107 protein-coding genes, 1 tRNA gene and 1 riboswitch are annotated in these 115,343 nt (G+C 61.9%); of the genes, 50 read left to right on the top strand and 58 right to left on the bottom strand.

Annotated features, from left to right (window positions below):
- Positions 1–155: 155 nt before the first annotated feature.
- Positions 156–521 (top strand): YciI family protein, encoded by a 366-nt coding sequence (locus GSQ73_RS17675; protein ID WP_158886331.1) that lies wholly within the window; start codon positions 156–158, stop codon positions 519–521.
- A gap of 692 nt (positions 522–1,213) precedes the next feature.
- Here GSQ73_RS17675 and GSQ73_RS17670 read toward each other — a convergent pair.
- A complete protein-coding gene (locus tag GSQ73_RS17670; protein ID WP_254063446.1) occupies positions 1,214–1,399 on the bottom strand; it encodes a hypothetical protein in 186 nt (61 codons plus the stop codon).
- A gap of 282 nt (positions 1,400–1,681) precedes the next feature.
- Between GSQ73_RS17670 and GSQ73_RS17665 the strand changes: the two genes are divergently transcribed.
- Both GSQ73_RS17665 and GSQ73_RS17660 read left to right on the top strand, forming a co-directional pair.
- On the top strand, positions 1,682–1,954 hold the full coding sequence (locus GSQ73_RS17665) for a hypothetical protein (RefSeq protein ID WP_158886327.1): 273 nt from the start codon (positions 1,682–1,684) through the stop codon (positions 1,952–1,954).
- Between the two features lie 414 nt (positions 1,955–2,368).
- A complete protein-coding gene (locus tag GSQ73_RS17660; protein WP_158886325.1) occupies positions 2,369–3,778 on the top strand; it encodes a hypothetical protein in 1,410 nt (469 codons plus the stop codon).
- A gap of 511 nt (positions 3,779–4,289) precedes the next feature.
- Here the strand turns inward: GSQ73_RS17660 and GSQ73_RS17655 are convergent.
- Positions 4,290–4,976 carry a hypothetical protein gene (locus GSQ73_RS17655; RefSeq protein ID WP_158886323.1) on the bottom strand — a complete coding sequence of 229 codons (687 nt, stop codon included), beginning with the start codon at positions 4,974–4,976 and terminating at the stop codon, positions 4,290–4,292.
- Positions 4,977–5,133: 157 nt separating this feature from the next.
- On the opposite strand from GSQ73_RS17655, the gene GSQ73_RS17650 reads away from it, so the two are divergent.
- Complete coding sequence (locus GSQ73_RS17650; RefSeq protein ID WP_158886321.1) at positions 5,134–5,613, top strand: DUF2924 domain-containing protein; 480 nt, start codon at positions 5,134–5,136, stop codon at positions 5,611–5,613.
- On the top strand, positions 5,610–7,220 hold the full coding sequence (locus GSQ73_RS17645; protein WP_158886319.1) for a recombinase family protein: 1,611 nt from the start codon (positions 5,610–5,612) through the stop codon (positions 7,218–7,220). The genes GSQ73_RS17650 and GSQ73_RS17645 overlap by 4 nt, the downstream gene beginning before the upstream one ends.
- Positions 7,221–7,488: 268 nt before the next feature.
- On the opposite strand, the gene GSQ73_RS17640 is transcribed toward GSQ73_RS17645, so the two are convergent.
- From GSQ73_RS17640 to GSQ73_RS17600, 9 genes are all read right to left on the bottom strand, one after another.
- Complete coding sequence (locus tag GSQ73_RS17640) at positions 7,489–9,174, bottom strand: ATP-dependent helicase (RefSeq protein WP_256371891.1); 1,686 nt, start codon at positions 9,172–9,174, stop codon at positions 7,489–7,491.
- 29 nt (positions 9,175–9,203) lie between these two features.
- Positions 9,204–11,000 carry an AAA family ATPase gene (locus GSQ73_RS17635; protein ID WP_158886314.1) on the bottom strand — a complete coding sequence of 599 codons (1,797 nt, stop codon included), beginning with the start codon at positions 10,998–11,000 and terminating at the stop codon, positions 9,204–9,206.
- 39 nt (positions 11,001–11,039) lie between these two features.
- Positions 11,040–11,582, bottom strand: coding sequence for a hypothetical protein (locus GSQ73_RS17630; protein ID WP_158886312.1), 543 nt, complete (start codon positions 11,580–11,582; stop codon positions 11,040–11,042).
- Between the two features lie 736 nt (positions 11,583–12,318).
- Positions 12,319–12,411, bottom strand: a tRNA-Ser gene (locus tag GSQ73_RS17625).
- 76 nt (positions 12,412–12,487) lie between these two features.
- Positions 12,488–12,691, bottom strand: coding sequence for a carbon storage regulator CsrA (csrA, locus tag GSQ73_RS17620; RefSeq protein ID WP_158886310.1), 204 nt, complete (start codon positions 12,689–12,691; stop codon positions 12,488–12,490).
- 244 nt (positions 12,692–12,935) lie between these two features.
- A complete protein-coding gene (gene alaS / locus GSQ73_RS17615; protein WP_158886308.1) occupies positions 12,936–15,572 on the bottom strand; it encodes an alanine--tRNA ligase in 2,637 nt (878 codons plus the stop codon).
- Positions 15,573–15,634: 62 nt separating this feature from the next.
- On the bottom strand, positions 15,635–16,132 hold the full coding sequence (locus GSQ73_RS17610; protein ID WP_254063444.1) for a regulatory protein RecX: 498 nt from the start codon (positions 16,130–16,132) through the stop codon (positions 15,635–15,637).
- Positions 16,133–16,203: 71 nt separating this feature from the next.
- Positions 16,204–17,241 (bottom strand): recombinase RecA, encoded by a 1,038-nt coding sequence (gene recA, locus GSQ73_RS17605; RefSeq protein WP_158886304.1) that lies wholly within the window; start codon positions 17,239–17,241, stop codon positions 16,204–16,206.
- Between the two features lie 136 nt (positions 17,242–17,377).
- A complete protein-coding gene (locus tag GSQ73_RS17600; RefSeq protein ID WP_158886302.1) occupies positions 17,378–17,887 on the bottom strand; it encodes a CinA family protein in 510 nt (169 codons plus the stop codon).
- A gap of 153 nt (positions 17,888–18,040) precedes the next feature.
- On the opposite strand from GSQ73_RS17600, the gene GSQ73_RS17595 reads away from it, so the two are divergent.
- On the top strand, positions 18,041–19,522 hold the full coding sequence (locus GSQ73_RS17595) for an FAD-dependent monooxygenase (protein ID WP_158886300.1): 1,482 nt from the start codon (positions 18,041–18,043) through the stop codon (positions 19,520–19,522).
- 73 nt (positions 19,523–19,595) lie between these two features.
- Here the strand turns inward: GSQ73_RS17595 and GSQ73_RS17590 are convergent, their stop codons facing one another.
- Positions 19,596–20,573 carry a hypothetical protein gene (locus tag GSQ73_RS17590; protein WP_305793800.1) on the bottom strand — a complete coding sequence of 326 codons (978 nt, stop codon included), beginning with the start codon at positions 20,571–20,573 and terminating at the stop codon, positions 19,596–19,598.
- A 79-nt stretch (positions 20,574–20,652) separates the two neighbouring features.
- Between GSQ73_RS17590 and GSQ73_RS17585 the strand changes: the two genes are divergently transcribed.
- From GSQ73_RS17585 to GSQ73_RS17545, 9 genes are all read left to right on the top strand, one after another.
- The gene (locus tag GSQ73_RS17585; protein WP_216844804.1) at positions 20,653–21,267 is read left to right on the top strand and encodes a thymidylate kinase; all 615 of its coding nucleotides are present in this window, start codon (positions 20,653–20,655) and stop codon (positions 21,265–21,267) included.
- A 40-nt stretch (positions 21,268–21,307) separates the two neighbouring features.
- Positions 21,308–22,060, top strand: a complete 753-nt coding sequence (locus GSQ73_RS17580; RefSeq protein ID WP_158886298.1) for a hypothetical protein — start codon at positions 21,308–21,310, stop codon at positions 22,058–22,060.
- 120 nt (positions 22,061–22,180) lie between these two features.
- Positions 22,181–22,825 (top strand): aspartyl/asparaginyl beta-hydroxylase domain-containing protein, encoded by a 645-nt coding sequence (locus tag GSQ73_RS17575; RefSeq protein WP_216844803.1) that lies wholly within the window; start codon positions 22,181–22,183, stop codon positions 22,823–22,825.
- A 173-nt stretch (positions 22,826–22,998) separates the two neighbouring features.
- Positions 22,999–24,762, top strand: coding sequence for a fatty acyl-AMP ligase (locus GSQ73_RS17570; protein WP_158886294.1), 1,764 nt, complete (start codon positions 22,999–23,001; stop codon positions 24,760–24,762).
- Positions 24,759–25,724 carry an NAD-dependent epimerase/dehydratase family protein gene (locus GSQ73_RS17565; protein ID WP_216844801.1) on the top strand — a complete coding sequence of 322 codons (966 nt, stop codon included), beginning with the start codon at positions 24,759–24,761 and terminating at the stop codon, positions 25,722–25,724. The genes GSQ73_RS17570 and GSQ73_RS17565 overlap by 4 nt, the downstream gene beginning before the upstream one ends.
- A 13-nt stretch (positions 25,725–25,737) precedes the next feature.
- Positions 25,738–25,998 carry an acyl carrier protein gene (locus GSQ73_RS17560; RefSeq protein WP_158886292.1) on the top strand — a complete coding sequence of 87 codons (261 nt, stop codon included), beginning with the start codon at positions 25,738–25,740 and terminating at the stop codon, positions 25,996–25,998.
- A complete protein-coding gene (locus tag GSQ73_RS17555; RefSeq protein WP_158886290.1) occupies positions 25,995–27,179 on the top strand; it encodes an aminotransferase class I/II-fold pyridoxal phosphate-dependent enzyme in 1,185 nt (394 codons plus the stop codon). Before GSQ73_RS17560 ends, GSQ73_RS17555 begins: the two co-directional genes overlap by 4 nt.
- On the top strand, positions 27,176–28,510 hold the full coding sequence (locus tag GSQ73_RS17550) for a lipopolysaccharide biosynthesis protein (RefSeq protein WP_158886288.1): 1,335 nt from the start codon (positions 27,176–27,178) through the stop codon (positions 28,508–28,510). The genes GSQ73_RS17555 and GSQ73_RS17550 overlap by 4 nt, the downstream gene beginning before the upstream one ends.
- Complete coding sequence (locus GSQ73_RS17545) at positions 28,510–29,349, top strand: hypothetical protein (protein WP_158886286.1); 840 nt, start codon at positions 28,510–28,512, stop codon at positions 29,347–29,349. The genes GSQ73_RS17550 and GSQ73_RS17545 overlap by 1 nt, the downstream gene beginning before the upstream one ends.
- Here GSQ73_RS17545 and GSQ73_RS17540 read toward each other — a convergent pair.
- Genes GSQ73_RS17540 through GSQ73_RS17520 form a run of 5 tightly spaced genes read right to left on the bottom strand, consistent with a single transcriptional unit; the run spans position 29,346 to position 39,300 of the window.
- Positions 29,346–30,656, bottom strand: a complete 1,311-nt coding sequence (locus GSQ73_RS17540; RefSeq protein WP_158886284.1) for an efflux transporter outer membrane subunit — start codon at positions 30,654–30,656, stop codon at positions 29,346–29,348. The two genes, GSQ73_RS17545 and GSQ73_RS17540, sit on opposite strands and share 4 nt — an antisense overlap.
- A 50-nt stretch (positions 30,657–30,706) precedes the next feature.
- Positions 30,707–33,823 carry an efflux RND transporter permease subunit gene (locus GSQ73_RS17535; protein WP_158886282.1) on the bottom strand — a complete coding sequence of 1,039 codons (3,117 nt, stop codon included), beginning with the start codon at positions 33,821–33,823 and terminating at the stop codon, positions 30,707–30,709.
- 10 nt (positions 33,824–33,833) lie between these two features.
- Positions 33,834–36,947: an efflux RND transporter permease subunit gene (locus GSQ73_RS17530; RefSeq protein ID WP_158886280.1), complete on the bottom strand. Its 3,114-nt coding sequence runs from the start codon at positions 36,945–36,947 to the stop codon at positions 33,834–33,836.
- The gene (locus GSQ73_RS17525) at positions 36,944–38,161 is read right to left on the bottom strand and encodes an efflux RND transporter periplasmic adaptor subunit (RefSeq protein ID WP_158886278.1); all 1,218 of its coding nucleotides are present in this window, start codon (positions 38,159–38,161) and stop codon (positions 36,944–36,946) included. The genes GSQ73_RS17530 and GSQ73_RS17525 overlap by 4 nt, the downstream gene beginning before the upstream one ends.
- Positions 38,158–39,300: a hypothetical protein gene (locus GSQ73_RS17520; protein ID WP_216844800.1), complete on the bottom strand. Its 1,143-nt coding sequence runs from the start codon at positions 39,298–39,300 to the stop codon at positions 38,158–38,160. Before GSQ73_RS17520 ends, GSQ73_RS17525 begins: the two co-directional genes overlap by 4 nt.
- A 511-nt stretch (positions 39,301–39,811) precedes the next feature.
- Between GSQ73_RS17520 and mutS the strand changes: the two genes are divergently transcribed.
- The gene (mutS, locus tag GSQ73_RS17515) at positions 39,812–42,367 is read left to right on the top strand and encodes a DNA mismatch repair protein MutS (RefSeq protein ID WP_158886276.1); all 2,556 of its coding nucleotides are present in this window, start codon (positions 39,812–39,814) and stop codon (positions 42,365–42,367) included.
- 19 nt (positions 42,368–42,386) lie between these two features.
- On the opposite strand, the gene GSQ73_RS17510 is transcribed toward mutS, so the two are convergent.
- From GSQ73_RS17510 to GSQ73_RS17495, 4 genes are all read right to left on the bottom strand, one after another.
- A complete protein-coding gene (locus GSQ73_RS17510; protein WP_158886274.1) occupies positions 42,387–43,016 on the bottom strand; it encodes a response regulator in 630 nt (209 codons plus the stop codon).
- A 79-nt stretch (positions 43,017–43,095) separates the two neighbouring features.
- On the bottom strand, positions 43,096–43,491 hold the full coding sequence (locus GSQ73_RS17505; protein WP_158886272.1) for an RNA-binding S4 domain-containing protein: 396 nt from the start codon (positions 43,489–43,491) through the stop codon (positions 43,096–43,098).
- Between the two features lie 64 nt (positions 43,492–43,555).
- Complete coding sequence (locus GSQ73_RS17500) at positions 43,556–44,140, bottom strand: response regulator (RefSeq protein ID WP_158886270.1); 585 nt, start codon at positions 44,138–44,140, stop codon at positions 43,556–43,558.
- Positions 44,141–44,227: 87 nt separating this feature from the next.
- Positions 44,228–45,130, bottom strand: coding sequence for an AEC family transporter (locus GSQ73_RS17495; protein ID WP_158886268.1), 903 nt, complete (start codon positions 45,128–45,130; stop codon positions 44,228–44,230).
- A gap of 117 nt (positions 45,131–45,247) precedes the next feature.
- Here GSQ73_RS17495 and GSQ73_RS17490 point away from each other — a divergent pair, with 117 nt between their 5' ends.
- The 4 genes from GSQ73_RS17490 (at position 45,248) to GSQ73_RS17475 (ending at position 50,948) form a co-directional block, all read left to right on the top strand.
- Positions 45,248–46,381 carry a phosphotransferase gene (locus GSQ73_RS17490; protein WP_158886266.1) on the top strand — a complete coding sequence of 378 codons (1,134 nt, stop codon included), beginning with the start codon at positions 45,248–45,250 and terminating at the stop codon, positions 46,379–46,381.
- A 21-nt stretch (positions 46,382–46,402) separates the two neighbouring features.
- Positions 46,403–46,498: riboswitch (TPP riboswitch) on the top strand.
- 60 nt (positions 46,499–46,558) lie between these two features.
- A complete protein-coding gene (locus GSQ73_RS17485; protein WP_158886264.1) occupies positions 46,559–48,739 on the top strand; it encodes a TonB-dependent siderophore receptor in 2,181 nt (726 codons plus the stop codon).
- A gap of 1 nt (position 48,740) precedes the next feature.
- On the top strand, positions 48,741–49,298 hold the full coding sequence (gene pnuC, locus GSQ73_RS17480) for a nicotinamide riboside transporter PnuC (protein WP_158886262.1): 558 nt from the start codon (positions 48,741–48,743) through the stop codon (positions 49,296–49,298).
- 126 nt (positions 49,299–49,424) lie between these two features.
- Positions 49,425–50,948 (top strand): SEL1-like repeat protein, encoded by a 1,524-nt coding sequence (locus GSQ73_RS17475; RefSeq protein WP_158886260.1) that lies wholly within the window; start codon positions 49,425–49,427, stop codon positions 50,946–50,948.
- Between the two features lie 163 nt (positions 50,949–51,111).
- Here GSQ73_RS17475 and GSQ73_RS17470 read toward each other — a convergent pair whose 3' ends face one another.
- Positions 51,112–51,594, bottom strand: coding sequence for a hypothetical protein (locus GSQ73_RS17470; protein WP_158886258.1), 483 nt, complete (start codon positions 51,592–51,594; stop codon positions 51,112–51,114).
- Between the two features lie 175 nt (positions 51,595–51,769).
- Between GSQ73_RS17470 and GSQ73_RS17465 the strand changes: the two genes are divergently transcribed.
- The 3 genes from GSQ73_RS17465 to GSQ73_RS18125 all read left to right on the top strand — a co-directional run bounded on the left by GSQ73_RS17465 (position 51,770) and on the right by GSQ73_RS18125 (position 53,137).
- Positions 51,770–52,195: a hypothetical protein gene (locus tag GSQ73_RS17465; protein ID WP_216844799.1), complete on the top strand. Its 426-nt coding sequence runs from the start codon at positions 51,770–51,772 to the stop codon at positions 52,193–52,195.
- Positions 52,196–52,368: 173 nt separating this feature from the next.
- The gene (locus tag GSQ73_RS17460) at positions 52,369–52,932 is read left to right on the top strand and encodes a hypothetical protein (RefSeq protein WP_158886256.1); all 564 of its coding nucleotides are present in this window, start codon (positions 52,369–52,371) and stop codon (positions 52,930–52,932) included.
- A 76-nt stretch (positions 52,933–53,008) separates the two neighbouring features.
- Positions 53,009–53,137: a hypothetical protein gene (locus GSQ73_RS18125; protein WP_256371890.1), complete on the top strand. Its 129-nt coding sequence runs from the start codon at positions 53,009–53,011 to the stop codon at positions 53,135–53,137.
- A 10-nt stretch (positions 53,138–53,147) separates the two neighbouring features.
- On the opposite strand, the gene GSQ73_RS17455 is transcribed toward GSQ73_RS18125, so the two are convergent.
- On the bottom strand, positions 53,148–53,807 hold the full coding sequence (locus GSQ73_RS17455; RefSeq protein ID WP_216844798.1) for a hypothetical protein: 660 nt from the start codon (positions 53,805–53,807) through the stop codon (positions 53,148–53,150).
- A 114-nt stretch (positions 53,808–53,921) separates the two neighbouring features.
- Positions 53,922–54,728 (bottom strand): isocitrate lyase/phosphoenolpyruvate mutase family protein, encoded by an 807-nt coding sequence (locus GSQ73_RS17450; RefSeq protein WP_158886254.1) that lies wholly within the window; start codon positions 54,726–54,728, stop codon positions 53,922–53,924.
- Between the two features lie 343 nt (positions 54,729–55,071).
- Here GSQ73_RS17450 and GSQ73_RS17445 point away from each other — a divergent pair, with 343 nt between their 5' ends.
- From GSQ73_RS17445 to GSQ73_RS17435, 3 genes are all read left to right on the top strand, one after another.
- A complete protein-coding gene (locus GSQ73_RS17445) occupies positions 55,072–56,877 on the top strand; it encodes an alkaline phosphatase family protein (RefSeq protein WP_158886252.1) in 1,806 nt (601 codons plus the stop codon).
- Between the two features lie 91 nt (positions 56,878–56,968).
- Positions 56,969–58,414, top strand: coding sequence for a cytochrome c peroxidase (locus tag GSQ73_RS17440; protein ID WP_254063443.1), 1,446 nt, complete (start codon positions 56,969–56,971; stop codon positions 58,412–58,414).
- A 284-nt stretch (positions 58,415–58,698) separates the two neighbouring features.
- Positions 58,699–60,432, top strand: a complete 1,734-nt coding sequence (locus tag GSQ73_RS17435) for a S53 family peptidase (RefSeq protein ID WP_158886250.1) — start codon at positions 58,699–58,701, stop codon at positions 60,430–60,432.
- A 94-nt stretch (positions 60,433–60,526) separates the two neighbouring features.
- On the opposite strand, the gene GSQ73_RS17430 is transcribed toward GSQ73_RS17435, so the two are convergent.
- The 4 genes from GSQ73_RS17430 to GSQ73_RS17415 all read right to left on the bottom strand — a co-directional run bounded on the left by GSQ73_RS17430 (position 60,527) and on the right by GSQ73_RS17415 (position 64,750).
- On the bottom strand, positions 60,527–61,618 hold the full coding sequence (locus GSQ73_RS17430) for a S41 family peptidase (RefSeq protein WP_158886248.1): 1,092 nt from the start codon (positions 61,616–61,618) through the stop codon (positions 60,527–60,529).
- A gap of 103 nt (positions 61,619–61,721) precedes the next feature.
- Positions 61,722–62,390: a response regulator gene (locus tag GSQ73_RS17425; RefSeq protein ID WP_158886246.1), complete on the bottom strand. Its 669-nt coding sequence runs from the start codon at positions 62,388–62,390 to the stop codon at positions 61,722–61,724.
- Positions 62,390–63,796 carry an ATP-binding protein gene (locus tag GSQ73_RS17420; RefSeq protein WP_158886243.1) on the bottom strand — a complete coding sequence of 469 codons (1,407 nt, stop codon included), beginning with the start codon at positions 63,794–63,796 and terminating at the stop codon, positions 62,390–62,392. Before GSQ73_RS17420 ends, GSQ73_RS17425 begins: the two co-directional genes overlap by 1 nt.
- Before the next feature lie 84 nt (positions 63,797–63,880).
- Positions 63,881–64,750 carry an aldo/keto reductase family oxidoreductase gene (locus tag GSQ73_RS17415; RefSeq protein ID WP_158886241.1) on the bottom strand — a complete coding sequence of 290 codons (870 nt, stop codon included), beginning with the start codon at positions 64,748–64,750 and terminating at the stop codon, positions 63,881–63,883.
- A 126-nt stretch (positions 64,751–64,876) separates the two neighbouring features.
- Between GSQ73_RS17415 and GSQ73_RS17410 the strand changes: the two genes are divergently transcribed.
- A complete protein-coding gene (locus GSQ73_RS17410; RefSeq protein ID WP_216844819.1) occupies positions 64,877–65,752 on the top strand; it encodes a LysR family transcriptional regulator in 876 nt (291 codons plus the stop codon).
- 386 nt (positions 65,753–66,138) lie between these two features.
- Entirely contained in the window at positions 66,139–66,639 is a 501-nt protein-coding gene (locus GSQ73_RS17405) for a DUF1801 domain-containing protein (protein WP_158886237.1), read from the top strand.
- A gap of 379 nt (positions 66,640–67,018) precedes the next feature.
- Here GSQ73_RS17405 and htpG read toward each other — a convergent pair whose 3' ends face one another.
- Both htpG and htpX read right to left on the bottom strand, forming a co-directional pair.
- The gene (gene htpG / locus GSQ73_RS17400; protein WP_158886235.1) at positions 67,019–68,890 is read right to left on the bottom strand and encodes a molecular chaperone HtpG; all 1,872 of its coding nucleotides are present in this window, start codon (positions 68,888–68,890) and stop codon (positions 67,019–67,021) included.
- A 138-nt stretch (positions 68,891–69,028) separates the two neighbouring features.
- Positions 69,029–69,913 carry a protease HtpX gene (gene htpX, locus GSQ73_RS17395; protein WP_158886615.1) on the bottom strand — a complete coding sequence of 295 codons (885 nt, stop codon included), beginning with the start codon at positions 69,911–69,913 and terminating at the stop codon, positions 69,029–69,031.
- Positions 69,914–70,043: 130 nt separating this feature from the next.
- Between htpX and gluQRS the strand changes: the two genes are divergently transcribed.
- Together gluQRS and phbB are read left to right on the top strand one after the other, a co-directional pair.
- Entirely contained in the window at positions 70,044–70,910 is an 867-nt protein-coding gene (gluQRS, locus tag GSQ73_RS17390) for a tRNA glutamyl-Q(34) synthetase GluQRS (protein WP_158886233.1), read from the top strand.
- 109 nt (positions 70,911–71,019) lie between these two features.
- Positions 71,020–71,760, top strand: coding sequence for an acetoacetyl-CoA reductase (phbB, locus tag GSQ73_RS17385; RefSeq protein ID WP_158886231.1), 741 nt, complete (start codon positions 71,020–71,022; stop codon positions 71,758–71,760).
- Positions 71,761–71,850: 90 nt separating this feature from the next.
- On the opposite strand, the gene GSQ73_RS17380 is transcribed toward phbB, so the two are convergent.
- Positions 71,851–72,639 carry a tRNA threonylcarbamoyladenosine dehydratase gene (locus GSQ73_RS17380; RefSeq protein WP_158886229.1) on the bottom strand — a complete coding sequence of 263 codons (789 nt, stop codon included), beginning with the start codon at positions 72,637–72,639 and terminating at the stop codon, positions 71,851–71,853.
- Between the two features lie 81 nt (positions 72,640–72,720).
- Between GSQ73_RS17380 and GSQ73_RS17375 the strand changes: the two genes are divergently transcribed.
- A complete protein-coding gene (locus GSQ73_RS17375) occupies positions 72,721–73,110 on the top strand; it encodes a cytochrome c (RefSeq protein WP_158886227.1) in 390 nt (129 codons plus the stop codon).
- A 45-nt stretch (positions 73,111–73,155) separates the two neighbouring features.
- On the opposite strand, the gene GSQ73_RS17370 is transcribed toward GSQ73_RS17375, so the two are convergent.
- The 6 genes from GSQ73_RS17370 to GSQ73_RS17345 all read right to left on the bottom strand — a co-directional run bounded on the left by GSQ73_RS17370 (position 73,156) and on the right by GSQ73_RS17345 (position 77,185).
- A complete protein-coding gene (locus GSQ73_RS17370) occupies positions 73,156–73,458 on the bottom strand; it encodes a DUF962 domain-containing protein (protein ID WP_158886225.1) in 303 nt (100 codons plus the stop codon).
- A 33-nt stretch (positions 73,459–73,491) separates the two neighbouring features.
- Positions 73,492–74,364 (bottom strand): pirin family protein, encoded by an 873-nt coding sequence (locus GSQ73_RS17365; RefSeq protein ID WP_158886223.1) that lies wholly within the window; start codon positions 74,362–74,364, stop codon positions 73,492–73,494.
- A 14-nt stretch (positions 74,365–74,378) separates the two neighbouring features.
- Positions 74,379–75,437, bottom strand: coding sequence for an NADH:flavin oxidoreductase/NADH oxidase (locus tag GSQ73_RS17360; RefSeq protein WP_158886221.1), 1,059 nt, complete (start codon positions 75,435–75,437; stop codon positions 74,379–74,381).
- A gap of 80 nt (positions 75,438–75,517) precedes the next feature.
- Positions 75,518–76,396: an alpha/beta fold hydrolase gene (locus GSQ73_RS17355; RefSeq protein WP_158886219.1), complete on the bottom strand. Its 879-nt coding sequence runs from the start codon at positions 76,394–76,396 to the stop codon at positions 75,518–75,520.
- A 110-nt stretch (positions 76,397–76,506) separates the two neighbouring features.
- A complete protein-coding gene (locus GSQ73_RS17350) occupies positions 76,507–76,716 on the bottom strand; it encodes a cold-shock protein (RefSeq protein WP_158886217.1) in 210 nt (69 codons plus the stop codon).
- A gap of 259 nt (positions 76,717–76,975) precedes the next feature.
- Positions 76,976–77,185, bottom strand: a complete 210-nt coding sequence (locus GSQ73_RS17345) for a cold-shock protein (RefSeq protein ID WP_158886215.1) — start codon at positions 77,183–77,185, stop codon at positions 76,976–76,978.
- Positions 77,186–77,527: 342 nt separating this feature from the next.
- Between GSQ73_RS17345 and GSQ73_RS17340 the strand changes: the two genes are divergently transcribed.
- Complete coding sequence (locus GSQ73_RS17340) at positions 77,528–77,998, top strand: hypothetical protein (protein WP_158886213.1); 471 nt, start codon at positions 77,528–77,530, stop codon at positions 77,996–77,998.
- A 46-nt stretch (positions 77,999–78,044) separates the two neighbouring features.
- Here the strand turns inward: GSQ73_RS17340 and GSQ73_RS17335 are convergent, their stop codons facing one another.
- A complete protein-coding gene (locus GSQ73_RS17335) occupies positions 78,045–79,289 on the bottom strand; it encodes a crosslink repair DNA glycosylase YcaQ family protein (RefSeq protein ID WP_158886211.1) in 1,245 nt (414 codons plus the stop codon).
- Between the two features lie 195 nt (positions 79,290–79,484).
- Here GSQ73_RS17335 and GSQ73_RS17330 point away from each other — a divergent pair, with 195 nt between their 5' ends.
- Together GSQ73_RS17330 and GSQ73_RS17325 are read left to right on the top strand one after the other, a co-directional pair.
- Positions 79,485–79,967: a hypothetical protein gene (locus GSQ73_RS17330; RefSeq protein ID WP_158886209.1), complete on the top strand. Its 483-nt coding sequence runs from the start codon at positions 79,485–79,487 to the stop codon at positions 79,965–79,967.
- Between the two features lie 154 nt (positions 79,968–80,121).
- Positions 80,122–81,207 carry a phospholipase A gene (locus GSQ73_RS17325; RefSeq protein WP_158886207.1) on the top strand — a complete coding sequence of 362 codons (1,086 nt, stop codon included), beginning with the start codon at positions 80,122–80,124 and terminating at the stop codon, positions 81,205–81,207.
- A gap of 45 nt (positions 81,208–81,252) precedes the next feature.
- Here the strand turns inward: GSQ73_RS17325 and GSQ73_RS17320 are convergent, their stop codons facing one another.
- Positions 81,253–82,434: an NAD(P)/FAD-dependent oxidoreductase gene (locus tag GSQ73_RS17320; protein ID WP_254063442.1), complete on the bottom strand. Its 1,182-nt coding sequence runs from the start codon at positions 82,432–82,434 to the stop codon at positions 81,253–81,255.
- Positions 82,435–82,453: 19 nt separating this feature from the next.
- The gene (locus GSQ73_RS17315; protein WP_158886205.1) at positions 82,454–82,936 is read right to left on the bottom strand and encodes a peptidylprolyl isomerase; all 483 of its coding nucleotides are present in this window, start codon (positions 82,934–82,936) and stop codon (positions 82,454–82,456) included.
- A gap of 120 nt (positions 82,937–83,056) precedes the next feature.
- Here GSQ73_RS17315 and dacB point away from each other — a divergent pair, with 120 nt between their 5' ends.
- Complete coding sequence (gene dacB / locus GSQ73_RS17310; protein WP_158886203.1) at positions 83,057–84,601, top strand: D-alanyl-D-alanine carboxypeptidase/D-alanyl-D-alanine-endopeptidase; 1,545 nt, start codon at positions 83,057–83,059, stop codon at positions 84,599–84,601.
- A gap of 24 nt (positions 84,602–84,625) precedes the next feature.
- On the opposite strand, the gene GSQ73_RS17305 is transcribed toward dacB, so the two are convergent.
- From GSQ73_RS17305 to GSQ73_RS17295, 3 genes are all read right to left on the bottom strand, one after another.
- Complete coding sequence (locus GSQ73_RS17305) at positions 84,626–85,111, bottom strand: glutathione peroxidase (protein WP_158886201.1); 486 nt, start codon at positions 85,109–85,111, stop codon at positions 84,626–84,628.
- Positions 85,112–85,198: 87 nt separating this feature from the next.
- On the bottom strand, positions 85,199–86,383 hold the full coding sequence (gene pncB / locus GSQ73_RS17300) for a nicotinate phosphoribosyltransferase (protein WP_158886613.1): 1,185 nt from the start codon (positions 86,381–86,383) through the stop codon (positions 85,199–85,201).
- Between the two features lie 252 nt (positions 86,384–86,635).
- Entirely contained in the window at positions 86,636–87,028 is a 393-nt protein-coding gene (locus tag GSQ73_RS17295) for a thioredoxin family protein (protein WP_158886199.1), read from the bottom strand.
- Positions 87,029–87,134: 106 nt separating this feature from the next.
- Here GSQ73_RS17295 and GSQ73_RS17290 point away from each other — a divergent pair, with 106 nt between their 5' ends.
- Positions 87,135–87,950 (top strand): cytochrome c, encoded by an 816-nt coding sequence (locus GSQ73_RS17290; protein WP_158886197.1) that lies wholly within the window; start codon positions 87,135–87,137, stop codon positions 87,948–87,950.
- Between the two features lies 1 nt (position 87,951).
- On the opposite strand, the gene GSQ73_RS17285 is transcribed toward GSQ73_RS17290, so the two are convergent.
- The 4 genes from GSQ73_RS17285 to GSQ73_RS17270 form a co-directional block, all read right to left on the bottom strand.
- Positions 87,952–89,055: an aminopeptidase gene (locus tag GSQ73_RS17285; protein ID WP_174236114.1), complete on the bottom strand. Its 1,104-nt coding sequence runs from the start codon at positions 89,053–89,055 to the stop codon at positions 87,952–87,954.
- Positions 89,056–89,087: 32 nt separating this feature from the next.
- Positions 89,088–89,510 (bottom strand): hypothetical protein, encoded by a 423-nt coding sequence (locus tag GSQ73_RS17280; RefSeq protein ID WP_158886195.1) that lies wholly within the window; start codon positions 89,508–89,510, stop codon positions 89,088–89,090.
- A 126-nt stretch (positions 89,511–89,636) separates the two neighbouring features.
- Entirely contained in the window at positions 89,637–90,371 is a 735-nt protein-coding gene (locus tag GSQ73_RS17940; protein ID WP_216844797.1) for a hypothetical protein, read from the bottom strand.
- 132 nt (positions 90,372–90,503) lie between these two features.
- The gene (locus GSQ73_RS17270; RefSeq protein ID WP_158886193.1) at positions 90,504–91,115 is read right to left on the bottom strand and encodes a rhomboid family intramembrane serine protease; all 612 of its coding nucleotides are present in this window, start codon (positions 91,113–91,115) and stop codon (positions 90,504–90,506) included.
- A 159-nt stretch (positions 91,116–91,274) separates the two neighbouring features.
- Between GSQ73_RS17270 and GSQ73_RS17265 the strand changes: the two genes are divergently transcribed.
- Complete coding sequence (locus tag GSQ73_RS17265) at positions 91,275–92,159, top strand: PhzF family phenazine biosynthesis protein (protein WP_158886609.1); 885 nt, start codon at positions 91,275–91,277, stop codon at positions 92,157–92,159.
- On the opposite strand, the gene GSQ73_RS17260 is transcribed toward GSQ73_RS17265, so the two are convergent.
- Together GSQ73_RS17260 and GSQ73_RS17255 are read right to left on the bottom strand one after the other, a co-directional pair.
- Positions 92,156–93,082, bottom strand: a complete 927-nt coding sequence (locus tag GSQ73_RS17260; protein ID WP_158886191.1) for an NAD(P)-dependent oxidoreductase — start codon at positions 93,080–93,082, stop codon at positions 92,156–92,158. The two genes, GSQ73_RS17265 and GSQ73_RS17260, sit on opposite strands and share 4 nt — an antisense overlap.
- 116 nt (positions 93,083–93,198) lie before the next feature.
- Positions 93,199–94,377, bottom strand: coding sequence for an NAD(P)/FAD-dependent oxidoreductase (locus GSQ73_RS17255; RefSeq protein WP_158886189.1), 1,179 nt, complete (start codon positions 94,375–94,377; stop codon positions 93,199–93,201).
- A gap of 103 nt (positions 94,378–94,480) precedes the next feature.
- Here GSQ73_RS17255 and GSQ73_RS17250 point away from each other — a divergent pair, with 103 nt between their 5' ends.
- Positions 94,481–94,963, top strand: a complete 483-nt coding sequence (locus GSQ73_RS17250) for a YajQ family cyclic di-GMP-binding protein (RefSeq protein WP_158886187.1) — start codon at positions 94,481–94,483, stop codon at positions 94,961–94,963.
- A 93-nt stretch (positions 94,964–95,056) separates the two neighbouring features.
- On the opposite strand, the gene GSQ73_RS17245 is transcribed toward GSQ73_RS17250, so the two are convergent.
- A complete protein-coding gene (locus tag GSQ73_RS17245; RefSeq protein ID WP_158886185.1) occupies positions 95,057–95,725 on the bottom strand; it encodes an NrsF family protein in 669 nt (222 codons plus the stop codon).
- 5 nt (positions 95,726–95,730) lie between these two features.
- Positions 95,731–96,393: a sigma-70 family RNA polymerase sigma factor gene (locus tag GSQ73_RS17240; protein WP_158886183.1), complete on the bottom strand. Its 663-nt coding sequence runs from the start codon at positions 96,391–96,393 to the stop codon at positions 95,731–95,733.
- A 133-nt stretch (positions 96,394–96,526) separates the two neighbouring features.
- Here GSQ73_RS17240 and GSQ73_RS17235 point away from each other — a divergent pair, with 133 nt between their 5' ends.
- The 6 genes from GSQ73_RS17235 (at position 96,527) to GSQ73_RS17210 (ending at position 103,108) form a co-directional block, all read left to right on the top strand.
- Positions 96,527–98,248: a cytochrome c biogenesis protein DipZ gene (locus GSQ73_RS17235; protein WP_158886181.1), complete on the top strand. Its 1,722-nt coding sequence runs from the start codon at positions 96,527–96,529 to the stop codon at positions 98,246–98,248.
- 24 nt (positions 98,249–98,272) lie between these two features.
- Entirely contained in the window at positions 98,273–98,875 is a 603-nt protein-coding gene (gene msrB, locus GSQ73_RS17230) for a peptide-methionine (R)-S-oxide reductase MsrB (protein WP_158886179.1), read from the top strand.
- Positions 98,876–98,996: 121 nt separating this feature from the next.
- Entirely contained in the window at positions 98,997–99,845 is an 849-nt protein-coding gene (locus tag GSQ73_RS17225) for an SH3 domain-containing protein (RefSeq protein ID WP_158886177.1), read from the top strand.
- An 82-nt stretch (positions 99,846–99,927) separates the two neighbouring features.
- The gene (locus GSQ73_RS17220) at positions 99,928–100,353 is read left to right on the top strand and encodes an FKBP-type peptidyl-prolyl cis-trans isomerase (RefSeq protein ID WP_158886175.1); all 426 of its coding nucleotides are present in this window, start codon (positions 99,928–99,930) and stop codon (positions 100,351–100,353) included.
- A 75-nt stretch (positions 100,354–100,428) separates the two neighbouring features.
- Entirely contained in the window at positions 100,429–101,514 is a 1,086-nt protein-coding gene (locus tag GSQ73_RS17215; protein WP_158886173.1) for an aromatic ring-hydroxylating dioxygenase subunit alpha, read from the top strand.
- 88 nt (positions 101,515–101,602) lie between these two features.
- Positions 101,603–103,108, top strand: a complete 1,506-nt coding sequence (locus GSQ73_RS17210) for a peptidase S10 (RefSeq protein ID WP_158886171.1) — start codon at positions 101,603–101,605, stop codon at positions 103,106–103,108.
- Between the two features lie 51 nt (positions 103,109–103,159).
- Here the strand turns inward: GSQ73_RS17210 and egtD are convergent, their stop codons facing one another.
- Positions 103,160–104,146, bottom strand: a complete 987-nt coding sequence (gene egtD, locus GSQ73_RS17205) for an L-histidine N(alpha)-methyltransferase (protein WP_158886169.1) — start codon at positions 104,144–104,146, stop codon at positions 103,160–103,162.
- Positions 104,143–105,393, bottom strand: coding sequence for an ergothioneine biosynthesis protein EgtB (gene egtB, locus GSQ73_RS17200; RefSeq protein WP_158886167.1), 1,251 nt, complete (start codon positions 105,391–105,393; stop codon positions 104,143–104,145). Before egtB ends, egtD begins: the two co-directional genes overlap by 4 nt.
- A 217-nt stretch (positions 105,394–105,610) precedes the next feature.
- Here egtB and GSQ73_RS17195 point away from each other — a divergent pair, with 217 nt between their 5' ends.
- Positions 105,611–106,039, top strand: coding sequence for a DUF6491 family protein (locus GSQ73_RS17195; RefSeq protein WP_158886165.1), 429 nt, complete (start codon positions 105,611–105,613; stop codon positions 106,037–106,039).
- A gap of 67 nt (positions 106,040–106,106) precedes the next feature.
- Here the strand turns inward: GSQ73_RS17195 and GSQ73_RS17190 are convergent, their stop codons facing one another.
- The 3 genes from GSQ73_RS17190 to GSQ73_RS17180 form a co-directional block, all read right to left on the bottom strand.
- A complete protein-coding gene (locus tag GSQ73_RS17190) occupies positions 106,107–106,535 on the bottom strand; it encodes a hypothetical protein (protein ID WP_158886163.1) in 429 nt (142 codons plus the stop codon).
- A gap of 61 nt (positions 106,536–106,596) precedes the next feature.
- The gene (gene rlmKL, locus GSQ73_RS17185) at positions 106,597–108,783 is read right to left on the bottom strand and encodes a bifunctional 23S rRNA (guanine(2069)-N(7))-methyltransferase RlmK/23S rRNA (guanine(2445)-N(2))-methyltransferase RlmL (RefSeq protein WP_158886161.1); all 2,187 of its coding nucleotides are present in this window, start codon (positions 108,781–108,783) and stop codon (positions 106,597–106,599) included.
- The gene (locus GSQ73_RS17180; protein ID WP_158886159.1) at positions 108,780–109,307 is read right to left on the bottom strand and encodes an alpha/beta hydrolase; all 528 of its coding nucleotides are present in this window, start codon (positions 109,305–109,307) and stop codon (positions 108,780–108,782) included. Before GSQ73_RS17180 ends, rlmKL begins: the two co-directional genes overlap by 4 nt.
- Before the next feature lie 88 nt (positions 109,308–109,395).
- Here GSQ73_RS17180 and GSQ73_RS17175 point away from each other — a divergent pair, with 88 nt between their 5' ends.
- The 5 genes from GSQ73_RS17175 (at position 109,396) to GSQ73_RS17155 (ending at position 112,599) form a co-directional block, all read left to right on the top strand.
- On the top strand, positions 109,396–109,977 hold the full coding sequence (locus GSQ73_RS17175; protein ID WP_158886157.1) for an N-acetylmuramoyl-L-alanine amidase: 582 nt from the start codon (positions 109,396–109,398) through the stop codon (positions 109,975–109,977).
- A 33-nt stretch (positions 109,978–110,010) separates the two neighbouring features.
- Positions 110,011–110,892 carry an acyl-CoA thioesterase II gene (locus GSQ73_RS17170; protein ID WP_158886155.1) on the top strand — a complete coding sequence of 294 codons (882 nt, stop codon included), beginning with the start codon at positions 110,011–110,013 and terminating at the stop codon, positions 110,890–110,892.
- A 9-nt stretch (positions 110,893–110,901) separates the two neighbouring features.
- Entirely contained in the window at positions 110,902–111,285 is a 384-nt protein-coding gene (locus GSQ73_RS17165) for a hypothetical protein (RefSeq protein ID WP_158886153.1), read from the top strand.
- 45 nt (positions 111,286–111,330) lie between these two features.
- The gene (locus GSQ73_RS17160) at positions 111,331–112,035 is read left to right on the top strand and encodes an arginyltransferase (protein WP_158886151.1); all 705 of its coding nucleotides are present in this window, start codon (positions 111,331–111,333) and stop codon (positions 112,033–112,035) included.
- A gap of 144 nt (positions 112,036–112,179) precedes the next feature.
- Positions 112,180–112,599 (top strand): hypothetical protein, encoded by a 420-nt coding sequence (locus GSQ73_RS17155; RefSeq protein WP_158886149.1) that lies wholly within the window; start codon positions 112,180–112,182, stop codon positions 112,597–112,599.
- A gap of 45 nt (positions 112,600–112,644) precedes the next feature.
- Here GSQ73_RS17155 and GSQ73_RS17150 read toward each other — a convergent pair whose 3' ends face one another.
- Both GSQ73_RS17150 and purT read right to left on the bottom strand, forming a co-directional pair.
- Entirely contained in the window at positions 112,645–114,168 is a 1,524-nt protein-coding gene (locus GSQ73_RS17150) for an FMN-binding glutamate synthase family protein (protein ID WP_158886147.1), read from the bottom strand.
- A 72-nt stretch (positions 114,169–114,240) separates the two neighbouring features.
- On the bottom strand, positions 114,241–115,343 hold a 1,103-nt coding region (purT, locus tag GSQ73_RS17145; protein ID WP_158886145.1), incomplete at its 5' end, for a formate-dependent phosphoribosylglycinamide formyltransferase.

The raw sequence follows: 115,343 nt of genomic DNA, 5'->3' as shown, positions 1-115,343 counted from the left end.
TCATATTTGTCCACCAAAACTTTCGGAAGTCTTTCAAGGCCAAGCCCTTGGGCTTTTCATGTCGATCGCGTGCACCTTCGTTCGTTTGGTAGTCAGGACCACGTCAAGGTAGTCGATGTGGCTGGCAGCCTGATCCGACCTACGGAGAGAATTTCATGACCACTGACACCAAAGTTGCAAATCAGCGTTACCTGATTTCGTTTGATGACGGCTCGATGGACCATATTCCTGAAGAAGATTGGTCCATGGTGGGTGAGGCAGCACATAAGGTGCTACGAGAGGCGAAGGCCGCAGGCGTCTGGATTTTCGGCTGCGGCATAGAGCGCCAGCAATCAACTGTCGTCGCGACAGATGGGGTCATCACACTCGGGCCTGTGCAGGAGACCAAGGCAGTTATCGGAGGGTTTTCGATTATCGAGGTTCCATCACGTGAAGCTGCGCATGGTTGGGCTGCCAAGATCGCTGCAGCATGTCGTTGCGCGCAGGAGGTTCGCGAGATTATGTTCGATCCGGAGTCGTGATATGAATCTGCCGGGTCACCCACCCCTACGATCCATCAAGGCCGACGTCGCTTCGCGGCGCGGCTTAACTCAGAGGTTGGTCGGACCCCTATTTCATCATCGTCTTTGTCCCGACGAAGGCAGCGGTTTCACGCGTACGGGAAATTTCCATGAAGATTTTCCCCACGGCCAGCGCGGTCGCCCTTCTCATTGGTGTCAGCGCGATCATGCACGCGCCAGCCGCAGCAAATCCTCAACGTGCAAGGCATTGGAGGCATGTGAGGCATCATGTCAGCAAGGTAACGTAGCGGACTTCGACAAAGTGAAGGAATTTTGCATGTTTGGGAGAACTTCCCAGCGTCTAGCGGTTGCAGCCTCACCGCCCGCCAAGAGCAATCCATTGAAATAATCTGTTCGGGCCATTGAACTAACTTGGTTGAAGAGTCCCGGACTCTGATTCCGGGCTTTTTGGTGGCTAATCGGCTGTTGCCAATGCGGGCCGTTTCATTCGGAGCAGTAACATACGATCGCTGCTAAGCCAGCCCTCCAACCATGCACGGCCCATCACCGCGTCGCTCTGATACGGGTTTGCTTCCTGCGAGATTCCTCGGGTGCGCGCGTAGTTGCCCTCGGTCCATGCCAGCAGTGAATAACGACCTTCGGGGCGCTTCATCGCCTGCAGTTCAGACTTTCGCAATTGCATTCTCTGAAGCTTACCCGGCACGCTCATAACTCCCCAGGCGAATCACCGACGACACGTCGTGAAATTCGACGCTTACGGATTTGGCGCTGCGCACGTGTTCGTCGCGGGCAACCGATCGCGCCAGCTCGATGGCTGCGGCGAGTTTCAAGTCGCTGAACAACGCCAAGCCCATGCGGCGGACACTCCACAATCCCATGGCGTCTTGCTTGACCGTGTACAGAACCATGCGCGGCGCTCACTGGAAAAAGAATCGCCCCGCTCATCGTTTCTACCTGACATCCTGATGTCGGCTTACGCCTGACGTCCTGTCGGTTGGTCCTGACTCACGGGGCACGCACAGCGTGGCGCCGCGGCCACCTGGCCGGCATCGGCGCTGGGTGCTGGTGTTTGTAGGGGAATGCCGCCGACCTGTTGATTCTCCAGTGTTGCCAAGCCCCGGACCATAGGGCTCAATACGCGTTCGCAAAGGAGCCCCACCGTGAACGCGCTTGAACGAACCCTGATGTTTGCCGTGATGGCGATCCTCGTCCTGACGGGCTTGGGCTGCGACGAATTTCACAGCGCAGACCATCTGCGCAACTCGGCTCCGTCTGATCCTTCCGCGTACTTCGAGAATGACGGGTTACGCGCAAAAACCCTTGACGCTTGCCACAGTGGAAACGACGTACAGCAGGCTGTATGGGCGAAACTTGAGGCTTGCCGGATGGCCGCGTCGGCCGACATCGCAAAGCGCCATGGCTGGAAGCCTTGATTGCGGTGTTGGCTGACGAAGGCGTTGTCCAAACAACTCACCACGACATCCCGATTGAAGTGAGGCGCGACACGCGTCAGTTCTGGATTGCGAGCTTCAGCACATCACATGGCTGGACAAGAGTCGAACGAACTACCGCAGACGCAGCACTTTTGGCCGCCAAGGCGTACATCGACCTCCACCTCGCAGGCGGTCTGAATTTCGCTGAAGGCACTATCTACAAAATTATGCTCGGCGCTCACCTGTTGGCTCTCCGACTTGTGTATTCCACGCCGAGAGGTCACCAGTTTCCAACGGCATCGGGCCGATCAGTTACGGTAACCAGCGTCACCAACGGCTTCAAAAACTGGGTTTGGCCAAGTGAGCTAAGTCGGTTGCAGTTAAAGTGTTTCCGCCTCGAAAGGCCTAGGCTCCATGAATCTAGACAAGCACTTTCTCGCAATATGGCAACGCGCACTGGATCTCCCTGACCTGCACAGCTTGAACAAAGGTCTAGTGGCGTCCTGGGCGACCGAACAGCAACTTCCAATTGCAGCCATCGAAGAGCGAGAGATAGGGGATTTCAACCCAATACCTTGTGTGGTCCTTCGTGTGTCTGGTGGCGAGGCTTGCTTTCCAAGAATTTCAGCTCAAGGCAATCCGCTTTGGGGAAAAAGACGTATCTCCGCTGAACATCAGGCGAGCCTTTGGGAGAAAATGGAGTGGTTCTCTCCATTGTGGATCCCTACAGGAACGACCCAGCTTCTGCTCAAAGAAGTTGAGCTTTGCAATCGCGAACGCGCGCTCGAGTTGTTTGATCACCACACATCAACGATCTACACACTTGCTTTCCAAGCGGTCTGTATCGCTCAGCTGTTACAGAAGTCCGCTTGTCTACGACACTTTGTGCCACTGGCGCGCGAGGCATATCTAGCTTTCTACAGCGGCTATCGGGCATCAAGCATCGCTGCCTTGATCCCAGCTATCGAAGGAGGCCTGACGAAGATTGTGCAAAGCTATGGCGATCGTCTAAATACCTCAGGGAAAATAGACATCGCCATTGATCGATCGATCGCTAAGGCAGCTAAGTTTCACTTTGGCGATGCTTGGGTTCCTCCGGAGTACGCAACCGTCGATTTTTTATTCGCCCTAAACGAGCGCGTCTATTTTTTCGAAACTTTCCGGCGCTGGTTGAAGCGATCTTTTTTCCGACGTACGGGTGAGTACGATGGCCTCACATGGCTTAATCGACATCTTTTTGCTCACGCCATGGATTCTTCATGGCAGCAATCCGGCAACTTTCGAAGGATCGTAGTCGCCTTAACAACATTGGGCGTGGTTGAGTCTTGGTGCAGCGAACTGGATGGCGTCTCGTTCTTTTTCCCTGATATGAATGATGACAGCACTCTTCTTTGGGAACAGGGTCAATTTCAAGCACAAGCGCAAATCCATTTAAAGCTTATCGAGCAAAAACGTTATGAAGATCATGGTCGCTTGGTACCAGAGATGCCTACTGACAACGGTGTGATGTTACGTAAGGCGGTGTTGTCTGAGGACTGCATTAATGACCTCGTTCGTCCCCTCCGCAATGCGGGCTGGATGGTTGCGGTCGGTGAGCCAGATGAAGAGGCTCTATGGGTCGTGGTTGTGGCTAGCGGCGGAAACAAGAAAATTTCTGTGGCGCTCCTCTACAGCTGTGCCACGGACAATATGATCTACCGAAATTTAGAAACTGAATGTGACGTCATCCTCTATCGCGGCCCGCCGTATCATCAAGAGCAATTCGCGTACGGAATCAAGGTGCATGTTGGACCTGTCGCAGGTTGGCAGCCACCCCGTGCCTAGTTTTGCAACGGGCATCAAGACGTAGCGTCCTGCATGCTCCACCAGGAGCCGGCGAGCTTGGTCACCTCTCTTAATTTATATCGAATCGGTTCTGCTCAAGAGTGCAACGCCTTGTCGGAGGTCCTTGGGCGACAGTCGCTTTGCATTCTCAAATGCATGTCGATACTCGTGGGCCGACCAAAGCCACGCTTCCTGAATCTCGTAGCGCGTGTTGTAGAGAATCCAGATCAATCGGTCCCACTCAAAATTGCTGGCTCTGGGAACGAGGGTAACGGCGCTTCCCTTTTTCCCGCTCGGGCGATTTGCTTTCACTTGGTAAGTGACGTCGTTGAATCGGAAGTCATGTCCTCGCTGAACCGACGTGGCGCCTTGCATGCTTTGCGAATAGACGTCTAGCGAGCAGCCGACGAGATGCGCTGCATCGTATTCCGATAGAGCCGATGTGATCGCTGGCGCGTTTCCGAATGCTTGTTCCCATCGAAGCGCGATGTCCACCAACTCGCGTCTTAGATCATTCATGAGAAGCCTCAGTCACTTGGATGAATGCGAGATCGATCGTTTGATAGAGTAAACGGATCGCCGTCGCGTAAGACGATACTGCGATGCCAACAATGACCAGAAGTAACAGGCCGCCAAACGCTTGCCCAGCATGAATGCTGCGCGCATAAGCTGGAATCTGCTCAGACAGCACTGCATTGCTCACAAACCAAGTGGCGGCTGCCCAGCCCACGCCAAGCGTCCACATCATTCGTTGAACGCGCTCCAACGAACGAGCGCGCACGAGCGCGATAGCTGCAAGCAACGACACCCTTTTGTGCCTCTGAAGACTAGCCAAATACTTGGCAAAACGATCGACACTCTTCACATCAACCGCGCGCGTGGCACTTCGACTTGGTAGAAGAAACGTAACGAGCCCGGCCGATAGGAAGATCGATGCGCAAATGGTCGACCATGCAGATTGCGATTCTCCGAAAAAAAACGAGATGAGATAGAGATAAACAACCAGACCCAGTGCGTAACAAGGAATGAGTAAGAGGGGGCGGACATTGGCTTGGAAACCTCGCCACCCAAACAGTGGTGTGCGGAGGTAAACATCGCCGCCCAACCTCATCCACGTCGTGCGCGATTCCGACGTTTCATCAAGAAACGCGAGTTCAGCCTCATGCATCGCGTCTTTTACCTCTTCCACAATACTCATCGCGCTCTCCTCTGGCTTCATAGATCTGGCAAGATTGTGAGGCCTCCATCGCCGAGTCCGAGACTGCCTATTCCATCAGTCGTCGATACGGCTAGATAGAGAGATTTCGCTTGACTGTCTGCCCGGGCAGAGCGTGCATGGTGCTACGGAGGGCCCTATGCCACGACAAACGCGCAAACCCGAAATTCCTGCACCGATCGATCCTGATACACCCCTAGAAAAACTCACCGCTGCCCAGCTCAAGCTGGTTTGGGAAGCAACGTTCCCCTGCCCGCCCCTGCAACCGTTTTATCGATCCCTCGCCATTCGGCTGATCGCCTTTCATCGCCAGGAACTGGCCGACGGTGGGCTGAGTCCGGAGCTTCGCCAGCAGTTGGCCGAATACGCGCCCGGTGGCGCCAGGGACGCGGCACGTCGCGCCCAGCCGCGGGTGAAACCCGGAACACGGCTCTTGCGAACGTGGCGTGGCCGGCTCTATGCCGTCACTGCGGGCGATGGTGAATTCATCTACGAGAACCGTCGCTACCGAAGTCTTTCGGTGATCGCTCGGGAGATCACCGGCACGCCGTGGTCGGGGCCGGCATTCTTTGGTCTGAAGACCGCGGCTGCGCCGATCTTAGAGGTCGACGCGTCATGACCGACACACGGTCGATACGGTGTGCGATCTACACCCGGAAATCGTCCGAGGAAGGCCTGGAGCAGAGCTTCAATTCGCTCGATGCACAGCGTGAGGCCTGTGAGGCGTACATCACTAGCCAGCGTCATGAAGGCTGGCAGTGCTTGCCTAATCGTTATGACGATGGCGGCTTCTCCGGTGGCAATCTCAAGCGCCCTGCCCTGGAAGCCTTGATGGTCGACCTGCGTTCCGGCAAGGTCGATCTGATCGTGGTCTACAAGATTGATCGGCTCACCCGATCCCTCATGGACTTCTCCTCTCTGGTGGCGACCTTTGATACGCACAAAGCGTCCTTTGTCTCAGTCACCCAGCACTTCAATACCACCACTTCCATGGGACGGCTCACTCTCAATGTCCTGCTGTCGTTTGCACAGTTCGAGCGGGAGGTGACCGGAGAACGCATACGCGACAAGATCGCGGCCTCCAAACGCAAGGGCATGTGGATGGGAGGACGGATGCCGCTGGGGTACTGCACCAAGGACCGGCAGCTGCTGATTAAGGAAGACGATGCGGCCTTCGTACGACATCTCTTCATGCGGTATCTGGAGCTCAAGAGTGTGGCGCTGCTCAAACTCGAACTGGACCGAGCCGTTGGCAAACGGTTCTCGCGCGGGGCGCTGTATCTGTTGCTGAAGAACCGGCTCTATAAAGGCGAGATCGTGCACAAGGAACTGGTTCACGCCGGACAGCACGAAGCCATCGTCTCGACGGGCCTGTGGGAGGAGGTGCAGCGGCAACTCGACGCCAACCGTGACGAGCGGAAAATCCGCGCCGGCGAAGAAGAGGCCAGCCTGCTCTCGGGGTTGCTGTTCGACAAAGCCCGAAACCGACTGACGCCGACGCATGCGGTCAAACGCGGACGGCGCTACCGCTATTACACGCGCCGCGCCGGAGTTGGCGAATCGGCGATGCCCAAGCTCAGCGTGCCGGCCCACAGTCTGGACGCCATCGTGACCGACACGTGGCGCGACCTGCTCAAGGAAGCGGATCTCGATCAAACCCTGGAAGTGCCGGATGAACGAGCCGAGGCGGGGCTTTGGCTGCGCCAGGCCGCGACGGCGCTGCACGATACGTGGGCGAGCCGCACACTGCACGAGCAGCGCCTCATTTTCGAGACCATCGGCGTCAAGGTCGTAGTTGATCAGGACGCGCTGGTCTTCAGTCTCCCCGCCGCGGCACTGCGCGGTTACCTTCTACACGACGAGGATCAGCCTGCAGTGGACGAACGCTCCTGCCGGATCGAACGCCGCCGACATATCACCGTCGACCGGCTAGGTGGAGAGCGTCGCGTGCTCGATGCGGCCGCCAGCCAGAAAATTGGCGTAACCGCCCGCCACGAGGTGTTACTGGCAACAATGGCTCGCGGCCGACGCTGGTATGAAGACCTTACGCAAGGTCGTGCAGCCAACATCGCGGACATTGCGCATCGCGAAGGCGTCACCGATGCGTCGATCCATCACGTGTTGCAGTGTGCTCTCGTGCCAGCGGCGCAGATTCAGCGGCTGCTGGATGGACAGGCTGATCCAGACTTCAGTCGAGCGTCGGCGTTGAGAGGGTTTCAGGGCTGAGAGGCTCTCGCCTTCACGACAAGCGTATCAGATCAGCAAGAAGCGGACTTCCGCACACTGTCGGAAATGGTCGTTCATATTAGACCAGCGGCATTCGCCACCTAGAAGTGTTCGATGTCGCCTCGAATCTCCAGTGAATGCTTTCACTGCAAGGCCATTGAGCTACGCGGTCGCTCATCATCAAATTTGCGAATAGGTCTTTCCGACAAGTGACCTCGTTCGGGCCTTCAGTTGGTTGAATCGTTGCCTCTGAGATGCAGCCCTGCGATTAGAGAAAAGGGCAGCCATCGCGCTGCGGGGTCACGATCGTCGCGCGGCGGATGGCCCGCGTAACCGCGACGCGCATCGCCAGCCGCGACTGCGCGATACGCCTAGCGTCAGCGTTAGCAGCCACGATGCGTCCGAAGAACGTGCCCTCGTAAATGACGACCTCATCGAACTCCTTCCCTTTGGCCTTGTGGATCGTCATCACGTGCAGCCCGCGCCACTCCTTCTGCGCGGAGACGAAATGCTCCTGGAGCAGTGCCTCGCGAAGTGCCGCCTCCGCACCTGCATAGTCGCCCCGCATCCTCCACATCTCACTGAGCGCCGTACGCAGAGCGGAGCCCCTGTGCAGCAGGCGAAGAAAACGCGCGTCCTCGGCCACCCGAGCTACTTGGGGCGCGGTGGACGTGGCGATCAGCTCTCGCATGGCAGCCCAGTCTTCCTCGGGGTTTGCAGAGAACCTGAGATTCGCGCGTTCGGCCGCGATCCTCTGGCACTCTTTGACGATGAGCTCCCTGTTCTTGCCGCGGATCTTTCCCGTCGACATGTAAGTGCCGATTGCGCCAGCGAGGTCCATCTCCGCCTGCGCAGGAGCTTTGTTTCCACCACGGCCACGGATGTGCGTGTGCAGCGTGGCGACCAGGCGTGATGCAAGCGCCGCAGTAGGCCCGCCTCCCAGCAGCACGGCGATGACGTTTGCAGCCAAAGATGGCGACTCCGCGTCCATGGCCACATCGTGCCGGAGTGCGGGCAAGCCATCCAGCTCCGAAGACAGGTACTGCGAGAACTGCAGCATGAATGCCTTCGATGGCACGAGGACGGACACCGAAGTGTTCGGCTGACCGCGCAGGCGCCGGAGTGCGGCCATGACCTCCGCCTTCGCCCTGAAATGCGGACTCTGGTTTTTGCGGAAGCCGTAACGCACGATCTTCACGTGCGTGTACTCCTTGCCGCGGCTCCGATCAGTCAACAAATCGTTGCCGAAGACAGTGATGTCTGTCCCGCTGCTTCGGTGGTTCTCGCCCGAGAAATCGAAGCTCCCCGGCCGGAACGCCTCAACGAACTCCCCCAAGCGACGGGGATCCGCACCCCGGAATTCATAGATGCGTTGGTCGGGGTCGCCCAGCGCGATCAGGCGGCTATGTCGACCCAACTGGCGGATCAGCGCCCACTCATCGGCATTGGTGTCCTGGAACTCGTCGAGGATCACCGTGGGATACGCGTCGCAGTAGATGTTCACCAACCGGTCACTGCGCTGAAAGAGCTGTGCGACCAGCCGAGCGAACAGGTCGAAGTGCAGCCGGCCCTCCTCTTCGAACAGACGAAGCATCTCCTGCTCGCGAGCGCCGGCATCCACATCAGCGAAGTGGGCCGCGGCCTCTGGTGGCGGTAGAAGGGTGATGGCCCTCGCGGTGTTCAACAGGTAGCCGTGGCTACGCAGGATGCTCCAGGCGAACCCGTGGTACGTGTTGATCTCAAGGTGCTTGAGCTCCTCGTGCGAAATGAGCTCCGCCGCCTTCTCGATGATGCGCGCGACCGTCGCTCTCGCAAAACTCAGGAATAGAACCTTCTGGCCCGGCTTCAATGTTCCGCTGGCAACCTGCTGCCGGGCTTTGATGAGCGCCACGTGGGTCTTACCTGCGCCGGGGCCAGCGAGGGCCAATGCGTGTCCGGGGTAGGCTAGGAACATGAGCTTCTGCTGACTCAAGACCATGGACTTCAAACCGCAGTGGGCTCGGCGGAAGGCGCCGGTGGCTCTGGAGGCGGAGGCTCGATGACCCGGAATATGCCGTGCAGGCATCTGGCGATGTATTCAGGCATCTCTTGCCAACCCGTGCAACACGCCAGCAGATCGGCCGCTTGGCCGCTACCTTTGCCCCAGGCGAAGTATTCCGCCAGAGCGCTCTTGAGCGTCGCCAAATCGGACTCTGCATTTGGCTTCACGCGAATCAAGTGCTGTGGCCAGTCGCCGTCTGCCAACACGCCCAGCGCATAGCGCCAGATAGCGTTCTCGTTCGTCCCCTGCAGCACCAGCGCCTCGAATCCCTTCGTGTGCGATTCGTACGGGTAGTCAACGGCAGCACGGATGACGGCAAGCTGTGCCTCTTCCTGTTTGTCGAAAACCGCGAAGACGGTCTTGCCCAGAGCCCTGAAGAAGTTACCGAGCGGTGCGACTTGGGAGTCCGTCTTGGCATCGATGACCGCCACGCCAAGCGCCTCAAGCGACTTGAAATACTTTGGATCGGTCTGGCTGAGCGTACGCGCAGCCGCCGACAGCGCGTCAAACTCTGTGCGTCCCTCAACGATGAGGACGTACTTGGCGAGTAGTGCCTCGCAGAAGCGCGCCCGGAACTCCGCCTTGTAGGCCTTCGGCTTGATCGCTGGCGGCAGGCTGGCGGAAACGGTGGTCAACACGCCACTCGCACGCTTGAACACCTTGATCTGCGCTGGCTCGAACTCCTCAAGTACGTACGGGGAGTGCGACGTGAAGAGGGCCTGCGCCGACTTCTCGCGCACGCTGTTGACAATGCGTTTTTGCGTGTGTGGAGGCAGCGCTGTCTCGGGCTCCTCCATGGCAAATATAACGTTCTGCTTGAGCTCGGCGATGATAGACAGCAGTGCAAGCACCAGCATATTGATGGTGCCAGTGCCCTGGTGCTGATACGGAGCCGCGTAGGTGCTGCCATCCGGGCGCTTCACGCCTGTGCCCATAAAAACGGTCAGCGTGCGGCGCAGGGTTTCGCGCGTGAGATCCGAGACGCGCATGTGCGGATCTTCCGCCCAGTCAGACGGAACGAACTTCTTGATCGAGGCCTGCACTGCGGCCAGCAGTGTGGTCACGCCGAGCTCGGGCTTCTCGGCGACCGGCAGGATGCGCAGCGAACGCAACAGTTCCTCCCACATTTTGAGGCGCGATTCCTGAAGGCGCAGGATCACGTCGAGCAGCGAGCCACGCTCCAGGCTGAGCGCGCGCGAGCCGGTGCGCACCGTTCGCAGGTAGAGGAAGCCGCAATTGCGCTTGTCGGAGGCGCGGAACGTCTGGTAATCACCGGCGCCAATTGGGGTGGGCATTGCGAAGAAAGTGTTGCCCAGGAAGTCATCTTCCTCCGAGTCGTAGACGCCACGGAAGAACACGCGCAGTGCGGGCCCGACCCCGGCGGCGTCAGTGCCCTCGACCGGCGGACCGGCCAGCAGTGTCTTTGCGTTCGCGTCCCACCATTCCAGGTGTTCGCGGAAGTGCCGAAGCTGCTCGTCGTTGAGGTCGGCGACGATGACCTCGACTGACAGAGGGATCGACAGCCCTTCAGCACTGAGATACTGGCCCGCATAGAAGTCGTGCTCGTCTACAACGGGGCGACGAGAGAGCCGCTCTGGTCCCAACACGAGGTCAATCGCCTCAAGCACAGTCGATTTGCCCGCGTTGTTGTCGCCAACGAGCACGCTGTGCCCATCGAACTGAACTGTGCCCTCCGCGATCCCTCGGAAGTTCGCGATCCTGACCTGAACGATCTTCATCGAGCCTCCGTGTGCCTCGTCAGTGCAGCCGCCTACAATTCATGTGAAGTCGAAGAAATCGGCCAACAGCAAGCCGTTCTTTCCACGCTCTCGCCCATCTATGCAGAGAACCTCGACGCTCTCAATGGAGAGTAGTTCCTTTCTGAGGTCGCGGGACGGCAAGAACACATCAACCTCCTGACCATGCCGATTCGGAGATAGAAACGCGACGCGCAAACGCTCCGGATTAAAGGCACGGATGAATGCTTCCACAGAAGCGACAACATCAGGCATGTTACGAAAAGCATCTGGCTGAAATGGCCCTGCAAAGCACCATCGACCCGACCCCATCTTGCCTTTGGTTTTTTCTATGAACTCCTTCGGAGTTTCTCCGTATTCGTGTGGCGATGTCAGGCGCAAGTACAGGCGCCGTTCGTTGCTGAGGTGATAAATCTCTGGAAGTCGCTTGTGATCGGCCGCCGAAGGAGGAACACCCTCGGTGCCCAAGCGACGATCTTGAAATAGAGAGCGAAGGGTCGTGCTCTTCCCAGAATCTTGCGGCGCGACGACAAAGAGTGCTCGTTCAAGAAATAGGTTCATCATTCCCCCAATTCAGTTGCCTAACTATTGAATATGCGGCTAACGGGGCCGTTGTACACACACCCGTCGCGCCGACGGTTTCTGACGCAACCCCTTGTTCTTTGCAATGTCTTTCTTTGCCGTGTTGAACCAAGTCACGCGCTGGGGCGTCCGCTTTGGGTCCAGGCTGTGTGAAAACTCCAAAGCGGCTTTCCCGCTGGGCAAAACATGAGCAATTCGCTCGGTGAGCCTTCGATTTCAGGGCGCTCGTGTTCGAACATTTGTCAAAAATTCGCGCGCGCGGTCGATGTGGAAAACGTAGCCCGGCGTTTTCACACAGCTTGAGTCGGCACCAGATTCTTTGTGATCGCCAGAGGGCGGATACGGCACTACCGATCAGAAACGTGCGACGGTCGTTGCTTGTCATGTGGCATCCCTCGTTCTTTAGCGCTTTTGAGAATGCCCGGCTCGGTTCGTTATGTGCGAGCCGGTCAACAATGCTGGCATTCCCCAGAATGCAAGGTGTAACGACTGAAAAGCGTGAGAAAGGCTGCTGGAACATTAGTCTGGCATTCAATTGCTCGATAGGACTTCGGCATCCGTACCAAATTTTGAGCACAAAAAAGCCGCAGAGAAGATTCTCAGCGGCTTGTCTGTTTGGCGGGCGATCCAGAATTCGAACTCTCAGTAAGACTTCTGACCCTGAAGAAAATCTAGCCACAAAAAAGCCGCAGAGAACGTTCTCTGCGGCTTGTCTGTTTGGCGGAGAGAGAGGGATTCGAACCCTCGATAAGGCTTTTGACCCTATACTCCCTTAGCAGGGGAGCCCCTTCGGCCGCTCGGGCATCTCTCCAGGGATTTTTCCGCATTGCTGCGGAGCCGACAAGGATACTAACCGGCATGTTCAAGGTAAAGACTTCTTTCGGCAATCAGCCTTCGCTTGATTCGCCAGACACGGCATCCGAATCGTGCTCGTTCTTGATGCGTTGGTAGATTTCTTCGCGATGGACGGCGACGGTTTTGGGTGCATTGATGCCGATGCGCACCTGATTCCCTTTAACACCTAGAACAGTGACGGTCACCTCGTCGCCGATCATCAGGGTTTCACCGACCCTGCGGGTCAGAATCAACATGTTTTGCTACTCCATATTCTTGTTACAGGCCTGTGGATCGGGGTGCTTCACCCCTGAGTACCAGCGATCCGCGGTTCGACGAAGCGTCCATCGAAGGCCCTACCCGCCTTCCCGGCTCTGACCACGACACCTTTCGGAACCGTGGCAGGCGGCCGCCTACAGGCGACACACCGATTTGCGATAGTAGCCGAGCGTTTACGCCCCGCGCAATCCACAATGTTGCAAGACGCATGAATTGGATGTGTCAACGCGATAGCTGACCGGCAATCCATGATGGAAGATCCGCAAGAACGCCCGGAAGATTGGCCGCATCCATGCCGCCACCTTGGGCCATATCCGGTCTGCCGCCACCTTTGCCATCGATCAGCGACGCGATGTGCGCAACTACGCTGCCGGCTTTGATGCGGCCCTGCGCGCTTCCGTGCACGCCAGCAATAAGGGATACGCGACCATCTGCCGCACCAGCCAGCACGATTACGCAATCGCCGAGTTGCTGCTTGAGTTGGTCCACGCTGTCGCGCAACGATTTGGCGTCGAGACCTTCGAGTCGCGCGGCCACCACCTTGATGCCGTCCACGTCTTTTGCGGTGCACGCCAGATCGGCCGTGGCCGAACCGGCTGCCTTGCTGCGCAGAGAATCCATTTCGCGTTCCAGCTTTTTCTGCCGATCGAACAGCTGGCGCAGTTTGTCGACCGCGTCATCGCCGCTGCTTGAAAGCAGTTGCGAGAGCTCCGCCAGCCGCCTCTCCTCCTCAGCCACGTAAGCAAGCGCACCTTCGCCGGTGACCGCTTCGATGCGGCGCACGCCCGACGCCACGCCGGATTCGCCGACGATCTTGAACAGGCCGATGTCGCCCGTGCGATCGACGTGCGTACCGCCGCAGAGTTCCGTGGAGAAATCACCCATCTTCAGCACGCGAACTTCGTCGCCGTACTTTTCTCCGAACAACGCCATCGCGCCGAACGCGATCGCTTCGTCATACGCCATGCTGCGGATCTCGGCGGCCGCGTTGCGGCGCACTTCGGCATTGACCATCGTCTCGACCGTGGCCAGCTCGTCGTGGCTCATCGGCTTGAAATGTGAGAAGTCGAAGCGCAAGCGTTCCGGCGCCACCAGCGAGCCTTTCTGCGTAACGTGGTCGCCAAGCACCTTGCGCAACGCGGCATGCAGCAAATGGGTGGCCGAATGATTGAGCACGATCGCCTGGCGACGCGAAGCGTCGATCTGCGCATCGAGCATGTCGCCGGTGCGCAATGGTTGCGTACCGTGCCAGCTTCCTGCGTGACCAAAAAACACGCCACCCATCTTGAGCGTGTCGGCAACGCCGTAGTGGCCTGCGCCATTGCGCAGCAGGCCGGTGTCACCGACCTGCCCGCCGGACTCGGCATAGAACGGCGTGCGATCCAGGATCAACAAGCCCGCTTCGCCGTCGGCCAACTGGTCGACCTGCTTGCCGTCGCGCACGATGCCCAGCACCTTGCTGCGGTGGCTGTGCATGGCTTCGTAGCCGAGGAATTCGGTTGGCATGAGCTGGCTGGCGAGTTCGGCCGGCATCTGCCCTTTTGCTTCGAACTTGCCGGCAGCGCGCGCGCGCGCGCGCTGCTCGTTCATCGCCAGCTCGAAACCAGCCATGTCCACTCCGAGGCCGCGCTCGCGCGCGATATCGGCAGTGAGATCCACGGGAAAACCGTAGGTGTCGTAGAGACGAAAAGCATCGGCACCCGGAATGGTTTTGTCTGACTTCCCGGCGACATCGTCAAACACGCGCATGCCGTGCTCCAGCGTTTCGCCGAAGCGCTGCTCTTCGTTGCGAAGTGCGTCCTCGACGAAGCTGCGTTTCGCGGCGAGGTCCGGATACGGCTCGCCCATTTCCTCCACCAGCGGAGCAACCATCTTCCAGAAAAAATCGCCACGCACACCAAGCATCCAGCCGTGCCGCAACGCACGGCGAATAATCCGACGCAGCACATAGCCACGACCCTCATTGGATGGCAGCACGCCATCGACAATCAGGAACGAACACGCACGGATGTGATCGGCAATCACGCGCAACGATTTGTTGCCGAGGTCCGCTGTCGACGTCAGCTCGCCGGCCACGCGGATGAGATGCGCAAACAGGTCGATCTCGTAGTTGGAGTGCACGTGCTGCAGAACTGCCGCGAGTCGCTCCAGCCCCATGCCGGTATCCACGCAAGGCGCGGGCAGCGGACTGAGCGTGCCGTCGGGCGCGCGATCGAACTGCATGAACACCAGGTTCCAGATCTCGATATAGCGATCACCATCTTCGTCCGGTGAACCTGGCGGGCCACCGGCGATATCTGCACCATGGTCATAGAAGATTTCGGTACACGGACCGCACGGACCGGTGTCGGCCATCTGCCAGAAATTGTCCGAGGCAAACGGCGCACCTTTATTGTCGCCGATGCGCACGATGCGCTCGGCCGGGATGCCGACTTGTTTGTTCCAGATGCCGTAGGCCTCGTCGTCGGTGTGATAGACGGTGACCCACAGCTTGTCCTTCGGCAGCTTGAAAACGTCGGTCAGCAATTCCCACGCGAACAGGATCGCGTCCTGCTTGAAGTAGTCCCCGAACGACCAGTTGCCGAGCATCTCGAAAAATGTGTGATGGCGTGCGGTGTAGCCCACCGCATCGAGGTCGTTGTGCTTGCCGCCTGCGCGCAGGCAGCGCTGCACATCCGCGGCGCGGACGTATCCCGGTTTTTCGCTGCCGAGGAAAACGTTCTTGAATTGCACCATGCCCGAGTTGGTGAACAGCAGCGTCGGATCGCTTGCCGGCACCAGCGAACTGGAGGACACGATGGTGTGGCCCTTGGAGCGAAAATAATCGAGGAAGGTGGCGCGGATGTCGGAGGTTTTCATGCGGATCGTGGTGGCAGGCGAGAAAGGTCACGCAGCGGTCGGGCCCGCCGATCCGTCGTCTGTCAGGAAACGTCGTCGGCAGCCTCGTCCACATCGGCGTGGGTGACATTCCGTACTGTGGCGGCGGCAAAGCCGCGGCGCAAGAGGAATTGCGCCCGCTTGTTTCGCTCCGCCGGGTCGTTTGTGCCAGCACCGTAGCGGCGTCGCAGCTGTGCAGCGGCCATGACATTCCAGTCGATGTCGACGGCTTCCAGCAATTCGCGGATGCGCGCATCGGCCAAGCCATGGCTTTTCAGCTCCACACGCAAACGCATTGGCCCGTATCCCTGTGCGATGCGGCTGCGCAGAAGCATTTCGCTGAAGCGATCGTCGTCCTGGTATTGCTGCTCGCCAAGGCGATCGATGGCCGCGCTGGTTTCCTCGCCTTCGTAGCCGCCCTGGCGCAACTTAGTTTTCAGCTCGCGACGCGAATGTTCGCGACGCGCGAGAAGTCCCAATGCCTTGTCGTAGGCGCTGCGTTTCGGCTTGGCCGGATCGTCCGGGCCCGGGCGGCGTTTCATGATCACGCAAATGCACATGGCCCGGACGAGCCGGGCCATGTTTCCTGCAGCGTAACGTCAAGCATCACGGATCACGCTTCCTCGAGCGCCTCTTCCGCCGATGCGGCTGCGGGCTTGCTTATCGGTACCAGTAGCCGCTCGCGCAGCAGCTTGTCGATCTCGTTGGTGGTTTCAGGATGCTCGCGCAAATACTGGCGCACATTCTCCTTGCCCTGGCCGATGCGATCGCCGTTATAGCTGTACCAGGCACCGGATTTGTCGATAAGGTTCTGCGCCACGCCCAGCTCGATGATCTCGCCTTCGCGCGACGTGCCTTCGCCATAGAGAATCTCGAACTCGGCCTGACGGAATGGCGGCGCCACCTTGTTTTTGACCACCTTGACGCGGGTTTCCGAACCGATGATCTCCTCACCCCGTTTCACCGCGCCGATGCGGCGGATGTCCAGGCGCACCGAGGCGTAGAACTTCAGCGCATTGCCGCCGGTGGTGGTTTCCGGGCTGCCGAACATCACGCCGATCTTCATGCGGATCTGATTGATGAAGATCACCAGCGTGCCGGATTTCTTGATGTTGGCGGTGAGCTTGCGCAGCGCCTGGCTCATCAGGCGAGCGTGCAAACCGACGTGCATGTCACCCATTTCGCCCTCGATTTCCGCCTTGGGCGTGAGCGCGGCGACCGAGTCGACCACCACCATGTCGACCGCGCCGGAGCGCACCAGCATGTCGGCGATTTCCAGCGCCTGCTCGCCGGTATCCGGCTGCGACACAAGCAAATCATCGACCTTGACGCCCAGCTTCTCGGCGTAGGTCGGATCGAGCGCATGCTCTGCATCGATGAACGCTGCGGTGCCGCCAGCACGTTGGCAGCTGGCGATTGCCTGCAGTGTCATGGTGGTTTTGCCGGAGGATTCCGGACCGTAGATCTCGACCACGCGTCCGCGCGGCAAACCGCCGACGCCGAGCGCGATATCGAGACCAAGCGAGCCGGTGGAAACCGTTTCGATCGCTTCGTTGACGCGATCGCCCATGCGCATGATGGCGCCCTTGCCGAACTGCTTTTCGATCTGGCCGAGAGCGGAAGTGAGTGCCTTGCGCTTGTTGTCATCCATCGTCTTGAATTCCGGTTGGGCTGTGAATGGGAGGCATGATGCCCGTTGCGGGTCTCATGGGCTGCGATCAGGAAAATCCACAGCGGCTCAGCAAGTATCCCATACCGGTCAAGCGCCCCAAGACGCGCCCGACACCTCATTCCGTCAGTGTTTTACGCACGCCGATGAGCGCTGCCGCCACGGTCTGTCGGCGCACGGCCTCACGATCGCCGGGAAAATGAAACAGCGTGGCGTGCGCGTAGCCGCCGCGACGTTTCCAGCCGATCCACACCGTACCGACGGGCTTGTCTACCGTGCCGCCGGAAGGTCCGGCGATGCCGGTCACGGCGACCGCCACGCCTGCGCCAAAACGCGCCAGCGCGCCGGAGACCATCTCCAACGCCGCTTCTTCGCTCACTGCGCCAAACTTTTCCAGCGTGCGCGGATTGACGCCGAGCAGCGCTTCCTTCGCCTCATAGCTGTAGGTCACCACGCCAGCGTCGAACCAGGCGGAGCTGCCGGGCAAATCCGTGAGCGTCTTGGCGATCCAGCCGCCCGTGCAGGATTCGGCGGTCACCAGCATCAGTTTGCGCGGCGTCGATTCGGCCGCAACCTGTTCGGCCAGAGCCCACAAATCCGCATCGCTGGGACCAGACGATAAACCCATCGAAACACTCCGTTAACGGACCTTATTGGCCCTGCCCTATTGTTCTACCTTGCCAGCCGCGGCCTGCCAAGACTTGACCCCGTAGTTACGCCACACGTGCAGATCGGGCGCCCACATCGAACTATGATGGCTGGACCCTCACGAGGAGTTGCCATGAACGCTCAGGTCCTGATCGTCGGCGCCGGTCCGGTCGGATTGACGATGGCAGCGGAGTTGGCCCGCTACGGCGTGCCGGTGCGCATCATCGACAAAGCGGCCGAGCGAACCGACAAATCGAAGGCGCTGGTGTTGTGGAGTCGGACGCTCGAACTGCTCGACCGCGCCAGCGGCAGCGGTCCCTTCATCGATGCAGGACGCAAGGTGCATGCGGTCAATCTCATCGCCGGCAACCAGCTGATCGGACGAGTGGAGTTGGGTGCGATCGAAAGCCCCTACCCATGGGCGTTGATGATTCCGCAATCGGACACCGAACGACTGCTGGAAAGTCATCTCAACGACTTGGGTGTACGGGTAGAACGGCAAACCGAACTGATGAATTTCGACGATGTCGGCGGCAGCGTGACGAGCCTGCTGCAACATGGCGACGGAACGCAGGAGCACATCGAAACGCGCTGGATGATTGGCTGCGACGGCGCGCACAGCACGGTGCGGCATGGGCTAGGGCTACCATTCGCAGGCGACACGCTGAAGAGCGACTGGATCCTCGCCGACCTGCACATCGCCGGCATGCCATTGCCGGATTCGGAACTGGGCATGTATTTTCACCCCGAAGGCGTGCTGGCGACTTTCCCGATCGGGCCCGGCCGCTATCGGGTGATCGCCGACCTTGGCCCAGCGCAGGGCGAACACCCGGCCGAACCGACGCTGGCCGAGGTGCAGGCCGTGATCGACCGTCGTGGTCCTCCTGGTCTGACGGTATCGGATCCGATCTGGCTGGCCGCATTCCGCATCAACGAGCGCAAGGTGGCGGACTATCGGAGCGGCAATATCTTTGTCGCCGGTGACGCCGCACACGTGCACAGTCCAGCCGGCGGCCAAGGCATGAATACCGGCATGCAGGACGCGTTCAACCTGGCCTGGAAAATCGCCATGACCGCGCAGCGCCGATGCACCGCCGCGGTACTGCTGGAGAGTTACAGCGTTGAGCGTAGTGCGGTAGGCGAGCAGGTCTTGTCGAATGCTGGTCGTTTGACTGCATTGGCAGTCACCAAAAGCCATGTCTTGCAGGCGATTCGCGATCGGGTCGTGCCGTTCCTGCTCGGGTTTGCACCGGTGCGCCACGCGATGATCGACACCATGTCGGAGCTCGCGATTCACTATGCGAACAGCCCGCTCAACGGGAACGTCGCGCATCGCGTCAAAGGTCCGGGCGTCGGTGAGCGTGCACCGCCGATCGCAGGCCAGACACCGTTCGGTGCCGGTGGTATTCCGCGCTTTGCGTTGTGCGCCGAACAGAGCGTTGCGGCGGCAGCCCTGCTTGCGCGCTATCCCGCGTTGCTGGACGAAACCTTGCGGGCAGCCTACGGCGTCGGCGGCTTGTGGCTGGTGCGGCCAGATGGTTACGTTGCCGCCGTGGCCACGGTCGACGATATCAAATCGCTAGTCGATCACCTGGATACGCTCGCTTATCACTGAGGCAGTCCGCATCGCCCGTCGGTATCGAAATACAGGCGGACGTTTTGCCCTGCACGCAGCGCTTCCGCTGATTTCATGCAGCGCGAGGATTTTCTTCCTTCACCGCATATCCCCGTTCGGCCATGACACGCGCCACGGCGGCTTCGGCTTCCTTGAGTACATTTGCGAGCGGCTGGTTCGTATCGATGTCGACGATCTGTGCGCCGCTGTAGGTCAGTAGCGGCGTCACGGCAATCTTCCGGCTCAGAGCTTCACGACGGTGGTCGGGTTTGCGCGCGCAAGCCGTGTCCAGATCGACGTTGAGCCTCAGCACCAGATCCGGCCGATGGTTCGCCATCCACTCGAAAATGGCGTGTTCGTGTCGTGCCAGAGCGAGTACGGGCCGCGATCCCTGCGAGGCCTCGGGGAAACCGGGGCCATCGTAGGCACCGGGAATTTCGAGCTGAGGAAAACGGTCGGTAACCACGATGAGCCCGCGCTGCCTGAGGGCGAGCATGCGCTTGAAACGGCGTCGGCGCCGCAGCGTGAAAGCGCTGATAACCAGCGCCGGGAACAGGCTCGGTTGCTTGTCCTCCTTGATTCGGTCATTCACGTCATCGGACTTGCGACGGATCAGACGTTCCATGGCAGCACCCACGAGCGGCAATCGCCCGAGCGAGCGCCCTACATTGCCCGCCTGCTTGCCCAGATGAACCGTCCCGGCTGGCCCATAACGGCCGATCCATTCGAGGATGTGTTCGCACACGGTGGATTTGCCCGAGCCATCGCAACCGATCACGGCAATCAATGGCGCCATCGCGCTGGACGGTGCCTGCATCGCTATTTCCGAATCAAGAAAGTTGTTCACAAATTGTACCAGTGTGCAGTCGTTCGAAAGCCGATGACAACCGCAAGCGCATGAGATGGATGAGGTCGCAATGACTGCAACGTCGCGGGATTCCCTATCTGAGGACTGCAACTGATGGACGCAAGATAAGTCGTGTAATAAAATCTTAACTTCTGTAAATCGGTGATCTGGTGTGCCCCTTTCGTCCCAGTCATCCGGTGCCAATCAACCGTTGCGAGTCATTGCGCTTACGGGGTGTGATGGCTCCGGCAAATCGACACTCGCCGCGGAGCTTGTTGCGCAGTTGCGCAAGCAGGGTCCGACCGAGCCGCTTTATCTCGGCCAATCGTCAGGGCGGATCGGCGAGTGGATTCACACCCTTCCCATCATCGGCGCGTCATTCGGCCGCTATCTGATGCGCAAGTCGGAGCGTGTCCACGATCAACCATCCGCACCACCGGGCAATGTGACAGCGCTGGTCATTTACCTGCTCTCGCGCTGGCGTGCCCACAAATTTCGTCGCATGTTGGTCATGTGCCGCCGCGGCGTGGTCGTGGTCACTGACCGCTACCCGCAAGCTGAAAAGCCGGGCTTCCTTTTCGATGGCCCGCAGCTGGCGAAGACCGTTAATGGCAACTGGTGGGTTCGCAAGCTCAGAACCCGCGAGCGCCGGCTTTACGAGTGGATGGCGGCCAACGTTCCGTTGCTGGTGATCCGGCTCAATGTAGACGCAGAAACGGCCCATGCCCGCAAACCCGATCACAAGCTGGCTTCGCTGCGCGAGAAAATTGCTGGATGGCCGCACCTCACATTCAATGGCGCCCGCATCCTTGATCTCGATGCCAAGGAAGATGCCACCACGATCCTCGACGTCTCGCTGCGCTCCGCACGCGCAGCACTGCAGTGGCCACAAGCGTGAGCTTGCACTTGTCGTCACGCACACCAGATCGAAACTCGCATTGAAGCCGAAAGCATTCATCGACGCATCCGAAGCACCCGTCGCCGGACTCGTCGCGGTGGTCGGCTGTGACGGCACCGGCAAGTCGACACTAACCCACGACCTGGTCAAGACGCTGGGCCAAACCAGGCCGACGGAATGGCGCTACATGGGATTGGTCTCCGGCGAGAGCGGCGACAAGATCAAGCGCCTGCCGCTGATAGGTCCACGGCTGGAGCGACGTCTCGCGACCAAGGCTGCGCACGCTCAGGACATGCGCAACAAGTTACCGGGCATCTGGGGCGCGCTCATCATGTACGGGTTGTCGCTGTGGCGCGCAGCACAATTGAGAAAGGTACTTCGGCTCACGCAGCGCGGCGTGTTGGTCATCACCGATCGTTACCCGCAGGCGGAAATTACCGGGTTCCGTTACGACGGTCCCGGGCTGGGCCTGGAACGCAGCAAGCATTGGCTGGTACGCAAGCTGGCAGCCCGCGAAGAACAGCTGTATCAGCGCATGGCGATGATCCGACCGGCCTTGGTAATCAAGCTGGATATCGACCTCGCCACCGCACATGCGCGCAAGCCCGATCACGGCCCAGCCGAATTGAGCGACAAGATTGCCGTCATGGCGAGATTGCGTTTCAACGGTGCACCGATCTTCGATCTCGATACCCGTGTGCCGTATGCCGAAGTGCTTGAAAAGGCGCTGCATGCCATCACTTCTGTCACTTCAACGTCCCGGCACGCCGAGGACGCCACCGCCAATGTTTAAGACGACATGGACACGATCTCTCCAAATTCATTCCAGGCACCCTTATGGCGCCGCCTGCTTATCCGAGGCGGAAAGCATTTTCTCCGCGGAGTCGGCCGCTTCCAGGCCCGGCATTCGCTTGTGCCCACCACGCCGGCGATCGACAACACGTCATTCGGCTGGGTGCCGCAACTTGAAAATGCGTGGCCCGAGATCCGCGAGGAACTCGATCAGCTACTTCAACATCCCGAAGACATTCCGGCCTTCCACCAGCTTTCGCCTGACCAGCAACGCATCTCCAAGGGCGACAACTGGAAGACGTTCGGCTTTTACATCTATGGCAAACGGGTGGACGACAACTGCGCGGTATGTCCGCGGACGGCTGCTCTGCTGGACACGTTACCGGGCGTTCGCAGCGCGATGTTCTCCATTCTGAAACCGCGATACCGCATCGCCGCGCACAAGGGCCCGACTCGTGCGGTCATCCGCGCACACCTGGGCCTGAAGGTGCCGGCCGACTGGCGCAACGTCTGGATTCGTGTCGACGACCAGATATTGCACTGGCAGGAGGGCAAGGTGATGCTGTTCGACGACACCTACGAGCACGAAGTACACAACGATACCGACGAACTTCGCGCGGTATTGTTTCTCGATATCGACCGACCGATGGACAAGATCGGCACGCTGTTCAACCGTCTCCTGCTGCGCTTGATCCAGCTTAGCCCCTATGTTCGACAGCCTCTCAAGAACATCGCAAGGTGGAACCGCGAGCACGGCCGGCGTTGATGTCAAAAACGAGGGCGCGGAGGCGATCGGACGTTATACTCTCGCCAAGTTACGAAAGTTTGAATAAATTCATTAACAAAACGTTCAATTATGCTACGATTGGGTACAGTAAGCCGCTGATACACTCCGGGGTTGGCCCAGTGATGCGGTTCTCGTGAGAACACAATAAAACCATGAGCGCAGACGGAAACATTGCGATTGAAGCTGGGCACGCCACGCCCACTCGGAACACGGTGCCATTGCGCCGTGCCGATTTCACCAGCCTCGCTGAAGCGCTGGATTACGCCGCTCGTGGTGTCACGGGCGCCAATTTCTATGCTGCCGGCAAGCTCGAAACCGCGTTGCCCTACCGAACGCTTCGCGCACAGGCGCTTGAACTTGCGCAGCGGCTGGCATCGCTTGGACTCCCGCGTGGATCGCGCCTTGCGATCGTGGCGGAAACCACGCCGGACTTTTTGCGTTTCTTCTTTGCCTGCCAATACGTTGGACTTGTGCCTGTAGCGTTACCGTCAACGGTCAACCTTGGCGGCCATGACGCTTATGTGCAGAAGCTTCGCGGCATGTTGCAGGCATGCGAGGCCTCAATTGCTGTCGCGTCGAATTCGTTCCTCGGATTCCTCGGCGAAGCCGTGCGTGGGCTTGACCTTGCCATGTGGGGCGAACCAGCCGCTTTTGACCAGTTGCCGCAAGAAGATCTGGAATTGCAGGCGACCGGGCCGCAGGAAATTGCCTATCTGCAATTTACGTCCGGCAGCACCGGAACTCCCAAGGCCGCCATGATTACCGAGCAGGCCCTGCTCGCGAATGCATACGGCGCGCTCAATCACGGCTTGGACGTGCGCGACACCGATCGCTTCGCGTCGTGGCTGCCGTTCTATCACGACATGGGTCTGGTCGGCTGCCTGCTGACGGTGATGGCAGGTCAGCGTTCGATCGACTATCTCGATACCCGCGAGTTCGCAATGCGTCCCCGCCGCTGGCTGGAGTTGATGAGCCACGGCAAGGCGACCATCGCATACAGCCCACCGTTTGGTTACGAGATGTGCGCGCGCCGCGTACGGCCGGCGGACATCGCCTCGTACGATCTTTCCAACTGGCGCGTCGCGGGAATCGGTGCGGAGCCTATCCTGCCCGAAGTGCCCGAACGCTTCGCAGAGCTGCTGGCGCCAGCAGGCTTCGACGCGCGCGCGTTCGTGCCTTCCTACGGCATGGCCGAGGCTTCGCTTGCAGTCAGCTTCTCCCCCGTGGGCAAGGGCATCGTGGTCGAATGGATCGACCCGGCCGACCTCGCTGAAAACCTGCGCGCCACGGCAGTCACGCCAGGCACTGGCACTGGTTTCGTGCGCTGCGGTGGCCCGCTGCCCGGTCATGAACTCGACGTCTGCGACGACGCAGGCAATCAGCTGGCGGATCTTCACGTCGGCCGGATCCGCGTGCGTGGTCCCAGCCTCATGTCGGGATACTTCAAGCAGCCGGAGCTGACAGCCAAGGCGTTGGGCGAAGATGGCTGGCTCGATACCGGCGACGTCGGTTACATCGTCGATGGCGAGGTCGTGGTCACCGGTCGCCACAAAGACATGATCATCGTCAACGGTCGCAACATCTGGCCGCAGGACATCGAGCGCATTGTCGAACGGCAGCCCGAACTGCGTTCGCAGGACGCCTCGGCATTCGGCGTTCCCGGCCCCAATGGTGCGGAAATAGCGGCGGTCGTGGTCCAGTGCAACACGCTTGATCCCAATGCCCGCGTCGCTCTGGTGCAGCGCGTGCGTCGTGAGTTGCTTGAAGAGCTGGGCATCGCCTGCATCATCGAACTGGTCCCGCGCCATACGCTTCCGCGCACGTCGTCCGGCAAGCTGTCGCGTTCGGCAACGCGAAGCGGATACCTTGAACGGCAGGCACAGGAGCCGGTTTACGGCGCCGTAGCCTCGCGGTGAGCGAAGCGGATGGCATCGGGAAACCGGTGGTCGCACTGACGGGCGCAACAGGATTCATCGGCACAACGTTGCGCAAACAACTTCTTGCTGCCGGCTACGATGTGCACGCGCTGTATCGACCCCGAAATGGCCGTGCGCTGCGAGACGAGCCTGGCCTGACGTGGGTTCCGGGCGAACTCGCCGACCACGATGCCCTGTCGAATCTGATGAAAGATGCCCAAGCCGTGGTGCATTGCGCCGGCAGCGTTCGCGGTGCGCGTCGATCCGACTTCGATCGAGTCAACGCGGACGGTGTCCGGGACGCGGCTCAAGCGGCAGACCGTACACCGGGATGCCAACGTTTTCTGTTGCTGTCGTCCCTCGCAGCCCGTGAACCACATTTGTCCGATTACGCAGGCAGCAAACGGCGTGGCGAACGTGCGCTGGAAGCCAGTGCAGGACGGTTGCACTGGGATGCATTGCGACCACCTGCCGTCTATGGGCCCGGCGATCGCGAGATGTTGCCGCTGTTTCAAAGCATGGCGCGCGGACTGGCGCCCATACCCGGCAACGGGCGCGGAAGGTTTTCGCTGATCCACGTCACCGACCTCGCGTCTGCCGTGGTGGCCTGGCTGAAAGCCGGCACTGGTTCCGGAAATACCTATGAGCTCGACGACGGTCATGAAAATGGCTACGACTGGAATACGGTGCTGGGGACGGCAGCTCACGTGTTGCGCGGCAATGCACCGATCCGACGTGTACCCATTCCCGCGCCATGCTTGCGACTGGTCGGCGGCGTCAATCTCGTCGCAGCCCGCGTGTTCGGATACGCGCCCATGCTAACGCCCGGAAAAGTACGCGAAATCACCCACCCCGATTGGGTGTGCGATGGAAGTGCCTTCGCCGGAGCGACAGGCTGGCGGCCCACCATCGGTTTCGAACGTGGTCTCGCCGATACGCTTGGCAGACCTCTGCCGCACTGAAAGGAGTGCCCTGATGAATCATCAAGATGTTGTCGCGCAACTTGTCACCATCCTCACTCCGCTTGCAGAAGGGCGCGTGACCGTGATCGACGGAACCACCGAATTGACCGGCCAGCTGGCCCTGGATTCGCTGAAAGTCATGGACCTCATGCTGGCCGTTGAGGACGACTTCGACATCTCCGTCCCCATCAATGCCATCGCGGAAGTGCGGACCGTGGGAGATCTCGCGACGCAGATTCAGAAAATCCAACAGGGTGCGGGTCAAGGCGCATGAAAGAGAATCCCAGACTCCAGGCCGTCCGCGCCGTGCAGCAGGAACTGGCCACCATCGGCATCGATCCGTTTGGCGTTCAGATAGACCGCATCCTTTCGCCTACTGAAGGGCTGATCGACGGACGCCACACCATCCTGGCCGGCACCAACAACTATCTCGGCATGACCTTCGATGCCGATTGCGTCGCGGCCGCTCGCAACGCGCTAGAAACCTCGGGCACCGGCACCACCGGTTCGCGCATGGCCAACGGCAGCTACGCCGGGCATCGCGAACTTGAGCTCGACCTTGCCCGCTATTACGGCAAGCGCGACGCCATCGTTTTCTCCACCGGCTACCAGGCCAACCTCGGGATGATTTCGGCGCTAGCCGGTCCGAGCGACACCGTTCTGATCGATGCCGACAGCCACGCCAGCATCTACGACGGCTGCAAACTCAGCGGCGCCAACACCATTCGTTTTCGCCACAATGATGCCGAAGATCTCGCCAAGCGCCTGCGTCGCCTTGGCGCCGATGCTGAGAACGCGCTGGTCGTCGTGGAAGGCGTATACAGCATGCTCGGCGATCGCGCGCCGATGAACGAGTTTGTCGACGTGAAGAAAGAATTCGGCGCGGTCCTGCTGGTGGACGAAGCCCATTCCATGGGCGTGCTGGGCAACAAGGGACGCGGCGTGGCCGAAGAAGCCGGTGTGCTTGCCGATGTCGATTACGTCGTCGGCACGTTCAGCAAAAGTCTCGGCAACACCGGCGGATTCTGCGTCGGCGATTCCGATGACATGGGCGTGCTGCGCTACGCCAGCCGACCCTACGTATTCACCGCGTCGCTCGCGCCGGCAACGATCGCCGCGACGCGGCAGGCGCTGCGCAAGCTGGCCGGTGCAGACGACCTCAGGCAACGCCTGCAGGAGAATGCGGAACGCCTTCATGCGGGATTGTCGGCGCTCGGTTTCCGGCTCGGCGCAGCACCCAACGCAGTCGTCGCCGTGCTCGTCGGCGACAAGCTGGAAGCGCTGCGCTTCTGGGATCATCTGCTGAAGCATGGCGTCTACGTGAACCTGATGGTGCCACCGGCCACGCCGGGCAACGAATCGCTGCTCCGCTGCAGCGTCAGCGCCGCGCATACGCCGGCGCAGATCGACGCCATCTGCGCCGCATTCGGAAGCTGGACCGGCGCAAAAGCATGAAGCACTGGTTCTCCGATGGCGCATTCCGCGCCATCGTGCGCAACGCGTCCTACCTGGGCTCCAGCAATGTCGTCAGCGCCTTGCTCGGCTTGCTGGCGCTTGCGTGTGCGGGGCGTGGCATGTCGCCGGCGCTGTTCGGTACGCTGGTCGTCGTCCAGGCTTACGCGAAAACCGTGAGCGATATCGCGAAATTCCAGACTTGGCAGTTCGTGGTCCAGTTCGGCACGCCTGCGCTCGCTCGCCAGGACGTCACGCGCTTTCGCGACGTCACGGGATTTTCTTTCGGCCTGGATCTGGCAAGCGGCGCGGTCGCACTCGTCGGCGGCATGATTCTTCTGCCGCTGCTCAGCCATGCGGTGGGCATTTCGCCAGCGGATTTCTGGTGGGCGTTGGGCTATTGCACGCTGATCCCGACCATGACCGCGGCGACGCCGATGGGCATCCTGCGTTCGATCGACCGGTTCGACCTGATCGCCATGCAGCAGGCGATTACTCCGTTCCTGCGCGCGACCGGCAGCGTCGCGGCGTACTTCGGCCACCTGGGTTTTCCGGGATTCCTCGCGACGTGGTACGTGTCCAGCCTGTTGGGGGACGGCGCACTCTGGCTGTTCGCGGTGCATGAGCTGCGTCGACAGAAGATCGAGCACGCGCTGCGCCCGGGATTGTTTGCTCCTGCCCGTCGCATCAAGGGCGCGTGGGATTTTGTCTGGACAACGAATTTCGCTCACTCGATCTGGTCGGCCCGCAACGCGGGCAGCAACGTGCTGGTCGGCATCATGCTCGGGCCGACCGCGGCTGGTTTATTCAAGGTTGCGCTGACCTTTTTCGATGCCGCAGGCACGCCTGCATCGCTCATGCAGAAAAGTTTCTATCCCGAAATCATGCGGATGGAACCTTCCAGCACGCGACCATGGAAACTGGGCCTTCGCTCCGCCGCCCTGGCCGGTGGCCTCGGCGTACTCGTCGCCCTGCTGGTGATTGTCGTGGGCAAGCCGCTCATCTCGCTGGTGTTCGGCCATCAGTACCTGGAGTCGTACAACCTGCTCCAGGTCATGTCGGCCGCGCTCGTGGTGTCCATGGCGGGTTTTCCGCTTGAATCACTGCTCTACATCGCCAGCCGCCAGCGCGCCGCACTTGTCGCGCAAGCGCTCGCTGCGGCCCTGTACGCCGCTTTGCTGATTGGACTCACCCACTACATCGGCATCATGGGCGCCGCCATCGCCTACTTCGGCGGCCAATGCCTTGAAGCCGTTTTTCAGTTGATTCCAACCATTGCGGCGTATCGCAAACGGCACACGCTTTCTCATTACGCGCCGGAGGAAGTGCGCTGATGGCGACTCCTCGTTCAGCGACCTGGCAGAAATTTCCGGCGGAAACGCTGCGGCGGATGTTCGATGCCGTGGATGTCGACGACATCATCGATGGCCATGTCGCCCTGCCCGATCCGATCGTGCTGGCTTGCCCCGAGGAATCCATCCGGCAGTGCTATGCGCTGTGCCTGCAATTCTGGGAAGACGGCGTCACGCGCGAGGATCTGTTGCGGCTCGTCGAAAAGCTGCTTCGCGACGAAGCGCTGAGCGCGGACGAGCGTCTTCAATACAAGTACATCCGCGCGCGATACAAGCATTTGCGCTTTGCGCAACGGTTGTACGGCAAACGTCATCAATCGAACTATTTGTTCGACCTGACGACGCGCGTGCTGGGTCATTTGCAGGATGCTTTTCGCAGCGGCCGGCGCAGCGGCATCGTTCGCCATGGCCTCAAGTTGCGCGTGCTGCTGTCGAAGCCCGTCTGGTCGATGATCCGGCACGCAATGGTAAACACGCGAATGGATAGCGAAGCGGGGCTCATCGCCTTGCAGCGCTCGGAAATGCGGCACCTCAAGAAGGCCATGGCGCGTACCGTTTTCGACGGCGACCAGTTTCATGATGTGCGCAAGATCGTCAGCATGCAGGTGTCCTTCTACGACACGCTGAGGTCGCTCGGTCCAAACGATCATGCCTACCGGATGTCGCGCTTCCTCGCAGCCATCAACGGCCTGATGGGATCACGACATGACGAAATGGTCGCCGACGCGCTGGCCGGACGCCGCCATTATCAGACGCCTGCACCACTTGCGAAGGAAATCCGTTCCCGTCTGGATACGCTGGTTGCTCGTTATCCGATTTAGCGTTTCGGGTTTTGGCGGCTGTTGGGCTGCCAACCGCCGCCCAACGACATGATGAGATTCACGCTGGCATCGAGGCGTCGCAGGCGAAGCTGCTGTTCGCCGCGGCCGGCATCAAGCGCCGCGTTCGCCGCATCCACCACGGCGGGATAGTCGGCCACGCCTTCCTTGTACTGGTTCTGCGTGACCCGGTCCGATTCCGTTGCTGCCGTGGCGGCCTTGGCCTGCAGCTCGGCCACGCAGGCCAGCGTGCTCGTGACGACTAAACCATCTTCCACTTCGCGATAGGCGTCCAGCACGGTTTGCCGATAATTCGCGACGGCCTCCTTGTAGCCTTCGTCGGCGTTGGTGATCTGCGCGTCGAGACGCCCGCCCGCAAATAGCGGCGCGCGTACGTCGGCCGTGCCCGTCGGCCCCCGGAGTATGCCGATGCCGGCCGCCAGGTTGATCGACGGCAAAGTCTCGGCTTTCGCAACGCCGATGCGCGCGCTGGCGGCAGCCATGCGACGCTCGCTCGCGGCAACATCCGGGCGACGTTCCAGAAGGCTGGCAGGCACGCCCGAGGGAACGATCGGCACGTTCGCATCGAAAGGCGCGATGGCGATGGAAAATTCCGCCGGCGGCTTGCCGAGCATCACGGCAATTGCGTGCTCAAGCTCGGCGCGCGCACTCTTCGTATCTGCCAATTGCAACTGCGCTGAACTGGCCTTCATGGCGGCCTCCGCCACGTTGGCGCTGGAAGCCTGGCCTTGCGTGTACTGATTCCCGACCATCCGGTTCCACTGCCCCGCACCGTCCGCGGCGCGCTGCAGAAGATCGATCACCGCATCGTCCTGGCGCAGCGCGAAGTAACTCTGCACGAGCTGCGCCTGCATCGACAGCGTGGCGGCGGCGAGGTCGTCGCTGCTTGCTTCGGCGAGTGCGCGATGGGCTTCGACGTCACGGCGAATGCGGCCCCAGAGGTCGAGCTCCCAACTGACGCCGATGCCAAAATCGTTTTCATTCTTGCGCCCGGATTTCAGCGTGCCGGCACTGATGGCCGGCAGCGCGGCACCATGCGCTACCGCGACGAGCGCCTGTGCTTCGCCCACGCGGGCAGCGGCAGCAGCGAGCGACTGGTTGCTGATCGCCACCTGCGAAACCAGGGCGTCGAGTGTGGTGTCGCCATAAATCTCCCACCACTTTCCGGCGATCGCCGTTTCCGGGTGCGCGGCAATCTGCGGGCTCGCCTCCTTGTAAGCCGCCGAACCGGGCGCGGACGGACGCACGTAATCCGGCCCGACCTCGGTGCACGAGGCGACGAGCAACACGGCACACGCGGCCACAAGTGCTCGCAAACTATGGACATGGGATCGCGGATTCACGACAGCGGTCCTTTGTGGATAGCCGCCCATTCCGAATCGCGTCGAGCCTTGAAACTCTGCATCCATTGGCTTGCCCATTTGCTGAATCGGTCGAGATAAAGGTATACAACCGGCGTCGTGTAAAGCGTCAACAATTGACTCACCACCAGGCCGCCGCCCATCGCGATGCCCAGCGGCTGATGCATCTCGGCGCCGTCGCCGCGCGTCACCGCCAGTGGAACTGCCGCCACCATCACCGCCAGCGACGTCATCAGGATCGGACGGAAACGCAGGCGGCATGCCTGCTGGATCGCCTCGGCCGGCGTCAGTCCCGAGCCGCGCTGCGCAGCAAGCGCGAAGTCCACCATCATGATCGCGTTCTTCATCACGATGCCGATGAGGGCGAAGATGCCGATCAGCGCGATCACGTCGAAATCGGTGCGGAACACGATCAGCGCGAACACCGCGCCCACCGCCGCGGAAGGCAACGTCGACAGGATCGTCAACGGGTGAAAGCAACTTTCGTAAAGAATGCCCAGCACGATGAACAACGTCAGGAACGCGCCGAGGATCAGCGCCGGCTCACTCGAAGCCACTTGCCGGAACGCACCGGCCGAGCCTGCGAACGTGCTGCGAACCGAGGTCGGCATGGCGGTGCGATCCACCATTTTCTGGATTGCCTGCGTCGCTTGCGACAGCGACACGCCCGGCGCCCTGTCGAATGAAATCGTGGCGGATACGGCCTGCCCGAAGTGAGCGATATTGAGCGGCGCGTCGAACTGCCTGACATGGCCCAGCACCAGCAGGGGCACGTTGCTGCTAGCGGCGCCCGGAACCTGGATGTCATTGAACGCGTCAGCGGACTGCGCATGTTCCGGGGCGACGCCCATGAGCACAGGCACCTGGTCCGATGGCGAAAAAATCGTGCTGACGCGACGGTCGGCGAATGCGTCACGCAAGACGCCATCGATCCGTGCATAGCTGATGCCGTACTGCGCCGCCGTATCGCGATCGACGTCTAGCGAGGTCGCCAGCGTCGTGCCGCCGTTGTCGCTGTGCACGTTGCTGATCTGCGGGATCGTCGCCATCGCCTGGGCGATCCGTGGCGCCCACGTACGGAGCAGTTCCGGCGTGTCCGCCTGGATCGTGTATTCGTTCGACGCCCTGCTGCGGCGCCCGCCGACGCGAATGTTCTGCACCGAGGTGACGGTGAACGTTCCACCGGTCAGTCTGGCGAGCTTGGCATTCAATCGTATCGCGACATCGTCGGCACTGGCGTCGCGCTTCGACAGTGGCTTCAGGGTGGCGAACAGCGAACCCGAATCGTGCTCGACATAGCCTGCGACACTCGCAATGGAAGGATCGGCGCGCACCACATCGAGGAAGCGGGCCAGCTTTTCTCTTGCCACCGGAAAGGACGCGCTTCCATCGGTGTCGAAATCACCCGTCAGTTCGCCGGTGTCCTGACGCGGGAAGAAACCCTTCGGAACCACGACGTACAGAAACACGCTGAGGCCAATCACCGCCAGCAACGAAAGCATGGTCAGCGGAGCGCGGCGCAGCGCCCAGACAAGGCTGTCGTCGTAAGTCTTCTGCAGCGCCTTGAATCCGCGCTCGCTCCAGCGGAACACCCGGCCATGCTCGCGAGTGGAACTTGTCGGCTTCAGCCACCACGCGCACAGCATCGGCACGAAGGTCAGCGACACGATCAGGGAAATGGCGATGACCACCGCGAGCGTCACGGCGAACTCGCGCACGAACAGGCCGACGTATCCACCCATCAACAGCAAGGGAATGAAGACCGCGACCAGCACCGCACTCATCGACAACACGGTGAGTCCCACCTCACCTGCACCGATCCGCGCAGCTTCGCGCGGCGGCATGCCGTCTTCGATGTGGCGCGCGATGTTTTCCACCACCACCACCGCATCGTCCACGGTGAAACCCACCGCGATGGTCAGCGCCATCAGCGACAAAATGTCGAGGCTGTAACCGAGCAGGTACATCACCGTCATCGCGCCAAGCAGCGAGATCGGCGCCACCGCGCTGGCGATCAACGCCGCACGAAGATTGCGCAGGAACAGCAGCATCACCAGCACCACCAGCACCACTGCGATCGCCAGCGTGTGCTCGGCGCCGCGCAGCGAACCGCGCACGGACGTGGCGCTGTCGATGATGACGCCTACCTTCATGTCGCCCGGCATGGAAGCCTGCAGCGCAGGCAATCGCCGCGTGACGCCGTCGATCACGTCGATGATGTTGGCACCAGCCTTGTGCCGCACGAGTGCCAGCACTGCGGGTTCGCCATTGGCGAGCGCTGCATTGCCGGGATCACGCACCGTGTTGCTGATGGTGGACAGATCGCCCAGCGACACGGCGGTGCCATCACGGCCCGCCACCACCAATGAACGGAACGCCTGCACGTCGTCGAGCTGGCCGTTGGTCGCCACTTGCAGGTAGCGATCGCCGATCTCCAGCGCGCCGGACGCCTGGTTCGACACGGCCGCAGCCACCGCGCGGCGCAGTTGTTCAAAGCCGACGCCGCGCTGGTTCATCGCCTGCGGATCGAGGTCGATGCGCACCGCCGGCACCGAGCTGCCGACAATCTCCACTTCACCGACGCCGTCGACCTGCGCCAGCACCTGGCTGAACGTCGTCGACGCCACGGCGTACATCTGTCCCGGCGTCGCGTGTTGCGAAGTCAGGCTGAGCACGAGCACGGGCGCATCCGCCGAACTGACTTCGCGATACGTCGGGCTGGCCGGCATGTCGGAAGGCAAGTCGGCGCGCGCGGCATTGATCGCCGCCTGCACGTCGCGCGACGCGCCAACCACGTTGCGCGAAAAATCGAAGGTCATCCGGATGTCGGTGCTGCCGCTGGTGCTGACGGACGTCATTTCAGTCACGCCAGCGATGCGCCCGAGCGAACGTTCGAGCGGCGCCGCCACCGCCGACACCATGGTCGCCGGGCTCGCGCCGGGCAGATCGGCCGAGATCTTGATGGTCGGCACATTCACTTCGGGCAGCGATGCGATCGGCAGCAGCCGCCACGCCAACGCCCCGGCAAGCACCAGCCCGACGCACAGCAGCGACGTCGCCACCGGCCGACCGATAAACAACCCGGAGATGTTCATGTCCGACGACTCACGCACGCTGCCCGCGACGCTGCAGCACGCTTTCGAACGCGAGATAGATCACTGGCGTCGTGAACAGCGTCAGCAATTGGCTCACCAACAAGCCCCAGAAGATGCCCACGCCGAGCGGATGGCGAAGCTCGGCACCCATGCCGCCGCCGAGCATCAGCGGCAACGCGCCCAACATCGCTGCAAGCGTCGTCATGATGATCGGGCGGAAACGCAGCATGCACGCCTGCACGATGGCGTCGCGCGGCGACAGGCCCTGCTGACGCTGCGCGTCGATCGCGAAGTCGATCAGCATGATCGCGTTTTTCTGCACGATGCCTATCAGCAGGATCACGCCGATCAACGAAATCACATCGAGCTCGAATCCGCCGATCATCAGCGCGAGCAGCGCGCCGATGCCGGCCGACGGCAGTGTCGACAGAATCGTCAACGGATGGATGGTGCTTTCGTAGAGAACGCCCAGCACGATGTAGACAGTAAGCAACGTGGCCAGAATCAGCCAAGGCTGACCATCGCGTGAAGCCTCAAAAGCCTGCGACGAACCCTGCCAGCGCAGCTGCATGCTGGACGGCAATTTCAGATCGCGCCACGCCGCATCGACGGCCTTGATTGCGCCATCCAGCGCGACGCCCTTCGCAAGATTGAACGACACCGTTGCCGCCGGAAGCTGGTCAATCCGCGTGACGAGCAGCGGCGCCGTGCGTTCGCTCACCTTCGCGATGGATGAAAGAGGAATCAGCGTCGACGAGGGATCGCTCGCGTCGCCGCCGGTATCACCCGTGCCTGCCTGCGGCGCGAGATAGATGCCGCCCATGGCGCCGGCCGTGCCATCGGCGTTGGGAGCCGCTTCGAGGATCACGCGACGCTGGCTCGCCAAGGTCAGCAACGTGCTCACCTGGCGCTGGCCGAACGCGTTGTAGAGCGCGTCGCCCACCGCCGCCGACGTGATGCCGTAGCGGCTCGCCAGGTCGTGATCGACTTCGACGTATGCCTCCAGACCGTTGGCCTGCTGGTCGCTGGTCACGCCCGAAAGTTTTCGAAGACCCTGCAACGAGCCGACGATGCGCGGCATCCACTGCGCAAGCAGCGCCGGGTCCGCGTTCTCGACTGAAAACTGATACTGGCCCGGGCTCACCCGATCGTCGATCGTGAGGTCGGGCACCGGCTGCATGTAAAGCTGGATGCCATCGACCTTGCTGGCCGCATCGGCGAGTCGTCGCATGACCTTGGGCGCGCGATCGCGATGACCGAGCGGTTTGAGGTGAATGATCAGCCGACCGCTGTTGAGCGACAGCGCGCCATCGCCAGCGCCGATGAAGGACGCAACGCTCGCCACCGCAGGATCGCGCAAAATTTCGGCAGTCAACGCCTGCTGGCGTTTCGCCATGGCGGCGAACGAGACCGTCGGCGACGCGACGGAAATGCCCTGGATATCGCCGGAATCCTGCGTCGGGAAAAGGCCGCGCGGAATCGCGACGTAAAGAAGCACCGCCAGCGCAGCCATGCCCGCGACCGTGATGAGCGTCGCGGCCTGCCGCGCCAACACCCATTTGAGGCCACGCGCATATTTAGCCAGCACGCGGTCGTGCCATTCCCTGCCCTTGCGGGCGACGCGACCTTGCTGCGACGGCTCGGGCGTGCGCCGGAGCATCCGCGCGCACATCATCGGCGTCAGCGTCAGCGAGACCACGCAGGAAATCGTGATGGCTACCGCCAGCGTGATCGCGAATTCGCGGAACAGCCGTCCGACCAGTCCGCCCATGAACAACAGCGGGATCAGCACGGCGAGCAGCGACAAGGTCAGCGACACCACGGTGAACGCGATCTGGCGTGATCCTTTCAGCGCGGCGGCAAACGGATCCTCACCGGCTTCGACATAGCGCGCGATGTTCTCGATCATGACGATCGCATCGTCGACCATGAAACCGGTCGCCACGATCAGCGCCATCAGCGTGAGGTTGTTGATCGAAAACCCGGCCAGATACATCACCGCGAACGTGCCGATCAACGACAGCGGCACCACCACGCCGGGGATCACCGTCGCCGTGCCGCTGCCCAGGAACAGGAAGATCACCAGCACCACCAGCACGATCGCGAAGATCAATTCGAGCTGCGTGTCGTGCACGGCGGCGCGCACGGTTTCGGTGCGATCGGTCAGTGTCGCGACATCGACGGCCGCGGGCAGCGTCGCCTTCAGCTGGGGCAGCAGTTGCCCGATGCGATCCACCACTTCGACCACGTTGGCGCCGGGCTGGCGACGAATCTGCAGGATGATCGCCGGGTCGTGGCCAGACCACGCGGCAACACGCGAGTTCTCCGCACCATCGATCACCTTGGCCACGTCGCCCAGGCGCACCACGGCCCCGTCACGATGCGCAACGGTGAGGCGTTCGAATTCGGCCGCGGTATCGATCGGATTGCTGATCGCGATATTCGACGAGCGCACCGGCCCTTCGAGACTGCCTTTGGCCTGGTTCGAATTGGCATCGCGAAGCGCGCTGCGCAGATCGTCCAGCGTCATGCCCTGCGAGCGCAGTCGCGCCGGATCGGCCTGCACCACGATCGCCGGCTGCTGGCCGCCATCGAGGCTGACCAGGCCGACGCCGGTCACCTGCGACAGCTTCGGCACGAGGCGCGTATCCGCCAGTTCGTGCAGTTGCTGCAACGACAGGGTGGGTGACGTCAGCGCCAGCGTCATCACCGGCGCATCGGCCGGGTTGACCTTGCGATAGATCGGCGGCTGCGAAATGTCCGGCGGCAGCAACGGCGCCGCTGCGTTGATGGCGGCCTGCACTTCCTGTTCGGCCACATCGAGCGGCAGTTCGAGATTGAAGCGCAGCGTGACGGTCGAGGCGCCCCCCGAACTCGTCGACGACATCTGGCTCAGGCCGGGCATCTGCCCAAGCTGACGTTCCAGCGGTCCCGTGACAGTCGATGCCATGACCTCGGGCCCGGCACCCGGATATGCGGTGACGACCTCGATGGTGGGGAAGTCGACTTCCGGCAGCGCCGACAGCGGCAGGAACCGATACGCGAACAGCCCGACCAGCAGGATCGCGATGGCCAGCAGCGATGTCGCGACCGGCCGGAGGATGAACAGTCGGGACGGATTCACGAGCGGCCGGTCGGCATCCGCGGCGACGCGTTCGCCTCGTCGCGATGACACTCAGGCGTATTCGACGGGGACGTCGGCGTCGGCTCGACACTCATCGTGACGCTGACCGGAATGCCCGCGCGGAGTCTGTCCGCGCCCTCGACCACCACCTTCGCACCCGGCGCCACGCCGGATTTGATGACGGTGGTCGTCGTATCGCTGGTGCCCAGCCTGACCGGCACGACAGCAACCGTCTTGTCGTCCTTGATCACATAGACGAACGCACCTTGCGCACCCTGCTGGATCGCCGACGACGGCAGCAGGATCGCCTGCGGCAGTACTTCGACCGGAAGCTTTGCAGTCACGAACTGATTGGGCAGCAGCGTCCCATCGGCGTTGGCGAACTCGGCTTCGAACTTCACCGTGCCAGTCGCCGGATCGACCTGGTTGTTCGCGGCAAGCAGACGCCCGCTGCCGAGCACATCATCCGGGCCATCGCCGATCGCCTCGACCGGAATGCAGCTGCCCGCGTTCAACCGCTGAAGTACACGCGGTACCACGTTGACCGGCACCGAGAAAACGACTTTGCTTGGCTGCGACTGCGTCACCACCGCAATGCCGCGCGCGTCGGACGGGCCGACGAGATTGCCCGGATCAACCCGACGCAAACCCACCACGCCGGAGATCGGCGACGTGATGCGCGCGTTCGAAACCTGCAGGTTGGCGCTGCCGATGCGTCCCTGCTCGGACTTCACTTCGGCGGCGTATTGCGTCACCAGCGATCGCTGGTCGGCGAGGCGCTGGCGCGAGATGGAATCCTGCGTGGCCAGCACTTCGTAGTGTTTGAGGGTGTCCTGCGCGTTGGACAACTTCGCCTGACTGCTCGCCAGATCACCCGTGGCCAGCTGCAGTTGCGACTGAAACGCGCGCGGGTCGATTTCAGCCAGCAGATCGCCCTGCTTGACGGCCTGTCCACCGTTGAAGGCGATGCTCTTAAGCACGCCATCCACCTGGCTGCGCACCACGACGCTGTTGGATGGCGTCACGGTACCGGGCTGCGATCGATAATCAACGAAGCTGCCCTGACGGACGACGGCCGCGACAACCGGCACCGTCTGGTCCGCATCCGACTTGCTGCTTTTATGGCCGTGGCTGATCCACCAGATGACGCCAACGATCACGACCACGCCGACCATCAACCACCCGGTTTTTCCGCCGGACGACGGCCGGCTCACGACAGCTCCTTTTCATAAACGCGATAACGCTTGTAATCGCGGCCGCCGATCGCCTCGATGATGTTGCGCATGCCGTCGTTGTCTTCGAGGATCCACGACAGCTCGACTTCTTTCACGCCCATCGCGACGAGGTGATGGCGCACCGCGTCGATCACCAGAAATGCGAGGCCCGGTCCCAGCGGCGTGTTGTGGAAAATGCGCCGCACGCCCATCAGCGGCACGCGTGATGACTTCGGAAATTTCACCTTGAGCCGCCACAACAATTTCGCCCAGTTGAACGGCAACAACGATCCACCGAAATCCTTGATGACTTCGTTGACGTTCGGCAGCGCGACGATGAAAGCCGCCGGCACGCCGTCCACTTCGGCGATCTGGATCAGCTCCGAAGCAATCAGCACCTTCAGCGTGTGGCCGAGATCCTTGAACTCGGCCTCGGTGAAGGGCACGAAGCCCCAGTTGTCCGACCACGCATCGTTGAAGATGTCTCGCAGCACGGCGAGTTCCTCATCAAACCGTTTGCGATCAAGCGGACGCACCTTGATGCTCTGCTTGGATTTTCCGAGCAGGCGGTTCATCACTTTCGGCGCGGGGAAATCCGGCGCGACCACATACGCGAGCATGTCCTTGGCCTTGTGATATCCGGCCTGCTCGATGCGCGCGCCGTAATACGGCTTGGTATGGCCCATCATGAAATAGGGCGAGGTATCGAAGCCGTCCACCAGCAGGCCGACTTCGTCATTGATCGAAAGGCTGAGCGGACCGCGGACGCGCTTCATGCCTTCGCTGCGCAGCCACTCTTCGGCCGCGCCGATCAATGCGTCGAAAGTTTCCTGGCTGTCCTCGGCATCCAGCATGCCGAAAAATCCTGCGCCGTCCGCATGAATTTCAAGATGAAGGGCGTCGATCTGGGCGCTGATCCGGCCGACCGGCTTGTCGCCGCGATAGGCGATCCAGGCCTTCCAGCGGGCGTGCTCGAACCAGGGATTGTTTTTTGCGCCGAGGTGCAGGCGTCGCTCGAGATTCAACGGCGCGATCCAAGCCGGATCGGAGCCCAGAATGGAGCCCGGCAGCTTGATGAATTTATCCAGGTCCGTCTTGGCGTCAAGCGGGACAATGTGCAGCGAAGCAGATGTGCTCAAGATGGGGCTTCCGGTGATGAAACAAATAAAGTCCGCGCCAGACGATACGAGCCGCTTCCGTAGCGTTTACCAGCGAATCCACCGCATGGGCTGAAACAGATCTCGCGCGAGCGTCCACGGCACTCCGGCGTTACGCAGCATGCAAACCGCTACTCAGCTACTCAGCTACTTCAAGGGTCGCCATGCATCGGCGGGCACCCGCGACAACGTGAAAGACCATTTTAGTCACGAGAAGTGCAATTTGATATGCCTTGCGGCGGGGCTGTGGATACGGGCCGTCCGCGAGATGGCCGAGGCCACTGCTTCTGATGCCGGACGCACAGCGGGCCTGAGACGAGGGATACTGCGTTCCCTCACTGCCTCGCCCGCATTCCATGGGCGCCCGGCAACGCGACAAGCCGATTGAACAGAGAATCACCTTACGCATATGGCGACGCAGGACATTCAGCAAGCTGCTGATAAAAATTCGATTTCGACCCATGTAACCAAGCTGTCCGACCACACGCCGTTCATGCGCCAGTACTTGTCGGCGAAGGCGGAGCATCCGGAGGTTTTGCTGTTCTTTCGCATGGGCGATTTCTACGAGCTGTTCTTCGACGACGCGCGCAAGGCGGCGCGACTGCTCGACATCACCCTGACCCAGCGCGGCCAGTCCGGCGGATCGCCGATTCCGATGGCCGGCGTGCCCTATCACGCAGCGGAAAACTATCTCGCGCGATTGGTGCGCCTCGGCGAGTCGGTAGCGATCTGCGAACAGATTGGCGACCCGGCACTGGCAAAAGGCATCGTGGAACGCAAGGTTGTGCGCATCGTCACGCCCGGCACGGTGACCGACGCAGCATTGCTCGAGGAACGTCGCGACAATCTGCTGCTCTCGATTTCCGCCGGATCAAACGGTGCCTACGGGCTGGCGTGGGTCGACCTGTCCAGCGGCCGTTTTCTGCTGAGCGAAGTGCCCAACGCCGAGTCGCTCGCGGCAGAACTCGCGCGGTTGCAACCTGCCGAAACGTTGATCGACGAAAATGTCGCATGGCCCAAGCTGGTCAGCACACTGGCCGGCTTGCGCAAGCGTGCACCGTGGCATTTCGATGTCGACGCGGCGACGCGCGAACTCAATCGTTTCTTCGGTACGCGCGACCTCGGCGGTTTCGGCGTGGACGGCATGCACCTGGCGATCGCCGCGGCCGGTTGCCTGCTTGGCTACGTCGAGGAAACCCAGAAAAGCGCACTGCCGCACCTCACCGGCATGGCCGTGGAAAGCGCCAGCGAAACCATCGCGCTGGACGCAGCCACGCGCCGCAACCTGGAAATCGACACGCATCCCAGCGGCCGCACCGAGCACACACTGCTTGGCGTGCTCGACGAAACCGTGACGCCGATGGGAGCGCGCCTGCTGCGCCGCTGGCTCAGTCGCCCGCTTCGTTCGCGCGAGCAACTGCGCCATCGGCATCAGGCGATCGGCACGCTGATCGACGCGCGTCACTACGAAGGCCTGCGCGAACTGCTGCGCGGCATCGGCGATCTCGAACGCATCCTTGCGCGCGTCGCCTTGCGCTCGGCGCGGCCGCGCGATCTGTCTACCCTTCGCGACGGCCTCGCGTCAGCGCCGGAGTTGCGCAAACGCATCGCCGCACTGGACAGCCCGCTGCTGCACAAACTGGTAGAACGCATCGGCGACCACGCCGATACCGCCGCGCTGCTCGCGCGCGCCATCGTCGAACAGCCGCCGGTCTTGCAACGCGACGGCGGCGTGCTGGCCGATGGCTACGACGCAGAACTCGACGAACTGCGCAGGCTTTCCACGCACGCTGATCAATACTTGGTGGAGCTGGAGGAACGAGAGAAATCCGCCAGCGGCATCACCACGCTGAAAGTCGGCTACAACCGCGTGCACGGTTACTACATCGAGATCACCAAGGCGCAATCGGACAAGGCGCCCACGCATTACACGCGACGGCAGACCACCAAGAACGCCGAGCGTTACATCACCGAAGAACTCAAGAATTTCGAGGACAAGGTGCTGTCCGCGAAGGAACGCTCATTGATGCGCGAGCGTGCGCTTTACGAAGCGTTGCTGGACACGCTGACCGCGCAACTCGAACCGCTGAAAATAGCCGCCGCCGCAATGGCCGAGCTTGACGTGCTCGGCACGCTGGCGGAACGCGCCGAAGCACTCGACTGGAGCGCCCCGCAACTCACCGACGAACCCGGCATCGCGATCGAGCGCGGTCGACATCCCGTCGTTGAAAAAGTACGCGACGAACCCTTCGAACCGAACGACCTGCACCTGGATGACACGCGCCGCATGCTGGTGATCACCGGCCCGAACATGGGCGGCAAATCCACTTACATGCGCCAGAACGCGTTGATCGTTCTGCTCGCGCATGTCGGCAGCTACGTGCCCGCGAGCAGTGCGATCATCGGGCCGATCGATCGCATCTTCACGCGCATCGGTGCCGGCGACGACCTGTCGCGCGGCCAGTCCACCTTCATGGTGGAGATGAGTGAAACCGCCAACATCCTGCACAACGCCACCGCCCACAGCCTCGTGCTGATGGACGAAGTCGGTCGCGGCACCAGCACGTACGACGGCCTGTCGCTGGCGCGTGCGGCAGCGGTGCACCTTGCCGCAACCAGTCGCGCGTACACACTGTTCGCCACGCACTATTTCGAACTGACCGAACTGGCCGGAGATTTTTCCGGCATCGCCAACGTGCACCTCGACGCGGTGGAACTCCACGACCAGAAGCGCGGTGAACAACTAGTCTTCATGCATGCAGTGAAAGATGGCCCGGCCAATCGCAGTTTCGGTCTGCAGGTGGCGGCGCTCGCCGGCTTGCCGAAATCGGTGATCGCCGATGCGAAGCGCACGCTGGCGGAGCTCGAACGCGGCATGCATCAGCACGTGTCGAAGCATCCCGTCAAAGGTGAAAACTCGCCGCAGCTCGCGTTGTTCGCGCCGCCGGCGCAGTCCGCTGCAGAGCGCGCACTGGACGACATCGACCCGGACACACTGTCGCCGCGCGAAGCGCTGGACGCGCTCTATCGGCTGAAGAAACTGCTCTGACGCACCGAGTCGCGCCGCCTCAGGCCGCGACGGGAACCTTGCGTTGCGCGTTGGCCGAAGCGGCTTCCTGCGCGTGTGCGGCATCCGGCATCGCGATATCAGGAATCGCGTCGTGCGACACGCTGGACGACGCTATCACCGTCGCGTCGATCACGTCCGACGGCTTGCGCGCAGCCAACCGACCCGCCGCCACCAGCTGGCTGATACGCCGGTACACATCGTCACCACCGAATGGCTTCTTCATGAAATCGTCGGCACCGTAGCGCTGCAGGTAGAACTGCTCGGTAGCTTGCTGGTTGCCGCTGATCATGATGATCGGGACGTCACGCACCAGTGGATCGTGGCGCAACGTGCGCAACACGGTGAAACCGTTCATGCCGGGCATCACCACGTCGAGAAAAATCAGCGCGGGCTCCTCGCTGCGTACCAGCTCGATCGCGGTCTTGCCGTCGGTCGCCTTGATCACCACGTAGCCTTCCTGCCCGAGCATCTTGCCGAGCACCGCGCAGATCGTCGGCGAGTCGTCGACCACCAGCACGCGAGCGCCGAGTGCGGCCTGCAGCATCGGACCGGAACCATGGCCATCGGCATGACCTCCAAGCAGTCGCTTGAAGAAGTCCATGCCGCTCTTGCGTACCAGTCCATCCATTTGTATCCCCTTGCCGGACAAAGGCCTCACCCCGAGGCGATCTTCCGCCACAAGTCGCGCGGAATCTGGGATGCACTGCTCAGCTCGCGTCCTTCATGCGGCGCAAATCGCGTCGCGCGTGCTTGTCCGGGCGCTTCAACGGCCCGTTCATGCCGATCAGTCGACGCTGCTCTCGCGCGGCTTCGCGCGTCGCGCGGCTGGTTTCGGTTTCGCGATACAGCGTCTGCGCGACGTTGGCCGGGCCGCGGCGATCGGCGAGCGCGAGCACTTCGACCTCCAGCTTCTCCTCGCCGCGGCTGATCTTCAGCATGTCGCCGACACGCAGCGCCTTGGCCGGTTTGCAGCCGTCATCGTTGAGGTCGATCTTGCCACCCTCGATCGCGTGCTTGGCCAGGCTGCGCGTCTTGAAGAACCGCGCGGACCAAAGCCACACATCGACGCGCACTTCGCTGAGCGGTTCAAAGGGTTTGTTCATCGCTGCGATTATCTGCTTGTCGAAGCGCACGCCACAAACGCGCACGTCCACACGCGCCCACGGATCAAGGCGATTCGGACGACGGCGTGAACGGATGATGCGTGTCCGGCATGGCGACATCCGGAATCGCGTCGTGTTCGGCCTGACTGTGTTCGGGCGCGTTGTCCTGTTGCGGCTCGCGCTCGCGCACCACCAGCCGGCCGCTGTCGGTCAAATGCTGGATGCGCGCGAACACTTCGCCACGTCCGAACGGCTTCTTCATGAAGTCGTCCGCTCCGAATCGCTGCACGTAGAACTGTTCGGTCGCCTGCAGGTTGCCGCTGATCATCACGATCGGGATGTGCTGCGTCAGCGGATCGCGGCGCAACGCCCGCAACACCGCAAAACCATTCATGCCGGGCATCACGATGTCGAGAAAGATCAGATCGGGCCCGGCGCTGCGCGCGATCTCGAGCGCGGTTTCGCCATCCGGCGCCTTGAGTACAATGTGGCTGTCCTGCGTAAGCATCTTGCCGAGCACGGCGCGGATGGTCGAGGAATCGTCCACGATCAGCACCAGCGCATTCTTCGGCACGCCGCTGCGCGGCACGGCGCGACGCTCGGCCTGACCACCTGCGAACATGCGCCGTATGAGTTCGAAATTCGCCATGACACGGCCCCCCGCCCATGAAGTAGCAACTAGTCTCGATGCAGTGGCGAAGCGACGCAAGCGGCCATTCGCCCTAGCGACTTTGCGCTATGACCTCAGCCAGACGTCGAGCAGCGGCACGGTCAGCAACGACAACACGATGCCCGCGCCGAGCACGGCATTCGCCAGCGCGGGCTCAAGCTCGTATTCATCGGCGAGGATGGCCGCGGAAATCATCGGCGCCATCGCCGCCTGCAACACGCCGACCGTGAGCACCAGTCCTCCGATGCCTGCGGTCATTCCAAGCGCCAGGCACAGCAGCGGCGCGAGCAGCAGTTTCCATCCAAGCCCGAGAATCAGCGCACCGAGCTGGCGCTCGCCGAGCCGGAACTTGAACTGCAGGCCGACGGAAAACAATGCGAGCGGCGTAAGCGTTGCACCGATCGGCGCGAACACATTGTTCATCCACACCGGCCAACCGCCTGCGACACCAACGACGATGCCGACAACCAGCGCGATGAAAGCGGGGAACGTCGCGATGCGCCTGGCGATTGTTGCGGCACGCGGCGTGCGGCCCGAATAAATCGACGCCACCACGATGCCGGCTGATGCAAGAATCGGAAATGCGCCGAGCTGATCGGCAACCACCGCCAGCGCGAGACCAGCCTGGCCGTGCATCGCCTGGATCAGCGGATAGCCCATGAACGAGGTATTGCCCAGACCGCACACCAGGATCAACGCACCGATGCGTTGCCGAGACCAGCCGAGCCTCGGACCGAGCAGGCCGAACAGCAGCCACGCGCCGCCAAACACCAGCACCATCGCCGCGATCGGAAACCACAGTCGCGCATCGAACGCCACGCGCGGAATCAGCTGCAGCACCAGCGCCGGCAGCGCCACGTTGATCACCCACCAGTTGATAGCCGGCACGATGCCCGCCGGCGGTCGCGCGAAACGCGCCACCAGAACACCCAGCGCCAGGCAGACAAACAACAGCAGGAGGGCACTCATCGATAAGCCGCGACGGTGGAGGGAAAGTCCATTAGACGCGATGCCGCGTGTCGCCGGAAGCGCAGCGCCTTCGCTTCGGGGATACTTCGGCACTCGTCATCTAACCCCGCACGCACCATGAACGAAACGATCCACCAGGTGCATGGGCTTGCCGGTGATGCCATCGCGCCGGACTGGCCTGCGCTTACCGAATCCGAAGTCGACACGCTGCTGCGCCGTTATCCGCAACTGGGTCGACCGATCGGCATCGAATGGCACAGCCCGCGCCCGCTGTCGGCGGCGTGCCTGGTGAAAACCGAAACAACGACGGTATTCGTCAAGCGACATCACTGCAGTGTGCGTACGGTTCGCACGTTGACTGAAGAACATCGCTTCATGGCGCACCAGCGTGCCGCAGGCATTCCCGTACCCGAAGTGTTTTCGGATATGGACGGCCAAACAGCGCTGGCCATGGACGACTGGATCTATGAAATCCATCGGCACGCGGCGGGCGTCGACGTGTATCGCGAGGCGATCTCATGGTCGCCGCTGCCGAATCACATGCACGCACTCACCGCGGGCCGCATGCTCGCCGCGATGCACGACGCAGCGTCCGGCTACAACGCGCCGCAACGCGATACGCACCTGCTCGTCGCGCGTTGCGAACTCATCGCTTCGCCCAATCCGGTCGACGCCTTGCGCGCGCAATTTCCACAGCGACCGGGCCTTGCGGATTACCTGCGCGATCGTGACTGGGCCACCGATCTTCGCGAGGTACTCGCGCCATGGCACGCGAAGCTGCAGCCGCGACTCGCACAGCAGCCAAGGCTGTGGACGCACGGCGACTGGCACGTCTCCAACCTGTGCTGGAGCGACCACGGCGACGATGCGCGCATCACGTCGGTACTCGACTTCGGACTTTCCGCCGCCACGTTCGCCATGTTCGATCTCGCGACCGCCATCGAGCGCAACGCGATCGCATGGCTGTCGCTGGAAAACGCGGACGCTGCACACACCGACATCGCACGCACGCTGCTCGAAGGCTATCGCCAGCAGCGCACATTGAGTCGCGACGACGTACATCTGCTCGCCGATCTGCTGCCGCTGGTGCACGTCGATTTCGCATTGTCGGAAGTGGAATATTTCCACGCCATCACGCACGCGCGCACCAGCGCCGATGTGGCCTATGACATTTTCCTGCGCGGACACGCCGCATGGTTTGGCACGGCGCAAGGCGAAGCCTTTCTGGAAAATCTTCACGACCTCGCCTGACGATCCGTGTTTCAATAGCCGTTCTTGAAGCGGGGGTGCCCGGCGTTGCCGGGCTGAGAGAGTCCCTTGGAACCTGACCCGGTTAGTACCGGCGTAGGGAGCTTGCTGACACGGCACGTCCTTCACGGGCGGTCGCGTCGCCGTCGCTTCGTCCGCACCTGCAGAAGACGACGAACGATGGCCCTCTACCGAACTCCCCTCGCGCTGGCACTGCTGTCGATCGTGTCGATCGCACACGCAGCCGATGACGCCGCCGCGCCCGTGCAAACCACGACGTTGGCGCCGGTTCACGTGAAGGCGAATGGCACCAACGGCTATCGTGCCGCCAATTCGCAAGTGGACGCCTTCGGCAGTTTCGGCAACGCGCCGCTGCACGACACACCCGCCGCGATCACGGTGATCACCCGCGATCAGATCGATGATCGCCAGCCGCGTTCGCTGAGCGAGCTCATGCGCTCCGATGCTGCCGTTGGCGACAACTACGCGCCCGTCGGCTATTACCAGGACGTCGCCATTCGCGGCTTTCCGCTCGACCTCGCCACCGGCTTCCGCCAGAACGAGATGAGCATCGCAGGCGAGCAACTGGTGCCGCTGGAAGACAAGCAGCGTGTCGAAATCCTCAAGGGACTCGCCGGGCTGGAAGCCGGCGTGGTCGCGCCCGGCGGCGTGATCAACTACGTCAGCAAGCGGCCGGCCGACGTGCACAGCGTGACGGTCGGCACCGATTCGCACGGCTCGCGCTACATCGCGGCGGATATCGGCGGCTGGCTCAGCCAGGACTTCGGCGTGCGCGCCAACGTTGCGCACGAGGACATGAACTCCTATGTGCAACACGCCGATGGCCGCCGCGCTTTCATCTCGTTCGCGGCGGACTGGAAGATCAGCGCCAACGCCACGCTGCAACTCGACACCGACTACCAGACCAGCGGCCAGCGCTCGGTATCCGGTTACCAGTTGCTCGGCGGCACGACGATTCCGTCCGATCCCAGTCGCACGCGCATGCTCGGCTTCGAACCGTGGCAGCAGCCCGTCGGCATCGACGCCAGCAACACGACCGTGCGCTACGACTACCGCTTCAACGACGACTGGAGCGTGCAGGTTTCAGGCGGCCACAGCCACGTGGTGATCGATGACAACGTCGCTTTCGCCTACGGCTGTTTCTATGCCCCCACGTGCGCCAGCGGCACCACGCCGGGATATTTCTTCGCGCCGAACGGCGACTACGACGTCTACGATTTTCGCAGCCCCGACGACACGCGCCAGAACGACGAAGTGCGCGCCGTGCTGAAGGGCTCGTTCGACACCGGCGCACTGACGCATGAAATCGAGATGGGCGCGAGCGTGTTCCGTCGCACGCTCGACCAGCGGCCGTATGTCTACGATTACGTCGGCACCGCGAACATCGACGAGGTCGATCCACCGTACTTCGCACCGTCGCCCAATCAACCGGGGCCATCGGCGCGAACGTTGTCGAGCTGGCAGCGCGCGGTATTCGCGCTCGATCGCATCCATCTTGGATTGCAATGGCAAGTACTGGCCGGCGGACGTTTCGTGCGCCTGCACGAGCGCGCCTACGACGACACCGGCGTGCTTCAGCGCGATACGCGCATGAGCAAACTGCTGCCGCAAGCCGCCGTGATGTGGCAACCCGTCGCGCCGCTGACTGCCTATGTCAGTTACAGCAAAAGCCTTGCGCTCGGCAACGAGGCGCCGTACTGGACGTCCAACGGCGGCATCACGCTCGCGCCGCTGCTGTCGCATCAAGTCGAAGCCGGGCTGAAATTCACATGGAGCGATGCGCTCGATCTGCAGGCCGCCCTTTATCGGTTGCGCCAGCCGTATCAGTTCGCACAGCCCGACAGTTCAGCCGAAGGTTTTACCTATGTGCAGCGCGGCGACGAAACGCACACCGGCATGGAGCTCAACGCTGCCGGGCGCGTCACCGATAACCTGCGCCTCACTGCCAGCCTCAACCTGATCCAGGCACGTGCGCAGGACACCGGCACGCCGTCGTACGAAGGTCATCAGGTGATCAACGTGCCGCGCCTGCGCACCGCGTTGTATGCGGACTATCGCCTGCCGTTCGCTGCCGGCCTCAGCCTGCTCGGCGGCTGGCGTTATGCAAGCAGCAATGTCGCCACGCCGAACGGTCAGCTAAGCGTGCCGTCGTATCACGTGTTCGATGCGGGGCTGCGCTATGTCACCGCGTGGCGCGACCACGCACTGACATGGCGACTCAACGTCGACAACGTGTTCAATCATTTCTACTGGCGCGATACCGGCACATCCGGCGGCGACGCATATCTCTTCCCCGGTGCGCCGCGACTGGCGCGGTTGTCGCTCACCTATGACTTCTGAAATGTCGTGGTTTGAACTTTTCGCCGCGCTGATCAGCGCGTGGGGCGTGTGGCTCACCGCGCGACGGCGGCCGTGGTGTTGGCCGGTCGGGCTGGCGTCGGTGATCGCGTATGCGTGGATCTTCATCGACGCGAAGCTTTATTCCGATGCGCTGCTGCAACTCGCCTTCGCCGCGCTGATCGTCTACGGCTGGCATCGCTGGCTGCGTCATCTCGGTGACGACGGACGCGTGCGCGTTGCTGCATTGCCGCCGAAGCAGGCGGCTCTGCATTTGTCGATCGGCGCGATCGGCGCCATCGCGCTGGGCGCCGCCATGCATCGCTGGACCGACGCCGCACTGCCCTGGCTTGATGCCGCACTCACTGCCTTCAGCCTCGTGGCGCAATGGTGGCAAGGTCGTCGCCACATCGCCGCGTGGTGGTTGTGGATCGTGGTCGACGTGATCTACGTCGGCGAGTACGTCTACAAATCGCTGCTGATCACGTCGGTGCTGTATGCGGGATTCGTGGTGCTGGCGATGATCGGCGCACGAAGCTGGCAGCGTGCGCGCGAAGGCTGACGTCTCCTGATCACCGGGAACGACACGTTGCGACTGATCGAAAGCACTGTAGGAATTCCCTGTCGACTTGCCCCATCGATTCCATGATGATTGCCCGCTCCTACCGAACATAAGGACGTGCTCGTCATGCGTTTGATTCCCCTTGCATCCCGTATCCTCGGCGTCGCATTGCTCGTTACATCGCTTGCCTGCGTGGCGCAACAGGCGCCCGCTTCATCCGGCATCGATGCGGCATACGCCGCACCGGATGCCACATCGCTGGCGAAGCTCAAGGTCGACGCCGATCACGGCGATCGCAATGCGCAACGCGACCTCGCGCTGTACTTCGACAAGGTCAAGAATGACTGGGCCAGTGCCCTTCCCTGGTTTCGCAAGGCGGCCGATCAGGGCGATGCGCGCTCGCAAAATGCTATGGGCATCTCCTACGAATACGGCAGGAGCGTGACCAAGGACTTCGCCATCGCCGTGTCCTGGTATCGCAAGGCCGCCGATCAGGGCTACGCCCGCGCACAGGTGTCGCTGGCCAACGCCTACTCGAATGGATCGGGCGTGAAGCAGGATCAGGCGATGGCCGTGAGCTGGAGTCGCAAGGCCGCCGATCAGGGCCAGGTGAATGCAGAATTCCAGCTGGGTTCTTTTTATTACAACGGGCAAGGCGTAGCACGTGACTATGCCATGGCCGCCAACTGGTATGGCAAGGCAGCCGATCAGGGTTTTTCGGATGCCGAATACAACATGGGCTTTCTTTACCATCATGGGCAAGGCGTGGCGCATGACGATGCCATGGCCGCTGCTTTCTACCGCAAGGCGGCTGATCAGGGAGACGCCCAGGCGGAGTTCATGCTGGGGACTCTCTACTCCAATGGCACCGGTGTCGCGAAGGATCCTGCGGCGGCCCTAGCCTGGTACAGCAAGAGCGCCGCAAAGAATAATCCCGACGCACAAAACGAGATGGGCAATGCCTACATGAACGGCACGGCCGTCCCGCGCGACTACGCCGTTGCGATGACGTGGTACCGAAAGGCCGCGGACCAGGGAAACATCCCCGCGCTGGACAACATCGGCATCTCGTATCAGAACGGCCAGGGCGTGAACAAGGATTATGCACAGGCGGCAGCCTATTACCGCAAGGCTGCCGAACAGGGCAATGCCGATGCACAGAACAATCTCGGTCTTCTGTATGCGAACGGACAGGGCATGCCGAAAGACTTCGCTGCTGCCGGCGGCTGGTTTCAGAAAGCCGCAGCCCAGGGCCACGCCAATGCGATCGCCAATCTGACGCAACTGAACCGCATGTCGCAGCCGGCGGCATCAAATAATCCTTACCAAGTGGCCACGGCCAATGCCGCCGCCCAGCAGCAAGCGAGTAACCAGAACCTGCAACAGCAGCAGGCTGATGATCAGAATCAGCAACAGATGCAGATGCAGATGCAGATGCAGCAGCAAACGCAACAACAGCAGTGGGAACAACAGAACCGGCAGCGGCAGGAAGAAGACGAGCAACGCCAGCAGCAGCAAGAGCAGCAGGCCGAGCAAGAACGCGAGGCTTACCAGCAGCAACAGGAACAGCAGCAGGAAGAAATGCAGCGCGAACAGGAACAGCAACAACAACAGCAGGAGCAGCAACAACAGGAAATGCAGCAGCAGTAGTTATGCATGTAGCGGGCCGGCGTCCGGTCAAGGACCGATGCCGGCGGTGTGACTCAAATCGCGAGGCCACCGCTCAACACGGTGGCCATGCGCAACAACTTCGACAACGATGGCAACGGCGACCTTCCACGCAAAGGGCCGCATCATCCCCGCCACGCTCAGTTCAGCGCAGATAGACGTCCACATAATCGGTGGTCATGTCGCCCGCGGGGACGCAGGGATTCTGCATTTCCTTGAGGCGCCAGTATTTGCGGGCACCGGTCTTGCGGAACGTCATATCGCCTTGGCGCGCGCATGGTTTGCCGCCATTGGTGTCGCCGACCTGCATGACGATAGTGCCGCGGAAGGCAAATGATCCGGCATCGACTTGCGTGATGACGCCGTCGATGTGCAGGTAATCGGAATTCACGTCGCTCTTCTGATCGCCTTTCATGTGCAGGCTTCCGTTCGAGTCAGTGATTTCGACCTGACCGAATTTCGTCCAGCTGATCCATTGCAGCGTCAGGCGATGATTTCCCAGCAGCAACTGCTTCGCTGACTTATCGTGCACAACGGTGGCTTGTGCAGCCACGGTATCTGCCTGCCGTGCCGATGCCGACGCGATGGCCAGCAGTAAACCGGCAGCGATCCATGATGCCTTGAACATGCGTTTGTTCTCCTTAGTTGTCGTGTCGACGTGTGAGCGAAGTCCGCAACTTAAGCGATGCGGTGATGAGCGTCCATATCGAGAAGGCACGCTCCGCTTGAAGATCACATCGTGCGTCGATGAACCATCACATCGTCGCAGTTAGCCTGAACGCGTCTTCATCGCGGCACAGCTCATGTCGAACGCCAAACTCTCACCTGTCCTGCGGCTCACGGGCTGGAATGACATGACGCCAGGCCGCAGGGCCGGCGTCTGTTTTGTATTCGCCTGGTTCCTGATCGGCGGCATCGCGCATTTCGCAGCAACGCGGACGGAGATGCGCATCGTGCCGCCGTCGATTTCGTGGCCGCACGCGACGGTGCTGGTCAGCGGCGTGTTCGAACTGCTCGGCGCAATCGGCGTTGTATGGCACGCAACACGTCGCGCTGCCGGCATCGGCCTGTTGGCGCTGACCGTGGCGGTAACGCCGGCCAACATCTACATGCTCCAGCACCCGAATCTGTTCGACATTCCGGTGTGGCTCCTGATCGTGCGATTGCCACTGCAAGCGGCGCTGCTCATGCTGATCGCGTGGAGCACGGTGATAAAAGCTCGCGACTGACGTTCATAGCGACGACTCCGCAAGGTCACGGTCAGGTGAAGAAGCGGCCGCCCTGCATGAAAAGAGTTTTAATTGACGGGGACGCGCTTTGGGAGAACAGTGAGCCGGCGCAGGCACCGCTTGCGTCCGAGGTTTGCCGCCCCGACGTCGATCCATGATCCACGGAGGTTCCCATGAAACGATTTCCCATGATGGCTGTTGCCGCTTTGCTTGTGACCGGTGCGAATGTCGCGATGGCATCGTCCGGCTCGCTCACCGAGTTCAAGCCCCGGTATCTTCCCGTACTCGTGCAGGTGAATGCCAAGGGCCAGGTCACAGACGCCTCTCCTGCCGTTGAACTGTCTCCGGTGATCAACCGACTGATGCGGAAGAACCTGGACGAAATGATCGCCAAGCCGGCCACGTACAAAGGTCGTGCAGTGAGCAGCCAGTTCGTGATCAACCTTGCGCTGCAGGTCACGCCGCGCTCGGAGGGCGACTATGTCGCCAGGTTCGGATACGTGTCCACTTCGCCGGTTCCCAACGGCTCATGGTATTGGGTAAACATCAACGGTCACCGCCTTGCACTGGCGAATCGCGACGACTTCGGCCGTGGGCAGCGCCTGTTCTACAACCACGATCACGGCATTTATCGGCCCGTCAACCAACGCGCATACTCGAACGCGCCCACGCCTTCGTTCCAGAACGCCGCGCGCCCGGCAAGCGCGCCGTCTGCGCCTTTTGCACGCGGCCATTGATCGACAACACATGAAGTAACCCTGCGATTAACGTCGCAATGATCATCAACATGTATGCGATGCGATGCTTGTAAGCGTGTTTTCGCTTGACCTGAGCTGGCGTGGCCGTTTCGGCTACGCCCTCGTGGGGCAGGAGGAACTCGTGCTTGTACCGAAAGACGCCCAACTGCGCATCGATGCAGACCTGGTGAACTTGCCGCGATAACTTGAATTGCTCAAATCGTGCCGGCATCCATGACTGGCGAGATGGAACGACGACGCACATACGCAATCGTCAGCAACACCATCACGCACATGCCGATCGACGACGGCAGGATCTGGCTCCATGGCTGAAAATGTTTCAGCAGATTGCCGGCGCCGGCGGACAGCATCGCGAAGTAGCAGCCGGTCATCTTCAGGCCGTGATCGAGCGGACGCGCGTAGCGCAGCCAGACGCGTGACCAGAACGAACGGCTGAGATCATAGACGGCGATGGCACTGACGAATCCTGCGGTGGAGTAACCGATCATCGGCGACCAGGAGGCGGTGCCGCTATCCATCGCATGCAACAACGCGGCGCAGGCCGCGAGTGCGACGCATGCCATCGTGGCATCGAGCAGGCCCGGGCCGCGGTTGCGCAGATACAGCGCGCGCAAGCTGCCCCAATATTGATAGGTCGCGGAGAGCGATGCGGCAAGCAAGGCAATCGGCTGCCTGAGCGATACATCGGCGAGCAGGGCCGTAAGCAAAACGACGCCGGCAAACACGGTGAAGATGCGGCCACTGCGTCGATGCAGCTTGCCGCCCTTGAACGACAGCAGCGGCACCAGCCCGACGATCAATCCGCACGCGCCCATGCCGACGTGCACCACGATGTTGATGTCGTTCGCCTGCATGATCGTTGGCCTCCCCCCGCTTGCCAGACACTAGCACGCATGGATCGCGCTTCGAAGCCGCAGCATGCCCTTCCCTGCGAGCAGGAGAGGAAACCTTCATCGTTATGCGACGTCCTACTTTTCCGCGAACAACGCCTGCAACTGCGCGTACGGCATCGCGCCCTCGGCCATGGGTTCGGAGCGGCCGTGGTCGAGAAAATCCTTCGCCAGCTTTTCCGCCTGACCCCAGAGCATCTGCGAAATGCCCGAGCCCGCACTGAGCCGACGCACGCCGAGCTTTCCCAGCGCATCCGACGCTGCGAGCCCCGGCCAGGCCATCACGTTGAGCGGCAGGCCGACGCTTTTCACCACGGCAGCGATCTGTGTCGCGTCGCAGATACCCGGTACGAACAGGCCGTCTGCGCCGGCATCGCGATAGATCGCGCCGCGCGCAAGCGTTTCATCGACACGCTTCGACGCATCGACGAGACCCAAGAGAAAAACATCCGTGCGTGCATTGACGAAGATGTCCGAGCCCGCCGCTGCCGCGACGCTCTTGATCGCCTCGATCTTTGCGGCGAGCTTTGCCGGCGCTACCTGCCCATCCTCGATGTTGATGCCTGCGATGCCCGCGTCGAGCAATCGCCGGATGATCTCGCCCACTGCTTTCGGATCGTCGGCATAGCCGTTTTCCATGTCGACCGACAATGGCACGCGGAGCACGCGCGCCATGTTGACGGCCGCAGCGATCGCCACATCGACGGGCATTTTTCCGCCATCGGCATAACCCGACGCCCACGCCACGCCTGCGCTGGTGGTGGCGATGGCAGGCGCGCCGAGGCCTTCGAACAATCGCGCGCTGCCCGCATCCCATGCGTTGGGCAAGCGCAGCAGTTCGGAACCCGAATGCATGCGACGAAAAATATTTGCCAGCTCTGACATGTCGATCTCCTGAGAACACGTTCTTGCGAATCACGCATGGTAAACCCTGATCGCGACCTCGGCAGTCCCGCCAATTGCTGCTTGCGCCGTCACATCGATCGTTCGATTTTCCGCAGCTTCTTGCAGTCATCACACCGGCGTCGACACTTCAGGCCACCGTTGCGAATGGACGGCCCATCAGACGCGAGACTGTCTCGGAATGTTCATCTACGGATGTTGAAATCCCTTCAGCGCCGCGCGTGGTCCTGCGAGGACTCGCGCAATACATGGCGTGCATGGATGCCGCCGCGGCCCACTCTTTCCGGTCAGCCCGTCCCGTTGCATCTCTCAACAGGAGTTCCCTATGTTTCGCCGTCATGTATTCCGCAAGACGCTGTTGTGCGCGTCGATCGCCTCGATGAGCCTGGCGCTCGCCGTTTCCGCGCAGGTGCCATCGCCCTTGGGCAAGTCGGTCATTCCGGCTCCGACCAAGCCTTCTGGTCCGGTTGCGGCGCCCATAGGCCCGTCACGCATTACGCCGCAGGACGCCGTCGCCACTGCCACGCCGATCAAGCACGTGGTGGTGATCTTCGGCGAGAACCGCTCGTTCGATCATTACTTCGGCACCTATCCGGTGGCGTCGAATCCCGTCGGCGAACCGGTGTTCAACGCCGATCCGGCTACGCCCGCCGTGCAGGGCCTGACGCCGGAATTGCTGACCCAGAATCCGAACGCACTCAATGCGGCCAACGGCGTCAATGCAGTCAATCCATTCCGCCTTGATCGCACGCAGGCCAATACCGAAGGCCAGAATCATTCGTACACGCCGGAGGAGCAGGCCTACGATAACGGCGCATCGGATCTGTTCCCGCTCTACACCGGCAACAACACGGTGAGCAACGCGGGTACGTTCGGCACGCACGGCCTGGTGATGGCGTATTACGACGGCAACACCGTCACCGCGATGTGGAACTACGCCCAGCATTTCGCGCTGAACGACAACGCCTATACGGATACCTATGGCCCATCGACACAAGGCGCGCTGGAAGTGGTTTCCGGCACCACCAACGGTGCGCAGGCGGTGGTGGGTTCCACCTCGTCCGTGCCGGATGGTCAGGGCGGCCTCACACTGATCGGCGACACCGATCCGGCCTACGACGCCTGCTCTTCGGCGAGCAGCACGGTGCGCATGACATCGAAAAACATCGGCGACCTGTTGAACGCTCGCAACCTGACCTGGGGTGGCTTCATGGGCGGCTTCGATCTCACCGCCGTCAACGCCAACGGCAGCACCGGCTGCACGCGCAGCACGTTCTCCAGCGTGCTCAACTCGACCAAGGGTGACTATGTTCCGCATCACGCCTGGTTCCAGTACTACGCAACCACATCGAATCCGACGCACGCACGTCCAACCTCGGTTGAGCAGATCGGCTACGTCGATCCGAAAGACGCCAGCGCGACGCCGGTGCACCACGCGTACGACGTGAACGATTTCTACGCGGCGGTGAACTCGGGCAATTTCCCCTCAGTCAGCTACATCAAGGCGCCGTCGGTGGGCGATGCGCATCCGGGCAATTCCGATCCGCTCGACGAGCAGGCGTTCGTGGTCAAGGTGGTCAATTTCATCGAGCAGCAGCCGGATTGGAAGAGCACCGCTATCATCATCACTTACGACGATTCCGATGGCTGGTACGACCATCGCTATGCATCGCCGACCACCTCGTCGTTCGATGCGACCACCGCGGAAGGTTCGGTTACCGGCGCCGATCAGCTCAACGGGCACGGCCAGTGCACCGGCCCGAATGCGCAACCGGGCATCGGCGTGAACGGGGGTGTCGTCAACGGCCGCTGCGGCCCCGGCACACGCGTGCCGTTCCTGTTGATCTCGCCTTACGCGCGTTCCAACTATGTCGACGATACCCGCGTCTCGCAGTCCTCCGTGGTGCGTTTCATCGAGGACAACTGGCTCGGTGGCCAGCGCATCGGCCAGGGTTCGAACGATGCGAATGCCGGGAGCATCATGAGCATGTTCGACTTCAACCGTGACCAGTTCACCATGGTGCGTCCGATCTACCTGGACCCCAACCTCGGCACGCGTGTCGAGCGTCCGATCGATCCGCGCCTGGCGCAGGACACGCAGGTCGCCGTGCATTCGAACAAAGCCTTGTAATCGCAACACCGACATCCCTGCTGCGGCCTTCGGATCGCAGCAGGGATTTTTTCGTGAGTGCGTCCATCGTTTCACAACCGGATTTCTACTCTTGCCCTTTGCCGTTTGCTCGACTCGACACACCGCATCGCGCAGCTGGATTCACCGGCTGAAGTTCGCTCCCGTCTTCACTGTGTTGTGCGTGATGGGTTTCACGGCGAACCGCAATGCCGTGGCGCAAACAGCCATCGCAACCGCTGCGCCGGACGGCAGCAATCCGCATTCCGTGTCGTTGAATGTTCCATCGACGCAGCCGCTGAGCGCAGTGGCCCAACTGGGCAGGCAATTATTTTTCGATACATCGCTTTCAGCGTCGCACAAGCAATCCTGTGCGTCGTGCCACAGCCCGAATCGCGCATACAACCCGCCCAACGATCTCGTCGTGCAACCGGGGGGACGCGATCTGAAAAACTTCGGCAATCGGCCGCCGCCGTCGCTGACGTATCTCTATCGGCAACAACCTTTCAGCATCGGTCCCGACACCGGGCCGGACGATGTGCCGGTGAATCTCAATGCTGTTGCCGCTTCCACCAGCGGCGATCCGCGCGCGCAGAAAACCGCCGGCACCACGCAGGCCACCGCCATGGTTCCGCAAGGAGGTTTGTTCTGGGACGGTCGCGCCGACTCGCTGCAGCGGCAGGCATTTCTGCCTGCGCTCGATCCGATGGAAATGGCCAACGACAGCGTGGCGACCATCGCCCACGCGCTCGACCGCGCCGACTACCGATCGACCTTCCTCCAGCTGTTCGGCCCGACCATCTTCAACGATACCGACCGGCTCGTGTCCGAAGCGATGTTCGCACTGGTGCGATACCAGATCGAAGATCCGTCGTTCCACGCCTTCAGCAGCAAGTACGACGCGTGGCTGCAGGGCAACGCGAAACTCAGCGCGACCGAAGCGCGGGGCATGCAGCTGTTCAACGATCCGCAAAAAGGCAACTGCGCCGCGTGCCATCTGAGCCAGCCCAGCCGCGATGGTTTGCCGCCGCTGTTCACCGACACGCAGTACGAAGCGCTTGGCGTGCCGCGCAATCCGCACCTGCCGGCCAACAAGAATCCCGCGTTCCACGATCTCGGCCTGTGCGGCCCGATCCGCAAGGACCTCGCGCAGCAGACGCAGTACTGCGGGATGTTTCTCACCCCGACGCTGCGCAACGTCGACCGTCGTTCGGTGTTCTTTCACAACGGCGTGTACACCACGCTGAAGCAGGTGCTGGATTTCTACAATCTGCGCAGCGTGCAGCCGGATGAAATCTATCCTCGCGATGCCGACGGAAAACTCGCGCTCTACGACGACATTCCGAAACCGCTGCAAGGCAACGTCGACGTCAAGGACTTTCCGCTCAACCTCAAGCCCGGCGACAAGCCCGCGCTCACCGATCTCGACATCCGCGACATCATCGCCTTCCTCCACACGCTGGACGATGGCTACGCGCAAAAGACGCCTCAGTCGAGTGGTACGACCGCAAACAATGCTAAGGCATCAGCAGAGCGCTGAGTTCACGCGCCACGCGAGCATCTCGCGCACATCAAACGGCTCGATGTCTTCACGCAACTAAACCTGCAATGAATTAACGCGCAAGTTGTGGCGAGAAATACGCAGCCGCGTTTCGGTTTTGCCGGGACGGTTCACAACACCGTGCGCAAGTAATTGCAACCAAGCCCAACGCCGCAACGGCGCACTACATTCGATCGGGCTGCAGCAACGCACAGGGGGCAGTGCACGACCAACGCGACGCCGATTCGGCGTCGATTGAATCCAATAACAAGGAGAGATGGATAGTGAATTCATTGCCGATCAACACCCGCATTCGTGGCCTTTCCGGTCTGAAGAAAACCCTGCCCTGCTTGATGATCGCCAGCGCCTTGGCGTTCGGCGCCACGGCGCAGGCAGCTACCGTCGCCGCCGGCCAGAACCATGTCATGAGTGCCGCCGTGCCGACCGAAGTCGCCACCGGCCAAGCCGCGCCGGTGGGCAGCATGGCGCAAGCGCAGACACTGAAACTCGCGCTGGTGCTGCCGTTGCGCGACGAAGCCGGGCTCGATGCGTTGCTGGCGCAGATCCAGAATCCGCAGAGTCCGAACTATCGCCACTACCTGTCGCCGGAAGAATTCACCAGCCGCTTCGGCGCGACCCAGCAGGATTACGACGCCGTGGTCGCATGGGCAAAATCGAACGGCCTCACCGTGACGCAGACCGTGCCCAATCGCCACGTGGTGGATGTGCAGGGCTCCGTCGCCACCATCAACCGCGCCATGCACGTGCAGATCGGCAACTATCGCCACCCGACGCAGAACCGGAATTTCTTCGCGCCGGATCGCGAACCCACGCTCGATCTCCCCGTGCCGCTGCTCGACATCAAGGGGCTGACCAACGTCAACCCGCCGCACAACCACCTGCTGCACGGCGACAACGTGCAACACATGAACGCCATCGCGCGCACGCACGGCTCGGGTCCGTCGGGCGAATACCTGCCCAGCGACATGCGTGCCGCGTACTACGGTTCCGGCGCGCTCACCGGCGCCGGTCAGACCGTGGGCATCTTCTCCTACGACGGCTACAAGTCCGCCGACGTGACGCTGTACTACACGAAGACCGGCATGCACTCGACGGTGTCGATCACCAACGTGCTGGTCAACGGCTACAGCGGCGTGTGCGATGCCGGCGATGGCAGCGGCACCAGCACCTGCGACGACGGCGAGCAGGTGCTCGACATCGTCAATGTGATCGGCATGGCGCCGGGCCTGTCGAAAGTGGTGTTCTACGAAGGCGACAGCGCCACCGACATCCTCAACCGCATGGCCTCGGACAACACCGCCAAGGTGATCAGCAGTTCGTGGGGCGGCGGTGATTTCGGCGCATCGGACGACGCCATCTACAAGCAGTTCGCCGCGCAGGGACAAACCTTCCTCAACGCCACCGGCGACTACGGCGCGTATAACGCATCGACATGGGATGCGCCGTCGCTCGATCCCAACATCCTCGACGTCGGCGGTACCGACCTCACCACCAGCGGGCCGAACGGTTCGTGGACGTCGGAGACCGGCTGGTCCGGCAGCAGCGGCGGTTACTACAAGGCGTCGAAGGACAATATCCCCGCGTACCAGAAACTGTCCGGCGTGATCACCAGCACCAACAAGGGGTCGACCACACTGCGCAACGATCCGGATGTGTCGGCCGAAGCGAACTTCGACAACCCGACCGTGAGCAACGGCAAGTTCGAAACCGGCTACGGCGGCACCAGCTTTGCCGCACCGCGCTGGGCTGGCCTGCTCGCACTGGCCAATCAGCAAGCGGCCAGCAATGGCAAAAGCCCGGTCGGTTTCGTCAACACGCAGATCTACAACCTCGGTCTCGGCGCGGGTCACACCAGCCAGTTCCACGACATCACCAGCGGCAGCAATCCGCCGCAGGAAGGCAGCGGCAGCGGCTTCAAGGCCGTGGCCGGCTTCGATCTCGTCACCGGCTGGGGCAGCCCGCAAGGCGCGGCGCTGATCAACGCACTCACGCAATAAATCGCACGAGGCAACACACGAAGAGGGCCGCATGATGCGGCCCTCTTTCTTGAAGAACTGCGACGCGCCGTATGCAAGGCCAACCGCGCGCGATTCAATTCAGATCATGCAGCTGGTCTTTCATTTTGTGCTGCCACACCGGGTCCGTTTCGGTCTTCAGCATGTCCCTGATGACGGCGATCTGCGCGATGACAAGCGCCTTCTTTGCAGAACTCTCGACGTTCGGAATCACACCGACGTTTTCCCAATCGGTGTGCGTGACCGGGCTGATCGGCCGGCCCGACGGAACGAACATCATGAAGTGCGCGTCCAGCCGATGCGGTGCGCCGGCATGCGCGCCACCGCCAGTGATCTCGCCGATCAACACCGCGCGCCTGTTGTTCTTCAGCGCATAGGCGAAATCCTCGCAGCCGGAAAACGTATCCGCGCTGGTCAGCAGATAGATCGGCCGCGCTTCGCCGTATTTCGTGCCAACCACACTCGCCTGCGTCCAGCGCTGCTCGGTACGGTTCTCGTCACGCCAGTAGACGTCGTTGAGATGCGTGGGTTGGTCGTAGAGATAACTCGCGAACAACATCACGCCTTCCGGATCGCCGCCGCTGCAATGACGCAGGTCGATGATCAGCGCCTTGGTATCGCTCATCATCGTCATGCTCGCGGCGACGCGCGTGGCGATCTGATCCTTCCTGCCGAACTGATGCAGGTCGATGTAGCCGATGTCGGTAGGCAACCGGTCGACATTGGCGAAGCCGAAGTTGAAGCGTTTTGCTTCGGATAGTTCCGCCGTCTTGTCTGCAGGCGAGTCGCCCTGATCGAAGGTCGGCGGTATCGCGTCTTCGGAGTAGCGCACTTCGAGATGCTTGTCGTGACTGTCGCGTTGCAGCGCGTCGGTCAGTGTGTCGGCGAATGTCTCGGCGCTGCTGATGTCATCGAAATCGCCGTGCTGCAGTTGTGCGCGCAGAGATGTAGCCATCGCAGCCGCTTTGTCCGGAAAGACATACGCACGATCGAGGTTCGCGACGATGGCGTCGATCACTTCCGCGCGCATCGCCTTGTCCACGCGCATGTCTTTCTGCGGCGGCCCGGATTGCGCGTGGCCCGGCATGCCGAACAATCCAATAGCCGCTCCGCACAGCATGCCTGCGCCGGTCAACGCGGTGATGCGCAGCTTTGTTTTCTTTTTCATGCTCATCTCTCTATTCCTCGCGTGGTTCATCGGTGGTCGATGAAGAGCAGCGTCGCAAGGGAATGTGGAGACATTGTGGGGAGGCGTCGCATCGCGACGCCGGTCAGACCTCGAAGCGGTAGCCGAGTCCGTAGACGGAATGGATCACTTCGACATCCGGGATTGCCACGGCGATTTTCCGGCGCAGGTTTTTGACATGGCTGTCGATCGCGCGATCGGTGGCGTCGAGGTTGTCGCGGCTGATCGCATCAAGCAGTTGCGCGCGCGAATGGATCACGCCGGGGCGCCGCGCCATCGCGGCGAGCAGGTTGAACTCGGCCGATGTCAGGTCCAGTGGCTGCGCGTGAATGCGCACGATGCACGCAGCTTCGTCGATGACGAAAGGTCGCTGCTCGTCGGCGTCGTTTGCACGCGCGCGACGAAGGATGGCCTTGATGCGCGCAACCATTTCTCGCGGGCTGAAAGGCTTGCACATGTAATCGTCCGCTCCCGTTTCCAGGCCGAGCAGTCGATCGATTTCCTGTACGCGCGCGGTGACCATGATGATCGGCACCTCGGAAAACGCGCGCACCGCCTTGCACAGCGTCAGGCCATCGAGACCCGGCAGCATGACGTCCAGCACGATCAGATCGGGCACCGAGCGCCGCACGCTCGCCAGCGCTTCGGCGCCATCGGCGATCACCGTCGCTGCGTAACCGGCTGCGGTCACGTAGTCACGCATGACCGAGGAGAGATCGCCTTCGTCTTCGACGATGAGGATGGAAGTGGTCATCAATCTTCCACCGGCAACACGAGCGTGGCGCGCAAACCGCCGAGCGGCGATGCGGTGAACACGAGACGTCCGCCGTGTGCTTCGAGTATGTGCCGACTCAGCGCGAGTCCAAGACCCGTGCCGCCAAGCGCGCGATTGCGCGACGACTCGACGCGGAAGAAGCGCTCGCCCAGACGCTCCAGCAAATCCGCCGGCACAGCTGGCGCGGAGTCGTCCATCGTGATCTGCAGTTCGTGCCGGATCACCGTGGCATGCAGTTGGATAAGCCCGCCGGCGTCGGTATAGCGCACGCTGTTTTCCAGCAGGTTGCCGATGACCTGGCACAGGCGATTCGCATCGGCATGCACGAGCGAGCGCGTCGGCACCGGCCCGATCGACAGCGCCAATCCGGCGATGCGGATTTTCTCCGCGAAGCTTTCGGCGACATCGCGCGCCAGCATCCACGCATCGACGCAAGCCATATCGTAATGTCGCTGCCCCTCATCCACGCCTGCCAGTTCGTGCAACTCGTCGACCAGTTTGGTCAATGCGTGCACCTGCCGCAGCATCAACGCGATGGTGTCCGGCGTGGCGCGGCGAATGCCGTCCTGCAACGCTTCCATCTGCACGCGCAACACCGACAGCGGCGTGCGCAATTCATGCGACGTATCGGCCACCCATTGCTGGCGCCAGCGCTCGGTGTCTTCCAGCCGCGCGGCGACATGGTTGAAGGTATCGGCCAGTTCGCCCAGCTCATCACTGCGATGAATCGACAGCCGCATATCGAACTGCCCCTCACCAAGCCGACGTGCGCCATCGACCAGCTGTTTCACCGGCTTGCGGAAATGCGCCGCCAGCAACGCCGCCGCCAGGGCACTCAGCAATACGCTGATGCCCGCGATCACCAGCAAACTTTTCTGCTGCTCGACCAGAAACGCGACGGCCAAGCCATCGTCGGGATTCTGCGGTTTGACGATCACCAGCCAGCCGACGGTGTGTGCATCGACGACGATGGGCCGGCGCAGGGTATCAATCGATGCCACCGCGATCATCACCGGGCTGGCAATCGCGCCGGCGAGATAGCGCTGATCCTGATCAAGCAGGCCGATGCGATAGCCGAGGCTCGGCGACAACGGTGCCGCCGCGGCTTTCGCATCATGGGCGGCCTGCGCGCGCGTGAGTTCATCGCGCAACCAGGTTCGCTGATTGTCCGGTTGCGTCGGCACGAACGACCAACCGGCGTGCTGCCGGTATTGCGCCGTCAACGCGCCAATCAATCCGTCCAGTCGTTGCACTTCGATATTGGCGGCGTACTGCGAAAAATCACCCGCCAGTCGCCAGCGCACCAAGCCCACGCCGATCGCGCCGACCGCCACGATGGACAGCAGCACGGCGAAGAACAGGCGCTTGCCGATCGAGATTTTCAAGAGCCACGCCCCCAACGCTGGTCGGCGCACGCTAGTGGAGATCGCAAAAGCTGGCAAGAAACCCGATGCTTCGCCGTCGCGTTGTCAGCTGTTGCCGATGCCGTCCAGCTCGGCCATGGTTTTTTCATCGAGCTTCAGTTCGGCCGCTGCCAGGTTTTCGCGCAGATGGCCCAGCGACGACGTGCCGGGAATCAGCAAAATGTTCGGCGCGCGTGCGAGCAGCCACGCGAGTGCGACCTGCATCGGTACAACATCGAGACGCGCGGCCACATCGGTGAGCGTCTGCGATTGCAGCGGGGTGAAACCGCCAAGCGGAAAGAACGGCACGTACGCGATGCCCTGCGCGCCGAGCGCATCGACCAGCGCATCATCTTCGCGATGCGCGAGGTTGAACTGGTTTTGCACGCACACCACCGGCGCGATGCGCTGCGCTTCGATGACTTGCGTGGCCGTGACATTGCTGAGGCCGAGATGGCGGATGAAACCTTGCTGCTGCAGCTTGGCCAACGTACTGAACTGCAGTTCGATCGAACCTTCGGATGGCGCGTGCACGTCGCCCATCACGCGCAGGTTGACCACCTCCAGCACGTCGAGCCCGAGGTTGCGCAGGTTGTCGTGTACCGCCTGCTCGAGTTGCGCCGGACTCTGCGCCGGATTCCACGAAGCATCGTCACCGCGCAGCGCGCCGACCTTGGTGACGATCACCAGATCGTCGGCATACGGCTGCAGCGCCTCGCGAATGATCTTGTTGGTGATGTGCGGGCCGTAGAAATCGCTGGTATCGATGTGATCCACGCCTGCTTCCAGCGCCGCGCGCAACACCGCCAGCGCGGCGGCGTGATCCTTCGGCGGGCCGAACACGCCGGGGCCGGCGAGCTGCATGGCGCCGTAGCCCATGCGGTGAACTTTTCGGTGACCGAGCTGAAACGATCCGGCTTGCTTGAGGTGGCTCATGTCTGACTCCCTGGGGATATCGGTGAAGGCGAACCCGACTATAGGCCCGCGCCGGCTGCACGATAATCCGACACAATCCGCACGGGCCGTACGGAAAACCGAACGATGGCAAACGACATGCAGGACCTGCTCGCCTTTCTCGCCGTGGTGCAGGCGGGCGGATTCCGCGAGGCCGCGCGCGTCGGCAACGGCTCCGCCTCGCAACTGAGCGAAGCGGTGAAACGCCTCGAAGCGCGGCTCGGCATGCGCCTGCTCCATCGCACCACGCGTAGCGTATCGGCGACCGAAGCGGGCGCGCTGCTGGTCGAGCGGCTCACCCCCGCGCTCGCCGAAGTGCAGGCCTCGCTCGACGTGGTCAACCATTTCCGCGACCGCCCCGCCGGCACCCTGCGACTCAACGTGCCGGCCAACGTCGCGCGTACCGTGCTGCCGCCGATCATCAAGCCGTTCCTCAAGCGTTACCCGGAGATCCGCCTCGAAGTGACCGTCGAAGACAGCTTCGTCGACCTGCTGGCCGCCGGCTGCGACGCCGGCATCCGCTACGACGAACGCCTCGCGCAGGACGTGATCGCCGTGCCGATCGGCCCGCGCACGCAACGCCTGATGACCGCCGCCGCACCCGAATATCTGCAAGCGCGCGGCCGCCCCGAACACCCGCGCGACCTGCTGCAACACGCCTGCATGCGCGGCCAGTTCGCCGGCGGCGCCATCGCCGTCTGGGAATTCGAACGCGACGGTGAAGTGGTGCGCATCGACCCGCCCGGCCCGCTGCAAGTGCGCCAAGGCGCAGCGTTCGATCTCGCCGTTCAAGGTGCCATCGACGGACTCGGCATTGTCCATTTATTCGAAGACTGGCTACGCCCACACATCGCCAGCGGCGCCCTCGTGCCCATCCTTGAACCGTGGTGCCAAAGCTTCGACGGCCCCTTCCTCTACTACTCCGGCAGACGGCATGTGCCGTCGCCGTTGCGGGCGTTTGTGGATTTCATTCGGGAAGGGTGAGGGGTGGGTGCTCGCCACGAACCTTCCTGTTGGTCATCCCTGCGAGAGCGGCATCGCCGTTCAACTTCACGTCGTCGTTCCGGCGAAGGCCGGAAGAGCTTTACAACAGCGAAGCTGGTCATCCAACTCTCGTCATCGTGTGATCTTCAAAGCAGAGCTTTCGTGCTCCTGCGGAGCGCGAGTCACTTTCTCTTTGCGTGGCCAAAGAGAAAGTGACTCGGGCCGCACAGCGGCACGAAAGCTCTACTTCCAAAAAGCCACATAACCCGCGCTGACCCCCATTTCCATCTGGCCCGAAGAAAGCTCAGCGCCATCGCGAAAATACCTGGCAGCCTCCTGCACAAGTACGATCATGCCAATACCCTGAGGCGTTACTGGAGACGACCATGCTCACCCCGAAGACGGACAAGACGTCCAAAACCCCGGCGCGCAAATCGGCGGATCGCACGCCGACCAAGAGCAAAGACACGGTGACGCTGCCGGAAGCCATGACCGGCCGAGCCAGCCCCGCGAAGGCAGCGGATGGCGACAAACCTGTCTTTGCCTATATCGCCAGCCTGCCGCAGCCGCAGCGAGGTATCGCCGAGCGTGTCGACGCGCTGGCGTCGAAAACACTGCCCGGCCTCCAGCGCGCCGTCAAATGGGGCATCGCGTGGTACGGGGTCGGCGATGGCTGGTGTTTCTGTTGCGGTGGTTTCGCCGGGCACGTCAAGCTGATGTTCGTCAACGGCGCGGCGCTTAAGCCCGTGCCGCCAGTGACGCCTGTCGGCATGGGCAAGGCCACGCGGGGCGCGGAGCTCGCATCCGCGGGCGACCTCGACGAGCGTCAGATCGCTGCGTGGATGAAACAAGTTGCTGCTGTACCTGGTGTCGGGAAAAGAAAGTGATGACTGCCATTCGGCCGCGTCGGCGAAGCGATGGAGGTTGGCATTCCATCCGTCATCTGCCTCCTGACTTTTTCTTGCTATCCGGTACGTTGCTGAAAAGGTATTTCCTTCAAGTCAGGTTTGCTTTCGACCATATCGAATATCGCGATCAAGGAGACAAGTAACCACATGCTGACCTCATGCGGGTTCGCACAAGCAGAGGCGCGACTGAGTTCACCAGAGAGGACGCGGACGCGATTCCGGCCTTCGCTGGATTGACGAAAAGGAAATTCGTGGCGAGCACCCGCCTCTAACCCCGGCCCTGTCCCAAAGGGGCGAGAGGGCAAAAAGAAAGGCCGCCCATGGGCGGCCTTTCAGCATCAGCAACGAGCGCAGCGCGTCACCCCAGCAACACCCGATTCAATCGCTGCACAAACGCCGACGGATCCGGCAACTGCGCACCCGCAGCAATCTCCGCCTGCTCAAGCAACAGCGTGGCGAGGTCCTTGGCTTTCGCCTCATCGGCCTCCGCCTCGACGCGCTTGAGCAACGCGTGTTGCGGATTGATTTCCAGCGTCGGTTTGTTTTCCGGCATGTCGTGGCCGGCTTCACGAAGCAGACGCGCGAGGTGCGGGGCCATTTCGTAATCGCTGAGCGCGAGGCACGAGGGTGAGTCGGTGAGGCGGGCGGAGACGCGTACATCGCCGACGCGGTCGCCGAGCAGGTCCTTGAGTTTCTTGACCAGCGGTTCGGCCTCCTTCGCGGACTCTTCCTGTTTTTTCTTGTCGGCTTCGTCGAGCGGCAGTTCGCCCTTGGCGACGTTCTGCAGTTTCTTGCCGCTGTATTCGCTCAACGAACCGAGCATCCATTCGTCGATGCGATCGAACATCAGCAGCACTTCGGTGCCCTTGACCTTGAACGCCTCGAGCTGCGGGCTGCCGATGGCGGCGGCGTAGCTGTCGGCCGTGATGAACCAGACGGTGTCCTGGCCGACCGGCATGCGGCCGATGTAGTCATCGAAGGAAACGGTCTGCGCGCTGCCCTCGCCTTTGGTGGATGCGAAGCGCAGCAGCTTGGCGATGCGCTCGCGGTTGTTGGCGTCTTCGCTGATGCCTTCCTTGAGCGTGTTGCCGAACGCCTTGTAGAAGGCGGCGAATTTTTCGGGTTCGTCGCGCGCGAGTTTCTCGATCAAGTCGAGCACGCGTTTGACGCACGCGGCCTTGATGCGCTCGAGCTGCCGGTTCTGCTGCAGGATTTCGCGGCTCACGTTGAGCGGCAGGTCATCCGCATCGACCACGCCGCGCACGAAGCGCAGGTAGTTGGGCAGCAACTCTTCGGCGGCGTCCATGATGAAGACGCGCTTGATGTAAAGCTTCAGCCCCTTGCGCTCGTCGCGCCCGCCCATCATCAAATCGAACGGCGGCTGCGACGGAAGATAGAGCAGCGTGGTGAAGCTCTGGCTGCCTTCGACGCGGTTGTGCGTCCACGCCAGCGCGTCGTTGAAATCATGGCCGAGCGATTTGTAGAAGCTCTGGTAATCCTCGTCGCTGATCTCGGATTTCGGCTTGGTCCACAGCGCGGAGGCGGCGTTGACGGTTTCGAATTCGTCGGTGGGCTTGTCGTCTTTCTCGAGCGGCATGCGGATCGGAAACGCGACGTGATCGGAGTAGCGCGTGATGAGCTGACGCAACTGCCAGCGCTTGAGGAACTCGTCCTCGTCGGCTTTCAGATGCAGGATCACCGCCGTACCGCGCTCGGCAAGCTCGGTCTGCTCCAGCGAATATTCGCCCTTGCCGTCGCTCTCCCACTTCACGCCATCACTGGCCGGTGCGTCCGCGCGGCGCGTGAGCACGGTGACTTTGTCGGCGACCACGAAGGCGGAATAGAAGCCCACGCCGAACTGGCCGATCAAACGGGCATCAGCCTTCTGCTCGCCGGACATCGCCTCGAGAAAGCGCTTGGTGCCGGAGCTGGCGATGGTGCCGATGTTGGCCACCACTTCGTCGCGCGTCATGCCGATGCCGTTGTCGCGGATGGTGACGGTGCGCGCATCCGGATCCCAGCTCACGTCGATGTGCAGCTCGCTGTCGCCGGCGGACAACGCCGGGTTGGCGATCGACTCGAAGCGCAGCTTGTCGCAGGCGTCGGAGGCGTTGGAGATCAGCTCGCGCAGAAAGATCTCCTTGTGCGAGTACAGCGAGTGCGTGACCAGGTGCAGCACCTGGGCGACTTCGGCTTCGAATTTGCGGGTTTCGGTGGCGGGTGCGTTCATGCGTGGATGTTTCCGTTGTTGCGTGAATGTTTGGCGTTGGTTCCAACACAGGCCGGATATCGGCCTGCGCTGGAATGACGAATCGACAAGTTTACGGTGCCGCGTGTCTACGCGGCGCGCAGCTCACTACACAGCGCATCAGGCCGCGTTGCGCAGCGCGGCGATGCGCACGTCCAGTGGCGGGTGGCTCATGAAGAGTTTCTTGATGCCTTCTGCCAGCGGCCCGGAAATGCCGAACGCCGCGATGGTGTTGGGCAAGGTGCTTTCGCCGTGGTTGGCCTGCAGGCGCTGCAGCGCGGAGATCATCGCGCCGCGACCGGCAAACTGTGCGCCGGCGGCATCCGCGCGGAACTCACGCCAGCGCGAGAACGCCGCCACTATCATCGAGGCGAACAGGCCGAACACGATCTGCAGCACCATCACCACCACGAAGTAGCCAATGCCGCCACCGCGGTTGTTGCTGCCGCCCATCCAGCTATCCACGGCGCGGCCGACGATGCGCGCAGCCAGGATCACAAGTGTGTTGAGCACGCCCTGGATCAACGTGAGAGTGACCATGTCGCCGTTGGCGACATGACCGATCTCGTGGCCGAGCACGGCGGTGATCTGCTCGCGATCCATCTGCTGCAGCAGGCCGGAACTCACCGCGACGAGCGCGTGGTTCTTGGTCATGCCGGTGGCGAACGCGTTCATCTCCGGTGCGTTGTAGATCGCCACGTCGGGCATGCCGATGCCGGCGTTCTGCGCATGGCGGCGCACGGTGTCGACCAGCCAGCGCTCGGTGTCGCTCTGCGGCTGCGTGATGACCTGCGCGCCAGTCGACCACTTGGCAATGGTCTTGGACATCGCCAACGAAATGAACGCGCCGCCCATGCCGAACACGGCGGCAAACGCGAGCAGCCCACCCATGCCGCCATAGCCGCGACTGGCCGCCATTTGATCGATGCCGAACAGGTGGCACACGATGCTCAGCAGGAGCAGAACGGCGAGGTTGGTACCGATGAAAAGCGCGATGCGACGCATGGCTGTCTCTCTCTTGGTGGCAGTCATGAAACGGGGAATCCGGGTTCAAGATTCGGGCGCGACGCGGCGCTTTCAAGGCCGGGGACACGCTTGGGGCTCGCGCCATCTCCGTCCGCACTAAAATAACTGCATGACTTATCGCGGCCGTTTCGCTCCTTCACCTACCGGATCGCTGCACGCGGGTTCGCTGGTGGCGGCTGTGGCCAGCTGGCTGTGCGCGCGATACGCCGGCGGCGAATGGTTGCTGCGGATGGAAGATATCGACCCGCCGCGCGAGGTGCCCGGTTCGGCCGCATCGATTCTGGCCGCGCTGCCAGCGTTCGGCCTGCGCGCCGACGCACCTGTGTTGTTGCAGTCGCAACGGATTGCGGCGTACGACGTTGCGTTCGCCACCTTGCGCGAAGCCGGCCTGGTGTTCGCCTGCTGGTGCAGTCGCAACGATCTGGCGGCCAGTGGCGACATGCATCGCGACGGACATTGCGTCGCTCGGCCGGTCGCGAATCGCCGGCCTGCGTGGCGCATGCGCGTGCCGGATATCGACGTGAGCTTCGACGATGCATTGCAGGGACCGCAGCGGCAGAGCCTGCGAGAGAGCGCCGGCGATTTCGTGATACGCCGCGTCGAAGGTTTCTATTCGTACCAGCTCGCCTGTGTGGTCGACGATGCGTTTCAGGGCATTACCGACGTGGTGCGTGGCGCGGATCTGCTTGACTCCACCGCGCGACAGATCTGGCTGCAGCGATGCCTTGATCTGCCGATGCCGACGTATCGACACCTGCCGCTGGTGATGGATGCCGAGGGTCACAAATTGTCCAAATCCACGCAGGCGTTTCCGGTGGATGCCACCGATCCGTTGCCGGCACTTCGCTTTGCGCTCGACTTTCTGAATGTGCCCACGCCGGCACAGGCCATCGATGCCGACGCGTTGATGACGCGTGCGTTGGAGGATTTCGACCCGGCACTTTTGCCGCATTGCAGCGGTCACTCTTCCAGCTGAAACGCTATAAAGCGGGAACGATCGCATCCCTTCGCGATTCTGCAACAGCGGCTTTGCGAAGATGCCGCCCTCGTTTCTGCCTCGCCCACCACACAGGAGTTCAACGGATATGACACAACGCACGGCATTGGTTACTGGCGGAACCGGCGGCATCGGCAGCGCGATCGTCCGCTACCTCGCCGGCCAAGGTCACAAGGTCGCCACCAATTACCGCGACCAGGCCAAAGCCGAGGCGTGGCAGAAAGTGATGGCGGCTGACGGCATCGACGTTTGCATCGTGCCGGGCGATGTCTCCGATCCTGCCGCGAGCGAATCGATGATCCGCGCGGTGGAAGAAAAATGCGGGCCGGTGGACATCCTGATCAACAACGCAGGCATCACGCGCGACAGCACCTTCCACAAGATGAGCTATCAGCAGTGGATGGACGTGGTGAACACCAACTTGAACGCGTGCTTCAACGTGACGCGGCCGGTGATCGACGGCATGCGCGCGCGCAAGTGGGGACGCATCGTGCAGATCAGCTCGATCAACGGCCAGAAGGGTCAGTACGGCCAGGCCAATTACGCGGCGGCCAAGGCCGGCATGCACGGCTTCTCCATTTCGCTGGCACAGGAGAACGCGAAATTCGGCATCACCGTGAACACCGTGTCACCCGGCTACGTAGGCACCGACATGGTGATGGCGGTACCCGAAGAAGTGCGCGAGAAAATCGTCGCGCAGATTCCGGTGGGTCGTCTCGGACGGCCAGACGAGATCGCGCATGCGGTGGCGTTCTTCACCGGCGATCAGGCGAGCTGGATCACCGGCGCGAACCTGGCGATCAATGGCGGGCACTACATGGGTTGGTGATTTTGTGATTGATTCCGTAGGAGCGCACCTTGTGCGCGATGCATTTAGCGATGCTTTACGGGCAAAAAACATTGCGCACAGGGGGCCCTCCTACAGACCAAGCAACTTCTCGATCACCCTGCCCACCGCCGCGAACGCGAACGCACCGGTAACATGCGTCGCCGCGCCGAGGCCGCCGCCGCAGGCGAGGTTCAACGGATCACCGCCCGTCGGACGGTTGCCGCCGACGCTGCCGTCGGGTTGCGGATACTGCACGTTCTGCAGCGAATAGACGGCTGAAACACCGAAGTAGCGATCGGGGTTGCGCGGAAAATTGAAATCGGTGCGGAGCTTTTTCCGGATCAGACTGAACATCGCATCGTGTTCGGTGCGCGACAAATCACGCACGCGAATCTGCGTGGAATCGGTGCGGCCACCGGCCGAGCCGACGCTGACGATCGGCAGCTTTCGGCGACGACACCACGCGATGGTTTCGAGTTTCACGCGGAACGCATCGCAGGCGTCGAGCACGACGTCGTAACCGCGATCGAGCAATTCGTCGAGCGTCGACGGCGTGAGAAAACGTTCGATCGCGTCCAGTCGGATGGTCGGGTTGATCGCATGCGCGCGCGTCGCCATCACGCCGACTTTGGGTTTGCCGTATTCGCCATCGAGTGCATGCAGCTGGCGATTGGTGTTGGACAAGCAGATTTCATCCGCGTCGATCAACGTGAGCCGGCCCACGCCACTGCGCGCCAGCGCTTCCGCGGCCCACGAGCCAACGCCACCAACACCGATCACGCACACATGCGCCTGCGAAAGCTTGTCGATGCTGCCCACGCCGTACAGGCGTTCGACGCCCTGGAAACGTTCGATCGGAAAGGTTCTGGTTTCGCTCATCCCGATATTTTATCGCGCATGGATGCGCAGCGCCGTGGCGGGTATCCTCTGGCCCTTCGCCACTGCCACTGGAACCAAGCCATGCGTGTAGCCCTGATGATCCTGCTGGGAGGGGTGATCGGCATCCTCGGTACCGTCCAGGTGATGAATACGCTGAAGGATCGCAACCCGATGCCTGCGGCCGTGATGCACACCATGGATTACCACATGGGACAGCTGGGCAAGGCGCTGAAGGCGAAGCAGTGCGACGCCGCGGTGGTCAAGCATCATCTGGAACGGGTGCAATCGACGGCCGCGGATATCGTGCCGGTGTTCGGCGTATCGGAAAAAGAATTCGTCGATGACGCAGGGCAATTGCAGACGCACGCACAGGAAGCTGTGCAGGCCGCACCCGCCGATTGCGCGGCGCTTGCCGTGGTGATGAAGCCGATCGGGCAAGCCTGCAAGAGTTGTCACCAGAAGTATCGGTGACTTCGGGCAAGCTGCGCCGGAGAGCGAATCTCCGGCAGCGATGTCTCAAAGCCGGATCTTGCCGCGCAGCATCTGCGCGTACATCACCCAGTCGCCCCACAGGCTGTAGAGCGGATGCCTGAAGGTGGCGGGTCGATTCTTTTCGAAGAAGAAATGGCCGACCCATGCGAATCCGTAGCCGGCTATCGGCGCCAGCCATAACCAGCGCGCCTGGCCGGTGAGCAGCGCCGCGATGATCGCCAGGATCACCAGCGTGCTGCCGACGAAATGCAGCCGCCGGCAGATGCGGTTCGCGTGCTCGCCCAAGTAGTAGCTATAGAACTGGTTGAAGCTGCTGAACTCGGCCATGCGTCGCTCGTCTGATTCGATCTGTGCTGTGGATCAACCCGGCAGCGGAATGAATTCCTGATCGTCGCCGGGAACCGTACCGAAACGCTGCGCCTGCCAGTCCGCCTTGGCCTGCTCGATGCGCTCGCGCGAAGGGGCGACGAAGTTCCACCACAGATGCCGCTCGCCATCCAGCGGCGCGCCACCGAACAGGATCAATCGGCTGTCTACCACCGCGTGCAGCGATGGTGCGGTCGGGCCGGTCTGCACGGCCATCTGCGTGGCGGCGATATCCAGATCGCCCCAACGCAATGCACCTTCGATGACCAGCACACCACGCTCGGCATGTTCCTGTGGCATCGGCCAGTCGGTGCTTGCTTTCAATTGCACTTCGAGCAGGAACATCGGCGCGAATATTTTCACTGGCGATTGTGCGCCGTAGGCATCGCCCGCGATCAGCACTGCTTCCACACCGTCCTGGCGAATGCGCGGGAGTTGTTCGCGATCGTGGTGATGAAATTCCGGCGCGACCTCGGTGTCGGCCTGCGGTAGCGCCACCCAGATCTGCACGCCGTGCAAGCTCTGTCCATCACGTCGTGGCTCCGGCGGTGTGCGTTCGGAATGCACGATGCCGCGACCGGCAGTCATCCAGTTCACTTCGCCGGGGCGAATGTCGACCAGGCTGCCGAGGCTGTCGCGATGGCGTATCTGTCCCTCGAACAGCCAGCTGATGGTGGCCAGCCCGATGTGCGGATGCGGTCGCACATCCATGCCGTTGCCCGCCGCAAAGGTGGCCGGACCGAAGTGATCGAAAAAAACCAGCGGCCCCACGTGTCGCACCTGCGCCATCGGCAGCATGCGTCGCGCGGCAAACCCGTCGCCGAGGTCGTGGATCTGTCCTTTGATCAGTATCGGCTGGGCTTGCATGGATTCTCCCTTGATTACCAGGCACGCTGGTATTGGATCGGTGCCGGAAAGATCACGTCGAGCGATTTCGCGGCACGGCGGGGAAAGTATGGATCGCGCAGGCTTTCGCGCGCCATCAGGATCACGTCCGCTTCGCCGCGTTCGATGATACCGGCAGCCTGTTCGGCCTCGGTGATGAGGCCGACCGCGCCGGTGGCTACCTGTGCTTCACGACGGATACGCGCGGCAAGCGGTACCTGATAGCCGGGGCACAGCGGAATATGCACGCGCGGGATGATGCCGCCACTGGAAGCATCGATGAGATCCACGCCCATCGGCTTCAAACGCTTCGCGAGTTCGACGCTCTGCTCGATGTCCCAGCCATGCTCCGTCCAGTCAGTGGCGGAAATACGCAGCCACAACGGCAAGCGTTCCGGCCAGACGTCGCGCACGGCGGCCACGACTTCGCGCACGATGCGGGTGCGATTCTCGAAAGTGCCGCCGTAAGAATCGTTGCGCTCGTTGGTAAGTTCCGACATGAACTGATGCAGCAGATAGCCGTGCGCTGCGTGCAGCTCGATCAGCTCGAAACCGGCGGCGAATGCGCGCACTGCGGCAGCTCGGAAATCGGCCACCACCGCATCGATATCGGATTTATCCATCGCGCGCGGCGTGTGCCAGCCGATGTCGAAAGGCAAGGCCGATGGTGCGACGGTGACCCAATCGCCCTCGCCCGCCGACAGCGCGCCACCGCCTTCCCACGGAAGCTGCGCGCTGGCCTTGCGTCCGGCATGCGCAAGCTGTACACCGGCGATCGCGCCCTGCGCCTTGATGAATTTGGCGATGGGCTGCCAAGCCTCGAGTTGTTCGTCATTCCACAGGCCGGTGTCGCCCGCGGAGATACGCCCTTGCGCAGATACCGCCGTGGCCTCGGTGAACACCACGGCTGCACCGCCGACTGCGCGGCTGCCCAGATGCACGAGATGCCAGTGATCGGGAATGCCATCGGTCGCCGAGTATTCGCACATCGGTGACACGACCAGACGATTGCGAAGCGTGAGGCTGCGCTGGGCGAAGGGATCGAACAGGCTCATCGGTTTTCCTAGATCGTGGCCAGGCCCACGTGCTGCAGCAAGGGTAGAGGCGATCGGGCACGTCGTGGATTAAACATTCGTCATCTTCCGAACCACTCGGCAATGCGTGCGGCAATGGCGTCCGGCGTTTTCATCCAGCCGAAGTGATCAGCGTTCGCACCGCCGAGGTCGCCCGGCGCGATCACCTGCGTGTTACACGATGACTGCGGCATTTTTCCAAGCAGCCAGTCCAGAGATGTCTGCGGACCAAGCCAGTCATCGCGCAGGCGCAGCGCCAGCATCGGCAGCTGCAACTTGCCGAGGTCGTGTTCGAAATCCTGTTCAACCCCTGTTGCGGCGTAGCGGCCGCTTCGCCCGCTGCGAGCCCAGTCGGCGATCACGCCACGTGCTTCGTTGCCACCGAACCCGATACGCCTCCCGGGCAGATGCCCCACCATTTGAGCCAGCAGCGGTGCCAATATGTAAGCCGCGCCGATCAGCCAGCGACGAGGAAACCGACGCCAGTACGGCGAGCCGCTGGCCACCAGCACGAGCCCGGCGAATTCGTTCAGATGCTGACTCGCATGGAGCGAGCCCAGTTGACCGCCCAGGCTGTGGCCGCCGAGCCAGCATTTCGCGGTCGGCCATTGCGCGCGCAGCGTAGTACACGCGGCGGGCAAGTCGTCCATCAGCAATTCGCGGTAGCCCCAATTTACTTGTCGACCCGCGCGCCGGTTGCTCGAACCGATGCCGCGCCATTCGTGAATGACCACGGCAATACCACGCGTAGCCAGCGATTGGGCGAGCGGAAGATACTGCCGCGCGGGGACGCCCATGGCGGGAATCCAGAACAGGCAATCGCTCCATTCGCCGTGCGGCGAGACGCACAGCAGGTCGAACGTCGATCCATCGTCCACGCGAACCGGCAGCGTCAGCTGGCGTGTGGATTCATTCGCGGTGGCGCCGGGAGGGCTGGTCATCCGGACAGGCTAGCGAAACGACTCGGCAAACGCATCACAAAGAAATCGCCCCGCGCGCGCACAAAAAAGGGCCGGCTTGCGCCGGCCCCCAAAGAATTCTGTCACCGCGATCAGGCGGGCGTGACATCTTCCGCTTGCAGGCCTTTCTGGCCGTTGACCACCTTGAAGCTTACCTTCTGACCTTCCTGCAGACTCTTGAAACCCGAGCCGCTGATGGCGCGAAAGTGCACGAACACGTCAGGGCCGCTCTCCCGGCTGATGAAGCCGAAGCCCTTGGCGTCGTTGAACCACTTGACGGTACCTACTTCACGATCCGACATGACTCACTCCGATCCTTTCCAGACTCTTGAGACAAACCGGCCCCATGGGCCGACGGTTTTACTGAGCATGCAAGGATGAGGGTGTAGCGATATGGAAACAGGAAACCATATCCCCGCACGCGCGGGCCAGGCAGACGCAGTTTTCCAAGCATAACGGATTTCCGTTACGCGAGTGATTTGTCAAGCTATTTTTTCCGGCCACTGGTCCGGGCAATAAAAAACCGGGCATTCCTGCCCGGTTTCCATGCGTCACGGGTTCTCAGGCCGGAGTGACTTCTTCGGCCTGCAGGCCTTTCTGGCCCTGCACCACCTTGAAGAAAACCTGCTGTCCTTCCTGCAGGCTCTTGAAGCCGGCACCGGTAATCGCCCTGAAATGCACGAAAACGTCCGGGCCATTGTCACGGGCGATGAAACCGAAGCCCTTGGCATCGTTGAACCATTTGACGGTACCGATCTGACGATCTGACATGTTGAACACTCCACGGGTTGGATGGATCGGCACACGCGTGCGCCGATATCACTGGTGTGCAAGGAAACAACCCTGGGGTGAACGATGTCGCGGATCGCGGATCAGCTGCATCGGGTCACGTGATTCGGTGACCCCGGCAAACACAGTGGCCGGATCATAACGTAGAAGCCGCAGTGCGCCAGTAGACACTTCCGGACCGCGCAGAGCCGTTCTCGGGTAACGTATCCGGTCGATGCGGCAAATTCAGATTTTCTTTACTTGCGGTCCTGTCTAGTGGCAGGCGAATCATCCATGGATTGGCGAACCGTTCCAGTTACCCGGTTGTCCCCTTAGGAGAGCGCCATGTTTACCCTGCCCCGACTGACCTTGGTCGCCCTGACCGCCAGCCTGATACTGGCCGGCTGCGCCGACAAACAGGTCGCGCGACCGACAGCCGTCACCACGACAACCACCAGTCGCGCGAACGGACCCACCACCCGCACCGTGGATGCCACCATCGTTCCCACGCGCACGCATTCCAGCACGAGCACCCACGTGAGCAAGAGCCACTTGCCGGATCACACCGGCATACCGGCGTGCGACGACTATCTCTCCAGTTACATGGCCTGCCACAAGGCGGCGGGCATCTATTCGCCGGGACAATTGCCATCGCGCTATGAGGCGATGCGCACCAGCCTGCTGCGCGATTCGCTGGATCCGGATATCCGCCCGCAGCTCAGTGCGCGCTGCAATTCACTCGCTTCGACCCTGCGCGATGCGCTGCACGGCAAGGCCTGTAATTCGACTCCGGCGGCGGCCGGCACCGCACCCTGATTACGACGACGAATGCCGATTCGTTCCGAGAGCATTCGGGCAACGATCAGCTTGAAGTTTGAGCACACGCCGCGCGCAACAATTTCCCCAGGCCGGCAGGTTGTGAACGGCCCCATCGCAGTTTCGGCGTGCCGTGCCAGCGCGCCGTGCCGCTGATTGCTTCAGCCAACGCGCTTATCAGCGTCGCTTCCGGCGACACGCACGGTTCCAGGAACATCGCCTTGATCTCGAACACGCCCGTCGCACGATGGGCTTTCGCATCGAGACGGCCGACCAGCTTTCCGCGATGCAAAATCGGCAACACGAAATATCCGTAGCGCCGTTTCGCTTCCGGCGTGTAGCACTCGATGGTGTATTCGAAATCGAACATCGCCAGCGCGCGTGCGCGATCCCACACGAGCGGATCAAACGGCGACAGCAGCGTTGTCAGTGTGGCGCGCAGCCGTCCATGCATAGCCTTGTCCAGCAACCCGGCGTGATCCTTGTGCACATAGGCGGGCACTTTCCAGCCTTGCACATTGACCACGAGCAATTCGCCGCTGCTCACCAGTGAAGTCAGTTCCTTGTCGGTGACCGCAGGCCGCAGGCGATAGTAATCGGCGATCCACCCGGCTTGCGTCACACCCAGCGCGCGCACGCTGTCGACGATGAAGCGTCGCCGCAATTCGCTCGTGGACAACGCGTTCGCAGAAGGATCGAACGGCGGATCGAGTCCGGCCAGCACGTTCTCCGCCGTGTCGTACACTCGCTGGAATCGTTCGCGCCGTTTCACCATCAACTCGCCCAGCGCAAACCACGCTTCCAGCCAGCGCTTCTCCGGTTTCCACGCCCACCATCCAGGTGTCACCGCGGGTGCATCGTCTGCGCGCGCAAAGTCCGCGGCACGCACCGGACCGGTCTCGCGAATTCTTTCCAGCAAGGCATCCATGTCGGCGCGCTGTTCGCGATGCATGCGCTCGGCATTGCGATACGACCAGTGATGCGCACGATGTACCAGCGAACTGCGATGCAAACCGATATCCGATGCCGTGACGAAACACGCTTCGTGTGCCCAGCATTCGGCAAGCCGACCTTCGGCCAACGCTTCGTCGAGCCAGTTCGGCGGATAGTCGCCCAGCCGCGAATGCAGCACGAGGTAAGGACTGCGCGCCACGACGTGAATTGTGTCGATCTGCAGCAGGCGCATGCGCCCGACGGTCTCAATGACATCTGCCGGTTTAGCGGCGCGGCGAAGGGGTTGCAGCAATCCTTGTGCAGCCAGTTGCAGAAGGCGTGCGTGATGCAGGCTCATTGCGCGTGGTTCGGATGAAGCGGAGCTCAACGACACGGCATCTTCACGGATTCATGACCAGGATATTGAGCCGGCATTTACAAACCCTTTGCTAGCGTGATCTCGAGTTCGGCAACCGGTTCGGCAGAGCCCGCAACGCTTCCAAAGCGTGCGAACGAAAGAACCACCACTGCATTCTGGCATGGAGTATCGATAATGAAATCTCGCAAGCTTCTGTTGTCCACACTCGTTGCAAGTTCGCTGATGTTCGGCGGCGCGCTGCTCGCGCAAGACACGCCGCCACCACCGCCGCCACCCGCACCCGAGGCACCGATGCCGCCTCCGCCTCCGCCGCCGGCAGCGCCTGCCGATCAGGCACAGCCAGCACCGGCGGCCGATCCGGCACAGGCTGCACCTCCTGCTGATCCGGCACAGCCCGCTCCGCCCGCGGGTGATCAAACGTCGGCCACCAACCAGACGCCGCAGGGACAGGTCACGGTCAACAGCAGCCCGGCACCGGCACCGACGATTGGACCGGCGCCATCGTTCGAGCAACTCTCCGGTGGCGGCAAGTCGATCTCCGAAGATCAGGCCGCTGCCTACCCACCGCTGGCGAATGATTTCATTAACGCCGATACCAACAAGAACGGCAAAGTCAGCAAATCCGAGTACACGCACTGGATGAAGCAGCCGCAGTAGTCAGTTTTCGCTTCACGCTTTCCCGTTGACACTCCGGCCCGGCCACAATGCGTTTGTGGCCGGGCCATTGTTGACGAAGACGCGCTTCTTTTTTGATGCGCAGTGCGAACGTCCGGTCGATCTGGCAAACATGATTTCAATTGGGGAGTTTTCGATGAAGCCTTACTTCGCCGCCGTTCCGCTGGCATTGATCGCTGCGGCCGGGGTTCGCCCGGCACATGCGCAGAATCCCGATCCCACCGACATTCGCGCCTGCACGGCGGTCGAAAGCGATAGCCAGCGCCTGGCTTGCTACGACCATGCGACCGGTCGCGTGAATCTGCCCGCGGCGAAAAAGCGCATGGATCAATCGACCGCGACGCCCGGCGTCTTCAGTCGCGATCGCACTTCATCCACTGCAGAAGCGAACACTGAAGTGTCGCGACCGCTGTCGCTGCTGGACAGCCGCTGGGAACTTACCTCGGAAAGCAAACTGGGCACGTTCAACGTGCGTGGCTACAAGCCGCTGTATCTGATGCCGGTGTTCGCCACCAGCAACCAGAACAAGAAACCGTCCAGCCCCAATCCCGAAAACACGGTCACGCAGAGCGAACAACTCGACAACCTCGAAGCGAAGTTTCAGCTGAGCCTCAAGACGAAAATCTGGCAAGGCGTGTTCGGCGACGTCGGCGATTTGTGGGTGGCGTATACCCAGTCCTCGCACTGGCAGGTCTACAACGAAGCGCAGTCGCGGCCGTTTCGCGAAACCGATTACGAGCCCGAGGCATTGCTGGTGTTCAACACCAATTACCACGTGTTCGGCTGGGATGGGCGACTGCTTGGCATCGGTGTCGATCATCAATCCAACGGGCGCGATAACCCGCTGTCGCGTAGCTGGAACCGCGTGATTGGCGACATCGGTTTCGAGCGCGATAGCTGGACGGTGATGATCCGTCCGTGGTGGCGCATTCCCGAATCGCGCGTGGACGACAACAACCCCGACATCAGCGATTACATGGGCCGCGGCGAAGTGCAGATCGTGCACGAATGGCGCGGCCAGGAATTCGGCATGACTCTTCGCGATTCATTCCGCGGTGGCAGTCGTCAGCACGGCTCGGGACGATTCAGCTGGAGCTTCCCCGTCGCAGGCAACCTGCGTGGTTACGCGGAAGTGTTCAAGGGCTACGGCGAAAGCCTGATCGACTACAACCACAACGCAACCTACGTCGGCGTGGGCGTGTCGTTGCTCGACTGGTATTGATGACGCTGCGATCCGGCGACTCCTCTTCGCCGGATTGTTTCGGTTTCAGCGCCACCAACTCCGCTTGGTGCCGGTCAGTATTTTCAGCATCTGGCCTTTCGCCAGCGGCATGTTGCCCAGTGGCCTGAACGCCATGTCGCGCAGCCACGCCAGGCGATCGTGTTCGGACTGGAACAGCGGCGTCAGCCAGCGACTGATTCGCTGATAGACGTCCAGATGCGAACGACGATGCTGCGCATAAATCCGCAATGCCGCATCAATGGCGATATCACCGTCGAGCGCGTCGGCCAGCGCTTCGGCATCCAGCAGTGCCATGTTGACGCCCTGACCGAGCTGCGGACTCATCGCATGCGCGGCATCGCCGATGAACACCACGCACCCGGTCACCGGCCGATGCAATTGCACGTCGCGATAGCGCGCGCGATGCAGTTTTTCAGGTGCGTCGATCTGCGCAAGCAGCGGCAACGCCTCGGGCCATAGCTGCGCTACGCGCTCGCGCATGTGCATCAGTGCGACCTCGTCGAAACCATCTACCTGATCGCCCGGCAGGCTGAAAAAGAATGTCAGCCAGCGACCCTCACGATCTGCCCGATGTCCCACCGGCAGCAGGCCGATCATTTCGCGCGTCCCGCAGTAGCGCTGATGCAGTGTGTCCATGTGCGGCCAGTCGCCTGCCGGCACCAGTGCCCACACAGCGCCCCATGGATAAACCGGATGGCGACGTACCAAGGCGGGCATCGTGTTGCGCAGGCAGGACTGCGCGCCATCGGCGGCGACGATCAGATCGAACGGACCGTATGATTTTCCATGGCCGTCGAGGAGTCGCGATTCGTCTTCGTCGATCGACACGATGCGCACGCCGGTATGGATTTGCGACGCCTCCGGGTACGCATCACGCAGGAGTTCAAACAGCGCGCCGCGCGTGAGGCCGAGGCCGAAGCAAGTTGGCGAATGATCGGCATAACGCATGTCCATCACGCGACGGCCGCGCTGATTGCAGCCGAACAAGTGGTCGATGCGTTGCCCGTGCTCCAGCGCTTTCGCGTGCAGGCCGAGCCGCTCCAGCACGCCCAGCCCGGTCAGTTGCAGCAGGAATCCCGCGCCGACCGGGCCGGGTTCGGATGCCTGCTCGAAAACGCTGAGTTCGTGCCCTTGTCGCGACAGAAACAACGACGCCGCCTGACCGGCGGCGCCGTAGCCTACGATGGCAATGCGCAAACGCTGCATGCGATGCGCGTCGCGACGATCAGTGGTGATGACCGCCCTCGCCGTGCACGTGACCGTGCTGCAATTCCTCTTCGGTCGCGGCGCGCACACCGGTCACTTCGACAGCGAAATGCAGGGTCTGGCCGGCCAGAGGATGATTGCCGTCGATAAATACCTTGTCGCCTTCGATCTTTGTCACGGTGACATTGATTTCGCCCTGCGGGCCACGGCCCTGGAACTGCATGCCGGGCTGGATATCTTCCACGCCCTGGAACGCCTCCTTCGGCACTTCCTGCATCAGCTCGGGATGGTGCACGCCGTAACCTTCTTCCGGCGCGACATGGGCGGTGAATTTGTCGCCGACCACGCGGCCTTCCATCTGCTTCTCCAGGCCCGGTACGATCTGCCCGCTGCCGTGCAGGTAGGTCAGCGGATCGCGACCTTCGGAGCTGTCGACGACCTGGCCCTTGTCATCGGTCAGCGTGTAGTGGAAGGCGGCAACGGCGTTGTGGGCAATCTGCATGACAGTCTCGCGAATAGAGGTTCAAGTCCGCCGGCCACGTGCCGACACGAACGGCGAAGATTACCAGAACCGACGTCGACGACTCCTGCGCTGCACGTGAAGATTAGGGATACTCCGTGGATGACTGCTCCGCGCCATCGCCACCGTCCTCTGATCTCTTTCGGGCTGTTGTGCATCGCGCTGCTGGCGATGCCGTCGCAGACGCCGGCAGCCGGTGCGACGGCCATTGGCGCACCCACGCTCGCGGAACTCGCGGGACGGATTGACGCGCATATTGCGCAACCCCGCTTCGCCGCAGCCGATTGGGGGATCGCGGTGGTGTCGCTGGACAGCGGCCGCACGCTGTACGCGCATCACGCCGATCAGCTGTTGCAGCCCGCCTCCACCGCCAAGCTTTTTACGGCAGCAACAAGCCTCGCTACGCTCGGGCCGGATTATCGATTTCCGACCCGCGTCATGGCCAACGGCGTCTTGCGGAATGGCCGTCTGGAAGGCCAGCTGATTCTGTATGGCATGGGCGACCCGACGCTTGGTACAACGATGAGCGCCGCGTGGGCCGATCAGCTGGCCGGCCAGCTGGCCGCGCGCGGCATCCGATTCGTACACGGCGACCTCGTCGCCGACGACAGCTATTTCGCCAGTCCATCGTTCGGCTCTGGCTGGGAAGCAGGCGACCTGCAGAGCTGGTTTGCGGTTCCATCGTCGGCACTGAGCGTCCAGGAGAACGTGGCCGAGTTGACAGTCAGCCCTGCGCGCGCGGTGGGCGATTCGGCGCAAGTGGCGTTCACGCCCGCCGATGCCGCATGGCCGGTGGAAGGCAGACTCGTCACCGGTGCCGCACGCTCGCGAGACGACATCAATCTGTATCGCGCACCGGGTGAAAACAGCTTGCACATCTTCGGGAGCATTGCCGCGCGCAGGACGCCGCAGCACTTCCGACTCGCCTTGCCGGATCCGGCGTTGCTGGCCGGCAAGCGACTGCGGCAAGCCCTGCTCGATCACGGCATTCGTGTCACCGGCAAGCTCGTGGTGATGCACTGGCCGCAGGACGATTCAACCCTGCTCGCGCATGCCACGACGCTTGGCGAAGTGCTGTCGCCACCGTTGCTCGACATCCTGCAGCAAGGCCTGAAGCGTTCGCAGAATCTCTATCTGCAGAACCTTCTGCTGAGCGTCGGTGCGCAGCAGCGCGCAACCGATCCAGACCCACCTGCGGGCTTCGCGAATGCGGAAAGCTACGGCATCCGCGCGATGCATCGCCTGCTGGAGAAAATTGGCGTCACCACGTCGGATAGTCAGATCACCGAAGGCACCGGGCTGTCGCGTCGCGACCTCGTGACACCCAACGCGATGGTGCGGCTGCTTGCCTATCTGGCGGTGCAGCCTTACGCAAACGCGTTGCAGGACGCCCTGCCTGACGCCGGCGTGGACGGCACGCTGACCGCGCGCATGCGCGGCACGGCGGCTGCAGGCAACGTGCGCGCGAAAACCGGCAACATGATGTACGTGCATTGCCTCGCGGGTTATGTCACCACCGCGGCCGGCGAGCACGTCGCGTTCGCGATCATGCTCAACAACTACCTGCCGTCCGCGCAGAGCCCACGTGCGAGCAGCGACGTGGACGCGATTGCCGTGATGCTGGCGGGGTTCATCGGCCGCAGCTGAGAACGCTGCGAGCTGTTCGACGACTCAGGCGCTGAGCCGCGCCAGTGTGTCCTTGCCGATTTTTTCCGGCGTGTCGGTCGGCGCGTAGCGCTTGATGACCTGCCCATCGGTACCGACCAGGAATTTCGTGAAATTCCATTTGATCGATTCGCTGCCGAGGATGCCCTTGCCTTCGCTCTTCAGCCATTGATAGAGCGGATCGGCGTGTTCGCCGTTGACCTCGACCTTGGCGAACATCGGAAACGTGACGTCGTACTGCGTACTGCAGAACGTCTTGATGTCCGCTTCGTTACCCGGTTCCTGATGGCCGAACTGATCGCACGGAAAACCCAATACCACGAGGCCGCGATCGCGTTGATCCTGCCACAACGTTTCCAGTCCTTCGTACTGCGGAGTGAAACCGCACTTGGAGGCGACATTGACGACCAGCAGCATCTTGCCGCGCCATTCGGCGAGCGAGCGCGGGCTTCCGTCGATATCGCGGGCGGTGAAGTCGTAGACACTGGTCATTGATCGCGCTCCGTCGGATGAATCCATCAGGCAGTCTACGCCATCGGGCGTGAGGTTCCTTACACGCAACGGGCCGCGTTCCGGCGATCAGCCCTGTTCGTCGGGAATCTCGAAAACCTGTCGCAGATATGCCACGTATGCCTTGTCGTCGCACATGTTTTTGCCGGGCGAGTCGCTGAGCTTGGCCACCGGCTGGCCGTTGCAGCGGATCATCTTGATCACGATCTGCAGCGGCGTCGGGCCGACGTCGTTGGTGAGGTTGGTACCGATGCCGAAGGCGAGCAGGCAGCGATCACGAAAGTGTTCGTATAGCTGCATCACCTTGGGCACATCCAGGCCATCGCTGAAAACCAGGATCTTGCTGCGCGGATCGACCCGGTTCGCCTGATAGTGCGCGAGCACCTTGTCGCCCCATTCGAACGGATCGCCCGAATCATGCCGCGTGCCGTCAAACAGCTTGCAGAAGTACATGTCGAAATCGCGCAGGAACGCATTGAGGCCATAGACGTCCGAAAGCGCGATGCCGAGGTCGCCGCGATATTCCTTCGCCCAGGCATCCAGCGCCGCCACCTGCGAATCACGCAGGCGCGGACCGAGCGCCTGATGCGCCTGCAAATATTCGTGCGCCAGCGTACCGAGTGGCGTCAGGCCGAGCTTGCGCGCCAGCCACACGTTGCTGGTGCCGGCCAGTTGCGCGCCAAGTTCGTCACGCAATGTCGTCACGACTTCGCCTTGCCATATACGGGAATAGCGTCGACGCGTGCCGTAGTCGGCGATCCGGCAGGCGGCGTACCCCGGCGTGTCGCGCAACAGCGCAATCTTTTCGTGCAGTCGTCGACGGCCTTCTGTCAGATCGAGGTCGGCGCTGGTGCGGCGGAAATACACCTCGTTGACGATCGCCAGCAGCGGCACTTCAAACAGGATCGTGTGCAGCCAAGGACCGTTGATACGAATCTCAATCTCGCCGTTGCCCGAGTCGGCAGGCTCGATGTCGACATATTTCTCGTTGAGCTGGAACAACCCTAGAAAATCGACGAAGTCGCTCTTGATGAAACGCCACGTGCGCAGATAGTCGAGCTCGTCGGTCGTGAAACGCAGCTGGCACAGCGCCGCCAGCTCCGCGCGGATCTCGTCGATGTACGGCACCAGGTCGATGCCCGCGTTGCGGCACTTGAAACGGTACTCGACCTCTGCGGCAGGATACTGATGCAGTACCACCTGCATCATTGAAAACTTGTACAGGTCGGTGTCGAGCAGTGATTCGATGATCATCGGTGGCCAGAAGCGCGCGCTGGAACAGCGCACGCTCATTATCCATGCGAGAGCACGGTGTATTTATCCAAGGCAAAAAAAACCCCATCAGCCAGGGGAGGACTGATGGGGTTTGTCAGGCGGCCTCCGGGGGAGAAAGGGCCAGCCCCTCAGTGACACGATGTCTTGCGCCACTTCTGGTCGCCATCACGGCGATACATGTGCTTAGTGTGGCCGCAGGTGTGTGAGTTCAACGTGCATGTTGAATTATGTTCAGGTTATCGACAGGCTCGCGGACAGAAACGTGACCTGTTTCTCTATCGCTGCCGCAAACGCATCGGCACCCGGCCATGCGGTGATGCGTCCGAGCTTGCGCGCGCCATGAAAGACGAAGAACGCGGGAATGCCGTGCAAACCGAAGCGTGTCGCCATGTCCGGATCGTCATAGACGTTGTCGTGCAGCCATCGTACCTGCGGCCACTGGAAGCGCTCGCTCGCCAGCAACATGGCGCGCTTGGCCACGTCGCAGTTGGGGCAATCGCGTCCCCACAGAAACAGGATGCTCAGCGGTTCCGAGCTATCGCGCAGCACATCCTCAAGCGCATCACTGCGCACGCGTCGCATCGGGAATTGTTCAAAAAAAGTTGGGGCGGATGTGTCGGCCATGAGCGAAGCCAGCAGTTGTTGTTCGAAGGTGAGGGCAAGCCGTTTCCATTTCGAGGCCGCGCGTGCATATCGCGCCCTACAATCGAGTTCCGTTTCGGAGCATCCCATGAGAATACGGTCGCAATGGCTGGGTCTGCTGCTTTTCTGCGTCACGTGGCCAGTCTTTGCGGCCCGGCTCAACGTCGATCTCGGACATGGCGCGCGCAGCTACACCACCGCCGAACTGCTGGCGCGACCGGACGTTCGCACCGTCACCATTCCGGCAGATATCGCGTTCAAGCGCTCGATGCGTTATCGCGCTTTACCGTTGCGAGTCCTGTTGACGGACCTTGAACCCACGACGCATGTGCAGTTCGTCGGTGCCGATGGATTTGCCACGGAGATCGATGGCCGCCTTCTGCTCAAGACAGGTGGTGCGCAGGCCTGGCTCGCCATCGAGGATCCTTCGCAACCCTGGCCTGCACTGGAACGAGGCGAGGGACATGCGGGCCCGTTCTATCTGGTCTGGACCGATCCGTCATCCAGCCACATCGGCTCTGAACAATGGCCTTATCAGGTCGAGGCGATTCGAGCGTTGCGTGCGGTCGACAATCGTTTTCCTTCGATCGTGCCGGATGCAACGGTGCCTGCAGACAGCGATATCCGCCACGGATTCGCCGCTTTCCAGCGGACGTGTTTCGCATGCCATACGCTCAACGGCCAAGGTGACGTGAAGCTCGGTCCCGATCTGAATATTCCGCACAACCCGACTGAATATCTGCGCGACGATCTGCTGCGCGCCTTCATTCGCGATCCGCAGACCTTGCGGCATTGGCCGCAGGCGAAGATGCATGGGCTCGACAAGAACACGCTTCCCGATGCCGATCTCGATGCCGTGCTGGCGTATCTGCGTTACATGGAAAAACACAAGATGACGCCGTAGATCAGCGGCCTGACGATGTGTTCGTCGAACCAGCTTCAGTCAGCAGTGCGCGCAGTCGTTGATCGCGCTGCGTCATGGAGAGCGCAGCGATATCGCGCACGCTGCCGTAGAACGCTGGCCACTGTTTTCCCGCACGCTGAAACAGCAACGCAAATGCAGGCGTCCATTGATCGTAGAGTCCGAAGGGAAGTAGCCGCGCGTTGTTGATCGGATGCGCAACCCACGTATCGTAACGGCGATCACCCGGCCAATGGCTATCTCGCCATTGTGCATAACGCGCACGGAATGCTTCGATTTCCCGCTGTTTTCCCGACGCCATTGCCGGCTCGCTCGCACCGCTGGCGTAGAGCGTCTTCAGGTGCGCGCGTAGATCGAGCACCAACTGCGTGAAACCGTCATCCATCGCCTCCGCGCGATCCTCCCGTGTCGGCAAACCTCGCGATGCGCGCCACTCACGCAGGCCTTCGTCCTGCACGAAGGTAGCGAACGATTCGTTGAAGGCCGTGTCGTCCTTGATGTAGATCAGCTGGTGCGCGAGCTCGTGGAAGATCGTGCTGTCGAGTTCGTCGTCATCCCAGCTCAGCATGCTGCTCAGGATCGGGTCGGCAAACCAGCCAAGCGTGGAATACGCCGGCACGCCACCGACCCACACATCGTTGCCTTGTGACCGAAGTTGCACGGCGTTCGCCTGCGCATCTTTCTGTGCAAACCATCCGCGGTAAGCCACGCAACCCGCGATCGGAAAACATTGCGACAACGCATCCACCGAATAACGCGGCGCGGCGAAGACGTTCCACACGACGTAGGGTCGTTTGAGTTCGACATAACTGGTGTAGCTGCGGTTGTCGGGCAGGCCGAGATGTGACGACGCGAAATGACGTGCCTGTTGTGCCAGCCGAAGCCGCGCTGCAAGCGTGGAATCCGTGGCGGGATCCTGCAGCACGCGAGGCAGGGAACGCCGATGTATCAGCAAAGCGCTTTGTCCCCGCACCGCCTGTCCGTAGTATCGCAGGCTGCCGCACGCACAAAGCAAAAGGCCCACCGTCGCCAGGACGATGAGCCTTGAATGAGTGAGCCGAAAGGTCAGCAATCGAAGGCGCGACATGCGCGAGATTGTGACCGAATCACCCGCGAGCGCTAGTGGTGATTTCCACCGTGGCCACCGCCATGCGATCCGCCGCTGTGCGATGGGTGCCCACCGGAAGGATGGCCGCCCTGACCGTGATAACCGCCGTGATAGCCACCATGGTAGTAACCGCCACCGTGGTAGTAGCCACCGCCGTAATAGCGGCCGCCACGGTAATAGCGATAACGCGATCCGCCATATAGGCCGATGCTCACGCCCGGGGCGTAGCAGCAACCGTAGCCATAGCCACCGTAGTACCCGTCGTAATAACCCGGTGCGTAATAGGCGCCGTTGTAGACCGGCGTCGCGGCACCGTAATACGCATCGCCACCGTAGGTCGTACCACGCACGTAGCTGTATCCGGGATCGTAGTAACAACCCGACAGCGTCGCGACTGCGGCGCCCAGCGCAAGACCTGCAAGCAAACGTTTCATGATCCACCTCCACGGTGATGATGCAGCAAAGCTACCGTGCGGCGGTTGAATGCGTACTGAGTTCGCGGCACATGGCCGGGCGGCGTTTACCCGCCAGCCATGTGCCGCGAACGGCGATGTGGCCAATCAGCCCTTGCGCTTGCTTTGCTCACCACGTTGGTGCGCTAGGTTGTGCCCGTAGGCCGCTTCGCTGGACAGACCGGGCGACGTGGCATCGACCGCGTGCGTGTCATCGCCGCCATGCGGAACCGACTCGGCACCCGGCCATGTCGGACCTTGGCGAACGCGCTCCTGCTTCGCTTCGAGCAACGCCTGGATGTGCGCCACGGCTTCTTCCGGGCTGATGTGCTTGATGGGCGCATCGACTGGCAAGCGTGGAGTCGAGGCCTTCTTCCTGCTGGCGGGTGCGGGTTTTGTCGCGACCTTGGGAGCCGCGGACTGCCTGGCAGGTGCCGGACTAGCCGTTATTTTGCGAACGGCTTTTTTGGCGACCGGGCGCTTGGTGGCCACCTTTCGGGTTGTGACTTTTTTGGTCGCGGATGTAACTGACGCCTTTCGAGCTGCCACTTTCTTAATTGCTGTCTTCTTTGCTGTCTTCTTTGCCGCGGCCTTGCGCGGCGAAGCCTTTTTGGCTATCGATTTTTTGGACGCCGACTTCTTGGGTGCAGTTTTCTTGGCGACTGATTTTTTAGCGGTTTTACTTGCGGCCGCCTTCTTCGCCGTTGCCTTGCGCGGAGAGGCCTTGCCCTTGGCGGCGAGCGAGGTCTTCTTTTTCGCCGGCGCTTTCTTTGCTGCTGCTTTTTTCGGTGACGCCTTCTTTGCCGCGGACTTTTTCGCTGCCGACTTGCGGGTCATAGCCATGCGTTCGTTCTCCTGCGGTTGTTCGGTTGATACGAAGCCAGTATGCACGCGTCGATTTCATCGAGCATCAATAACGGCGACGACCATTCAACACGAATTCGCGCAAGCGAATGTGATGATCGCGTGGTGAAATCAGCGCGTGCCCGGATGCGAAAGCGCGTCGAGAAAATACGGCAGCACGCGCGGTTCCACCAGCAAGGTGAATGCAACGCCGTAGGCCGCTCCCCACAAATGCGCGCTGTGGTTGATGTTGCCTTGGCCACGTCGATCCATGTAGATCGAATAACCGGTATAGAGCAGCGCGTAGATGATCGCGGGAATCGGCAGCGCGAAAAACACGTTGATGGTGGACCACGGCGCCAGCAGGATAAAAGCGAAAAGCACCGCCGATACCGCACCGGAAGCACCGAGGCTTCGATAGTTGGGATTCGTGCGGTTCTTCAGGTACGTCGGCAAGATGGAAACCACCAGGCCACCGATGTAGAAAAGCGCAAAACCGAATGTGCCCAGCCGTGCCGAGAAAAATCCTTCCATCGTCCGGCCGAAAAAATACAGCGTGAGCATGTTGAAAAACAGATGACCGAAATCCGCGTGCACGAGGCCGTACGTCACCAGCCGGTGATATTCGCGCTGACGCGCGATGGCCGGGGGCCACAGGATCAAATCGTTCATCAGCCGACCGTTTTTCAACGCCATGAATGAAACGACGCTGGTGATGGCGATGATGATCAGGGTGATCGGCATGAAAGGTTCCACAGAAGCAGGGCAAAGATCGGCATCTTGGCGTCACGCCCTTGCGTTGTCGACTCTCTGCGACATCACGCCTGCGGACATGGATGTCACCCATGCACACGCATGGCTATCATGATGTGCCTTGCGCGGCCGCGCCGCCTCACGGAAATCATCGCCTTGCTCCGCTATCTGCATCTGGACGTCTTTGCCGCCACGCTTGGCGGCGGCAATCATCTTGGCGTCGTGGTCGGCGCGAATGACTGGAACACTGACGACATGCAGCGCTTCGCGCGATGGACGGCGCTGGTCGAAACCACCTTCCTGCTGGCGCCGACCGATCCCAAGGCGAGCTATCGCGTGCGTATCTTCACGCCGCAGAAGGAAATCCCTTTTGCCGGCCATCCGAGCATCGGCAGCGCGCACGCCGCGATGGTCTGCAACCTCGCGCAACCTCACGAGGGCCTGCTCTGGCAGGAATGCGGCGCCGGCGTGTTGCCGATCCGTGTCGAAGGCGATGAGGCCGATCGAGACCTGTTCCTGCGATCGCCGCCCAGTCGCGTCCTGCAAAGGGGACGCGACACGCACCCGCTGCTGGCCGCAGCACTTGAAGGCATATCGTGTGGCCGACTGCCTCCCGCACTCGTCGACGGCGGGCGACGCTGGTGGCTGGCCGAAGTAGCGGACGAAGCGAGCCTGCGTGCGTGGCAACCTGATCACGCGGCGATCGGCGCACTGGCCCGGGCCAGCGACAGCATGGGCTTGTGCGCCTTCGCGCGAAGCGTTGAAGCCGACGACCTGCTCGTGGTGCGCGCCTTTCCCGCTGGCGTCGGCATCGTCGAGGATCCCGCATCCGGCGCGGCCAATGGATCCATCGCAGCCTATATCGCACAAGTCGAACCACACGGATCTCTGGCGCGCGGCTATCGCGTGAGCCAAGGCCGCGAGATCGGACACGATGCGCGACTGGTGGCGCGCATCGAAGGCGACGTCATCTGGATCGGTGGACGCAGCCGCGTGGTGATCGATGGCACGCTCGACTGGACGACGGACGGCTAGTCGTCTTTCGACGTTGTATTCGACGAGGTTTTGGCTGCCGCGTCGCGTTCGTCCAGATGCGCGCGACGCGCAGCGACGGTCGCCAGCGCGGACCAGTCGAGATCGAGATCGCCGGCACCCATTGCCTCGAGCAGGCTGTCGCGCAGCACGCCGGCAAACGGCAACGGCACACGCGCCGATTCGCCCGCGCTCAACGCGAGCCCAATGTCCTTGAAGCCCAGCGGCAACGCAAAACCCGCAGGCTTGAAGCGCTGCTCGGCGATCAGTTTTCCGTAACCCTGATACGCCGGCGAAGCGAACAAGGTGTTGGTCATCACGTCGAGAAAATCCGCGGCGCTGATGCCATAAGCGCGCGTCAATGCCGTCGCTTCGGCCATGCTTTCGATGGCGGAAGCGAGCATGAAATTGCCGGCGATCTTGGCCACGTTTGCACGCTCGGGCGCATCGCCCATCGGCCAGAGTTTGGCGGCCATCGCATCGAGCAATGGACGCACGCGATCGATCGCGGATGCCTTGCCCGCGACCAGGATGTTGAGCTTCGCCGCGGCCGCCGCGTCCGGTCGGCCGAACACGGGCGCGGCGACGTATTCGAGTCCGCGCTTCGCATGTTCTTCGACCAACTCCTTCGCCAGCGCGACCGAGATCGTCGCGTGATTCACGTGCACCGTGCCGCGATCCATTGCATCGAGCAGGCCGCTGTAGAGGATCACCTCGCGCACCGCCTGATCGTTCGCCAGCATGCTGCACAACACTTCGCCCTGCGCCGCGCGATCCACCGTGCGCGCCACCTTGGCACCAAGCGACGCGAGGGGCGCCGCCGCCGCTTCCGAACGATTCCACACGGTGAGTGTGTGACCCGCCGCGACGAGATTGCTGGCCATTGCGCTGCCCATCGCGCCCAGACCGATAAATCCGACTTTCATGTGGTTTCCTCAGAATCGAACAGCGCGCAGTGAAACATGCGGAAGATGCACACGACGCGAAATTGCCGTTGGCCGCGACGATGCGCCGCTGTCGGCAACGAAGCGCTGCATCGTGACTAGATGACTTCGCCCGCCGCCTGCCCCGATGCCCACGCCCACTGGAAGTTGTAGCCGCCAAGCCAACCGGTGACATCAACGACTTCGCCGATGAAGTAAAGGCCCGGCACGAGCTTCGACTGCATAGTGCTCGACGAAAGGCCGTCCGTATCAACGCCACCCAACGTGACTTCGGCCGTGCGATAGCCTTCGCTGCCGCTGGCGACAATCGGCCATGCGTGAAGTTGCGCGCCGATCTGCAGCAGCTCCGCGTCGTGATACTGGCGCATCGGCCGGCTTTCGAACCATTGCTCGCACAGGCGCTGCGCAAGACGTTTCGGCAGTACATCGCCAAGTACCGTTTTCAATTCGGCCGCCGGTCGCGCCACGCGTTGTTCGAGCAACCATTCACCAACGCCGTGATCAGGCAGCAGGTCGATGCGCAGGTCGTCGCCGGCTTGCCAATATGAAGAAATCTGCAGGATCGACGGCCCGCTGATGCCGCGATGCGTGAACAGCATGCCAGCACGAAATGCCTGTTTGCCGACGCGCGTTTCGACCATCGGCAACGCGACGCCCGCGAGATCCTGATAGTGCTCCTGATGTTTTCCGCTCAGCGTCAGCGGCACCAGCCCTGCGCGCGTCGGCAACACGGCGTGGCCGAATTGCCGCGCGATCTCGTAGCCGAAACCGCTGGCGCCCATGCTGGGAATCGACAGGCCGCCGCTGGCGATCACCAGCGATTCGGCGTGCACGTCGCCGCGCGCAGTCGTCACGGTGAAACCTTCCGGCGCCTTGCGTATCCGCTGCACGCCGCAGTCGGTTTCCACGCGAACATTCGCGGCAGCGCACTCGTCCAGCAGCATGCGCACAATCTGTTTCGACGAGTCGTCGCAGAACAACTGGCCGAGTTCCTTCTCGTGATACGCGATGCGATGTTTCTCCACCAGCGCGATGAAATCCGTCGGCGTGTAGCGCGCGAGCGCGGATTTGGCGAAGTGCGGATTGGCGCAGAGATAATTCGCCGGCGTGGCACCTGTGTTGGTGAAATTGCAGCGGCCACCGCCGGACATCAGGATTTTCTTGCCAACTTTGTTGGCGTGATCGACCAACAACACGCGACGACCACGCTGTCCTGCGGCGATCGCGCACATCAGCCCTGCGGCGCCGGCTCCGATGATCAACGCGTCCACTTTCATTCTGCCATCGCCTTCGTCCCGTGGTCGTGCCGCGCGGCATTATCACCTGCTCTGCCGCATGGCATCGCTTACACTGGTGCACCGTTCGCCATGAGCCGCCGCCATGCCCTCCTTTGACGTGATCTCCGAAGTCGACAAGCACGAGCTGACCAACGCCGTCGACCAGGCCAACCGCGAGCTGGGGAATCGCTTCGACTTCAAGGGACAGGACGCGTCGTATGCGCTGGACGATTTCGTGATTACCCAGACTGCACCGAGCGAATTTCAGTTGCAGCAGATGCTGGACATCCTGCGTGGCCGGCTGGTCGCGCGGAAGATCGACGTGCGTGCGCTCGATGTCGGCGATCCCGACACGAACCTCGGCGGTTCGCGCCAGAAGATCACCGTCAAGCAGGGCATCGAACAACCGGTGGCGAAGAAACTGATTGCTTCGCTGAAGGAAGCCAAGCTGAAGGTCGAGGCACAGATCAACGGCGACAAGCTGCGCATCACCGGCAAAAAGCGTGATGACCTGCAGGATGCGATGGCGATATTGCGCAAGTCCGAAGTCGAGCTGCCGCTGCAGTTCGACAACTTCCGCGACTGAATTTCCACGCTGCCACTCCGTTGTACGAGCGCACCCTGTGCGCGATGCTCCGATGCCGTTTGGTGCGAACAGCATCGCGCACAGGGTGCGCTCCTACGCGAGCGGAATTTCGGCCTTCGACAGCAGCCGGCCGCCCATCGCTGCGTTGGCGGCGATCACCAGCACGACGGCCAGCGCATGCGTGAGTAGATCGGTCGCCGCTGCATCGTAGGAATGGCAGATTTCCAGCAGGCTCGCCGAGGCTGCCGCGCTGGCCAGCCCGATCATCACCGCGGTGAGCACGGGCCGCACCGGATAGGCGCGACGCAGCAGCACGATCAGCAGTACGGACAGCGGCACCGACAGGCTGACGATGAAGACCAGGCAATCCGCCGATTGATGCATGCCCGCGATCTGCGTGCCCGGCGCAACCCAGTCGCGTAGGCAGCCCATGCCGCTGGCGCCGATCCACAACAGTGCGCCGGGCACCGGCAACCACGCCCACGACGCGCGACGCCCGGGAACGCCAAGTGAAAATGCAACCCACGCCGCACTGATCGCAGTGAGCACTGCACCGACACCAGCCCAACCGAGATCCGGCGTGCCGGCGAAGCGACGCAGCATGCCGCCGATACCGAAATGCATGACCAGTAGACCCGCGATGATCGCCACGACCAGCAGCCACGCGGCTGCGCGCATCCACGGCGGCAGCAGTCGACGCACCGGCACCAGGTCGGTGCCGAGCCGGTCGATCAAAGCCTCATGAGGTCGTGGCGCGGACATGGCGATCAGGGTTCTCCTTGGAAACGTTCGCGCAGTGATTTGAGCGCGCGATGCAGGTTCACTTTCAGTGCGCCGCTCTTGCGGCCGGTGAGTTCTTCGGCCTCCTGCAGTGAATGCTCCTGCAGGCCCAGTTGTTCGACAGCCTCGCGCTGGCCCGGCGGCAATTCGGCAATCGCCGCGCGCAGGTGTTGCGCGCGCTGCCCCAGTTCGGTGGCTGCGCTGGCGTCGTCCACATCGGCATGGCGTTCGACCGCGAACTCGTCGTGCACTTCGCGGCTGTCACGTCGGCCGCGGCTGCGCAGCGCATCGATCGCACGGCGACTGGCGATCGCGCTCAGCCAGGCATCGTACGAGCGCGCAGGGTCATACGTATGTCGCACGCGATGCACGGTGATCAGCGTCTCCTGCACCACATCGTCCAGATGATCGACCGCGACGCCCTGACGCCGCGCGGCGATACGGATCAACGCGATCGAATCGGCCAGCAGCTTTTCGTACGCGCGCCGATCGCCGGCTTGCGCCGCAGCCATCCACGCTGCCCGTCGCCGGTCGGGCGATTCGCTTTCATCGTTGGCGGCGGCATCGGACACGTGCGAGATGGGACAAACCCGGAAGGAAAGTCTGCTATCTACACCCATGAAGCCGTTGGCGGTCAAGGTTTGCGGCATGCTTGTCTCTTGTTCGACTCCCCTGCTTGTTCGCCGCATCCTTCTTGGCGGTTACGTCGTAAATGCAACATGCGAACGTAACCGGCGCGCATGCGGCGACGAATAACCTCGCAAACCCTCACGGAACATCGTCATGCTCGTGCTGATCCTTGCCTATCTCGGTGGTGTGCTCACCATCCTCAGTCCCTGCATCCTGCCGGTACTGCCGTTCGTGTTCGCCCGCTCCGACCGGCCCTTCATGCGCAACGGCCTGCCGATGCTGCTGGGCATGGCGGTGACCTTCGCCGGCGTCGCCACGCTGGCTGCACTCGGCGGCGGCTGGGCGGTGCACGCAAATCAGTACGGCCGCTACGTGGCGATGGTGGTACTGGCCTTCCTCGGGCTCACCTTGCTGTCGACGCATCTGGCGGAATGGATCAGCCGTCCATTCGTCGCACTGGGCAATCGCCTGTCGCAGCGCTCCGCGGGCGAAGGCGAATCAGTCTGGGGTGCGGTCGGCCTCGGTGTCGCCACCGGCCTGTTGTGGGCGCCATGCGCGGGGCCGATTCTCGGCTTGCTGCTCACCGGTGCGGCGTTGAATGGCGCCAGCGTGCAAACCACCGTGTTGCTGCTGTCGTACGCCGCCGGCGCTGCCACTTCGCTCGGTCTCGCCCTGCTGATCGGCGGCAAGGTGTTCGGCCTGATGAAACGCTCGCTGGGTGCAGGCGAATGGGTGCGTCGCACGCTCGGCGTGCTGGTGCTCGCTGGCGTGGTTGCCATCGCGCTGGGCCTCGACACCGGTGTGCTCACGCGCGTGTCGCTGGCAAGCACCGGCAGCATCGAACAAAAGCTCATCAACGCCGTGCGTCCGCCGCCGAAACCCGAGCCGGTGCTGAAGGCCGGCGCGCCGTTGCCGGTGGAAGGACACATCCCGTCGCTTGCCGGCGCCACGCAGTGGATCAACAGCGCGCCGCTGACGCGCGAGTCGTTAAACGGCAAGGTGGTGCTGGTCGATTTCTGGACTTACTCCTGCATCAATTGCCTGCGCTCGCTGCCGTATGTGCGCGGCTGGGCCGACAAGTACAAGGATCACGGCCTGGTGGTGATCGGCGTGCACGCGCCGGAGTTCGCGTTCGAAAAAGAGCCGGCCAACGTGATCAAGGCGGTGAAGGATCTGGGCGTCGATTATCCGGTCGCGCTCGATAACGACTATGCGATCTGGCAAGGCTTCAACAATCAGTACTGGCCGGCGCATTACTTCATCGACACGAAGGGCGATATCCGCAGCCATCATTACGGCGAAGGCGACTATCAACATAGCGAGGACGTGATCCGCCAACTGCTGACCGAGGCCGGGCAGAAAAACCTGCCGGGCGGTTATGTCGGCGCTGCCGATCAAGGCGTGGAAGCCGCCGCATCGAACGACGCCACGCGTTCGCCGGAAACCTACGTCGGCTACGCCCGTGCGCAGAATTACGTCGGCACCAAAGTCGAGCGCAACGACGCGATCGACTACCACGCGCCAGCCGCGATGGTCGCCAATCAGTGGTCGCTCGATGGTCACTGGAATGTGCACGCCGAAAACGCGCAGCTGGAAAAAGCCGGCGGCCGCATTGTGTACCGCTTCCGCGGTCGCGATTTGCACTTGGTGCTGGGGCCGGGCAATGACAACAAGCCGATTCGTTTCCGCGTGACCATCGACGGCAAGCCACCAGGCGCCGATCACGGCATGGACACCGACGCCGATGGCAACGGCAGCGTCACCACGCAGCGGCTATATCAACTCGTGCGTCAGGCCAGCGGCAGCGGCGAACGATTGTTCACCATCGAATTCCTTGATCCGGATGTGGGGGCTTACGCCTTCACCTTCGGCTGATCCACGAAACCTGAGGAGATCATCATGTCCCGTATCGAAGAAACCATTGCCATGGATCGCCGTCGCTTCATGCGCGCCGCGATCGGCGGCGGCGCCCTGCTCGCGCTGGGCGGCAGCGTGTTGCTGCCGAAGTTGTTCGCCGCCGAAAACATGCCGGTCGGAAAACCCGGCAATGTGCTGCTGGAAATCTATGGCGACGACGGCCGCGACCTCGGTGCGAAACAGGTGCCCAAACTGGTGCTCACGGATGCACAGTGGCAGCAGCGGTTGTCGCCGGCGTCGTACGAGGTGATGCGTCGCGACGGCACCGAGCGCGCCTTCAGCGGCGACCATGAAAAGCCGGGCCAGCCGGGCATTTTCCGCTGCGCCGCGTGCGCCACCGCGTTGTATGACGCGGCTACCGAATTCGATTCCGGCACCGGCTGGCCGAGCTATTGGAAGCCGATCGCGGCGCGTAACGTGATCCAGAACCGCGACAGCAGTTTCGGCATGGACCGCACCGCGATCAATTGCGCTGGCTGCGACAGCCATCTCGGGCACGTGTTCGATGACGGCCCACGACCGACCGGCCTGCGTTACTGCATGAACTCGGTGGCGCTGAAATTCGTGCCACGCACGACCAGCTGACCCCAGTTTCCAAGGCAAAGGCGACAGCGAACGACGTCATCACGAACCGCGGCGCATAATGCCGCGGTCCACTGCGCTGGCAGTGAGGACGATGGCTTCTTCACCCGCTGGAGAACGATGCATGAAACGTCTGGTCTTGTACTGCCTTGCCTCATTGTCCTTCGCGCTACCCGCCCTTGCCTTCGCGGCGGATGCGTACGTCACCGGCAACGTCAACATGCGTGCCGGCCCCGACACGAGTTATCCGCTGATCGATCAGGTTCCCGCCGGCTCCGATGTCGACGTGCAAGGTTGCACGCAGGGCTGGGAATGGTGCGATGTGATTTCCGCCAACAACCGCGGTTGGGTGGCCGGCAACTACATCGAATACAACTACCAGAACCAGTCGGTGCTGCTGCCCTCTTACGGTTCGCAGATCGGCATTCCGATCGTCTCGTTCGTGATTGGCACGTACTGGGACAACTACTATCGCAACCGGCCGTTCTACCGTCAGCGCGCCACGTGGTATCGCCGGCCTTACGTGCGTCGCCCGCCGCCAAGGCCGTTGCCGCATCCGGTTCGGCCCGGTCGTCCGGGACGCCCTGGCATGCCGGGAGGTCCTGGCAATCGTCCCGGTCACTTGGGTCCTGTCGGACCAGGACAAGGGCTTCGCCCGACACCGGGCAATCGGCCAAATCCCGGCCGTCCGTCGCAGGGCAACCGGCCACAGCGTCCCGGTGGCCAGCGCCCCAATCCGGGCCAGGGTCCGAGACCGAATCCGGGTCAAGGTCCACGACCTAATCCCGGCAATGCGGGACGTCCCGGCGGTAGTAGTCAGCGTCCTCCGATGCAGCGTCCCTCGCCTGGAGCTCGTCCAGCGCCTGCGGGTCGACCTTCCGGCCAGCGTCCAGGTGGTGGCGGCAATCGTCCGCCGGCAAAAGCTGGAAACGGCGGCAAGTCCGGTGACAAGAAAGACGATCGCGGCCACTGATCGATAGCGATGAACCGGCGGCGGGGCGAATGTTTTCGTCCCGCCGTCTGCTTGAACGACTTTGCAGATCGCGGGAATCCGGATGCGCCAGTTTTTTCTTTCGCTTATCGCCATGACGGCCCTGATGGCCGGCGCATCGCGCGCCGTTGCCGCCGATGGGCTGACACAACTGGTGGCGACCGATCAACAGATCGGCAGCGGCAGCGTTGCCCGTGAAGGTTCGCAGGTGGAGCTCAACTACACCGGCTGGCTCTACGACGAAAACGCGAAGGATCACCACGGAAGGAAGATCGACAGCTCGTTCGATCACGGCCAGACGATCACCTTTGTTGTCGGCGAGCGGCAAGTCATCGCCGGCTGGGACAAAGGCGTCCGCGGCATGCACGTGGGCGGTAAGCGCACGCTGTTGATACCGGCAAATCTCGGTTACGGCGCGCGTGCCGTGGGCGATCTTGTGCCACCACATTCCCCGCTGGTATTCGACATCGAGCTGGTCAGCGTCCACTAGTCTCTCCGCAACGGGCCTTTCCGTCGCACGCCGTGCGTTCGATACTTCGGCATTCGCAACGACTGGCGCCGGCCCATGGCTGAACTGTTTTCTCCGGACGTGCTCGCATCGCAACCGCTCGATCACGCGCTTGCGTTGCCCGCGCGCTATTACACGGATCCGCGCATGCCGGCGCTGGATGCCGCGGCCGTGTTCGGGCACAGCTGGCAACTGGTATGTCATCGATCGCAACTCGATGGCGTGGGCGATCACGTGGTCACCGCGATCGCGGGTTTGCCATTGCTGGTCGTGCGCAGCGACGAGCAGACAATCCGCGCATTCCACAATGTCTGCCGCCATCGTGCGGGGCCCATTACGAGCTGCGATGGACGCGGTGCCACGGCGTTGCGTTGCCGCTATCACGGCTGGACCTACGGACTTGATGGCGTGTTGCGCGGCGCGCCTGAAATGGGCCGCACGCCCGACTTCGATCCGGCCACGATTCGTCTGCCGGAAGTTCGCGTGCAGGTGTGGCAGGGACTGGTGTTCGTCGCCACGCACGAGGCGCCGCCGTTCGACGAATTCGTCGCCGGCATCGACGCACGGCTGGGGCCGGATCGTTCGCTTGCCGGTTTCGAATTCCATCATCGCGCGAGCTATGACGTGGCATGCAACTGGAAGGTTTACGTCGACAACTATCTCGAGGGCTACCACGTGCCACACATCCATCCGGGATTGAACAGCCTGCTGGATTACCGCAGCTACATCACCGAGACGGCCGCGTGGTATTCGTTCCAGTTCAGCCCGCTGGAAAGCGGTGACGATCTCTACGGCAGCGGCGAAGCGCTGTACTACTTCCTCTACCCGAACGCGATGCTCAACATCCTGCCGGGAAGATTGCAGACCAACCGCGTGTTGCCGCTGGGCGTGGATCGCTGCCGCGTCGAATTCGATTTCTATTACGCGCCCGACACAAGCGACGCTAGTCAGGCGCGACGTGTCCGCGACCTCGCCTTCAGTGACGAGGTGCAGCTGGAAGACGTGACGATGTGCGAAGACGTGCAGCGCGGCCTCGCCTCCGGATCATACGAAGCCGGGCGGCTGAACCCGTTGCGCGAAAACGCCGTGCATCATTTCCACGAACTGCTGCGCATGACCTACCGCGAACATCCTGGCGCCTGACGCCAGCGCGATGTCCCATGCCTTTATGCACGCTCCCTGCGAGAGGCGCCCCGTTAACCTTGGCTTTTTCGCCCGCGAGGAACGATCCGTGCGCAAGACCCTGCAAACCGTTTTGATGACTGCGCTCACGTTGGTCGTCTTCGACACATCGACCTTCGCTGCCGACAAGCACAAACCCGAATCGCCGCAGGAAGTGGCGAACAGTGCCGGTTTTCATCTGCCGGCATTTCCTGCCGAAGCGCACGTATCGCAATCCATCGCCGTCAATGGAAAGACGCTCAAGTACACCGCGTCGGTCGGCTCGTTGCCGGTACGCGACGACAAGGGCAACGTGATTGGCGAAGTGGTTTTCACCGCCTACACGATGCCCGGCAAGGATCGCCCGGTAACGTTCGCGGTCAACGGCGGACCAGGCGCGTCGTCGGTGTATCTGAACTTAGGCGCGATCGGCCCGAAGAAAGTAAACTTCGGCGTGGAGGGTGATCATCCTTCGGACCCGGCGACGCTGCACGACAATCCGGGCACGTGGCTGGGCTTCACCGATCTGGTGTTCATCGACCCGGTCGGTACCGGTTTCAGCCGCGCGGTGGTGGACGACAAGGAAGCGACAAAACAGTTCTACAGCACCGACAACGACATCAAGTATCTCTCGCGCATCGTCTACGACTGGCTGGTGAAGAACGGTCGCATGACATCGCGCAAGTATCTCGCCGGTGAAAGTTACGGCGGCTTTCGCGGGCCGCGCATCACGGACTATTTGCAGACCCAGCTCGGCGTCGCGATGAACGGCGTGGTGCTGCTTTCGCCGTATCTCGATGCAGCGGCATCCGACGACGAGAACGTGTCGCCGCTGCCGTGGATGCTGACGTTGCCGTCGATCGCTGCAGCGCATCTCGAGCGCGAACATCGTTTGACGCCAGAAGCGATGGCTTCGGTGATCGCCTATACGCGCGGCGAATACGCCACCGATTTGATGAAGGGACGTTCCGATCCGCAAGCTGCCAATCGCGTGGTGACCAAAGTCACCGAAATGACCGGACTCGATCCGCTGTTCGTGAAGCGCTCGGGCGGACGTTTGGAAACGCAAGCGTATCTGCGCGAGGTCTATCGTGCCGAAGGCAAGCTTGGCAGCCGCTACGACTCGAACGTGACCGCGTGGGATCCGTTCCCGTTCGCACCACATCAGGAAACAGGCGACCCGATTCTCAATGGCATCATCGCGCCCACCACCAGCGCGATGGTCAACTTTGTCACGCAGACGGTTGGCTGGAAGGTCGAGGCCCGCTACAACGCATTGAGCTACGACGTGAGCCGCATGTGGCACGAGGACGATGACGCAAATCAGGGTTCGGTATCGCAACTGCGCGAATCGGTGGCAAACGATCCGGGCTTGCGCATACTGATCGCGCACGGCTGGGACGATCTGTCGTGCCCGTTCATGGCATCAGTACTGATCGTCGACCAGATGCCTGCGATGGGCGACCCGACCCGCGTGCAGGTGAAGGAATACGCCGGTGGGCACATGTTCTACGCACGGCAGGACAGTCAGGCCGCACTGACCGCCGACGTGAAGGCGCTGTACGACGCGAGGTGATGGCGTGAGGGCGACGACGTAATGTTGCCGCCGTAGTTGCCTGGATGCGAATCAGCGCGCGACGGTACTGGCGCGCACAAGATATTGCACGCTGAACATCTGCTCGGGATCAGTCCACACGCGCAGAACCGCGAGGCCCGCCTTCGCCGAGAGCGCAGCGAAGTCTTCCATCGAATACTTGCAGCTGTATTCGACCTGGATCGCTTCGTCGTCGCGGAACGCAACGCTGGCGCGGCCGATCTTCACCTGCTGCGCGCGACGACTGACGATATGCGTTTCGATGCGCCCGGCCATCGGGTTGTAATGCGCGCGATGCGCAAAAGCGGACACATCGAAATTGCTGCCGATCTCGCGATTCAAGCGAGTCAGCATGTTGAGCGTGAACTCCGCCGTGACGCCGGCTGCATCGTTGTACGCCGCTTCGATCACCGACGGATCTTTCTTCAGATCCACGCCGATCAGGATGCCGCCGGCGTCGCCCATCTCGTTGCGCATCTTGCGCAACAGCACGGCGGCCTCGCGACTCTCGAAATTGCCGATCGTCGAACCCGGGAAATACAACACGGTACGACGCGGCGCACGCGGTGAAATCGGGAATCGCAACGGCTTGCTGAAATCCGCGCACAACGGCTGCATCGGCAACTGCGGAAATTCGCGCGACAAGCGCTCGACACTTTGCCGCAACGGTTCCGGCGAAATCTCCACTGGCACGTACGCCACCGGCGCATGCAGATGCCGCAACAGCATGCGCGTCTTGCGGGCATTGCCGCTGCCATATTCCACCAAGCGCACATCACTGCCGAGCACGTCGGCAATGCTTTCCGCGTGCTGCGCCATCAAGGCGATCTCGCAGCGCGTGAGGTAATACTCCGGCTGCTCGCAGATCAGATCGAACAGATCCGAGCCGCGTTCGTCGTAGAACATCCACGACGGCAGGCGCTTGGGTTTCAGTGCCAGCCCGTGCTGCGCCACTTCGAGCAATTCGTTGACGGGTGGCCGGCGATCATCGTCGCGGAGGCCGGAAACTTGAGCGTTCATCGATCGTATCCGAGTCTCACGCCGGCAAATTGCCAGCGCGCTTGGGGTGGAAAGAAATTGCGATAACTGGCGCGCAGATGCTGTCGCGGCGTGACGCAGGAACCGCCGCGCAATACCCACTGACCATTCATGAATTTGCCGTTGTATTCGCCGAGCGAGCCCGGCAGCGGACGAAAACCCGGATAGCTGACATAGGGCGATGCCGTCCATTCCCACACGTCGCCATACATCTGACGCAAGCCGTCGTTGTTCGCAGCGGCGAGTGGATGACAGCGTCGCGCGTCCTGAAGATTTCCATCGATCTCGATGCCCTGCGCCGCCGATTCCCATTCGGCTTCCGTCGGCAGGCGCGCACTGGCCCAACGTGCGAACGCGTCCGCTTCGAAATAGCTCAGGTGACACACCGGCTCGTCGAGCTGGATATCGCGCACGCCGGCGAGCGTGAACTCGCTCTGCAGATCGTCCTGCCAATAGATTGGTCGATCCCAAGCCTCGCGTTGCACGGTCGCCCATCCATCGGACAGCCACAGTGCGGGTTCGCGGTAACCGCCTTCGCGCACGAACGCCATGTATTCCGCATTCGTCGTCAAACGGTCCGCCAGCGCATGCGGCTGCAACAACGTGCGATGGCGCGGCGTTTCGTTGTCGAATGCAAAGCCTTCGCCGCGATGACCGATTTCCACCACGCCATCGCGACCGTTGATCGGGCGGACGGACTTCGGCGCAGCATTCGTCGATACAGGAATTGCGGCACCGTAGGACGGCTGCAGCGGGTTGCACCAGAACGCGTGCTTGATGTCGGTGAGCAACAATTCCTGATGCTGCTGTTCGTGTTCCAGTCCGAGCTCGACCAGTTCGACCAATTCCGGATCGTCGTCGGTGGCGAGCAACTCGTTCACCGCGTCGTCGATGTAATGCCGGTAGTCGCGCACTTCATCGAGCGATGGCCGCGACAGCAGACCGCGATGCGGACGCGCGTGCATGGGGCCGACCGATTGATAGTACGAGTTGAACAGGTACAACCACGCCGCATCGCGCGGGCGATAAGCCGGGTTGCGCGCGAGCACGAACTGTTCGAAGAACCAACTGGTGTGCGCCAGATGCCACTTGCCCGGGCTGGCGTCGGGCATCGATTGCACCAGCATGTCTTCGGCGCTCAGGCCGGCGCATAAATCCAGCGTGCGCTGTCTTACCTGGCGAAAAAGCGAGGACATGCGCCCGTGCAGCGAATGTTGCGCGATGGACATCACGCTGTCCCCTTCACCGCGACCGCGCAGGGAATTTTTTGGAGCACGTGAGGGGCGATTCGGAAAGCACACATAGCCAAAAGCATGACCGGCTAACTGTTCATATCTTGTGATATCGACGCGCGGATGAATTCACTTCAGTGGCGTTCCGTGGCACTGGTCATGGCGCGGCTTGCGTGATCGAATTGATCGGTCCACACAACCCGTAAGGTGCGTCATGAAAACCATCGCCATTGCCATGCTGCTTGTTCTGTCGACCGGGACCGCCAGCGCGCTGAGAGCCTCGGATGGGCCCGTTCCTCATGCACCACTTCGCAATGCGGATTGCATCGATACCAGCCAGATCAATGACTGGCACATCGTCAGCGATCGCACCGCCATCGTGCGTACCGGACCCAAGCGGTATCTCGTGACGCTGCAGAGCTCGTGTCCGCAATTGAGTCATCCGCCCGGTCTGATTTTTCATAGCCGATCGAACGCGATGGCCGATCAGGGAAAAATTTGCGGCGGCATCGGAGAAACGGTGTACACGCGCGGTCAGCCCGCGTGCGCCATCCAGTCGGTGAGCATCATCGACAAGGCTCGCTTCGACCAGCTCACCTCAGATGCCAAGCGCTACAAAGGCGGGAACGCGCCAGCGCATTGATTGGTCGATGAGTAGAACAAAAAAAGCCCGGCAATCGCCGGGCTTTTTCTTTCACACTTTACGCAGCTCAGTTGCCGTCGTAGCCATCGTCGCGGATGTACTGCGTCTGCGATGGATCGTCGTACACCGTGGTGCGTGTCTCGACGACGCGGCGCTGAACCACCGGCGGGCCATCCTGATACACCACACCCGGCTGGCTGTAGACCACCGGCGGGCCACCGTAATAGACCGGTGCCGGACGGAAGGCATCAGCCACCAGGCCGACCACCGCGCCAGTCACCAGCGCACCGGCGATCCAGCGACCGCCACTCCAGTGTCCGCCGCGGTAATAACCACCGTGGTAACCGCCGTGATATCCACCATGGTAGCCACCACCGTGGTAGCCGCCGTGGCCGCCCCAGCCGTTTGCCGACGCACTGAGTGGCATGACCACCGCAGCTGCGACAGCCAGACCGATGGCCGCCAATTTGCCCGCACCGCTGAAACGTTTGTTCATGATTTTTCTCCGTTGTGCAGTGCCATGCTCGGCCGGAGACGCTTAATGTGCACTGAAGGGTTCACTTTTTAATTCTTGCCGTGTCCCAGGGGTTGATCCCGGCATCAGCCTTGCGTCGACGGAGCAGCCAGCAGCCGTGAATATCGGTGCGCCGCGCGAAGTCGAACGGGATGCTCGGTGTGGTCCATTCCTCGATGTCGAAACGTGTTTCAAGCTCGGTTCGGTCCAGCTTGAAGCGCCGGAAATTATTCGAAAACACGATGACGCCGTCGCGCGTCAGACGCTCGTTGCAGGCATCGAGCAGCTTGACGTGATCGCGTTGTACATCGAAATCATCCGCGCGTTTTGAATTGGAAAACGTCGGCGGATCGACAAAGATCAATCCGTAGTGCCCGCGATCGCGCTGCAGGAATTCGAGCGTATCGAATTGCATGAGGCGATGACTCGGGCCGCTAAAACCGTTCAACGCGAGATTGCGCGACGCCCATTCGAGATAGGTTGCCGACAGATCCACGCTGGTGGTTTCGAGCGCGCCGCCGTCGGCCGCGTACACGCTGGCCGTGGCGGTATAGGCAAACAGGTTGAGGAAACATTTTCCCTCGGCGAGTTCGCGCACTTTCGCGCGCACGGCGCGGTGATCCAGAAACAATCCGGTGTCGAGATAGTCAGTGAGGTTGACCAGGAATTTTAGTCCACCTTCTTCCACCTCGACGAATTCGCCACGTTGATCGAGCTGGCCATATTTGGAACCGCCCTTGCCGCGCTCGCGCGTTTTCAGTGCAATACGTTCGCGCGGCACGCCGAGCACATCGCCCGCCACGCGCGCGATTTCGCGCAGGCGCAATCGCGCGATGTCGGCAGGCACATCGGCAGGTGCGCGATATTCCTGGATGTGCAGGTGATCGTTGCCGTGCGTATCACCGTAGACGTCGATCGCAGCAGCGTATTCGGGCAAGTCCTGGTCGTAGGCACGCCAGCAATGGATGTCTTCGCGCGTTAATCGCTTGCGCAGATGGCGAACGTTTTTCTCCAGCCGGTTCTTCAGCATCTGCGCGCCGGCGGACAGAGGCTTCGGATCGCGCGGTGTTTCGTCGCGCTGCTTCAGGTCGAAAGTGAGCAGCACGGTTTCGAGCGCACCGTTGTAAAGCGCATAGCGCTTGTCGGCATGCAGTTGCATGGCGCGACCGAGCTCCACATCGCCCGCCAGCACCGCAGCGCGCCAGCCGGTGAACTGCGCGCGCAAGGTGTCGCCAAGCACGCGGTAAAGCTGCGGCATCTCGGCACGTTCGCCGAGCCGTTCGCCATACGGCGGGTTGGTGATGACCAGGCCGTACCCGACGCCGGCAGGCGGCGCGGCATGCCTCACATCCTGCCTGTCTAGCGTGAAGAAGCCGGACACACCCGCCTCCTGGGCATTGCGTTTGGCCGTCTGAACCATGCGCGGATCCGCATCGCTGCCGAAGAACACGCTGCGCAAACCGCGCAAGCCGGTTTCGGCGCGCTGGTTTGCTTCGTCCAGCAGTCCTTTCCACAACGCGATGTCGTGTTGTTGCCAGCCGAGGAAGCCGAAATATTCGCGACGAAGACCGGGTGCCACGTCGGCAGCCATCAACGCACCTTCGATTAGCAAGGTGCCCGAACCACACATCGGATCGAGCAACGCACCGCCCGCGACGTAAACCTCCGGCCAGCGCGCGCGCAGCAGCATCGCGGCCGCGAGGTTCTCCTTCAACGGCGCCTCGCCCTGCACTTCCCTCCAGCCGCGGCGATGCAGCGGCGAGCCCGCCAGATCCAGCGACAACGTGGCGCGATCGCGACGCAGGCGCAGGTTGATGCGCAAGTCCGGCTCGTCGGTGTCGATGCCCGGGCGGTTGCCGTCGCGCTGGCGGAACTGGTCGACCACCGCGTCCTTTACGCGCAAGCCGATGTACTGGCTGTGCGTGAGCTTGCTCATCGCCGTGCCGGCATCCACCGCGAACGTGGCATGCGGCGCCAGATGCTGACTCCAGTCAATGTCCTGCACCCCGCGATACAGCGCGTCATCGTCGGACGCATCGAACTCGGCCAGAGGGAGCAGAATCCTGCTCGCCAACCGCGACCACAGACACGCGCGATAAGCGGTTTCGAGCGTGCCGGAAAAATGCGCACCAGCCATCGCTTCACGCACATCGACCGCACCCATTGCGAGCAATTCGTCACGCAACAAATATTCGAGACCCTTGGGACAAGTGGCGAAGTAATGGCTCATGCGGTTGTCGCCCATCGATCGAGCATCAGTCGAAACTGAGCGGTGATTGTGTCCATGCTCGCCAGCAGGCGATGGTCGTCATCTAGGATCAGCAACGGCAATTTGCGTTGCGCTGCGAACGACTGCACGCTCACCAAGGGGCAGACATCGTCGTTCCATCCATGCACCAGCATCGTCGGCACGTCACGGCGCAAGTCGAACGCGTTTGCGTAACCGGGAATGGCGCTTGGTGTCGCCAGCAACAACAGGCCGGCCACCGATACATCGAGTGATACCAAACCGGAAACGAATGCGCCCATGCTCGATCCCACCAGCAGTGGTGGCATATCCGTTGCGTCGATTGACGCGCGCAGGCGCGCCATACGTGGTGCGATACAGCTCGCGTAGCCGTGCGCATCGTCGTCACGGTAATCCGGTCGATGCGTGCGCCAGCCGAGCGATTCGGCAAGCGCAGCCAATGTGCTGACCTTGGTGGCATCGGGGCTGGAGTCCGAACCGTGCGAAAGAATGATCTGGCCGCGCATGGCGGTCTCCGTGACACTGCAAAAAGCAAGGCCGCCATGGTAACAGGCGACGTTTCCGGCTCGCCCTGACGCGTGCGAGACTGAGCGAATGCCGCCGATCATCCACGACCAACCGCTGCCCTACATCGACCAGTTGCCCGAACGCGCCGCGAGTGCGGTGGAGCTGGTGGTGATCCATTGCACGGAGCTTCCGGATATGGCGATGGCGCGCGAATACGGCGAGCGTCCGCTGCACCCCAACGGCACCGGCAATTGCGGCCACTACTACGTCGATCGCGATGGCACGCTGGTTCGCTATGTTCCCGGCACGCGCGTGGCTAACCATGTGCGCGGACACAACCCGAAGTCGATCGGCATCGAGCTGGTGAACCTCGGCCGCTATCCGCATTGGTGGGATTCGCATCACCAGCAGATGAGCGAACCTTATCCTGACGTGCAGATCGACGCGTTGCGTTTCCTGCTCGGCCGGTTGCGCGAAGAATTTCCCAATCTGCAGAACATCGCCGGGCATGAAGACCTGGACATCGCGATGATGCCCGCCACCGATGATGCGGCCCTCGAGATCCGTCGCAAGCTCGATCCCGGCGTGATGTTTCCGTGGCCGCGCGTGCTGGCCGACAGTGGCCTGCGACGCGTTGGCACGCTGGATTCCGGGCAGCCACCACTATAATTGCGGCTTCGCCTTCACCACGAGTTTTTCTTCATGCCGCCCAACCATGTGACCGAGCTGGTCGAGCTGCTGCACCTCGAACGGCTGGAGGACAACCTGTTTCGCGGTCAGAGCCGTGACATTGGCACACGCTTCGTGTTCGGCGGGCAGGTGCTCGGGCAAGCGCTGGCAGCGGCGCAGGAAACGGTGGAACCGATCCGCGAGGCGCATTCGCTGCACGCGTATTTTCTTCGCGCCGGCGACATCGATGCACCGATCGTCTATAGCGTGGAGCGCACGCGTGATGGCGGTTCGTTCTCGGCGCGGCGCGTGGTGGCGATCCAGCACGGGCAGCCCATCCTCAACGGTTCCATTTCGTTCCAGGTACCCGAGCACGGCGTGGAACATCAGACCTCGATGCCCGAAGTGCCCGCACCCGAAGACATCGATCCGCTGCCTCCCTTGCCGCCGGACGAACTGGCGCGACTGCCGGTGAAACTTCAGCGCTGGCTCGGCATCGACGGACCGTTCGAGTTTCGCCAGGTTTGGCCGCGCGACGAGCGCCATCCGGCCAAACGCCCGCCGATCCAGCACATCTGGTTCAAGCTCACGTCGCCGATCAGCGATGCGGCGATTCTTCATCGCGCGCTGCTTGCATATGCCTCGGATTTCCATCTCATCGGCACGGCCACTTTGCCGCACGGCATTTCGTATCTCACGCACAACGTGCAGATGGCGAGCCTTGATCACGCGCTGTGGTTCCACCGTCCGTTCCGCGTCGACGAATGGCTGCTGTATTCCTTCGACAGCCCGACGGCGCAAGGCGGTCGCGGCCTCGCGCGTGGGCAAATCTTCAGCCGCGATGGACGTTTGGTGGCATCCACCGCGCAGGAAGGCCTGATCCGTCTGCGCCAGCCGCAAGATCAGGCCGGGTAGAATCCACGCATGCGCCAGATCTATACCTCGCCCCGCCAGGAAAACATCGACACCGTGGTCGCCTTGATGGCCGAACACGGCATCGAAGCCACCGTGGCCAATCGTTCGAACTACAACCGTCCGACCTGGCAGCGTTTCAGTTACACGCAGCGGCAGGATCGCGACAGCTGGCCGCAGGTGTGGATCACCAGCGCGGAGGATTACGCCAAGTCGCGCGCGCTGCTGAAGGAGATCGGCATCGAGCCGGTGATTCGCTTCAGCGAGGAGCTCGCAGCCGCGCGCAATCCTTCACCGGTCAACCAGCGCGATCGCACGGTGGCGCGCGTGCGGCGCATCGTGCTGCTGGCCGTGCTGGCGGTCATCGTGTTGCTGCGCTTTACGCACGTGATCTGACATTGCGTTGACGTCGTGCCCGCCGCCCGGGCATAGAATCGAACCATGCGCTCCGATCCTGTCCGGCTGTTCCAGACCTTGCCTCATGCATGCGGCTACTACGCCGATCGCACGGCGCAAAATCTGGTCATCGACCCCGCCGCACCGCAACTCGACCAGCTCTACGGCGCAGCGCTCGAACGCGGATTTCGCCGCGCTGGTGGTCATCTGTATCTTCCGCACTGCCTGCAGTGTCACGCGTGCACGCCGTGCCGCGTCGATGTGGCGAACTTCGAGCCGGATCGTTCGCAACGCCGCTGCATGATACGCAATGCCGACCTCGTGGTCAGCGAATCGATCCCGGGTTACAACCGCGAACGTCACGGTCTTTACGAACGCTACCTGCAACATCGCCATCCCGGCGGAGGCATGGACGATGCGGAGGCCAGCGATTTCCGGCGCTTCCTCACCGCGCCGTGGAGCCCCACGCTGTTCCTCGAAATACGCCAGGCTGATCGGCTGCTGGCGCTGGCCGTTACCGATATCTGCCTCACCGGTGTTTCAGCCGTCTATACGTTTTTCGATCCCGCCGAAACGTCGCGTGGTCTTGGCACGTTCGCGATCCTGCAGCAGGTGGAACTGGCAAGACGTCGCGGCATTCCATGGCTGTATCTGGGCTTCTGGATCGATGGTCACCCGAAGATGGATTACAAGCGGCGATTCAGGCCGCTGCAAATTCGAGCCGCCCAAGGCTGGCACTCGCTGCCTTGAGGGCGTGGCGAGTGGAGCGACCGCAAGTGCAAGTACAAACTTCCATCTTGTTACACTTGAAAGTCAGCTCAGGGGACAAACGCTCGAAAGAGCCATCAAAGAACGCCCTGCACATGCACGGCTTTACAACAAGGAAGATGACCCATGACTGTTCGCACCACACTGTTCTTGCCGCTCGCACTGGCCATTGCCCTGGTGGGCTGCAACAAGACCGATCAGGCCGCACCAGCCGCCCCTGTGGCAGCCAGCACTGCAGTCGCACCTGCCGCTACTTCGACCGCCTCGGCCAATAGTGCTTCACCTGCAATGGCACCGGTTGCAGCCGCGGCCGATAGCGTCGGCGTTGCCGAGTGCGACGATTACATTGCCAAGGTTCGCGCCTGCGTTGCCAGCAAGGTGCCTGAAGCACAACGCTCGCAAATGGAGTCGGCGTTCAAGGCACAGAGCGACGCCTTCAGGCAGGCTGCCGCCAACCCGCAGGCCAAGGCCATGCTGGCCACGCAGTGCAAGGCAGCGATGGACCAGGCCAAGACCGCCTATGCCGCCTACGGTTGCTCGATGTAATTGGCGAAACATGATGCGTCGTCCGCCGCATACGTGGGCGACGCATCACCCGGCTGGCTCGGCGATTTTGGCTGCCACCGGATTGGGATAAAGTTTTTCCAGCGGAATCGACAGCCCGTCCTCGCCCACCACGCGGCAATGCCGGCGATTGAGTTGGCGTGGTTCGCTCACGCCGCAGCTGTGCGCGATGATGCCGACTTCGTGCATCACGTTGGTTGCGTAGTGATACACGCGCTCGCTCTTGTCGCCGACCACCAGGCCGCGCTGAAGCTTGGGGTTCTGCGTGGTGATGCCAGTCGGGCATGTATTGCGATTGCACTGCAGCGACTGGATGCAGCCGAGCGCAAGCATGAAACCACGTGCGGAATTGACGAAGTCTGCGCCGATCGACAATGCCCACGCCACGTCATACGCAGTGATGCATTTGCCCGAGCAAATCACTTTGACGCGCTCGCGCAAGCCCTTGATCACCAGCATGTCGAGTACGGCCGGCAACGCTTCGTGCAGCGGCAGGCCGACGCCTTCCATCAGAGTTTGCGGTGCCGCGCCGGTGCCGCCTTCGGAACCATCGACGATGATGAAATCCGGTGCGCTGCGCATGCCGCGCCTGGCGATTTCGTCGCACATCTCGGCGATCCATTCGACCCCGCCGAACACCGCCTTGAAACCGGTCGGCTTGCCGGTGAGTTCGCGGATGTGTTCTACCGAATCGAGCAATTCGTGCACGTTACCTATATCGAGATGACGGTTCGGACTCTGCGAATCCTCGCCCACCGGAATGCCGCGGATCGCGGCAATTTCCGCGGTGACCTTGGCACCGGGCAGCAGCCCGCCCATGCCGGGCTTTGCGCCTTGCCCGAGCTTGATGCTGACCATCTTGACCTGCGTGTGCGCGCAGATCGCCAGCAGCTTGTCGTCGTCGAGTTTGCCCTCGGGCGTGCGAACGCCGTACTTGGCCGTGCCGATTTCGAAAACGATGTCGCAGCCGCCTTCGAGGTGATACGGCGCCAACCCGCCTTCGCCGGTATCCATCCAGATGCCGGCCTTCGCCGCGCCGCGCGACAGCGCGCGCACGGCCGGCGCCGACAGCGCGCCGAAACTCATCGCGGAGATGTTGAAGAACGGGGCGTGGCTGTAAGGCTCGCGCGCATACGGCCCGATCGTTACCGGCACCGGCTCGACATGATCCATGCCCAGATCCGGAAACGGCGCGTTGACGAAAAACGGCACGCCCTCGCCACGCAGGTCGCGGCTGGAACCGAACGCATTGGTGTTGTCGGCATTCTTGGCGGCGCGGTAGACCCAGGTGCGCTGCGCACGATTGAAAGGCATTTCTTCGCGATCGCTGGAATAGAGATACTGGCGAAAGAATTCACCCAGATGCAGAAACCAGTATCGAAAGTGACCGATGACCGGGAAATTTCGCAACACCGAATTAGCCGTCTGATTTCGATCGACCAGCCAGGTCACCAGTACTACCACGACGAGCAGAACCAGCAGCAGCAGAGAAAACGCCACGCCGAGTTCGACGACCACCACCATCCAGCGCGCAAATCCCGAAGGTTCCATCTTTCTGCTTCCTGTTGATCGTCGTTGTTGTCCAGGCTAGGTCGTCACGCCCGGCATCGGTGTCGCGTCTGCCTAGAGTTCGATGCGCAACGCGCGTGCAGCGCGAATCGCCTTCGCCACCGCCGCCTCGACGTTGTCGGCGCGCGCCAGTGTCACTGCCATGCGCCGACGACCGCTCACCGCGGGTTTGCCGAAGATGCGCAATTGCGTGTCCGTTTCGGCGAGCGCCTCGGCCACATGGTGATAGCGCGGCGCGGTGCCTTCGCCTTCGACCAGCACGGCGCACGACGCAGATGGTCCGTATTGCTGGATGGCCGGAACTGGCAGACCGAGAATGGCGCGTGCGTGCAGCGCGAATTCGGAAAGGTCCTGCGAGATCAGCGTGACCAGGCCCGTGTCATGCGGTCGCGGACTCACTTCGGAAAAAATCACCGCATCACCCTTCACGAAAAATTCCACGCCGAACACCCCCCAGCCACCGAGCGCGCCTGTGATCGCACTCGCTTGTCGCTGCGCTTCGGCCATGGCGGCGTCGCTCATCGGCTGTGGCTGCCAGGATTCGCGATAGTCGCCGTCTTCCTGGCGATGGCCGATCGGCGCGCAGAAACTCACGCCATTCACGTGTCGAACGGTGAGCAAGGTGATCTCGTAATCGAAATCGACGAAACCCTCGACGATCGCACGACCTTTGCCCGCGCGTCCGCCGGACTGCGCGTAATCCCACGCGTCCTGCAAACCATCGGCGTCACGCACCACGCTCTGGCCTTTGCCGGACGAACTCATCAACGGTTTGATCACGAACGGAAAACCGATGGCGTCGGCTGCTTCGCGGTACTGAGTTTCGCTGTCGCAGAAACGGTAATTAGACGTCGGCAGTTTCAACTCTTCCGCTGCCAACCGCCGGATACCTTCGCGATCCATCGTCAGCCACGCGGCGCGTGCGGTCGGAATCACGCGCAAGCCTTCGAGTTCCATTTCGATCAGCGTCGGCGTGTGGATCGCTTCGATTTCCGGCACCACCAAGTCGGGTTTTTCCAATTCGATCAGCGCGCGCAACGCCGTGCCGTCGAGCATGTCGATGACGTGGCTGCGATGGGCCACCTGCATGGCCGGCGCGTGCGCGTAACGATCCACCGCGATCACCTCGACCGCATAACGCTGTAGCTCGATCGCCA

This window comes from Rhodanobacter sp. L36, assembly GCF_009765755.1.
Classification (GTDB): domain Bacteria; phylum Pseudomonadota; class Gammaproteobacteria; order Xanthomonadales; family Rhodanobacteraceae; genus Rhodanobacter.
Note: the sequence above shows the minus strand (reverse complement) of the source record. Positions and strands in the feature narration are given on the sequence as shown.

Coding starts and splice junctions, on each gene's coding strand:
- GSQ73_RS17475 (WP_158886260.1), top strand. CDS start 49,425: ATGCGTTTGATTCCCCTTGCATCCCGTATCCTCGGCGTCGCATTGCTC.
- GSQ73_RS17295 (WP_158886199.1), bottom strand. CDS start 87,028: ATGGCCGACACATCCGCCCCAACTTTTTTTGAACAATTCCCGATGCGA.
- mutS (WP_158886276.1), top strand. CDS start 39,812: ATGCGCCAGTACTTGTCGGCGAAGGCGGAGCATCCGGAGGTTTTGCTG.
- GSQ73_RS17190 (WP_158886163.1), bottom strand. CDS start 106,535: ATGAACAAACGTTTCAGCGGTGCGGGCAAATTGGCGGCCATCGGTCTG.
- GSQ73_RS17290 (WP_158886197.1), top strand. CDS start 87,135: ATGAGAATACGGTCGCAATGGCTGGGTCTGCTGCTTTTCTGCGTCACG.
- GSQ73_RS17225 (WP_158886177.1), top strand. CDS start 98,997: ATGAAACGTCTGGTCTTGTACTGCCTTGCCTCATTGTCCTTCGCGCTA.
- gluQRS (WP_158886233.1), top strand. CDS start 70,044: ATGACTTATCGCGGCCGTTTCGCTCCTTCACCTACCGGATCGCTGCAC.
- GSQ73_RS17215 (WP_158886173.1), top strand. CDS start 100,429: ATGGCTGAACTGTTTTCTCCGGACGTGCTCGCATCGCAACCGCTCGAT.
- htpG (WP_158886235.1), bottom strand. CDS start 68,890: ATGAACGCACCCGCCACCGAAACCCGCAAATTCGAAGCCGAAGTCGCC.
- GSQ73_RS17445 (WP_158886252.1), top strand. CDS start 55,072: ATGTTTCGCCGTCATGTATTCCGCAAGACGCTGTTGTGCGCGTCGATC.
- GSQ73_RS17495 (WP_158886268.1), bottom strand. CDS start 45,130: ATGAGTGCCCTCCTGCTGTTGTTTGTCTGCCTGGCGCTGGGTGTTCTG.
- GSQ73_RS17235 (WP_158886181.1), top strand. CDS start 96,527: ATGCTCGTGCTGATCCTTGCCTATCTCGGTGGTGTGCTCACCATCCTC.
- GSQ73_RS17175 (WP_158886157.1), top strand. CDS start 109,396: ATGCCGCCGATCATCCACGACCAACCGCTGCCCTACATCGACCAGTTG.
- GSQ73_RS17550 (WP_158886288.1), top strand. CDS start 27,176: ATGAAGCACTGGTTCTCCGATGGCGCATTCCGCGCCATCGTGCGCAAC.
- GSQ73_RS17470 (WP_158886258.1), bottom strand. CDS start 51,594: ATGTTCAAGGCATCATGGATCGCTGCCGGTTTACTGCTGGCCATCGCG.
- alaS (WP_158886308.1), bottom strand. CDS start 15,572: ATGAAAACCTCCGACATCCGCGCCACCTTCCTCGATTATTTTCGCTCC.
- GSQ73_RS17670 (WP_254063446.1), bottom strand. CDS start 1,399: ATGGGATTGTGGAGTGTCCGCCGCATGGGCTTGGCGTTGTTCAGCGAC.
- GSQ73_RS17315 (WP_158886205.1), bottom strand. CDS start 82,936: ATGCAGATTGCCCACAACGCCGTTGCCGCCTTCCACTACACGCTGACC.
- GSQ73_RS17405 (WP_158886237.1), top strand. CDS start 66,139: ATGCTCACCCCGAAGACGGACAAGACGTCCAAAACCCCGGCGCGCAAA.
- GSQ73_RS17655 (WP_158886323.1), bottom strand. CDS start 4,976: ATGAGTATTGTGGAAGAGGTAAAAGACGCGATGCATGAGGCTGAACTC.
- GSQ73_RS17415 (WP_158886241.1), bottom strand. CDS start 64,750: ATGAGCCACCTCAAGCAAGCCGGATCGTTTCAGCTCGGTCACCGAAAA.
- GSQ73_RS17150 (WP_158886147.1), bottom strand. CDS start 114,168: ATGGAACCTTCGGGATTTGCGCGCTGGATGGTGGTGGTCGTCGAACTC.
- egtB (WP_158886167.1), bottom strand. CDS start 105,393: ATGTCCATCGCGCAACATTCGCTGCACGGGCGCATGTCCTCGCTTTTT.
- GSQ73_RS17645 (WP_158886319.1), top strand. CDS start 5,610: ATGACCGACACACGGTCGATACGGTGTGCGATCTACACCCGGAAATCG.
- rlmKL (WP_158886161.1), bottom strand. CDS start 108,783: ATGAGCCATTACTTCGCCACTTGTCCCAAGGGTCTCGAATATTTGTTG.
- GSQ73_RS17630 (WP_158886312.1), bottom strand. CDS start 11,582: ATGATGAACCTATTTCTTGAACGAGCACTCTTTGTCGTCGCGCCGCAA.
- GSQ73_RS17430 (WP_158886248.1), bottom strand. CDS start 61,618: ATGAAAAAGAAAACAAAGCTGCGCATCACCGCGTTGACCGGCGCAGGC.
- GSQ73_RS17155 (WP_158886149.1), top strand. CDS start 112,180: ATGACTGTTCGCACCACACTGTTCTTGCCGCTCGCACTGGCCATTGCC.
- GSQ73_RS17425 (WP_158886246.1), bottom strand. CDS start 62,390: ATGACCACTTCCATCCTCATCGTCGAAGACGAAGGCGATCTCTCCTCG.
- dacB (WP_158886203.1), top strand. CDS start 83,057: ATGACTGCTCCGCGCCATCGCCACCGTCCTCTGATCTCTTTCGGGCTG.
- GSQ73_RS17560 (WP_158886292.1), top strand. CDS start 25,738: ATGAATCATCAAGATGTTGTCGCGCAACTTGTCACCATCCTCACTCCG.
- GSQ73_RS17600 (WP_158886302.1), bottom strand. CDS start 17,887: ATGGGTTTATCGTCTGGTCCCAGCGATGCGGATTTGTGGGCTCTGGCC.
- GSQ73_RS17460 (WP_158886256.1), top strand. CDS start 52,369: ATGAAACGATTTCCCATGATGGCTGTTGCCGCTTTGCTTGTGACCGGT.
- GSQ73_RS17325 (WP_158886207.1), top strand. CDS start 80,122: ATGAAGCCTTACTTCGCCGCCGTTCCGCTGGCATTGATCGCTGCGGCC.
- GSQ73_RS17555 (WP_158886290.1), top strand. CDS start 25,995: ATGAAAGAGAATCCCAGACTCCAGGCCGTCCGCGCCGTGCAGCAGGAA.
- GSQ73_RS17330 (WP_158886209.1), top strand. CDS start 79,485: ATGAAATCTCGCAAGCTTCTGTTGTCCACACTCGTTGCAAGTTCGCTG.
- GSQ73_RS17375 (WP_158886227.1), top strand. CDS start 72,721: ATGCGTGTAGCCCTGATGATCCTGCTGGGAGGGGTGATCGGCATCCTC.
- GSQ73_RS17455 (WP_216844798.1), bottom strand. CDS start 53,807: ATGCAGGCGAACGACATCAACATCGTGGTGCACGTCGGCATGGGCGCG.
- GSQ73_RS17165 (WP_158886153.1), top strand. CDS start 110,902: ATGCGCCAGATCTATACCTCGCCCCGCCAGGAAAACATCGACACCGTG.
- GSQ73_RS17220 (WP_158886175.1), top strand. CDS start 99,928: ATGCGCCAGTTTTTTCTTTCGCTTATCGCCATGACGGCCCTGATGGCC.
- GSQ73_RS17510 (WP_158886274.1), bottom strand. CDS start 43,016: ATGGATGGACTGGTACGCAAGAGCGGCATGGACTTCTTCAAGCGACTG.
- GSQ73_RS17270 (WP_158886193.1), bottom strand. CDS start 91,115: ATGCCGATCACCCTGATCATCATCGCCATCACCAGCGTCGTTTCATTC.
- csrA (WP_158886310.1), bottom strand. CDS start 12,691: ATGTTGATTCTGACCCGCAGGGTCGGTGAAACCCTGATGATCGGCGAC.
- GSQ73_RS17500 (WP_158886270.1), bottom strand. CDS start 44,140: ATGGCGAATTTCGAACTCATACGGCGCATGTTCGCAGGTGGTCAGGCC.
- GSQ73_RS17595 (WP_158886300.1), top strand. CDS start 18,041: ATGAACGCTCAGGTCCTGATCGTCGGCGCCGGTCCGGTCGGATTGACG.
- GSQ73_RS17610 (WP_254063444.1), bottom strand. CDS start 16,132: ATGAAACGCCGCCCGGGCCCGGACGATCCGGCCAAGCCGAAACGCAGC.
- GSQ73_RS17285 (WP_174236114.1), bottom strand. CDS start 89,055: ATGTCGCGCCTTCGATTGCTGACCTTTCGGCTCACTCATTCAAGGCTC.
- GSQ73_RS17195 (WP_158886165.1), top strand. CDS start 105,611: ATGAAAACCATCGCCATTGCCATGCTGCTTGTTCTGTCGACCGGGACC.
- GSQ73_RS17345 (WP_158886215.1), bottom strand. CDS start 77,185: ATGTCAGATCGTCAGATCGGTACCGTCAAATGGTTCAACGATGCCAAG.
- pnuC (WP_158886262.1), top strand. CDS start 48,741: ATGTCGTGGTTTGAACTTTTCGCCGCGCTGATCAGCGCGTGGGGCGTG.
- GSQ73_RS17240 (WP_158886183.1), bottom strand. CDS start 96,393: ATGCCGCAAACCTTGACCGCCAACGGCTTCATGGGTGTAGATAGCAGA.
- GSQ73_RS17365 (WP_158886223.1), bottom strand. CDS start 74,364: ATGCAAGCCCAGCCGATACTGATCAAAGGACAGATCCACGACCTCGGC.
- GSQ73_RS17545 (WP_158886286.1), top strand. CDS start 28,510: ATGGCGACTCCTCGTTCAGCGACCTGGCAGAAATTTCCGGCGGAAACG.
- GSQ73_RS17335 (WP_158886211.1), bottom strand. CDS start 79,289: ATGAGCCTGCATCACGCACGCCTTCTGCAACTGGCTGCACAAGGATTG.
- GSQ73_RS17570 (WP_158886294.1), top strand. CDS start 22,999: ATGAGCGCAGACGGAAACATTGCGATTGAAGCTGGGCACGCCACGCCC.
- GSQ73_RS17660 (WP_158886325.1), top strand. CDS start 2,369: ATGAATCTAGACAAGCACTTTCTCGCAATATGGCAACGCGCACTGGAT.
- GSQ73_RS17650 (WP_158886321.1), top strand. CDS start 5,134: ATGCCACGACAAACGCGCAAACCCGAAATTCCTGCACCGATCGATCCT.
- htpX (WP_158886615.1), bottom strand. CDS start 69,913: ATGCGTCGCATCGCGCTTTTCATCGGTACCAACCTCGCCGTTCTGCTC.
- GSQ73_RS17245 (WP_158886185.1), bottom strand. CDS start 95,725: ATGTCCGCGCCACGACCTCATGAGGCTTTGATCGACCGGCTCGGCACC.
- GSQ73_RS17250 (WP_158886187.1), top strand. CDS start 94,481: ATGCCCTCCTTTGACGTGATCTCCGAAGTCGACAAGCACGAGCTGACC.
- GSQ73_RS17505 (WP_158886272.1), bottom strand. CDS start 43,491: ATGAACAAACCCTTTGAACCGCTCAGCGAAGTGCGCGTCGATGTGTGG.
- GSQ73_RS17350 (WP_158886217.1), bottom strand. CDS start 76,716: ATGTCGGATCGTGAAGTAGGTACCGTCAAGTGGTTCAACGACGCCAAG.
- GSQ73_RS17340 (WP_158886213.1), top strand. CDS start 77,528: ATGTTTACCCTGCCCCGACTGACCTTGGTCGCCCTGACCGCCAGCCTG.
- GSQ73_RS17380 (WP_158886229.1), bottom strand. CDS start 72,639: ATGAGCGAAACCAGAACCTTTCCGATCGAACGTTTCCAGGGCGTCGAA.
- GSQ73_RS17320 (WP_254063442.1), bottom strand. CDS start 82,434: ATGCAGCGTTTGCGCATTGCCATCGTAGGCTACGGCGCCGCCGGTCAG.
- pncB (WP_158886613.1), bottom strand. CDS start 86,383: ATGATCATCGAATCACTGCTCGACACCGACCTGTACAAGTTTTCAATG.
- GSQ73_RS17635 (WP_158886314.1), bottom strand. CDS start 11,000: ATGAAGATCGTTCAGGTCAGGATCGCGAACTTCCGAGGGATCGCGGAG.
- GSQ73_RS17180 (WP_158886159.1), bottom strand. CDS start 109,307: ATGCGCGGCCAGATCATTCTTTCGCACGGTTCGGACTCCAGCCCCGAT.
- recA (WP_158886304.1), bottom strand. CDS start 17,241: ATGGATGACAACAAGCGCAAGGCACTCACTTCCGCTCTCGGCCAGATC.
- GSQ73_RS17675 (WP_158886331.1), top strand. CDS start 156: ATGACCACTGACACCAAAGTTGCAAATCAGCGTTACCTGATTTCGTTT.
- GSQ73_RS17490 (WP_158886266.1), top strand. CDS start 45,248: ATGAACGAAACGATCCACCAGGTGCATGGGCTTGCCGGTGATGCCATC.
- GSQ73_RS17255 (WP_158886189.1), bottom strand. CDS start 94,377: ATGAAAGTGGACGCGTTGATCATCGGAGCCGGCGCCGCAGGGCTGATG.
- GSQ73_RS17450 (WP_158886254.1), bottom strand. CDS start 54,728: ATGTCAGAGCTGGCAAATATTTTTCGTCGCATGCATTCGGGTTCCGAA.
- egtD (WP_158886169.1), bottom strand. CDS start 104,146: ATGAACGCTCAAGTTTCCGGCCTCCGCGACGATGATCGCCGGCCACCC.
- GSQ73_RS17370 (WP_158886225.1), bottom strand. CDS start 73,458: ATGGCCGAGTTCAGCAGCTTCAACCAGTTCTATAGCTACTACTTGGGC.
- msrB (WP_158886179.1), top strand. CDS start 98,273: ATGTCCCGTATCGAAGAAACCATTGCCATGGATCGCCGTCGCTTCATG.
- GSQ73_RS17260 (WP_158886191.1), bottom strand. CDS start 93,082: ATGAAAGTCGGATTTATCGGTCTGGGCGCGATGGGCAGCGCAATGGCC.
- GSQ73_RS17640 (WP_256371891.1), bottom strand. CDS start 9,174: ATGTTCCTAGCCTACCCCGGACACGCATTGGCCCTCGCTGGCCCCGGC.
- GSQ73_RS17535 (WP_158886282.1), bottom strand. CDS start 33,823: ATGAACATCTCCGGGTTGTTTATCGGTCGGCCGGTGGCGACGTCGCTG.
- GSQ73_RS17355 (WP_158886219.1), bottom strand. CDS start 76,396: ATGACCAGCCCTCCCGGCGCCACCGCGAATGAATCCACACGCCAGCTG.
- GSQ73_RS17940 (WP_216844797.1), bottom strand. CDS start 90,371: ATGGCTATGACCCGCAAGTCGGCAGCGAAAAAGTCCGCGGCAAAGAAG.
- GSQ73_RS17485 (WP_158886264.1), top strand. CDS start 46,559: ATGGCCCTCTACCGAACTCCCCTCGCGCTGGCACTGCTGTCGATCGTG.
- GSQ73_RS17360 (WP_158886221.1), bottom strand. CDS start 75,437: ATGAGCCTGTTCGATCCCTTCGCCCAGCGCAGCCTCACGCTTCGCAAT.
- GSQ73_RS17465 (WP_216844799.1), top strand. CDS start 51,770: ATGTCGAACGCCAAACTCTCACCTGTCCTGCGGCTCACGGGCTGGAAT.
- GSQ73_RS17280 (WP_158886195.1), bottom strand. CDS start 89,510: ATGAAACGTTTGCTTGCAGGTCTTGCGCTGGGCGCCGCAGTCGCGACG.
- GSQ73_RS17305 (WP_158886201.1), bottom strand. CDS start 85,111: ATGACCAGTGTCTACGACTTCACCGCCCGCGATATCGACGGAAGCCCG.
- phbB (WP_158886231.1), top strand. CDS start 71,020: ATGACACAACGCACGGCATTGGTTACTGGCGGAACCGGCGGCATCGGC.
- GSQ73_RS17160 (WP_158886151.1), top strand. CDS start 111,331: ATGCGCTCCGATCCTGTCCGGCTGTTCCAGACCTTGCCTCATGCATGC.
- GSQ73_RS17170 (WP_158886155.1), top strand. CDS start 110,011: ATGCCGCCCAACCATGTGACCGAGCTGGTCGAGCTGCTGCACCTCGAA.